Origin of the sequence: Streptomyces sp. MNU76 (genome assembly GCF_020982545.1) — a bacterium.
Classification (GTDB): Bacteria; Actinomycetota; Actinomycetes; order Streptomycetales; family Streptomycetaceae; genus Streptomyces.
The window spans coordinates 977,384-1,092,726 of sequence record NZ_JAJKLK010000001.1; the positions used below are offsets into that span (position 1 = coordinate 977,384).

General features: G+C 71.1%; 85 protein-coding genes, 1 tRNA gene, 1 other RNA gene, 13 pseudogenes and 1 riboswitch (1 of these 101 cut by a window edge). Of the genes and pseudogenes, 48 read left to right on the top strand and 52 right to left on the bottom strand.

All coding sequences use genetic code 11. The annotated features are described in order from the left end of the window. Positions 1 to 530 precede the first annotated feature (530 nt). A complete protein-coding gene (locus E4N62_RS04225; RefSeq protein WP_230211977.1) occupies positions 531 to 1,235 on the bottom strand; it encodes a DedA family protein in 705 nt (234 codons plus the stop codon). 88 nt (positions 1,236 to 1,323) lie between these two features. Then, positions 1,324 to 1,545, bottom strand: coding sequence for a zinc ribbon domain-containing protein (locus E4N62_RS04230; RefSeq protein WP_230211978.1), 222 nt, complete (start codon positions 1,543 to 1,545; stop codon positions 1,324 to 1,326). A 428-nt stretch (positions 1,546 to 1,973) separates the two neighbouring features. Here E4N62_RS04230 and E4N62_RS04235 point away from each other — a divergent pair, with 428 nt between their 5' ends. The 3 genes from E4N62_RS04235 (at position 1,974) to E4N62_RS04245 (ending at position 6,692) form a co-directional block, all read left to right on the top strand. After that, positions 1,974 to 4,100: a transglycosylase domain-containing protein gene (locus E4N62_RS04235; RefSeq protein WP_230212441.1), complete on the top strand. Its 2,127-nt coding sequence runs from the start codon at positions 1,974 to 1,976 to the stop codon at positions 4,098 to 4,100. A 47-nt stretch (positions 4,101 to 4,147) separates the two neighbouring features. After that, positions 4,148 to 5,434: a hypothetical protein gene (locus E4N62_RS04240; protein WP_230211979.1), complete on the top strand. Its 1,287-nt coding sequence runs from the start codon at positions 4,148 to 4,150 to the stop codon at positions 5,432 to 5,434. Positions 5,435 to 5,549: 115 nt separating this feature from the next. Further along, on the top strand, positions 5,550 to 6,692 hold the full coding sequence (locus E4N62_RS04245; RefSeq protein ID WP_230211980.1) for an amidase domain-containing protein: 1,143 nt from the start codon (positions 5,550 to 5,552) through the stop codon (positions 6,690 to 6,692). Positions 6,693 to 6,711: 19 nt separating this feature from the next. Here E4N62_RS04245 and E4N62_RS04250 read toward each other — a convergent pair whose 3' ends face one another. The 3 genes and pseudogenes from E4N62_RS04250 to E4N62_RS04260 form a co-directional block, all read right to left on the bottom strand. Beyond that, positions 6,712 to 7,344 carry a DUF4383 domain-containing protein gene (locus tag E4N62_RS04250; protein ID WP_230211981.1) on the bottom strand — a complete coding sequence of 211 codons (633 nt, stop codon included), beginning with the start codon at positions 7,342 to 7,344 and terminating at the stop codon, positions 6,712 to 6,714. 133 nt (positions 7,345 to 7,477) lie between these two features. After that, a pseudogene (locus E4N62_RS04255) lies at positions 7,478 to 8,774 on the bottom strand (hypothetical protein). Between the two features lie 626 nt (positions 8,775 to 9,400). Next, positions 9,401 to 10,222, bottom strand: a complete 822-nt coding sequence (locus E4N62_RS04260; RefSeq protein ID WP_230211982.1) for a DUF4097 family beta strand repeat-containing protein — start codon at positions 10,220 to 10,222, stop codon at positions 9,401 to 9,403. Positions 10,223 to 10,391: 169 nt separating this feature from the next. Between E4N62_RS04260 and E4N62_RS04265 the strand changes: the two genes are divergently transcribed. Continuing rightward, positions 10,392 to 10,463: transfer RNA gene (locus E4N62_RS04265), tRNA-Val, on the top strand. A gap of 62 nt (positions 10,464 to 10,525) precedes the next feature. On the opposite strand, the gene E4N62_RS04270 is transcribed toward E4N62_RS04265, so the two are convergent. Further along, on the bottom strand, positions 10,526 to 10,852 hold the full coding sequence (locus tag E4N62_RS04270; protein ID WP_230211983.1) for a hypothetical protein: 327 nt from the start codon (positions 10,850 to 10,852) through the stop codon (positions 10,526 to 10,528). 132 nt (positions 10,853 to 10,984) lie between these two features. Here E4N62_RS04270 and E4N62_RS04275 point away from each other — a divergent pair. Continuing rightward, positions 10,985 to 11,877 (top strand): annotated as a pseudogene (locus E4N62_RS04275) (LysR family transcriptional regulator); the annotation flags it as partial. A 181-nt stretch (positions 11,878 to 12,058) separates the two neighbouring features. Here the strand turns inward: E4N62_RS04275 and E4N62_RS04280 are convergent. Then, on the bottom strand, positions 12,059 to 12,988 hold the full coding sequence (locus E4N62_RS04280) for a ketopantoate reductase family protein (protein WP_230211984.1): 930 nt from the start codon (positions 12,986 to 12,988) through the stop codon (positions 12,059 to 12,061). Between the two features lie 579 nt (positions 12,989 to 13,567). Between E4N62_RS04280 and E4N62_RS04285 the strand changes: the two genes are divergently transcribed. Then, the gene (locus E4N62_RS04285) at positions 13,568 to 13,795 is read left to right on the top strand and encodes a DUF2277 domain-containing protein (protein WP_230211985.1); all 228 of its coding nucleotides are present in this window, start codon (positions 13,568 to 13,570) and stop codon (positions 13,793 to 13,795) included. Between the two features lie 234 nt (positions 13,796 to 14,029). Next, positions 14,030 to 15,001 carry a hypothetical protein gene (locus E4N62_RS04290; protein ID WP_230211986.1) on the top strand — a complete coding sequence of 324 codons (972 nt, stop codon included), beginning with the start codon at positions 14,030 to 14,032 and terminating at the stop codon, positions 14,999 to 15,001. A 90-nt stretch (positions 15,002 to 15,091) separates the two neighbouring features. On the opposite strand, the gene E4N62_RS04295 is transcribed toward E4N62_RS04290, so the two are convergent. From E4N62_RS04295 to E4N62_RS04315, 5 genes and pseudogenes are all read right to left on the bottom strand, one after another. After that, positions 15,092 to 15,706 carry a DedA family protein gene (locus tag E4N62_RS04295; protein WP_230211987.1) on the bottom strand — a complete coding sequence of 205 codons (615 nt, stop codon included), beginning with the start codon at positions 15,704 to 15,706 and terminating at the stop codon, positions 15,092 to 15,094. Positions 15,707 to 15,895: 189 nt separating this feature from the next. Next, a complete protein-coding gene (locus tag E4N62_RS04300) occupies positions 15,896 to 16,351 on the bottom strand; it encodes a DoxX family protein (RefSeq protein WP_230211988.1) in 456 nt (151 codons plus the stop codon). An 86-nt stretch (positions 16,352 to 16,437) separates the two neighbouring features. Next, positions 16,438 to 18,461 (bottom strand): annotated as a pseudogene (locus E4N62_RS04305) (FAD/NAD(P)-binding protein). 166 nt (positions 18,462 to 18,627) lie between these two features. Beyond that, positions 18,628 to 20,283, bottom strand: coding sequence for an alkaline phosphatase D family protein (locus tag E4N62_RS04310; protein ID WP_230211989.1), 1,656 nt, complete (start codon positions 20,281 to 20,283; stop codon positions 18,628 to 18,630). A gap of 104 nt (positions 20,284 to 20,387) precedes the next feature. Beyond that, a pseudogene (locus E4N62_RS04315) lies at positions 20,388 to 21,031 on the bottom strand (HNH endonuclease family protein). 584 nt (positions 21,032 to 21,615) lie between these two features. Between E4N62_RS04315 and E4N62_RS04320 the strand changes: the two are divergent. Together E4N62_RS04320 and E4N62_RS04325 are read left to right on the top strand one after the other, a co-directional pair. Further along, positions 21,616 to 22,197, top strand: a complete 582-nt coding sequence (locus E4N62_RS04320) for a TMEM165/GDT1 family protein (RefSeq protein ID WP_184894713.1) — start codon at positions 21,616 to 21,618, stop codon at positions 22,195 to 22,197. 176 nt (positions 22,198 to 22,373) lie between these two features. Next, a complete protein-coding gene (locus tag E4N62_RS04325; protein ID WP_230211990.1) occupies positions 22,374 to 23,042 on the top strand; it encodes an HAD family hydrolase in 669 nt (222 codons plus the stop codon). A gap of 137 nt (positions 23,043 to 23,179) precedes the next feature. On the opposite strand, the gene E4N62_RS04330 is transcribed toward E4N62_RS04325, so the two are convergent. Further along, positions 23,180 to 24,136, bottom strand: coding sequence for an NAD(P)-dependent oxidoreductase (locus E4N62_RS04330; protein ID WP_268268917.1), 957 nt, complete (start codon positions 24,134 to 24,136; stop codon positions 23,180 to 23,182). Positions 24,137 to 24,205: 69 nt separating this feature from the next. On the opposite strand from E4N62_RS04330, the gene E4N62_RS04335 reads away from it, so the two are divergent. Continuing rightward, positions 24,206 to 24,568 carry a helix-turn-helix domain-containing protein gene (locus E4N62_RS04335; RefSeq protein WP_230211991.1) on the top strand — a complete coding sequence of 121 codons (363 nt, stop codon included), beginning with the start codon at positions 24,206 to 24,208 and terminating at the stop codon, positions 24,566 to 24,568. Between the two features lie 307 nt (positions 24,569 to 24,875). Here E4N62_RS04335 and E4N62_RS04340 read toward each other — a convergent pair whose 3' ends face one another. The 3 genes from E4N62_RS04340 to E4N62_RS48525 all read right to left on the bottom strand — a co-directional run bounded on the left by E4N62_RS04340 (position 24,876) and on the right by E4N62_RS48525 (position 28,046). After that, positions 24,876 to 25,199: an antibiotic biosynthesis monooxygenase gene (locus tag E4N62_RS04340; protein ID WP_230211992.1), complete on the bottom strand. Its 324-nt coding sequence runs from the start codon at positions 25,197 to 25,199 to the stop codon at positions 24,876 to 24,878. 244 nt (positions 25,200 to 25,443) lie between these two features. Next, entirely contained in the window at positions 25,444 to 26,694 is a 1,251-nt protein-coding gene (locus E4N62_RS04345) for a hypothetical protein (RefSeq protein ID WP_230211993.1), read from the bottom strand. Between the two features lie 302 nt (positions 26,695 to 26,996). After that, complete coding sequence (locus E4N62_RS48525; protein WP_230211994.1) at positions 26,997 to 28,046, bottom strand: peptidoglycan-binding protein; 1,050 nt, start codon at positions 28,044 to 28,046, stop codon at positions 26,997 to 26,999. A gap of 209 nt (positions 28,047 to 28,255) precedes the next feature. Between E4N62_RS48525 and E4N62_RS04355 the strand changes: the two genes are divergently transcribed. Continuing rightward, positions 28,256 to 30,478: an MDR family MFS transporter gene (locus tag E4N62_RS04355; RefSeq protein WP_374116923.1), complete on the top strand. Its 2,223-nt coding sequence runs from the start codon at positions 28,256 to 28,258 to the stop codon at positions 30,476 to 30,478. Here the strand turns inward: E4N62_RS04355 and E4N62_RS04360 are convergent. Next, positions 30,384 to 30,938 carry a GNAT family N-acetyltransferase gene (locus tag E4N62_RS04360; RefSeq protein ID WP_230211995.1) on the bottom strand — a complete coding sequence of 185 codons (555 nt, stop codon included), beginning with the start codon at positions 30,936 to 30,938 and terminating at the stop codon, positions 30,384 to 30,386. The two genes, E4N62_RS04355 and E4N62_RS04360, sit on opposite strands and share 95 nt — an antisense overlap. A gap of 278 nt (positions 30,939 to 31,216) precedes the next feature. On the opposite strand from E4N62_RS04360, the gene E4N62_RS04365 reads away from it, so the two are divergent. Next, positions 31,217 to 31,987: a hypothetical protein gene (locus tag E4N62_RS04365; protein ID WP_230211996.1), complete on the top strand. Its 771-nt coding sequence runs from the start codon at positions 31,217 to 31,219 to the stop codon at positions 31,985 to 31,987. A 5-nt stretch (positions 31,988 to 31,992) separates the two neighbouring features. Continuing rightward, positions 31,993 to 32,607, top strand: a complete 615-nt coding sequence (locus E4N62_RS04370; protein ID WP_230211997.1) for a hypothetical protein — start codon at positions 31,993 to 31,995, stop codon at positions 32,605 to 32,607. A 140-nt stretch (positions 32,608 to 32,747) separates the two neighbouring features. On the opposite strand, the gene E4N62_RS04375 is transcribed toward E4N62_RS04370, so the two are convergent. Further along, the gene (locus tag E4N62_RS04375; RefSeq protein WP_230211998.1) at positions 32,748 to 33,167 is read right to left on the bottom strand and encodes a DUF1992 domain-containing protein; all 420 of its coding nucleotides are present in this window, start codon (positions 33,165 to 33,167) and stop codon (positions 32,748 to 32,750) included. A 118-nt stretch (positions 33,168 to 33,285) separates the two neighbouring features. Between E4N62_RS04375 and E4N62_RS04380 the strand changes: the two genes are divergently transcribed. Then, a complete protein-coding gene (locus E4N62_RS04380; protein WP_184894738.1) occupies positions 33,286 to 33,681 on the top strand; it encodes an FHA domain-containing protein in 396 nt (131 codons plus the stop codon). A gap of 24 nt (positions 33,682 to 33,705) precedes the next feature. Here E4N62_RS04380 and E4N62_RS04385 read toward each other — a convergent pair whose 3' ends face one another. Further along, complete coding sequence (locus tag E4N62_RS04385) at positions 33,706 to 34,377, bottom strand: O-methyltransferase (protein ID WP_230211999.1); 672 nt, start codon at positions 34,375 to 34,377, stop codon at positions 33,706 to 33,708. 113 nt (positions 34,378 to 34,490) lie between these two features. Then, on the bottom strand, positions 34,491 to 35,834 hold the full coding sequence (locus E4N62_RS04390) for a DUF2330 domain-containing protein (RefSeq protein ID WP_230212000.1): 1,344 nt from the start codon (positions 35,832 to 35,834) through the stop codon (positions 34,491 to 34,493). A gap of 269 nt (positions 35,835 to 36,103) precedes the next feature. On the opposite strand from E4N62_RS04390, the pseudogene E4N62_RS04395 reads away from it, so the two are divergent. After that, positions 36,104 to 38,048, top strand: a pseudogene (locus E4N62_RS04395) (bifunctional glycosyltransferase 87/phosphatase PAP2 family protein); the annotation flags it as partial. Between the two features lie 221 nt (positions 38,049 to 38,269). Here the strand turns inward: E4N62_RS04395 and E4N62_RS04400 are convergent. Further along, positions 38,270 to 39,505, bottom strand: a complete 1,236-nt coding sequence (locus E4N62_RS04400) for a cytochrome P450 (RefSeq protein WP_230212001.1) — start codon at positions 39,503 to 39,505, stop codon at positions 38,270 to 38,272. Between the two features lie 235 nt (positions 39,506 to 39,740). Here E4N62_RS04400 and E4N62_RS04405 point away from each other — a divergent pair, with 235 nt between their 5' ends. Then, entirely contained in the window at positions 39,741 to 40,910 is a 1,170-nt protein-coding gene (locus tag E4N62_RS04405; RefSeq protein ID WP_230212002.1) for a steroid 3-ketoacyl-CoA thiolase, read from the top strand. 111 nt (positions 40,911 to 41,021) lie between these two features. Beyond that, positions 41,022 to 41,477 (top strand): hypothetical protein, encoded by a 456-nt coding sequence (locus tag E4N62_RS04410; RefSeq protein ID WP_308184837.1) that lies wholly within the window; start codon positions 41,022 to 41,024, stop codon positions 41,475 to 41,477. Between the two features lie 108 nt (positions 41,478 to 41,585). On the opposite strand, the gene E4N62_RS04415 is transcribed toward E4N62_RS04410, so the two are convergent. From E4N62_RS04415 to E4N62_RS04440, 6 genes and pseudogenes are all read right to left on the bottom strand, one after another. After that, a complete protein-coding gene (locus E4N62_RS04415) occupies positions 41,586 to 42,035 on the bottom strand; it encodes a lytic transglycosylase domain-containing protein (RefSeq protein WP_374116924.1) in 450 nt (149 codons plus the stop codon). Positions 42,036 to 42,345: 310 nt separating this feature from the next. Then, the gene (locus E4N62_RS04420; protein ID WP_230212003.1) at positions 42,346 to 43,167 is read right to left on the bottom strand and encodes an ECF transporter S component; all 822 of its coding nucleotides are present in this window, start codon (positions 43,165 to 43,167) and stop codon (positions 42,346 to 42,348) included. A 40-nt stretch (positions 43,168 to 43,207) separates the two neighbouring features. After that, positions 43,208 to 44,906 (bottom strand): annotated as a pseudogene (locus tag E4N62_RS04425) (ABC transporter ATP-binding protein); the annotation flags it as partial. Further along, positions 44,903 to 46,010, bottom strand: a pseudogene (locus E4N62_RS04430) (CbiQ family ECF transporter T component). The pseudogenes E4N62_RS04430 and E4N62_RS04425, both read right to left, overlap by 4 nt. A gap of 60 nt (positions 46,011 to 46,070) precedes the next feature. Continuing rightward, the gene (locus tag E4N62_RS04435) at positions 46,071 to 46,838 is read right to left on the bottom strand and encodes an SCO2322 family protein (RefSeq protein WP_230212004.1); all 768 of its coding nucleotides are present in this window, start codon (positions 46,836 to 46,838) and stop codon (positions 46,071 to 46,073) included. Continuing rightward, positions 46,835 to 48,202 carry a prenyltransferase/squalene oxidase repeat-containing protein gene (locus E4N62_RS04440; protein WP_230212005.1) on the bottom strand — a complete coding sequence of 456 codons (1,368 nt, stop codon included), beginning with the start codon at positions 48,200 to 48,202 and terminating at the stop codon, positions 46,835 to 46,837. The genes E4N62_RS04435 and E4N62_RS04440 overlap by 4 nt, the downstream gene beginning before the upstream one ends. 112 nt (positions 48,203 to 48,314) lie before the next feature. Further along, positions 48,315 to 48,451, bottom strand: a riboswitch (cobalamin riboswitch). 45 nt (positions 48,452 to 48,496) lie between these two features. Between E4N62_RS04440 and E4N62_RS04445 the strand changes: the two genes are divergently transcribed. Further along, on the top strand, positions 48,497 to 49,294 hold the full coding sequence (locus tag E4N62_RS04445) for a phosphotransferase (protein WP_230212006.1): 798 nt from the start codon (positions 48,497 to 48,499) through the stop codon (positions 49,292 to 49,294). Between the two features lie 43 nt (positions 49,295 to 49,337). On the opposite strand, the gene E4N62_RS04450 is transcribed toward E4N62_RS04445, so the two are convergent. Continuing rightward, positions 49,338 to 50,366 carry an MBL fold metallo-hydrolase gene (locus E4N62_RS04450; protein ID WP_230212007.1) on the bottom strand — a complete coding sequence of 343 codons (1,029 nt, stop codon included), beginning with the start codon at positions 50,364 to 50,366 and terminating at the stop codon, positions 49,338 to 49,340. Between the two features lie 164 nt (positions 50,367 to 50,530). On the opposite strand from E4N62_RS04450, the gene E4N62_RS04455 reads away from it, so the two are divergent. From E4N62_RS04455 to E4N62_RS04465, 3 genes are read left to right on the top strand one after another with little or no spacing between them, the layout of a single operon-like run. Beyond that, on the top strand, positions 50,531 to 52,021 hold the full coding sequence (locus E4N62_RS04455) for an aldehyde dehydrogenase (protein WP_230212452.1): 1,491 nt from the start codon (positions 50,531 to 50,533) through the stop codon (positions 52,019 to 52,021). Continuing rightward, entirely contained in the window at positions 52,021 to 52,254 is a 234-nt protein-coding gene (locus E4N62_RS04460) for a ferredoxin (RefSeq protein ID WP_230212008.1), read from the top strand. The genes E4N62_RS04455 and E4N62_RS04460 overlap by 1 nt, the downstream gene beginning before the upstream one ends. Positions 52,255 to 52,309: 55 nt before the next feature. Continuing rightward, positions 52,310 to 53,176 (top strand): tetratricopeptide repeat protein, encoded by an 867-nt coding sequence (locus E4N62_RS04465; RefSeq protein ID WP_230212009.1) that lies wholly within the window; start codon positions 52,310 to 52,312, stop codon positions 53,174 to 53,176. Between the two features lie 278 nt (positions 53,177 to 53,454). On the opposite strand, the gene E4N62_RS04470 is transcribed toward E4N62_RS04465, so the two are convergent. Beyond that, positions 53,455 to 54,114 carry a TetR family transcriptional regulator gene (locus tag E4N62_RS04470; RefSeq protein WP_230212010.1) on the bottom strand — a complete coding sequence of 220 codons (660 nt, stop codon included), beginning with the start codon at positions 54,112 to 54,114 and terminating at the stop codon, positions 53,455 to 53,457. Positions 54,115 to 54,331: 217 nt separating this feature from the next. Here E4N62_RS04470 and E4N62_RS04475 point away from each other — a divergent pair, with 217 nt between their 5' ends. From E4N62_RS04475 to E4N62_RS04485, 3 genes are read left to right on the top strand one after another with little or no spacing between them, the layout of a single operon-like run. Continuing rightward, positions 54,332 to 55,759 (top strand): glycosyltransferase family 4 protein, encoded by a 1,428-nt coding sequence (locus tag E4N62_RS04475; RefSeq protein WP_230212011.1) that lies wholly within the window; start codon positions 54,332 to 54,334, stop codon positions 55,757 to 55,759. Further along, a complete protein-coding gene (locus tag E4N62_RS04480) occupies positions 55,753 to 56,529 on the top strand; it encodes a class I SAM-dependent methyltransferase (protein WP_230212012.1) in 777 nt (258 codons plus the stop codon). Before E4N62_RS04475 ends, E4N62_RS04480 begins: the two co-directional genes overlap by 7 nt. Continuing rightward, positions 56,526 to 57,593 (top strand): prenyltransferase/squalene oxidase repeat-containing protein, encoded by a 1,068-nt coding sequence (locus E4N62_RS04485; protein ID WP_230212013.1) that lies wholly within the window; start codon positions 56,526 to 56,528, stop codon positions 57,591 to 57,593. The genes E4N62_RS04480 and E4N62_RS04485 overlap by 4 nt, the downstream gene beginning before the upstream one ends. 127 nt (positions 57,594 to 57,720) lie before the next feature. Here the strand turns inward: E4N62_RS04485 and E4N62_RS04490 are convergent, their stop codons facing one another. The 4 genes from E4N62_RS04490 to E4N62_RS04510 all read right to left on the bottom strand — a co-directional run bounded on the left by E4N62_RS04490 (position 57,721) and on the right by E4N62_RS04510 (position 61,262). Continuing rightward, positions 57,721 to 58,008 (bottom strand): hypothetical protein, encoded by a 288-nt coding sequence (locus E4N62_RS04490; protein WP_230212014.1) that lies wholly within the window; start codon positions 58,006 to 58,008, stop codon positions 57,721 to 57,723. Positions 58,009 to 58,083: 75 nt separating this feature from the next. Beyond that, complete coding sequence (locus E4N62_RS04495) at positions 58,084 to 59,094, bottom strand: LLM class F420-dependent oxidoreductase (protein WP_230212015.1); 1,011 nt, start codon at positions 59,092 to 59,094, stop codon at positions 58,084 to 58,086. 116 nt (positions 59,095 to 59,210) lie between these two features. Next, entirely contained in the window at positions 59,211 to 60,041 is an 831-nt protein-coding gene (locus E4N62_RS04500) for a DUF5336 domain-containing protein (protein ID WP_230212016.1), read from the bottom strand. A gap of 393 nt (positions 60,042 to 60,434) precedes the next feature. After that, positions 60,435 to 61,262 (bottom strand): N-acetylmuramoyl-L-alanine amidase, encoded by an 828-nt coding sequence (locus E4N62_RS04510; RefSeq protein ID WP_374116925.1) that lies wholly within the window; start codon positions 61,260 to 61,262, stop codon positions 60,435 to 60,437. 282 nt (positions 61,263 to 61,544) lie between these two features. Here E4N62_RS04510 and E4N62_RS04515 point away from each other — a divergent pair, with 282 nt between their 5' ends. Next, the gene (locus E4N62_RS04515) at positions 61,545 to 62,246 is read left to right on the top strand and encodes a hypothetical protein (protein WP_230212017.1); all 702 of its coding nucleotides are present in this window, start codon (positions 61,545 to 61,547) and stop codon (positions 62,244 to 62,246) included. A gap of 191 nt (positions 62,247 to 62,437) precedes the next feature. After that, entirely contained in the window at positions 62,438 to 64,663 is a 2,226-nt protein-coding gene (locus E4N62_RS04520; RefSeq protein WP_230212018.1) for a restriction endonuclease, read from the top strand. 50 nt (positions 64,664 to 64,713) lie between these two features. Here the strand turns inward: E4N62_RS04520 and E4N62_RS04525 are convergent, their stop codons facing one another. Together E4N62_RS04525 and E4N62_RS04530 are read right to left on the bottom strand one after the other, a co-directional pair. Further along, positions 64,714 to 65,403 carry a class I SAM-dependent methyltransferase gene (locus E4N62_RS04525; RefSeq protein ID WP_230212019.1) on the bottom strand — a complete coding sequence of 230 codons (690 nt, stop codon included), beginning with the start codon at positions 65,401 to 65,403 and terminating at the stop codon, positions 64,714 to 64,716. 255 nt (positions 65,404 to 65,658) lie between these two features. Continuing rightward, complete coding sequence (locus E4N62_RS04530; RefSeq protein WP_230212020.1) at positions 65,659 to 67,164, bottom strand: MFS transporter; 1,506 nt, start codon at positions 67,162 to 67,164, stop codon at positions 65,659 to 65,661. A 640-nt stretch (positions 67,165 to 67,804) separates the two neighbouring features. On the opposite strand from E4N62_RS04530, the gene E4N62_RS04535 reads away from it, so the two are divergent. The 3 genes from E4N62_RS04535 (at position 67,805) to E4N62_RS04545 (ending at position 70,976) form a co-directional block, all read left to right on the top strand. After that, positions 67,805 to 68,674 carry a MaoC/PaaZ C-terminal domain-containing protein gene (locus E4N62_RS04535; protein WP_230212021.1) on the top strand — a complete coding sequence of 290 codons (870 nt, stop codon included), beginning with the start codon at positions 67,805 to 67,807 and terminating at the stop codon, positions 68,672 to 68,674. 54 nt (positions 68,675 to 68,728) lie between these two features. Beyond that, a complete protein-coding gene (locus E4N62_RS04540) occupies positions 68,729 to 69,805 on the top strand; it encodes a Zn-dependent alcohol dehydrogenase (protein ID WP_230212022.1) in 1,077 nt (358 codons plus the stop codon). A 202-nt stretch (positions 69,806 to 70,007) separates the two neighbouring features. Then, a complete protein-coding gene (locus E4N62_RS04545; RefSeq protein ID WP_230212023.1) occupies positions 70,008 to 70,976 on the top strand; it encodes a 3-oxoacyl-ACP reductase in 969 nt (322 codons plus the stop codon). 149 nt (positions 70,977 to 71,125) lie between these two features. Here E4N62_RS04545 and E4N62_RS04550 read toward each other — a convergent pair whose 3' ends face one another. Next, positions 71,126 to 71,290: a hypothetical protein gene (locus E4N62_RS04550; RefSeq protein WP_230212024.1), complete on the bottom strand. Its 165-nt coding sequence runs from the start codon at positions 71,288 to 71,290 to the stop codon at positions 71,126 to 71,128. A gap of 131 nt (positions 71,291 to 71,421) precedes the next feature. Further along, positions 71,422 to 72,954, bottom strand: coding sequence for a hypothetical protein (locus tag E4N62_RS48530; protein ID WP_374116926.1), 1,533 nt, complete (start codon positions 72,952 to 72,954; stop codon positions 71,422 to 71,424). A gap of 242 nt (positions 72,955 to 73,196) precedes the next feature. On the opposite strand from E4N62_RS48530, the gene E4N62_RS04560 reads away from it, so the two are divergent. Genes E4N62_RS04560 through E4N62_RS04570 form a run of 3 tightly spaced genes read left to right on the top strand, consistent with a single transcriptional unit; the run spans position 73,197 to position 76,482 of the window. After that, positions 73,197 to 74,072 carry a Nif3-like dinuclear metal center hexameric protein gene (locus E4N62_RS04560; RefSeq protein ID WP_230212025.1) on the top strand — a complete coding sequence of 292 codons (876 nt, stop codon included), beginning with the start codon at positions 73,197 to 73,199 and terminating at the stop codon, positions 74,070 to 74,072. Beyond that, positions 74,069 to 74,812: a zinc ribbon domain-containing protein gene (locus E4N62_RS04565; RefSeq protein ID WP_184898592.1), complete on the top strand. Its 744-nt coding sequence runs from the start codon at positions 74,069 to 74,071 to the stop codon at positions 74,810 to 74,812. Before E4N62_RS04560 ends, E4N62_RS04565 begins: the two co-directional genes overlap by 4 nt. Positions 74,813 to 74,850: 38 nt before the next feature. Beyond that, the gene (locus tag E4N62_RS04570; RefSeq protein WP_230212026.1) at positions 74,851 to 76,482 is read left to right on the top strand and encodes a bifunctional RNase H/acid phosphatase; all 1,632 of its coding nucleotides are present in this window, start codon (positions 74,851 to 74,853) and stop codon (positions 76,480 to 76,482) included. Here E4N62_RS04570 and eda read toward each other — a convergent pair. The 4 genes and pseudogenes from eda to E4N62_RS04590 form a co-directional block, all read right to left on the bottom strand. Next, positions 76,468 to 77,162: pseudogene (eda, locus tag E4N62_RS04575) on the bottom strand (bifunctional 4-hydroxy-2-oxoglutarate aldolase/2-dehydro-3-deoxy-phosphogluconate aldolase). The gene E4N62_RS04570 and the pseudogene eda overlap by 15 nt on opposite strands. A gap of 75 nt (positions 77,163 to 77,237) precedes the next feature. Continuing rightward, the gene (yaaA, locus tag E4N62_RS04580) at positions 77,238 to 78,020 is read right to left on the bottom strand and encodes a peroxide stress protein YaaA (RefSeq protein WP_230212027.1); all 783 of its coding nucleotides are present in this window, start codon (positions 78,018 to 78,020) and stop codon (positions 77,238 to 77,240) included. Between the two features lie 73 nt (positions 78,021 to 78,093). Next, positions 78,094 to 78,724, bottom strand: a pseudogene (locus E4N62_RS04585) (hypothetical protein). After that, positions 78,721 to 79,524, bottom strand: a complete 804-nt coding sequence (locus tag E4N62_RS04590; protein ID WP_230212028.1) for a MerR family transcriptional regulator — start codon at positions 79,522 to 79,524, stop codon at positions 78,721 to 78,723. Before E4N62_RS04590 ends, E4N62_RS04585 begins: the two are co-directional and overlap by 4 nt. Positions 79,525 to 79,688: 164 nt before the next feature. Between E4N62_RS04590 and E4N62_RS04595 the strand changes: the two genes are divergently transcribed. The 8 genes and pseudogenes from E4N62_RS04595 to E4N62_RS04630 all read left to right on the top strand — a co-directional run bounded on the left by E4N62_RS04595 (position 79,689) and on the right by E4N62_RS04630 (position 87,957). Further along, the gene (locus tag E4N62_RS04595; RefSeq protein ID WP_230212029.1) at positions 79,689 to 80,312 is read left to right on the top strand and encodes a Uma2 family endonuclease; all 624 of its coding nucleotides are present in this window, start codon (positions 79,689 to 79,691) and stop codon (positions 80,310 to 80,312) included. Between the two features lie 106 nt (positions 80,313 to 80,418). Further along, positions 80,419 to 81,241 (top strand): annotated as a pseudogene (locus tag E4N62_RS04600) (helix-turn-helix domain-containing protein). A gap of 82 nt (positions 81,242 to 81,323) precedes the next feature. Next, positions 81,324 to 82,040: pseudogene (locus E4N62_RS49255) on the top strand (DMT family transporter); the annotation flags it as partial. 127 nt (positions 82,041 to 82,167) lie between these two features. Then, positions 82,168 to 82,574: RNase P RNA component class A (gene rnpB / locus E4N62_RS04610), an RNA gene on the top strand. Between the two features lie 41 nt (positions 82,575 to 82,615). Next, positions 82,616 to 83,014: an AAA domain-containing protein gene (locus E4N62_RS04615; RefSeq protein ID WP_230212031.1), complete on the top strand. Its 399-nt coding sequence runs from the start codon at positions 82,616 to 82,618 to the stop codon at positions 83,012 to 83,014. After that, positions 83,011 to 83,625: a DUF3320 domain-containing protein gene (locus E4N62_RS04620; RefSeq protein ID WP_230212032.1), complete on the top strand. Its 615-nt coding sequence runs from the start codon at positions 83,011 to 83,013 to the stop codon at positions 83,623 to 83,625. The genes E4N62_RS04615 and E4N62_RS04620 overlap by 4 nt, the downstream gene beginning before the upstream one ends. Before the next feature lie 126 nt (positions 83,626 to 83,751). Beyond that, on the top strand, positions 83,752 to 85,662 hold the full coding sequence (locus E4N62_RS04625) for a DUF2075 domain-containing protein (protein WP_230212033.1): 1,911 nt from the start codon (positions 83,752 to 83,754) through the stop codon (positions 85,660 to 85,662). 177 nt (positions 85,663 to 85,839) lie between these two features. Continuing rightward, positions 85,840 to 87,957 (top strand): DUF2075 domain-containing protein, encoded by a 2,118-nt coding sequence (locus tag E4N62_RS04630; RefSeq protein WP_230212454.1) that lies wholly within the window; start codon positions 85,840 to 85,842, stop codon positions 87,955 to 87,957. A 52-nt stretch (positions 87,958 to 88,009) separates the two neighbouring features. Here E4N62_RS04630 and E4N62_RS04635 read toward each other — a convergent pair whose 3' ends face one another. Next, positions 88,010 to 88,138 (bottom strand): DUF6408 family protein, encoded by a 129-nt coding sequence (locus tag E4N62_RS04635; protein WP_230212034.1) that lies wholly within the window; start codon positions 88,136 to 88,138, stop codon positions 88,010 to 88,012. Between the two features lie 523 nt (positions 88,139 to 88,661). On the opposite strand from E4N62_RS04635, the gene pglW reads away from it, so the two are divergent. Both pglW and pglX read left to right on the top strand, forming a co-directional pair. Further along, positions 88,662 to 93,392, top strand: coding sequence for a BREX system serine/threonine kinase PglW (gene pglW / locus E4N62_RS04640; RefSeq protein ID WP_230212035.1), 4,731 nt, complete (start codon positions 88,662 to 88,664; stop codon positions 93,390 to 93,392). Next, positions 93,389 to 97,003 carry a BREX-2 system adenine-specific DNA-methyltransferase PglX gene (gene pglX / locus E4N62_RS04645; RefSeq protein ID WP_230212036.1) on the top strand — a complete coding sequence of 1,205 codons (3,615 nt, stop codon included), beginning with the start codon at positions 93,389 to 93,391 and terminating at the stop codon, positions 97,001 to 97,003. The genes pglW and pglX overlap by 4 nt, the downstream gene beginning before the upstream one ends. Here pglX and E4N62_RS04650 read toward each other — a convergent pair. Next, positions 96,930 to 97,520: an ATP-binding protein gene (locus E4N62_RS04650; protein ID WP_230212037.1), complete on the bottom strand. Its 591-nt coding sequence runs from the start codon at positions 97,518 to 97,520 to the stop codon at positions 96,930 to 96,932. The two genes, pglX and E4N62_RS04650, sit on opposite strands and share 74 nt — an antisense overlap. 161 nt (positions 97,521 to 97,681) lie before the next feature. On the opposite strand from E4N62_RS04650, the pseudogene E4N62_RS04655 reads away from it, so the two are divergent. Further along, positions 97,682 to 98,512 (top strand): annotated as a pseudogene (locus tag E4N62_RS04655) (helix-turn-helix domain-containing protein). Beyond that, positions 98,509 to 98,712, top strand: a complete 204-nt coding sequence (locus E4N62_RS04660; protein WP_230212038.1) for a DUF397 domain-containing protein — start codon at positions 98,509 to 98,511, stop codon at positions 98,710 to 98,712. The pseudogene E4N62_RS04655 and the gene E4N62_RS04660 overlap by 4 nt, the downstream one beginning before the upstream one ends. A gap of 258 nt (positions 98,713 to 98,970) precedes the next feature. Here the strand turns inward: E4N62_RS04660 and E4N62_RS04665 are convergent, their stop codons facing one another. The 6 genes and pseudogenes from E4N62_RS04665 to E4N62_RS04690 all read right to left on the bottom strand — a co-directional run bounded on the left by E4N62_RS04665 (position 98,971) and on the right by E4N62_RS04690 (position 108,118). After that, on the bottom strand, positions 98,971 to 99,702 hold the full coding sequence (locus E4N62_RS04665; protein ID WP_230212039.1) for a hypothetical protein: 732 nt from the start codon (positions 99,700 to 99,702) through the stop codon (positions 98,971 to 98,973). A 271-nt stretch (positions 99,703 to 99,973) separates the two neighbouring features. Next, positions 99,974 to 100,824 (bottom strand): annotated as a pseudogene (locus E4N62_RS04670) (helix-turn-helix domain-containing protein). A 12-nt stretch (positions 100,825 to 100,836) separates the two neighbouring features. Continuing rightward, on the bottom strand, positions 100,837 to 101,544 hold the full coding sequence (locus tag E4N62_RS04675) for a DUF6879 family protein (protein ID WP_230212040.1): 708 nt from the start codon (positions 101,542 to 101,544) through the stop codon (positions 100,837 to 100,839). 492 nt (positions 101,545 to 102,036) lie between these two features. After that, positions 102,037 to 106,809: a putative T7SS-secreted protein gene (locus tag E4N62_RS04680; RefSeq protein WP_374116927.1), complete on the bottom strand. Its 4,773-nt coding sequence runs from the start codon at positions 106,807 to 106,809 to the stop codon at positions 102,037 to 102,039. Next, on the bottom strand, positions 106,809 to 107,495 hold the full coding sequence (locus tag E4N62_RS04685; RefSeq protein ID WP_230212042.1) for a hypothetical protein: 687 nt from the start codon (positions 107,493 to 107,495) through the stop codon (positions 106,809 to 106,811). The genes E4N62_RS04680 and E4N62_RS04685 overlap by 1 nt, the downstream gene beginning before the upstream one ends. Then, positions 107,492 to 108,118: a hypothetical protein gene (locus E4N62_RS04690; protein ID WP_230212043.1), complete on the bottom strand. Its 627-nt coding sequence runs from the start codon at positions 108,116 to 108,118 to the stop codon at positions 107,492 to 107,494. The genes E4N62_RS04685 and E4N62_RS04690 overlap by 4 nt, the downstream gene beginning before the upstream one ends. Positions 108,119 to 108,531: 413 nt before the next feature. Between E4N62_RS04690 and E4N62_RS47820 the strand changes: the two genes are divergently transcribed. Next, positions 108,532 to 108,663, top strand: coding sequence for a hypothetical protein (locus E4N62_RS47820; RefSeq protein WP_259408389.1), 132 nt, complete (start codon positions 108,532 to 108,534; stop codon positions 108,661 to 108,663). Positions 108,664 to 108,732: 69 nt separating this feature from the next. On the opposite strand, the gene E4N62_RS04695 is transcribed toward E4N62_RS47820, so the two are convergent. Further along, complete coding sequence (locus E4N62_RS04695; RefSeq protein ID WP_230212044.1) at positions 108,733 to 108,939, bottom strand: hypothetical protein; 207 nt, start codon at positions 108,937 to 108,939, stop codon at positions 108,733 to 108,735. 62 nt (positions 108,940 to 109,001) lie between these two features. Between E4N62_RS04695 and E4N62_RS47825 the strand changes: the two genes are divergently transcribed. Beyond that, positions 109,002 to 109,133, top strand: a complete 132-nt coding sequence (locus E4N62_RS47825) for a hypothetical protein (protein ID WP_259408024.1) — start codon at positions 109,002 to 109,004, stop codon at positions 109,131 to 109,133. A 430-nt stretch (positions 109,134 to 109,563) separates the two neighbouring features. Here E4N62_RS47825 and E4N62_RS04700 read toward each other — a convergent pair whose 3' ends face one another. Further along, the gene (locus E4N62_RS04700) at positions 109,564 to 109,962 is read right to left on the bottom strand and encodes a PIN domain-containing protein (protein WP_230212045.1); all 399 of its coding nucleotides are present in this window, start codon (positions 109,960 to 109,962) and stop codon (positions 109,564 to 109,566) included. Continuing rightward, entirely contained in the window at positions 109,959 to 110,255 is a 297-nt protein-coding gene (locus E4N62_RS04705) for a hypothetical protein (RefSeq protein ID WP_230212046.1), read from the bottom strand. Before E4N62_RS04705 ends, E4N62_RS04700 begins: the two co-directional genes overlap by 4 nt. Before the next feature lie 109 nt (positions 110,256 to 110,364). Here E4N62_RS04705 and E4N62_RS04710 point away from each other — a divergent pair, with 109 nt between their 5' ends. Continuing rightward, on the top strand, positions 110,365 to 114,252 hold the full coding sequence (locus tag E4N62_RS04710; protein WP_230212047.1) for a phage resistance protein: 3,888 nt from the start codon (positions 110,365 to 110,367) through the stop codon (positions 114,250 to 114,252). Further along, on the top strand, positions 114,249 to 115,343 hold the start of the coding sequence (pglZ, locus tag E4N62_RS04715) for a BREX-2 system phosphatase PglZ (protein WP_230212048.1). Its footprint extends 1,827 nt past the window's final position; 1,095 of the gene's 2,922 nt are visible here — the first part of the coding sequence; it begins with the start codon at positions 114,249 to 114,251; its stop codon lies beyond the right edge, outside the window. The genes E4N62_RS04710 and pglZ overlap by 4 nt, the downstream gene beginning before the upstream one ends.

Genomic DNA, 115,343 nt, shown 5'->3' on the forward strand with positions numbered 1-115,343 from the left:
GTCACGGACCTCGACTGGCACACGCGGGTCACCGCCCGGCTCGCGGACGAGTGCGCGCCGCTCGCCGAGGTGCGGGACCACCTGGAGACCACGGCGCACCCGGCGTGGGTGCGCAAGCACCGTGTCGCCGAGGAGCTGTTCGTCTATCTCGTCGTCGAGCGTGAGCTGCTCCCCGAGGAGTGGGTGAAGGATCTCGCGGTCTGGGCCGAGAACCGCGGGTGGACCGTCTCGCTGCAGGGGCGCAAGCTCTACGCCGTGCCGAAGCCGCTCACCAAGTCGGCGGCGATGAGGGAGGTCGCTCGGCGGACGGGGGTCGAGTTGACCTTGGCCGCGGGGGACTCCCTGCTCGACGCGGATCTGTTGCTCGCGGCGGATCGGGCCTGGCGGCCGGGGCACGGGGAGCTGGCCGAGGCGGGGTTCTTGGGGCCGGGGGTGAGTGCGCTGCCCGAGCGGGGGTGTTGGCCGGGGAGCGGATTCTTCGGGAGTTCTTGCGGGCCTCTCAGGAGCGGTGAGGCTTGTTGCTGTGCCGGTCAGGGGGTGGGGGTGTGGTGCGATGCGGGCTGCCGGTCCGCTGTGGCTTGTCGCGCGGTTCCCCGCGCCCCCGAACAGCGGGGCCTTCTCAGGAAGCGGAGGAGGGTGAAGGCCAGCAGGGCCAAGGTCGCTCCCGACAGGACGATCTTCGAGTACGTCGAGACGATCGCCGTGACCTCGGTCCAGTTGGCGCCCAGGAAGTAGCCGGCCAGGACGAAGACCGTGTTCCAGAGGGCGCTGCCCAGGGTGGTCAGCAGGGTGAAGACGGGCAGGGGCATGCGTTCCACGCCGGCCGGGACCGAGATGAGGCTGCGGAAGACCGGGATCATCCGGCCGAAGAAGATCGCCTTGGCGCCGTGTTTGAGGAACCAGGCTTCCGTCTTCTCGATGTCCGATACCTTGACCAGAGGCAGCTTCGCGGCGATGGCGACCGTGCGGTCGCGGCCGAGGAGGGCGCCGACGCCGTAGAGGGCGAGGGCGCCGACCACGGAGCCCGCGGTGGTCCACAGCAGGGCGGCGAAGAGGTTCATCTGCCCGGTGCTCGCGGCGAAGCCGGCGAGGGGGAGGACGACCTCGCTGGGGATCGGTGGGAAGAGGTTCTCCAGCGCCACGGCGAGGCCCGCGCCCGGCGCCCCCAGCAGATCCATCAGACCGATGATCCACAGGGGTGCGCCGCTCATCGACTCCGCTCGCATGGCTGTCATGGGGGCACGCTAGGCGAACGAAGCTGAAGGGAGCCTGAGGGGTGCGTGAACGTTCGAGGGACGCGGTCCGTTGATCGAGGTGTGTTGATCAACCGCAGCAGCCGCCACCGCAGCACCCGCCACCACCACCGCCCGCCCGGGGCGCCGGGGCGGTCGCGGCGGCCGACCCTCCGACGGCGACCGTCGACAGCAGTTTGACCGTGTCGGAGTGGCCCTCGGGGCAGTCCGCGGGGGCGGAGGACTCGGCCATCGGGCGGCTCAGTTCGAAGGTGTCGCCGCAGGTCCGGCAGCGGTACTCATAGCGAGGCATGGGGTCAGGCTAACCGGCGTCCGGGGGGCGGCAAGGGGGCCGCGTTTTGCCTGGTCGGTCACACTGGCCAAATTTTCACGCTCCTGACAGAAGCGTTTGTGAAAGTGACTGATAATTTGTGGTCGCCGTGTGGAGACCGGGAGGCCGGGGGAACAGGGGGCTCACTGCCGCGGATGTGGCGGCCGTGACCAGCCGCGCGGCGGTGCCAAGTGGGGAGGGGGGACAGTCATGACCGCTGTCCTTGGTCGATCGGGAGACACGTGTCCCGGTCGGATAGTCGCCGTGCGCGGGCGGAAGGTTGCCGCGCACCGCCGAATCGTCGCTGGGCACCGCTCGGGCCGTCCGCGTACGGGGTCCCGCCGTGGCTAGCCGGGGAAGGGGAAGGGAAGGGGCAGGAGGAAGGGGTGCCGGAGGAGTCCGACCTCACCATGCAGCTGAAGCTCCCGCCGGCCCCGGCGGACGAGACCATGCAGCTGCGGGTGCTGGAGCCGGGTACGTTCGACCTGCCGCAGGAGCCGCCGGCGTCCGGGAAGCGCGGCAGGCGCAAGGCGCCCAGGCCGTCGCTTCTGGCCAGATTCACCGCCGTCGCCGGCGCGCGACTGGCCCCGTTCGCCCCCTTGGCCCGCCGGATGCGTCCGCAGTACCCCCGTCCGGGCCGTGCCGACTGGCGCCGCTGGGTGCCGTCCTGGCGGCAGTCGCTGGGGGCCGCGGGACTGGCCGTGGGCGTCAGCGGCATGTTCCTGTCCGTCGCCTACGCCGCCACGGACATACCGGAGGACCTCAACACCTTCGCCACCCAGCAGGACAACGTGTACTTCTGGTCCGACGGCACCCCGATGGCCCGTACCGGCTGGGTGCGACGGCAGGCGATGCCCCTGAAGGACGTCCCCCAGGACGTGCGCTGGGCGGTCCTCGCGGCGGAGAACGCGAGCTTCTACTCCGACCCCGGCATCTCCGTGAGCGGTATCACCCGCGCCCTGGTGCGCACCGTCGGCGAGGGCGACACCCAGGGCGGCTCGACCATCACCCAGCAGTACGTCAAGAACGTCTACCTGACCCAGGACCGCTCGCTCGGCCGCAAGTTCGACGAGGCGCTGCTCGCCCTCAAGCTCGACAACCAGATGAGCAAGGACGAGATCCTGGAGGGCTACCTCAACACCAGCTGGTTCGGCCGCGGCACCTACGGCATCCAGCGCGCCTCCCAGGCGTACTACGGCAAGGACGTCAGCGAGCTGAACGTCAGCGAGGCCGCGGTCCTCGCCTCCCTCCTCAAGGGCGCGGGCCTCTACGACCCCACCCTGAGCAACGCCAACCGGGAACGGGCGGTCGTGCGCTGGGAGTGGATCCTGGACCGGATGGTGGACATCGGCAAGCTGTCGAAGGCCGAGCGCGCCAAGTACACGAAGTTCCCCGAGCCGATCGAACAGTCGAGCCAGTACGACACCGGCAAGCAGAGCGACTACCTGGTGCAGCTGGCCTCCCAGTACGCGAAGAAGGCGGCGAACCTCAGCGATCAGGAGTTCGACCGGGGTGGCTACCAGATCTACACGACCTTCGACAAGGACCGGCAGAACGAGCTGACCGACGCCGTCACCAAGGCCCGCAAGGAAGTCCGCGAGGACAACCCGAAGAAGGCGCGGACCGCGCACTTCGGCGCCTCCTCGGTCGCCGCCGACGGCCGGATCCTCGCCGTCTACGGCGGCCCCGACCACCGCAGACAGGGATTCAACGAGTCGAACGCGACCACCGTCCCGGCCGGCTCGGCCTTCCTCCCCTTCGTCTACGCGGCGGGTCTGGAACACGGTGTCGTCAAGGAGCGCGGCGGCGGGGCTACACCTGTCACCCCGCAGACGATCTACGACGGCAACGACGGCGTGCCGGTGACCACCCCCGAGGGGCCCTACTGGGACCGGGGCGGCGACCAGGTCTCCGCCCGCAACGACGGCAAGAAGTCCTGGGGCCCGATCACCCTGCACGACGCGCTCGCCCGGTCGGTGAACACCCCGTTCATGCAGCTCGGCATGGACACCGGTCTGGCCAAGGTGCGAAGCACCGCCGAGGCGGCCGGACTGCTCTCCTCCAGCTTCGGCGCGCAGGTGCCGGGGCTGTCCGTGGGCAGCGCCACGCCCAGCGCGATCCGTATGGCCAGCGGCTACAGCACCTTCGCCGCGCTGGGCAAACACACCGAGCCGTACTCCGTGCGGAAGGTGACCCACAACGGGTCCAAGGTCGCCCTGGACAAGCCGAAGCCGAAGCGGGCGGTGAGCGGCAAGGTGGCCGCCGAGGTCACCTCGGCGCTCACCGACGCCTACCGCCTCGCCCACCCCACCTCGCCCGGTGCCGCCTCCTTCGAGGTGGCCGCCAAGGGCGGGACCACCCAGGACGACAAGGCCGCCTGGTACGTCGGAACGGCCGACGCGGTGTCGACCGCCGTCGTCGTCTACCGCATCGACCTGGCCAAGAGCCTGGAGCCGCTGCCGCTCGACGGGATCGCCGGAACTCCCAACGCCGGGGTCCCCTACGACATCTGGTCCAGTGCGATGAGGATCGGCTGACCACCGATGAGCACCCGCACCCGCCACCCTCGCAGAATGAGCCGTACATGAAGTCTGGCAGCAAGCCGCACAAGGGCCGCCGTCGCAAGGCGCGCCCGCAGCGCCGCACCACCCGTCCGCAGTTCCTGACGGTGGCGGCGCTCCTCGTGGTGGCCTCCCTGGTCGGCGGCTACCTGGTGCTGAACCGGTCGGCCGACACCGCGCCGACCGCTTCGTCGGCCGGCGGCGGCAGCGACAAGGGGGCCACCAAGAAGGAACCCGTCTGGGACGGCGAGACCAAGGTCATCGGTGACGGCTCCACCTCCTACACCGGCCCGCAGAAGGGCCGGTTGAAGGCCGTGCCGCTCAAGAAGGGCGAGAAGCCGCCGCAGTTCGTCGTCTTCTCCTGGGACGGCGCGCTGGCGGGCGACGACAACCTCTTCGAGCACTACCGCCAGATGGCGAAGAAGTACGACGCCCACATGACGTTCTTCCTCACCGGCATCTATCTGCTGCCCAAGGAGAAGCGGGACCTCTACGACCCGCCGCAGCACGACAAGGGCGCCGCCGCGATCAGCTACCCCACCGACGAGCACATCCTCACCACCCTGACGGAGCTCGGCGAGGCGTGGAAGGAGGGCAACGAGATAGGCACCCACTTCAACGGCCACTTCTGCGGGGAGAAGGGCGGCGGCGACTGGAGCGTCGCGGAGTGGAAGCAGGAGATCAAGGAGTTCAACTCCTTCCTCGCCAACTGGAAGACCAACACCGGCGCCAAGGACCTCGACCCGCTGCCCTTCACCGTCGACGCCGTCAAGGGCGGCCGCGCGCCCTGCCTGGAGGGCCAGGACAACCTCCTGAAGGCCGTCAAGGACTTCGGCTACCGCTACGACGCCAGCTCCCCGGGTGCCTTCCAGGTGTGGCCGGGCAAGAAGAACGGCGTCTGGGACTTCCCGCTGCAGATGCTCCCGTACAGCGACGAATACCAGGCCCTGTCGATGGACTTCAACTTCCTCTACAACCAGTCCGAGGGCAAGACCGACGGTGATCCGGCCATGTACCCGACCTGGCAGCAGGAGACCATCGACACCTACATGGCGGGCTTCAACCGCGTGTACTACGGCAGCCGGGCGCCCCTGTTCATCGGCAACCACTTCGAGCAGTGGAACGGCGGCATCTACATGAACGCCGTGGACGAGGTCATCAAGACCGTGTGCGTGAAGAAGGACGTCAAGTGCGTGTCCTTCGACGAACTCGCCGACTGGATGGACGTCCAGTCGCCGGAGACCCTGGCGAACCTGCGCGGGCTCGACCCCGCCCAGGCACCGGCCGACTGGGCATCGGTCGTGAAATAGCCGCACAGATACCCATGTTGCTCACTTGTTACACCCCCCGGTCTCACTTTGCTTGAGGAGGTCATGTAAAGATTCGAGCCCGGGTACGACCAACTCGGGGTCAAGGAGATTCCCAGTGAGATCAAGGACGTTGAGCCTCGCAGGCTCGACCCTCGCGGCGGCCGTCGTGGCCTCCGCGCTGCTGCCCGTCGCCGCGGCCAACGCCGCCGCGTCGACGCCCAAGGTCACGAAGGCGACCAAGGACGCCTTCGGGCGCGTCGCGGACAACGTGCTCACCGACCGTACGGCCGTGCTGCTCGGCAGCAAGGCCGCGCGCAAGTCGCTGAAGCCGACCGGCGGCGTCAAGCTGTCCGCCGGCCAGAAGAAGGCCGAGGACGGCAAGCTGTCCGCCCTGAAGGACACCAGGTCCCGCCTGGCGTCCCTGGGCGAGGCCTACACCTCGGCCGACACGAAGGTCACCGTCGACAGCGCCAAGGTCAAGGGCAAGAAGGCCACGGTCAAGGTCACCGAGACCACGACCCTGAAGTACAAGAAGATACGCGGCGACGAGCCCGCCTCCACGGGCTTCGACGCGCACCACGTGCTCACCTTCACCGCCCAGGCGAACGGCACCTGGCAGCTCACCGCGATGCGCTCCACGGACGGTGGCGCCCCGCGGATCAACGAGCCCGCCGCCGCGACCGCGGACACCAAGCTCAGCCGTACGCCGATGGCCATCATCAGCGCGCCCAAGGCGGCCACCACGCGCAACCCCGCCCCCAAGCCGAAGACGCTCACGGGCGGCGCCTACGACTACCGGGCGATGGCGACGTACACCGAGAAGTACTGGAAGAACTACAACCCGGCGTACCGCAAGTACAACTCGCTCGGCGGCGACTGCACCAACTACCTCAGCCAGGGCCTCCTGGCGGGCGGCTGGAAGCAGATCTCCACGGTCACGCCGGAGGAGTACGACACCTGGTACTACGCCTCCAACGGCACCGCGGACGCCTGGATCGGCGTGAACGAGTGGTCCTGGTTCACCCAGACCGCCAAGCGGACCACGCCGCTCGCGAACGTCTACCAGATGGACATCGGCGACGTGCTCCAGATCGACTTCAACAGGGACGGGTCCAAGGACCACTCCATGATGACGACCTACCGCAGCGCCAGCGGTGTCCCGTACCTGACGTACCACGACGCGGACACCTACCGCCGTTCGGTCGCGAGCATCATCGCCTCGTACCCGACCGCGAACTACTACGCGTACCGCACCTGAGCCCGGCCCTCACGGTGCCTCAGCCGGCGCCCTTCCCGTCGTCCGTCCCGGACTCGGGGAGGGCGTCGGCGCGTTCCAGCTTCGCCATCCCCACGCCGGCCTTGCGCCGCGTCTCGCGCTCCGACTCCTCCGGGTGGCGGGCCCGCCAGTACGGGTTGTCGTGCGGCAGCGCCGTGCCGACCCTGCCGTACATCCCGAACGTCATCAGCAGAATCCCGACGACAAAGCTGAACAGGACGTTCTGGATGCGGAACGCCAGGAAGTTGGAGTCGGTGTCCAGCAGGGCCATGTTCACGAAGCCGCTCAGGATGAACAGGACGCCCAGGGTCATGTTCAGCGTGGAGGCGAAGTTGCCGCCGATCACCATGCCGACGAGCAGCAGCAGCCCCACGGCGATCGACAGGACGCTCAACGTGCCGTTGGTGCTCAGCCCCACGACCTCGTCGCCGCCCGTGTCGAACCAGCCCACCTTGTCGATGAGCCCCAGGATGCCGAAGACGAGCAGGAACAGGCCCATCAGGCCCGCCCCGATCCGGTAGACCCTGCTGAGGCGGTGGTCGACGGGCAGGTGCTCGTCGATCTTGATCCGCCGCCGGGGACCCGCGTGCCGGCCCTTGCCCGGACGCAGTGTGTGCGTGGCGTGCGTGGCCATGTCCGCCTCCCATCGGGCGTGCGCGGAGGCCTGCGTACCCCTTCAGCATCCGCCGGGCTGCTCCGCCGGGCAACCGGGTGCCCCGGTCCCGGGCCGGGTCCCGGTCCCGGCCGGGGCGGGCGGGGCGGGCGTCTCAGGTCGCGCCCGCGCCGCGCTCCTTGCGGATCTGGTCCACGACCCGCGCCACCGCCTGCCGCACGGCCTCGGTCTCGGTCAGGAAGTGCCAGTAGTCCGGGTGCCGTCCCTCCAGCGTGGCGATCGCCCGGTCCAGACGTGCCACGGAGTCGTCCAGCGGGCGCGCGTGCCGCGGATCGGGCGTCGACCGCCCGGCCATGGCCAGCCGCTGCGCGTCCCGGATCGCGAACCGGGTCCGTTCGATCTCCTGCTGGGAGTCCTTCTGCACGGCGTTCAGCCGCCGCAGCCGGTCCCCGGCGGCCGAGACCGCCTCGTCGGTGTGGTTCAGCAGCGCCCTCACGGTCGACAGCAGCGAGGTCGCGTCCGGCCAGCGCTGGGCGTCCCGCGCGGCCCGCGCCTCGCGCAGCTTCAGCTGGGCCTGTTCCACGTCCCGAGCGGCCTGGTCCGGCACCTGCTGGAGGTCCTGCCAGCAGGCCGCCACGAACCGCCGCCGCAGCTCGCTCAGCACCTGCGGCACCTGCTCGGCCCGGGTGCCCAGCGCCTCCGCGCGGGTACGCAGCGACACGAGCCGGTGGTCGATCTCGGCGGCCCTCTCCGGCAGCCGCTCGGCCTCCGCGCGCACCGCCTCCGCTTCGCGCACGACCCGGTCGGCCCGCTCCAGCGTCTCCCGGACGCCGTGCTGCCCGGCCCCCTGGTTGAGCTTGGTCAGCTCGGGGGCGAGCGCCGCGAGACGGGCGGCGAGATCGTCGGCCTTCAGCCCCGAACCCCGTGCGGTGTCCAACGCGTTGGAGGCGGCGAGCAGGCCCTGCCGGGCGCGCTCCACCGCCGGGGCCAGCCGGGCCAGCTGGGTCTCGGCCTTGCCGAGCAGCGGCCCGAGCCCCTGGGCGAACCGGTCCAGCTCCTGCTTGACCCGGTCCAGCTCGGTCCTCGCGGCCGTCAGCTCGGTGCGGGCCCGGGAGGCCGCGGACGCCTCCAGGTCGTCGCGGTCCAGGTCATGGGCGTCGACGGCGTTGATGTACTGGTGGCTGACTTCGTCGATCCGCCGCCCCAGCGCCTCGAAGCCCTCGGCCGCGCGGCGGCCGCCCGGGGAGTCGTCCACCGCTGTGATCGTCTCTATGGAGATCCGCAGGTCCCGCTGGGCGGTGTCCAGCTCGTAGAACGCGGCCGCCGCGGCGTCCTTCGCCGCCTGCGCCTCCGCCCGCTGTCCCTCGGCCCGCCCCGAACCACCGCCGCGTCCTGCCTCCGGCGAACGCCGCGGGCAGTACGACGAGGGCGACGAGGGGAACGGCAGGCAGTACGGCACCGTCGCGGACGGCCGATCGCCGCCTCTCGGGGGCCGGGGCGAGGGCCCTCGGTCCGTGGGGACGCGGGGACTCCGGGCACGGCGGACCGGTCGTGCGGCGGCGCGGGCGCTTGCGTCGGCCGGGGCGCACGCCGAGAGCGCGCCCGCCCGGCCAGGACCGCCGCCGGCGACGGAGGTCGTCGGAGGGCCGTCGCACGGAGCCGACGGAGGGGATGGCGGGGAAGTGGGCGTTGCGCGCGGCGCGGGCTCGTCCGACGGCCGGCGTGTGGGGCCCTGGGGTTGCCGGGCGGCGCCGCTGTTCGCCCGGCGCGACGCAGGGCCGCCCGTCGGACGTGGCGTGGCGGGGCCACCGGCCGCGGTGGGGCCCGTCGTCGGAGCGTGTCCGGGTGGCCGCTGGTGGGGGTGCGGGGCGGTGGCCGCATCGTCGGCCGGGTCCGTGGCCGGTCGTGGTGCACCGCTCCGGGGCTGTTGTGCGCTCGGCACAAACGGTGTGTACGGCTCTGCCGGTGTCGCCGTCACTTCCCTCTCCCGTGCTGTCATCCACCCTGACCGGTGCCATTCTCCCACCGGTCAAGGACGAAAACACGGGCCGAGCGGTTCGAGGTTGACGGTCGCCCGTCAGTCGACGGTGCGGACCGTCACCGAACCGTCCTGGGTGTGGGCGGTCACCACATGGGAGCTGCCCTCGTCACGGGGCACCGAGACGTCCACGGAACCGTCGTCGCTCCCGGTCTCGATCCGGTACGACGTGTCCCGCGGCAGCCCGATGCTGATCGAACCGTCGTCGCTGTGGGACTCCACCAGGTCCGGTACGACCCCGAGTTCGAGCTTGACCGAACCGTCCTGTGTGCTCACCCTGACGCTTCGCGACGCGACCCCGAGCGCCCGCACGGAGGCGTCGTCGGTGTGCAGCTCCAACGGCCCGGAGGTGTCGCCGACCCGCACGGCACCGTCGGCCGACCGGATCTCCAGCGGCTCGGCGAACCCCTTCGCGGTCACACTCCCGTCGTCGCTGCGCACGGCGACCGCGACCCCTCGCGGAACCTCGATCCGGTGCCTGGCCGCACAGTCGGCGACCAGGCCGTCGCACTTCAGCCGCAGCTCCAGCCGGTCGTTCTCCATCTCCCAGGTCACCCGGGGCTTGCCGCCGACCATGACCCGCCCCTCGAACCACCGGGTCACCTCCACCTCGTCCACGTCCGCCGCGACCAGTTCGAGCGCGGAGTCGTCCGAGTCGACCGTCAGCGTCCGGCCCGCCAGGGCGAAGCTCCGGTGCTCCGGGTCCCGGTCCTCCCCGGCGTCCGCCCCGCACCCGGCGACGGACGCCATGAGCACGACGGCGAGACCGGCGACCGCCCCCACGCCCGCACGGGACCGGCGGGCCGCGCGGGCCGTACGAGCCGGGCGTGCGGTGCGTGCGGTGTGTGCGGTGCGTGTCATGACGATCTCCCCTGGGCTGGTCCTCGGCTGTCCTTCGACCGTACGGAGCAAGGGAGTTCGAGGGGATCCGGGTCACTCCCGGATGAGGGGTGGGGCTAGCCCCAGGGACGGCCCCGATATGGGTTTGCTGGGCACGCCCCCGGGCAATGTAGGCTGTCGACTCGTACTCGGGCGTGTAGCTCAGGGGTAGAGCGCCTGCCTTACAAGCAGGATGTCGGCGGTTCGAAACCGTCCATGCCCACCGAGACGAGGACCCCGGCCGTTCATGGCCGGGGTCCTCGTGTTTTCCGGGGCCCGGGTGCCTCAGGAGTCCCGTGCGTGCTTGAGGTGGGTGCGGGCCTCGACCCTCTCCTCCGCGGCGACCTCCGACCAGAAGCGGTGGCAGCTGACGAAGACCGCCAGTTCCCGCTCGCGCTCGCGGAGCTTCTCGACCTCGGCCTGCTCGTCGGGCGTCCAGCCCGGGGAGGCGGGGCGTTCGACCTTGCGCCAGCCGTTGTCGTCGCTGAAACCGTCCAGGGGCTCGACCGACCAGGGCAGCCGCTTCAGCAGTGCCAGGAGCTCGGCCCGGACCTGATGCAGCTCCTCCTGACCGGCGAGAAGGTCGTCTGGGAAGTCATAGGTCTTAGCCACACGGCAATGGTACGCCTGTTCGAATTTGGGATGCGAGTTCCTTCGGGCATTTTCCGGAGGGAGAGATTCAGGAGGGATTCAGGAGGGGCGGGTCCCCTATGCCCAAGCTCAACCTTGGGTATCGTCCTCGTCATGACCCTCGATGATCTCCGTGTCTTCGTCGCCGTCTGCCGGGCCGGAAGCCTCAGCGCGGTGGCCCGGGAGCTCGGGTGCACCCAGTCGGCGGTGAGCCAGCACGTGCGGCGACTGGAGCGGGAGGTCGGGGTCGGTCTGGTGGAGCGGCAGGCCCGAGGCGTCGTGCCCACCCGGGCCGGCCGGGTTCTCCAGGAGGCGGCGGCCGAGGGCATCACCGGTCTCGACCTGGCGCTGCGCCGGCTGGCCGAGATGGTGCGCGGTGACGGTGGCGTCGTACGGATCGCCACCGGCGGCACGACCGTGCGGCACTTCATGACGCAGGGCATCGTCGACTTCCGGCGCTCGTACCCGGACGTGGGCCTGGAGTTCCAGACCGTGCGGTCGAGCGCCGGGTGCTGTGACGCGCTGGCCGACCCGTCCCGGGACCTCGACCTCTCCTGGCTGACCCTGGGGCCCGCCGTCCGGGGCATCGAACAGCGTGCCGTGGCGGAACTGCCCTGGGTGCTCGCCGTGCGCGCCGACGACGAACTCGCCGGGCGGGAGCGGGTGGAGGGCCGCGAGCTGGACGGGATGCGGCTGATCGGGCTGCCGGAGAACTCCACCTCCTACGCCCATCTCGGCTCCGCCTACCGGGAGTTGGGCATCTCCGTCAGCTCCTCCGGGGCCGGGGTCGCCGACTGGGACACCGCCATCCTGCTCGCCGAGCTCGGCGTCGGCCACGCCGTGGTCCCCGCGCTCCCGGGCTGGACGGGCCCCGGCCACCCCGGGCTCCGCTTCGTCCCGGTCCCCGACCTGCCCCGCTCACCGTCGGGTGGGCCGTACGGCGCTGGGACGCCCTGTCGCCACCGGCCCGCGCCTTCGCCGACACGGTGGCGCGGCACGCGGTGCGGGTGGGGGTGGGGTGCGGGCGGTCGAGGGGTGAGGCGGGGGTCCGGCCGGGCTCCGGCTGGGATCCGGGTGGGTTCCGGCCGGGGACCGGCTGGGGTCCGTCCGTTCGGTGGTTCGCCGGTCGGGGTTCTTCGGTTGTTCAGTGGTCCGCCGCAGGGCTTCGCCCGCTCAGTGGCTCGTCTGTCAGGGTTCCCCGGCCGTGCGTCGCTCCTCCGTCGCCCGCAGCTCCGCCACCACCTCCGTGGCCACCGGCACAGGTACACCGTGACGTTCGGCCGTACGGAGCAACGCGCCGCCGATCGCGTCCAGTTCGAGAGGGCGGCCGGCCTCCGCGTCGCGTTGCATGGACGATCTGGTGGCGGGCGGGAAGGCGTCGTAGCGACGGAGGGTCTCGGCCGGGTCGACGGGGGCGCAGGCCGCCGTGGCGACCGCGGCCGTCTCCTCGACCAGGGCGGTCAGCTCCTCGCGGTGGCGGGTGCGGATCTCGCCGAGAGGCAGGGCGTGGCGGGTCGTGAGCAGGGCGAACGGGGCCAGGAAGGACATCTTCGCCCACAGTACGGCCGTCTCGTCCGGGAGGACGCGGGTGCCTACGCCCGCCCATTCCAGGGCCCCGGCAAGGGAGTTGAGACGGTCGCGCGGGACGCCGTCGCCGGTCAGGTCGACCTCCGCGAACGGGCTGCCGTGTTCGATGACGCCCGGGGCGACGCGGGTCGACTCGACGCGGATGGTGGCGGGGGCGACGGCCACGGCGTCGCCGTAGTGGGCGCGGAGGTGTGCCGGGTGTTCCACGCCGTTCAGGAACGGTACGACCAGGGTGTCGGGGGCCAGGGAGGCGGCCGGGAGGCGGTCCAGGGAGGCCGCCAGGGTGGTGTGCTTGACCGTGATCAGGGCCGCGTCGACCTGTTCGCGAAGTTCGGGCGCGGTCTCGACGCGGGCGGTGAAGTCGCCGAAGCGGCCGCTCCTGACCTGGATGCCGTCCTTCTCCAGGGTCTCGGCGGTCCGTTCGCCGGCCAGGCAGATCACGCGGTGGCCGGCGCGGGCCAGCAGGGCGGCCAGCAGTCCGCCCACGCCTCCGGGGCCCAGTACCGCCACCGTGAGCCGTTCGTTCGTCATCGTCCCCTCGTTTCCGCCGGGTGGGTCGAGCCGGCTTCGATGATGATCACAAGGGTGGAGGGTGCAGTCAATCCTCGGGGGAACTTGCTTATGCCCAAGGGGTTGCTTGGGTATGGAGGGAGGCCCCGGTGACCTGGTGTCTTCGCGGGCTGGGGTTGTGCGGGGGTTGCCAGCTGCTTGCCGGGGAGTGCGTACGAGGGTGGATGAGCTCGATCGTGTGGTGATCGGCTTCCGGGTTTGCGACGGTGTGGGCTGTTCGGGCTACGGTGAGCGGGCGATCCGGGACACCGGGAACGGAGCCGGCGTGCGGAGCCCCCTTTCCTCCGGAGAGAAGGTCCGGGGCCTCTCCGTCGCCCTCTGTCCGTACCCACCTGGCCAGGTCGTGAGGGAACCGGCCTCCCGGGACCGGACCACGTACAGGATGCGTGTCGCCGCCCCGGGGTTGAGTACGCCGGGGACCTGGGGGTACCTCCCACGCCCTTGAGGCAGTGGGGGAACGCCCCAGACCGTTCGGGGCGTGCGGCTGGGCGGACTCACTCATGCTCAGTCCCCAGGAACGGTACGCGGGAGACTGGGGGCATGTGCCGCAGTATCAAGACGCTTCGACCGCCCGTCCTTCCCGAAGAGGCCACCGAGGACGACATCAGGGCTGCCGCCCTGCAGTACGTCCGGAAGGTCTCCGGGTTCCGCGCGCCCGCCGCGCACAATCGTGAGGTTTTCGACCGAGCGGTGGATGTGATCGCGGAGGCCACGGCTGAGTTGTTGGCCGGGTTGGAGGTGCGGGGAGCTGCGCGGCGGGCGGGGTAGTTTTCCCCCGCCGCCCCCACCCGTCCCGTCCTTCGGGGCTGCGCTCCTCCACCCCCGGACGTCCGTCCGGTGAGGGCTGGTCGCGCGGTTCCCCGCGCCCCTGAAAAGCAGGGGCTGCGCCCCGTGCTTTTCGTCCCTGAGTGGCCGCAGGCGGTTGCGTCCTGGGAAGTGGTGTACGGTCGCCGTCCTTCTCCTCATGGCCGCCCACCGTCTGTGTCGACAGGAGCCGAGCGCATGCTGACCGTCCGCGGCATCTCCTACCTGGTCGGCGAGGCGAGCACCGATGACGTACGGCGGGACCTGGAGGTCATCGCCCGGGACCTGCACTGCACCACAGTGATGCTCATCGGAGCCGACGGGAGGCGGTTGATCGATACCGCCCGCATCGCCCTCGAGACCGGTCTCGGCGTCTACATCCGGCCCAACGTTCCCGAGCTGCCTCAGCCGAAGCTGCTGGAGCACCTGGACGCCGTCGCCCAGGCGGCCGAAGGGCTTCGCCGGGAACACCCGGACCGGGTGACGCTCCTGGTCGGCAGCGAGTTCTCCCACACCATGCCCGGAATCGTCCCCGGACCTCGGTCGTTCCTGCGCCTGAAATTCATCGTGCGTTTCCACCGCCTGCTGCGGCGCAGGATCGACCAGCGGCTCCACCAGCTGCTCACCACCGCCGTGACCACCGCGCGGCGCCGCTTCGGCGGGCCGGTCACCTACTCCGCGGCCGGGTGGGAACACGTCGACTGGTCGCTGTTCGACCTGGTCGGCGTCAGCCTCTACCGCTCCCGACGCAACCACGCCACCTACACAGACCGCCTGCGCGGCCTGGTTCGCGACCACGACAAGCCCGTGGTCATCACCGAGTTCGGGTGCGGGGCCTTCACCGGAGCCGATCAACGAGGAGCCGGTTCCTTCTGGATCGTCAACTGGTTCGCCGTACCCCCGCGCATCCGCGGCGACCACCCCCGCGACGAGGCCGTCCAGGCCCGCTACCTCGGTGAACTCATCGACCACTACGACGCGGAGGGCGTGCACGGCTGCTTCGTGTTCACCTTCGCCATGCCCGACTTCGAGCATCACGACGATCCTCGTCACGACCTCGACAAGGCCGGCTTCGGACTCGTGGCGGTGACCGGCGACGGCGCATGCAGACCCAAGGAGGCGTTCCACGAGGTCGCGCGGCGCTACGGCGACATAGCCGTGGAGGAATGACCGAGTGTGAGCCACGCAAACACCGCACCCTCAAACCAGCGATGCGGATCCAAGACCAACCTCGCAGGGCATTTGTAGCACCAGCGTTGATTACGGGGCCGGTCGGGCGGGGCGGCGCATGACGTATGCCGCTGCCGCGCCCGCGCCGAAGAGTGCGGCCAGGGACACCGCCGTCGCGAGCCAGGTGGGGCCGAGCCACTGGGCGCCGAGGTAGCCGAGGGCGACGCTGTAGGCGGCCCAGGCGACGCCCGCGAGGGCGGACCAGGGGAGGAAGTCGCGGGCGCGGTGGCGCGCGGCGCCGGCGCCGAGGGAGACGACCGAGCGGCCGGCGGGGGCGAAGCGGGCGACGACGACCAGGAGCCCGCCACCACGGGCGAGCGCGGCGCCGAGACGTTCCTGCGCGGTGGTCAGACGGCGGGAGCGGGCGATGGCGCGGTCGAGGCGTGCGCTGCCCCGCCAGGCCAGCCGGTAGGCGACCAGGTCACCGAGCACGGACGCGGTCGCCGCCGAGAGCATCAGCACCAGGATGTCGGGGACCTCGCGGGCCATCGCGCCGGCCGCCGTCTCCGCCGCGGCCGCCGTGGCCACCGCGACGACGAGGACACCGCTCGGGAGGACCGGGAGGAACACGTCCAGCACGATGGACGCGCCCACCACGGCGTAGATCCATGGGCCGGCGGCCAGCCAACCCAGACTCTCAAGCACCGAGCACTCTCCTGTTTTCCCCCGGCGTCACGGCGACCCGTGACAGCCGAACAGCGTACGCCCCGGGTATGACAGACGGCTCACAGGGGCTCATGTGTCCGTCATGCCGTGTTCATTCGGACTGTTGGAGAGGCCCGGGCGGAGGGGGAGGAGGAGAGCGGCGGCGGGCCGCCGGTGTGTGTCAGGCCGTCAGGCTGTCACGGTGGCCTTGTTCGTAACGGTCCTGTCCGCGGACGCGGCCTGGCGCTTGGAGAAGAGCTGGTCCAGGCCGAGCGCTCCGGAGCCGGTGAAGACCAGCAGGAACAGGGCCCAGCAGAAGAAGGCCGCGAGCTCGCCTCCGTTCTCGAGCGGCCACAGGGCCTCGGGCTGGTGGACCTTGAAGTACGCGTAGGCCATGGAGCCCGAGGCGACGAACGCCGCGACGCGGGTGCCGAGACCGAGAAGTACCAGGGTGCCGCCGACGAGTTGGATGACAGCCGCGTACCAGCCGGGCCAGGTGCCGGCGGCGACGGTGCCGCCCTGTCCGTCCGCGCCGCCCAGGATGCCGAAGAGGGATGTGGCTCCGTGGCTGGCGAAGAGCAGGCCGACGACGATGCGGAAGAGACCGAGGGCGTATGGCTGGGCGCTGTTGAGGCGTCCGGTCATGGTGGGGGACTCCTTCGGTAGTGACCCGGTCCTCGTGGGACCAGTGGGGACGGTTCTTACCGGTGAGTCATTAACGTTAGGCAGACCTAATCGATGCTTGCAAGTTCAACATCTGGCCAGCTCTTTACCTGCGCTTGGGGGGCTCGTGCGGGTGTCGTCGCACGTAGAGCCGCTCGCGCCACGGCGTCCGCATCCGAAAGCGTGACCGAATCCACCCCTGGTCGGGCCCCTGCCGCCGTGACCCAGTGCACGCCTTCCGTCGGCACGCCGAACGCGAACCGCCCTGTGTGCACCGTATTTTGACGGTCTATCAGGTGATATGGCCGAGGTGTGACGTCCAGCCCTCCCGTCTCGTAGCCGTCCACCCGGTGCGGACGGCAAGCTCCTGTCGCCAGCAGGCCGGCGAGCAACTCGTCGGCGGTCCTGCGCAGGTCCGGCTCCGGGAGGCGCGCCTCGACGACCGTCGTCACGCGGACGGCCGACCCCGGCACGTCGGGCGAGTGCGCCCGCCAGGCGCCGTCCTCCGGGCGCACCTCCAGCCGTGGGCCCAGCACGGTCAGGACGCCCGCCTCGATCAGCGCGGACATCTCCTCGATACGGCTGCGGGGCGGGCCGATCGACAGGAACGCGTTCAGGGGCGTGTACCAGCGGTCCAGGTGCTCCCGGCGTGACGCGCCCGCCACTCCGCCGTGGTCCACGATCAGCCGCAGTTCGTTGCGCAGGTCCCGGAGCACGTCCAGCGCGGCCTTCACCGGGCCCTCGACGTTCCCGAGGGCGGCCTGTGCGGCGTCCTCCCGCAGGTACTCCAGCAGCCAGCCCCGCCAGTCCGCCGGGCTCGTGAACGCCTGCCCCGCGTACGGCCGCGACACCCTCTCCCACGACCACCGGTCCGCCTCCGCGATCCCGAACTCGTCCAGTACGGCGGCCTCTTGGGGGGAGCGGTGGGGCGCGGCGAGGAAACGGTCACGGAAGGGGGCGGCTCCGCCGAAGAGATCGCGGGAGGGTACGGGGAACGGCCCGTACGCCGGAGTGCCGCGCAAGGTCTCGTAGTAGACCGTTTCCACCTCCTTCGCGACCAGGGGCCATATCTCCGTCAGGAAGTCCGGTGCCTCGTCGGAGTCGGCGCGTTTGCGGAACGCCGCGATGACCTCGGGCGTCAGCACGAGCGGGGTGTGGCGGCCGTAGGGCCCCTTCGCGTTGTCGCCGCGCGCCTGGTACGGGACGCCCCGCCGGGAGCCGGCGTACAGACGGGGCTCTCGGCCGGACGGCTCGTACCGCAGGCCGTTCGTCGCCGGGTCGTATACGAAGCGACCGCCCCGGCCGGTCGTCAACAGGGCCATGTGGTCGAAGAAGTTGAGGCCCAGACCGCGCAGGAGCACGGGTTCGCCGGCGGCGACCGAGGAGAGGTCGAGGTCGGCCGGGTTGGCGGGCGGGAAGTGGCGCAGGCCGTGGCGGGCGGCGTACTCGGCCCGGTCCCGTTCGGCCCGGTCCGGTCGGGTGGGGAGGTGGCCCTGGGTGAGGACCACGGCGGCGAGACCGGTGAGGACGCGGCCGGTGGCGAGCGTGAGCCGCTGGCCGCCGTCGGGGGCCTCGTCGAGGCGGACCGCACGGGTGCCGTGGACCTCGACACGGATACCGGGCGGCGCGCCGCGCACCACCTCGGCGAAGACCCACTCCAGGTAGCGGCCGTACTGAGCCCGCGTCGGATAGTCGTCCGGCCCCAACCCGTCCGGCCCCGACCCGCCTGGCTCCCCGGCCCCGCCCGGCGCCTCGGCTCCGCCGCTCGCCCACTCGTACAGGCTCGGGCCCCGGCGTATCGGGCCCGAGCAGTCCACGCTGTCGTCGGTGAAGAGCGTGACCTGGGACGCCACGGTGTTCATCAGCAAGTGGGGGACTGGTCGGTGCGCCAGACCTGGCCGGGGCCCGGCGGGGCGGGGTCGACGACATGGACGGTCAGACGGGTGCCGGGGCGGAGCAGTTCGGGGGCGGAGGCGCAGAGGCGTTCCAGGACGCTGGTGCCGCGCGGGCCGGCTCCGACGAGGGCGATGCCGATGTCACTGATCCCTGGCCGTTCGGACAAAGGGGTAACTCCCGTGCGTGTGGGGCGCATCGTGGGGCGCGGTGCGGCGGACCGCCCGCCGGTAAGCGGACGGTCCGCCTCATCATGCCGTCGTACGCGACGGGAACAGGGCCTTGCGGCTCATCGGGGCGCCGGGTGTGGGATGCCTCACGAGCATCTCGGACAACAGGGGCAACAACCGTGCGCAATAGGTGGATTAGGGGGTGAGTACTGACTCGGACGCCGTTTCGAGGTGCGCCTTGCCGCCCCGCCGGACCCGAGCGCGGTCCAGTCGCAGACGCGCCGAACGGCCGTGCAGGGTCAGCGTCATGAGGTGGTTGCCGAACCACGGGCCGCCCGCCTTGCGCCAGTCGATGGAGGGCCGCTCGCCCCGCCCGTGCCGCCCGAACCACCGGCCGAGCGCCCGCCCCGTCCCGCTCCAGCCGAAGCGGAAGCCGAGCTTTATGGAGAGCGGGATGGAGTTGTGCACGGGGGAGCAGGTGAGCTGGAGCACCCGGGAGTCGGGGCCCCGGGCCCCTCCCGACTCGCCCTCGGGCCACGCGGGTTCGGCGATGTACGCGTGGTGCACGTCCCCGGAGAGCACCAGGACGGTCGCCGGGGCGTCGGCGCCGCCGCCCGTCTCGGCGATCAGCCGGGTCAGGGCCTCGAAGGAGGCGGGGAACGCCGCCCAGTGCTCCAGATCGGCACCCCGGCGCAGCTTCTCCCCGAACCGGGCCCAGCGGTCCCCGCGCTCGCCCCGGCAGAGCGCGGCGCTCCAGGACTCGGCGTCGTGCACGAGGTGGGGCAGGAGCCAGGGCAGCGAGGTGCCGATGAGGAGATGGTCGTACGAGCCGCGCGCGTCCAGCGCCTGGTCCCGCAGCCATCGCGCCTCGCCGGGGTTCAGCATCGAGCGGTTGCCCTCGTCGAGGACGCGCGCGCCCCGGGAGTCGAGCATCAGCACCCGTACGCGGCCGAAGTCCCGCCGGTAGCTCCAGCGGACCGAGGCCGGGTCCCGGTCGGCCTCGGCGGCGTGGGCGCGCAGCGCGTCCGTGCCGTCCGGGGTGGCGCGTACGGCGGCGTGGACCGGGTCGGTGGCCAGTTCGGCGGGGGAGAGGTTGCCGAGGTGCTGGTGGACCCAGTACGACATCAGGCCGCTCAGGATGCGCTCGCGCCACCAGGGCGTGGCCCGCATGTCGGCGAGCCACGCCTCGCTGGTGTTCCAGTCGTCGATGACGTCGTGGTCGTCGAAGATCATGCAGCTGGGGACGGTGGAGAGCAGCCAGCGGATCTCGGGGTCGAGCCAGGACTCGTAGTAGAGGTGGGTGTACTCCTCGTAGTCCGCCACCTGGTCGCCCGGCGGGTCCGCGAGGTCACGGCGGGCGGCGAGCCAGCGGCGGGTGGCGTCGGAGGTCTCGTCCGCGTACACCTGGTCGCCGAGGAGCAGCAGGACGTCGGGGCGCTCCGCGCCCGGTTCGGCGGCCAGGCGGGCGGCCAGCGTGTCGAGGGCGTCCGGCCCCACCGGGTCCGGCTCCCCGCCGGGCGGGGCGGCCCAGCGGCAGGAGCCGAAGGCGACCCGGACGGTGTCGCCCCCGGCGGGGGTGCGGATCTCGGAGGGCGGGTGCGGGGAGTCCGGCAGGGGCCACACGGGCGTGCCGTCGAGGAGCACCTCGTACGCCGAGACCGTGCCCGGTGCGAGCCCTGTCACCGGGACCAGCGCGTAGTGGTGGCCGGCGATCTGGAAGGTGCGGGCCTCGCCGCCCCCGCCGCCGGCGCAGCGGATCTCGGCGACGCAGGGACGGCTCGCCTCGACCCAGACGGTCGCGGACGAGCCGTCCACATATCTCAGCAGTGGTCCCAGACGCAGCCCCGCCATGAGCGATCACTCTCCTCCGTCGCCCCGTACGGTACGGAACGACGGAGGGGAAAGGGGAGGTTCCGGACCACTTTCTCGCGCGAGTCCCAGTGGTGCAGTGGGTGTCAGCAGTTCGCCAGGTAGCTGGTCAGAGCGCTCTTCTCGGCGGAGTCGACCGAGAGGTCGTAGTAGTACTTCACCTGGACCCAGGCGCGGACGTAGGTGCAGCGGTAGGCCGTGCGCGACGGCATCCAGGTGGCGGGGTCCTGGTCGCCCTTGGACTGGTTCACGTTGTCGGTGACCGCGATGAGCTGCGGGCGGGTGAGGTCGTTGGCGAAGGCCTGACGGGTGGAGCTGCTCCAGCTGTCGGCACCGGAGTCCCAGGCCTCGGCCAGCGGCACGAGGTGGTCGATGTCCAGGTCGGAGGCGAGTGTCCAGGTGGCGCCGTCGTACGGGGAGTACCAGCTGCCGCTGGTGGAGGCGCAGGCGGAGTTGGTGACGACGTTCGTGCCGTCGCGCTTGAGGACCGTCTCGCGGGTGTTGCAGGTGCCGCTGATGGTGATCCAGTGGTTGAACAGGTCCCGGTTGTAGCCGGTGCGGTCCTCGGTCGCCACGGTGAGGGTGGCGAGGTAGGAGCGGGCGGTGGCGGCGCTGACGGGGTGGGGAGGGCGGCGGAGGCGGTGGGGGCGTTGAAGAGCGCGGCGGAGGCTATCAATCCGCTGAGCGCCGCGAGTATGCTGACTCGTCGACGCGCGTAGAACCTGCGCATGTGAACTCCTTGTGGAGCCGGGGGTGTTGGGGAGCGAGCGATGCGAGCGCTTGAAGGGTCGCGTCGTGGTGTTACCGGCGGATGTGCGTCGGGTGAGAAGTTAATGACGTGCGCATGACACGACAAGGGGTGCGGGCGAGATTGTGGCCGGGCGCCTGATGACTCGGGGTGCGTGCGTCGGCGGGTGCGTCGGCGGGTGCGGGTGCGGGTGCGGGTGTGTGGGCTTCGCGCAGTTCCCCGCGCCCCTGAAGAGCAGGGGCTGAGCCCAGCTTTCCTCCCCGGCCCCGGCGCCTCTCAGGCCCGCAGCCGCCGATCCGCCCCCGCCCCGGGCCGTGACGCGCCCCGCGTACCATGGACCCCGCAGAAGGGGAGTAGCTCTTCGCCGGACCGTCGACATACTGCTCAGCTCGTCTGAGCCGGCGCCCGGAGGCGGGTCCCGATGACCGGGACCGCGCCAGCGAGACCTTCGGCAAGCAGTGCACCGTCCGTGCCGCCCGGCACGGGCCGACCGTGTGCTGCCGTGCCGAGGTGTCGCGACAGCGGATGATTTCTCTCGGTGGGGCGGCCCGACCGATTGAGGAACCTTGATCAGCTTCAGTGTCACGGCGCTCGTCTTCGGCGTCGTCTTTCTCGCCGAACTCCCCGACAAGACCGCCCTCGCCGGACTCGTCCTCGGCACGCGCTACCGCGCCTCGTACGTCTTCGCCGGAGTCGCCGCCGCGTTCGCCGTGCACGTCGCGCTCGCCGTGGCCGCCGGCAGTGTCCTCACGCTGCTGCCGCAGCAGATCGTGCACGCGCTCACGGGCGTGCTCTTCCTCGGCGGCGCGGCGGTGCTGCTGATGAAGAAGGACGAGGGCGAGGAGGAGATCCGCAGGCCCGAGGACCAGAGCTTCTGGAAGGTCTCGGGCGCCGGCTTCATGCTCATCCTGGTCGCCGAGTTCGGCGACCTCACCCAGATCATGACGGCGAACCTCGCGGCCCGGTACGACGACCCGCTCTCCGTGGGGCTCGGGGCCGTCCTCGCGCTGTGGGCCGTGGCCGGACTCGGCATCGTCGGCGGCAGGGCGCTGATGAAGCGGGTGCCGCTGACACTGATCACACGGATCGCCGCCGTGCTGATGCTGGGGCTCGGTGTGTGGAGTCTGTGGGAGGCCGTGGCGGGATGAGTGAGCCGTACGGGTGAAGGGGTGGCGGGCGCCGGGATTGTTTTGTACCGTAGAGAAACAAAGTGGCTCCCGCCCGCATTCCCTGACCGGTGGGCGGGGCCGCCTTGTTCCCTCCGGGCCGCCTCGCCGGGTGCGACCCCGCCCGTGGCCCCCTTCCCCGCGCCTTGGAGCTGCTGATGCCGGCCACGACCGTGCTGACCGCCCGCGCCCTCCTGCTGGACATGGACGGCACCCTCGTCAACTCGGACGCCGCCGTGGAACGCGTCTGGCGTCGCTGGGCCGAGCGGAACGGGCTGGACGGCGCCGACATCATGAACGTCGTCCACGGCCGCCAGGGGTACGCCACGATGGCCGTCCTGCTGCCGGACCGGCCCCTGGAGGAGAACCTCGCGGACAACGCGCGGATGCTCGCCGAGGAGACCGCCGACGTGGACGGCGTCGTCCCGATACCCGGCGCGCCCGCGTTCCTCGCCTCCCTCGTCGCCGGCGGTGTGCCGCACGCCCTCGTGACCTCGGCGAACGTCGCGCTGTCCACGGCCCGGATGGGCGCGGCCGGGCTGACGCTGCCGGACGTGCGCGTCACCGCCGAGTCCGTCGGGGCGAGCAAGCCGGACCCCGAGGGCTTTCTGAAGGGCGCCGCCGAACTGGGCGTCGCGCCCGAGGACTGCGTCGTGTTCGAGGACTCCGAGGCGGGGATCCGGGCCGGGCGCGCCGCGGGGATGCGGGTCGTGGGCATCGGCGAGCGGGCTCGTCCCCATGGACCGGACGTCGTGGTGCCGGACCTGACCGCCGTACGGGTCGAGGTCACGGGGGACGGCGGGCCGATCCGGCTCAGGGTGGGTTGAGATCGGTACCGGGTCTCGCGGTGGGTCGAGGCTCGTGGTGCGTCGAGACCGGCGGTCGGGCGGGGCTCGTGGCAGGGCGAGGCCTCGACCGGCCCGGGATCGGCGTCTGGCCTCCGGGCCGGTCGAGGGGCGTCGTGTCAGTGCTGGAGGTCGAGTACCTCAGTCAAGCGGGTGAGGCCGTCCGTGCCGTGGCCCTGCGTGATGGCGCGGCGGACGAAGCCCTCGGCCGACCGCATGACGCTCGCGTCGATGCCGTGGGACTCGGAGACCTCGATGACGTGGGTCATGGTCGACAACGCCGACGTGAGCGGGTTGCCCTCGCCGGAGTGTCGGCCGCTGTCGACCTCCTGCGCGCTCTCCTCGAAGAGCGGCGGCAGGATCGCGGCGATCCCCTGGGCGAACGGCGTCAGTTCCCGCGCGCTGACACCCTCGGCCCGAGCCAGAGCCAGGGCATGGGTGTAACCGGCGATCGAGGTCCAGAAGAGATCGAGCAGTGCGACGTCGTACGTGGCCGCCCGGCCGATGTCCTCGCCCAGATGGGTGTGGGAGCCGCCCAGCGTGTCCAGCACGGGCCGGTGCGCGCGGTGGAGGTCCTCGGGGCCGCTGTAGATGTACACGCCGTCCGGGGTGCCGATGGCCGGCGTCGGCGTCATGATCGCCCCGTCCAGGTAGTCGATGCCGTGCTCGGCGGCCCACGCGGCGGTGTCCCGGGCCCGGTGCGGGGTGTCGGCGGACAGATTGACCACCGTGCGGCCCTTGAGGGCCTCGGTGACCGCCGGGGTGCGCAGGATCGCGTCAGAGGCGTCGTAGTTGACCACGCAGACGACGGTCACCGGGCTCGCGGCCACCGCCTCCTCGGCCGAGCCGGCGCCGATCGCGCCGCGCGCCACCAACTCCCCGTCGCGGCCCGGCGTACGGTTCCAGACCGTGGTCCGCACCTCGGCGTCGAGGAAGGCACCGGCGAGGGCCCGGCCCATCGGGCCGAGGCCCAGTACGGTGACGGCGGGAGCGGGGGTGCTGTCGCCGGGCGTGCCGGAAACGGCGGTGGTGAGGGCGGTGGTGGTCGCCGTGTGCTGTTCGGTGTGTGCGGGCATGACTCGGTAACTCCTGTGGAAAATGAGTGAGTTGGTCGGATCGCGACTGAGGGGAACGGGGGAGCGGAAATGAGGCGCAGGCGTGCCCAGGACACGGACGTGTGCGGGGTGACCGCGGCGATCGCCGTGATCGAGGGGAAGTGGAAGCCGTCGTTGCTCTGGCTGCTGGAGTCCGGCCCGCACCGACCGGGTGAGCTGCGCCGACTGCTGCCGGGGCTCAGCGAGAAGGTGCTGACACAGGCGCTTCGCGAGATGGAGACGGACGGGCTCGTGCACCGGGAGGTGCACGATGTGCTGCCGCTGAAGACCGTCTACTCGCTGACCCCGTTCGGCCGTGAACTCTCCGAGGCGCTGGGGCCCTTGTCGGACTGGGGGCACCGACGCCTGGAGACGCTCACCGGAGCGTCACTGTCGGCGACGTCGCCGCCGTAGGCCTTCACCCATCACGTCATCTTCTCGTCTTCCGTCCCCGCTCAAGTGGCGCGCGCCCCGTCGGCCGCTCCCTCACCACAAGGATCGTCGGACATCGACGGGCCGCCAAGTACCCACAAAAAGGTGGGTACTTCGGGGCGCCGAACGCGCTTGGCGGGTTGCGTACGCAGGAGGGTGCCGTTACGGCACGGCCCTGAAGGCCAACGGCATCCCCTTGCTCTACCTCGAGGCGCCCTGAGCGCCGATGCGGGGGCCGCTGCCCCCGCCCGCGTGCGGTGGCATGGGCGGGGGCGTACGTGTGCAGGCGTCAGGATTCGGTCTTCGGGCCCGTCTGCTGGAGGACCTCGAAGGTCCAGACGGAGGAGTCGGAGGCGGCGGGCCTGGGGCGGTCGCCGCCGCCCTGGTGGGCCTGCTTCATGGGGCCCTCCATCCATGCCTGGAAGGCGGCCTCGTCGCGCCAGCGGGTGTAGACGAGGTAGTTGTCGGTGCCGTCGACGGGGCGCAGCAGCTCGAACCACTCGAAGCCGTCGGAGTTCTCGACCACCCCGGCGCGGGAGGCGAACCGCTTCTCCAGCGTCTCGCGCTGCTCGGCCGGAACCGTGAGGACATTGATTTTTACCACGCTAGGCACATGACACCTCTGAGTAAGCGGGCGCCCGAGTGGCGCCCTGACCTGGACGACGTGCGAGCCGTCAGCTACTCCGCCAGAGTAAGCAACGCGAGGACGACAGCAAGGCGGGAAGTCCGGGTGGGCCCCGAACGTCATCGTCCGCGAACCAGAACTGCGTCCACCCCCGTCGGGCTCGGAATCCTGGCGGAGCGGGTCCAGCGCGGTGAACGGCGGTTTCCGAAATCGGGGGGTACCGACGGTCGGATCAACGCGGGCCGGACAGGACGTGAGCGGTGCTGGGAAGGCTCTTGGTGGATGCGGCCGTGGCCTTCTTCGGAGTGGCGGTGACCAGGGCGGAGGCGTCCTTGCAGTGGTCGGCTTTCTCCGCCGCCGTCATGGGGCGGGAGACCCAGTCGACGACACCCATCTCCTGCGGGACGGGACCGGTGGCGACGAAGTCACGGACGTACCAGATGTAGTGGCCCCATTTGCGGTCCTTGTACGTCACCGTGTACTCACCCCCCGCCGTCTGCATCTTGGTGTTCCGGTTGACCCAGCCGACCTCCCCGGCCGGGACGGTGAGGTCCGTCTCGTTGGAGACCCTGCTCTCCCAGGTCCACTCGTGTCCGTAAGTGGTCTTGAAGCTGAGGCTGTACTCCCCGCCGACCAGGGCATTTCCGATCTTGTAGCTGGCTCCCAGCTCGACGCTGAGCGAGTTCTTGCCGCCGGTCGTGTCCCACCAGCTCATCTTCTTCTGCTGCTCGATGCTGGTGCAGTTGTACGCGCGGGCCACCTCGTGGACCCCGCCGTAGCTGTAGGTGACGTCACCCTTGTGCTCGAACTTGCAGGTGGCGATCTTCTCGTCGCAGTCCGCGAAGAGCTGGGCGGCGGTCGGCGACTCCGCGTAGTTCCACTGGATGGAGCTGGTGAGATCGTCCACACCATCCCCGACCGAGAGCTGAGCGCCGATCTGCCAGCTGGTGGAGTCGCCCTTCAGCCCGGGGTCGGCGAAGTGCCGGGCCTGGCAGTCGTTGAAGGTCTGGTACGAGCTGATGGCGTCGTTGAACGCGGCGGGCACCTGGTCGACCTGAAAGCCCGGCCCGTCGGGGGTGCACTTGCTCTCGGCGGTGAAACTCATGGACTTGCCCGTGTGGTTCGCGTCCAGGTACTCGGTGCCGATGACGACGGACGACTCCGCGGTCGTCTCCTCATCGGCCCGCAACTCGGCGGCGGTGCCCGCAACGTCGATCTTCTTCCGGAAGGCCGGGTTGGCGACGGCTGTGCGGACGTCCAGCGGAGCGTCCTTGACCCGGCCGTCGGTGGCTGCCGCGATGGCCGCCCGATAGGTCGGGAAACATTGCACGGGACCGCCGGACACATCGACGGTGCAATGTGATCCGGCTGTCTTCGAACCGGGCTCGGTGGTGGTCGCCAAGGCCGTGATCGGCACGGTCAGGGCCAGCACACTGGTGCCCGCCGCCGCAATGATCACGGTCTTCCTGGAACGGCTCTTCATCCGGTGCTTCATCTGCGGTGTGCCTCTTCGGGGCCAGGGGGTCGCCGGCCAGCCGCATGAGCAATGACTGGGCCAGTGCTTACGGACAGGGACGCTAGTTCAGCGAATCACGAGGCTTCTGAGGCTTGAGGGAAATCTGAGGTGCCCGGTACCGAGCCGACGCGTCATCAGCCCTCGGGTGGCGTAGCCGAGAAGAGCCTTCGCGACCGGGGCGCCGGTCGACGTCCCTTCGATCCGGAGCCTGCCCCGACAGTCCTTGATCTCGTAGCGGTGCTACAGCGGTTCCGCGTTCCCATGCCGCGTCACGGCTTCTTCGTCTCCGACTCCAGACGCTTGCGGGTCACCAGGCCGTAGACGCCCGGCTCCTCCTTGTCCTTCGTGATGCCTCGGGTGTTCTGGTAGACGATGACGGCCTGTTCGAGCTGGTCGTCGAAGTTCTGGTCGATGTCACCGGTGTAGAGACCCAACTGCCGCAGCCGGAGCTGGAGTTCGGTGACCTCGGGGTCGTCGTCGCCGACGCGCAGTGTCTTCGGGCCCCTCAGTCGGCTGTCGCCCGCCTCGTTCGCGTCGGCCGCCGAGGCGCCGGTGGAGGCGCCCGCGCTCGGCCCGCTCTCTTCGGGGCTCGGCGACACGGACGGCGACGGCGAGCCGGACGGCTTCGAGGGCGACGGAGAGGGCGACGGGCTCTTGGAGGGGCCCTGCGACCCCGCGCCGCCGCTCGACGGTGCGGGCGCGGGCACCCCGCCCCCGGCGTCGGCGTCGGCGCCGCGCTCCCCGGACGGCTCCACCGGCGACGCCTCCCCGTCGGGCGACGTGTCCGGCACGCTCGCCCGCCAGTCGTCCGGCAGCGCGCGGTCCCGCTCGGGTCCCTCGTACGAGAACAGCCCGCTCGCGAATCCGGCGGCGGCCATCACTCCGGCGGCGGCCGTCCCGGCGATGGCCACCATCAGCCCCGCACGGCGGCGGCGCCGGCCCCGGGCGCGCCCGGCCGACGTCGCCGTGCTCATCGTCGTCGTGGCCGGCGGCGTCGTGGTCAAGGGCATCACGGTCGTCGGCGCCGTGGTCAGCGGCATCGTGGTCGTCGGTGTGCGGTCGGGGACCGGCCCGGGGGCTTCGGCGGCTCCGGGGGTTTCGTACTGCCGCGCGGCGCCGTGGGGGACGTCGGTCTCGTCACCCAGCTCCACGTAAGGCCGTATCCGGAGGGGGTCGAAGTCCTCTGCGGCCGCCGCCTCGGCCGTACGGGTCTTCAGCAGGGCCTCGGACGCGCGGCGGGCGCACGCGCAGGACGGCGTGCCGTCCGAGGCCCGGGGTGTGAAGCACTCCGGGCATATGTGACTGGTCGGTTCACTCACGTGTCGTTCCTCCCCGTGAAGACTCCAGAGTTTAAGCAAAGGGGCGACACGGAATCTCCCGAACATTTAGGGAATCGAGGGTTCCGGAAAAGCCTCGACAGGCCATAACCGGTCACACCGACCACCATGGGAACGGACATGGAGGAAGAGGAAGAAGGAGAGGAGACTGAGGGCGCTGTACGAGGCCCTCGGGTCCTCAGGAGGTCTGCATGACCGACGACACCAGCCACGGGCCGGGCCCTCGCGAGCCCGCGCACGGGCCCACGAACGGAGCCTCCCGCGGGCCCGCCCGCACCGGCGCCGCCGCCGGCCGCACACTCCCGTCCGGACCCCGTGGCCACGGGGTCCCCACGTCGGAGCGGGTGCCCGGCGGGGTGATGGTCTCCATCGGGGCCCTGCTGCTGGGCATGCTGCTGGCCGCGCTGGACCAGACGATCGTGTCGACGGCGCTGCCGACGATCGTGAGCGACTTCGGCGGGCTGGAACACCTGTCGTGGGTGGTCACGGCGTACATGCTGGCCGCGACGGCGGCGACCCCGCTGTGGGGGAAGCTGGGCGACCAGTACGGCAGGAAGCGGCTGTTCCAGACGGCGATCGTGATTTTTCTCATCGGGTCGGCGCTGTGCGGAGCGGCCCAGGACATGTCCCAGTTGATCGGGTTCCGGGCCCTTCAGGGCCTCGGCGGCGGCGGGTTGATGGTGCTGTCGATGGCGATCGTCGGGGACCTCGTCCCACCGCGCGAACGCGGGCGCTACCAGGGGCTGTTCGGCGCGGTCTTCGGCGCGACGAGCGTGCTCGGTCCGCTGCTGGGCGGGCTGTTCACCGAGCATCTGAGCTGGCGTTGGGTGTTCTACGTCAACCTGCCCGTCGGAGCGGTCGCGTTGGTCGTCATCGCCGCCGTGCTGCGTATCCCGCGCCGCTCCGAACGGCATGTCATCGACTACCTCGGGACCTTCCTCATCGCCTCCGTGGCCACCTGTCTGGTCCTGGTCGCCTCCCTCGGCGGCACCACCTGGGACTGGAACTCGCCGCAGATCATCGGCCTCTCCGTGCTGGCCGTGCTGCTGGTCGTCGTCTTCGTGGCCGTCGAGCGGCGGGCCCCCGAACCCGTCCTGCCGCTCAAGCTGTTCCGCGTCCGCACCTTCACCCTGTCCGCCGTCATCAGCTTCGTCGTCGGCTTCGCGATGTTCGGGGCGATGACCTATCTGCCGACGTTCCTGCAGGTCGTGCACGGTGTCTCGCCGACCATGTCCGGTGTGCACATGCTGCCGATGGTGTTCGGGCTGCTGCTGTCCTCGACGGTCTCCGGGCAGATCGTCAGCCGTACGGGCCGCTGGAAGGTGTTCCCGCTCGCCGGGACGGCCGTCACCACGCTGGGCCTGCTGCTCCTGCACCAACTGGACGCCGACAGCGGCGACGGCGAGATGAGCGCGTACCTCTTCGTCTTCGGGGCCGGGCTCGGCCTCGTCATGCAGGTCCTCGTCCTCATCGTGCAGAACGCCGTCTCCTACGAGGACCTCGGCGTCGCCACCTCCGGCGCCACCTTCTTCCGGTCCATCGGTGCCTCGTTCGGCGTAGCCGTCTTCGGTACGGTCTTCGCCGGCCACCTCGGCGACAAGCTCACCGACGCGCTCGACGGGGCCGCGCTGCCCGCCGGCGTCACCGTGGAGGGACTGAAGGCCGACCCCCGCGAGATCGCCGACCTCCCCGCCGCGCTGCGCCCGCCCGTCCTCGACGCGTACGCCTCCTCCATCACCGACGTCTTCGTCTACGCGGCCCCGGTCGCGCTGCTCGGCTTCGTCCTCGCCTGGTTCCTGCGCGAGGACCGGCTGCGGGCGTCCGTGACGGCGCCGGACGCCACGGAGACGCTCGCCAGCAACCCGGTCGAGCGGTCGTCGTACGACGAGGTGTGCCGGGCGCTGTCGGTGCTCGGTTCCCGGGAGGGCCGCCGCGAGATCTACCGGAAGATCACCGCTCGGGCCGGTTACGACCTGCTGCCCGCGACGAGCTGGCTGCTGCTGCGGATCCGGCGCTACGGCTGGGCCGAACCCGCCGTCCTCGCCGAGCGCAGCACCGTCCCGCTCGATGTGATCATGGCCGCGACCCGGCAGGTCGAGGAGTGCCGTCTCGCCCGGCGCGACGGCATCGACCTCGTCCTCACCGACGCCGGCCATGAAGCCGCAGACCGGCTCGCCAAGGCGCGCGAGGACTCCCTCGCCGAGCTCCTCGGCGACTGGTGGGGCCGCGACCGCCCCACCGACCTCGTCCGGCTCGTCGAGGAACTCAACGCCGAGCTGTGCGGCTCCGACGAGGAACGGCCGCACTCCCCAGGGGCGATCACCCGCCGGCCGGCCGGCGGGCGGGGCTCGGGGACACCGCCGACACCTCCCGCGCCTCCCACGGCTTCGACGTCGCCGTCAGTGCCTTCGTGAACCAGTGGTCCGCGTACGCGTGGTCGTTGTGCGGGGCGCTCTCCGCGTAGCCGAGCCGGGCGTACAGCGCGCGGGCCTCCACCAGGTCGTTCCGGGTGTCCAGCACCATCCGTTCGGCGCCCAGCGCGCGGGCCGCGTCCTCGGCCGCCGTCACGAGCAGCGCGGCGCCGCCCCGGCCCCGGGCCCGCGGCCGTAGGTACACCCGCTTCAGCTCGGCGGTCGTGGCGTCCGCCAACCGCACCCCCGCCGTGCCGACGGGCTCGCCCTCGTACCGTGCCACCAGCAGGAGTCCGCCCGGCGGTGCGAGGTACTCCCCGGTGTCCGCCGCGACCTCCCGCTCCAGTTCGCCCGGGTCCGTGGCACGCCCTTCGTGGAGCCGGTACCAGCGGTCGCTGACCTCCGTGTAGTACGCGCGCCAGAGGGACGCGGCCACGGGGGAGTCGTGGGGCTCGGCGGCCACGGACCAGCGTTCCGGAGCCGGCGTGCCGGAGGTGAGGGGCGTGCGGGGCGTGGGGGCTGCGGAGCCGACGGGGTGTCGAACGGGTCATGGCCGTCATTGTCGGGAGCGGGGCGGGGCGCCTCGCAAACGATTTACGCCGCCGCCCCGGGTGTCACGCGGTCGGCCCACGATCGTCCCGCGCGCACGCGCTTGCCGTTTGAACGAACGGGTTCGGGCAACCCGGTGCGAAACGGCCCGACGGGGCGAGACGCCCGGGCCGAGGACTCTGGAAGGCATTCATGTCCACAGGATTGATCATCGCTTTGATCGTGATCGTGGCGCTCGTGGTTGTCGTGGCCGCCGTCCTGACGCTGCGCGCCCGCAGGGGCGCGGGCGGCGGCGGCTCGCTGAAGCGGCGCTTCGGCCCCGAGTACGACCGGACCGTGGCCCGCCACGACGGTGACGAGCGGGCCGCCGCCCGGGAACTCGCGGAGCGGGTCAAGCGGCACGGCGCGCTGGAGAAGCGGCCGCTGCCGAGCGCCGAGCGCGAACGGTACGAGTCGCGCTGGGCCGCCGCTCAGGAGCGCTTCGTCGACTCGCCCCGTGAGGCGGTCGCCGAGGCGGACCGGCTGATCTCCGAGGTGGCCGAGGCTCGCGGCTTCCCGGACGGGAGCCGCTACGAGACCCAGCTGGAGGCGCTCTCCGTCCACCACGCCCACCATGTGCACGGCTACCGCCGGGTGCACCTCGCGGCGCACACCACCGGCGACACCGCCCAGGGCCGCACGGGAGCGTTCGACGGCAACGGCAACGGCAACGGCGTCGGCCCCGGTACCGGCACCGAGGACCTGCGCGAGGCCATGATCGAGGCCCGGGCCCTGTTCGAGGACCTGGTGACGCCGAGCCGCCGGGACGCGCGGGCGGACCGCGACGCCTCGGCCGGACACGCGGGCCGAGCCCACCGCGACGGCTCCGCGCGACGCGACGTGCGCGACGGTGCGGCCGCCGACGGCCGTCACCGGTCCCATCTGCCATGGGCGCCGGCCAGGCGCCACGCGAAAGGGAGTTGAGGGGGATGACCGACGACATGACGAGGGGCGAGGGCATCCGCGAACGCGGTCCGCGTGACACGCGCGAGGCCGACGCGAGGCGGGACGGTACGCGGGCGAGCGGCATCCCTCCGGGCAGCCGGGCGGCGGACGCGGCCGGCTCGGCGACGGGCGGCACCGGGGCTCCGCTGGTGGCCGGCCACGACACCGCGGACGGCCGCACCGGCGGCCGTACCGAGCACAGGACGATGGGCGTCCGCGACGAGCCCGCCGGGGCTCGGGGCGCGGACACCCCCGGCCCGGGCCGCGGCGAGGACCCCACCAGGGCCCCCGGCGGGAACGGCTCCAGGTCCGCCGGGTCCCCCCTGCTGCCCCATGACGAGAGCGACAAGTTGACGCTGCGGCTGCAGCACGCGGTCGGCGGGTTCGTCGACGAGCCCCGCTCCGCCGTCGAGGAGGCCGACCACGTCCTGGAGGAGGTCACCGCCCGCTTCACCGACGCGATGACCCAGCGGCGCCGCACCCTCCGCAACACCTGGGAGACCGGCGCCGACGACCGCGCCACCGCCACCGACACCGAACAGCTCCGCCTCGCCCTGCGCGACTACCGCGAGCTGACCGAACGGCTGCTGCGCCTCTGACAGCGACAGCGACACTTGACGAGACCGCGCCCCGGGTCGTGCCCCGGGGCGCGTTCTTCTGTGCGGGGGCGCCATAGGGACGCCGGGGTCGTCAGGGGACCGGGTCGGCCGGACCGGTGCCGGGCGGCCGGGCGTCGGGCTCACCCCTCCTGGCGCTGCCGTCCCTCCCGGCGCTCACGCCACTGCCGTACGACCTCTTCCACGTCGTAGGGCTTCAGGCCGAGCGGCGGTCCCGGTGGGGGCTTGAACATCATGTCGCGGATCTTGACGTTGATCTCGGTGACGATCTTGCGGACGACGCGTTCGGAAGGGGCCTCGGCGGCCGTCGCGAGCGCGTCCTCGGCCTCCTTGCGCAGGGCCAGCGTCGGGGGCAGGACCGACAGGCCCTCGCGGGCCATCTTCCGTTTGACCCACCACAGTTCGTCGTACGTGGTGTCGTCGCCCTCCAACGGCCGCCCGACGCCGGGGAGGCTCTTGAAGTCGCCGCGCGCCTCGGCGTCGCGGATCTGTTTGTCGACGAACGACTCGAAGCTGACACCGGGGGGCTTTCGCTCGGTCATGCGTCCATTGTGCCGGAGCCCGCACAACAGGACGATCCGGCGATTTATCATGCGGCGGCGGCGTGCCAAACGTGCCGTGCGCAGCGACAATTGGAGTTTGACCCGTTAGGAGCGGTACGTGCTCGAACTCACCATGGCCTCGGTCTCCGAGGCGGACGCCGGGGCGACGGCCGGCATGCAGATGGCCGACGCGCCCAGCGAGCCGGGCGGCGTGCTCCGGGTGGGCCGCGATCGGGCGGTGTGCCGGCTCGCGACACCGGACGACTGGCTCTTCGTCTCCCGTGTGCACCTGGAGTTCCTGTGCGGCCCCGACGGGACCTGGCAGGTCACGTGGCTGCGCGGCTCGCACGCCGACCCGTCCTCCGAGGTGCGGCTGACCCTGCAGGGCCATCAGCCCTCGCCCCTGCCGTACGGCGGCACGGCGAAGCTGCCGCAGGGCAGCTCCGGCGAACTCGTCATCCACGACCGCACGGCCCCCCGCAGCGTCAACGTGGGCTTCTACCACGAGGGCTGACGGGACCCGCTCCCCTCGACGGCGTCAGCCGGTCACCCGGGCCAGCGCGAAGCCGTCGTACCCCTTGCTGCCCACGGTCTGCAGCGCGGTCCCGGACAACTTCGGGTGCGTGGCGATGAGTTCGATGGCGGCGCGGGTGCCGCGGACGTCCGGCTCGGTGCTGCCGGCGTCGGCGACCCGGCCACCGCGTACGACGTTGTCGACGACGATGACGCTGCCGGCCCGGGTGAGCTTCAGGGCCCACTCCACGTAGTGCGGGTTGTTGGCCTTGTCCGCGTCGATGAAGACCAGGTCGAAGGGTTCGGGGTTCTCGTCGGTCAGCTTGGGCAGCGACTCCAGGGCGGGGCCCACCCGGACCTCGACGAGGTGGTCGAGCCCGGCGCGCGCGATGTTGCGGCACGCGACCTCCGCGTGCCGGGCGCTGTACTCCAGGGAGATCAGCCGGCCGTCGGCGGGCAGCGCGCGGGCCAGCCAGATGGTGCTGTAGCCGCCGAGGGTGCCGATCTCCAGGATGCGCCGGGCGCCCTGGATCAGGGCGAGGAGGTGGAGGAACTTGCCCTGGCCCGCGGCGACGTCGATGGCCGGGAGCCCGGCCGCCTCGTTGTCGCGCAGCGCCGCCGCCAGGGCCTCGTCGTTCGGGGCGAGGTGGGTGGAGAAGTAGGCGTCCACGTCGTCCCAGGTCCGTGACTCGCTCATGAAGCTGTGCCTCCCGCGCCTTCCATCAGGGTACTTGCTTAGATCAGCTAAGTAGGTGTGCTAATGAATATAGGCGCGGGGTGGCCTCCCTGTCAGCGGTTCCCGGAGGCGTGTCAGCCGTTCGGCGCGGACTTCGGGTCGGCCGCGGCCTCCGGTGCGGGCGCCGGACCGGCCCCGGGAGGCACCGGAGCGGCGGGCGGGACCGGTGCGCCGGGCGGCATCGGCGCGTTCGGCGGCATGTGCGCGCCCGGCGGGTAGGCCCCCGGAGGGTACGCTCCCGGCGGCATGAAGGCGCCCGGCGGTGGCACGGGCGGCAGCTGCCGCTTGGCGTTGCGCTTGAGCACGATCGCGACGGCGACCGCCTTGACCGCCAGCACGGCCATGCCGATGCCGAAGGACAGCAGCCAGCCGGGGATGCCCCATACGGTCCACATCTCGTCCACGTGGATGACCTCTCGATAGGTGTCGTCGGCCGCGGCCCGCCGCAGCATGTGGTCGCCGGAGATCCGCTCCGGCCGCGGGAAGTCCTGCTCGACGGCGGTGAGGAAGTCCGTGCCGCCCGCGGCCAGGTCGCCGAGGGCGCCCACCGGCGCGCCGAGCCGGCCGGCGAACGTCACCTCCGGCTCGTCCCCGCCGATCGCCGAGCTCGGCTCCATCCGGTGCTCGGCGAGCACGTACAGGCCGAGCGCCTGCGGTGTGTCGGCCAGCCGCGACAGCCGCATCGGATAGACCAGTTCGTCGCTGGCGAAGGTGAGGTGCAGCGGGTCGAGGGTGCCGGACAGCGGGGTGCCGCCGGCCGAGTCCTCCGGCGCCAGCCGGATCGCCACGTACTCCCACTTCTGCCGGACGTACGGCTCCAGCGCCGTGTCCAGACGGTCCGGGAGCCGGAAGCCGTTCTCGTCCAGCCAGTCGCCGAGCGCTCCGGAGTCGGTCGCGGTCAGCCGCGCCACGTCGAACGGGCCGAGCCGCTCGCGGCCGACGACGTCCACCGGGGACCGCGGGCCCCCGGCCGCCGCGTCGCCCGCGCCGTCGCCCTCGAACATGTCGAAGGGCCAGTCGTCCGAGCGCGGCCAGAAGTACTCGCGCCGCTCGTACACGGGCGCGGTCTCCTCGTCGAGCTGGTCGAAGAGGGCCGCGTCGCCCAGCTCCACCGTCGCCCGGTTCGGCACCGGCATGATCCACGCGGCCGTCCGGGCGTCGCCGGAGACCGTCAGACTCATCACGATCTGTTCCTCGCGGCCGTCCCAGCGCACCACGGACCGCTCGCGGCTCACGTACACGCTCCGCTGGTCGTCCGGCACCATCGCACCGCAGCCGCAGGCGTACGCCGGTGCCACGAGCGAGGCCAACTGGAGCCCCAGCAGCGCCAGCACGACCACCACAAGCCGTCCGCGTATCCCGCGCCCCTCACGCGCCCTCAATACCGGACGCGCGCGCCCCCGTACGAAACCCTTCATCCCCCGTGCCTTTCCCCTGCCCCGCTGACCTGCCGTACCGCTCGGGGCCATGGTTCCAGGTGTTTGTCAGTGGTCTGTCACCACCGTGCCCGCGATGCGCATCCGTGATCCGTGCCGCGCCCCTGAGCGGGGCGACGGCCGCGCGCACTATCGTCATCCGGACAAGCGAGGGCGACTCTCAGGTGAAGTGGGGGTTGCCCGCGTCTCACCATCGGGACAGTGCGAGCCTTTTCGGTGGGACGGCCGACGGGGCGGGAGGACGACAGCGCGTGGTGACGGAGCAGAGCAGACCGGGCGGAGCCGTGGGAACCGGTGCGGCGGCGGCGCGCCTGGGGGCCCTGCGGGCCGTGCTGTGGCTGGTCGCCGGCGTCCTGGCGGTACGTCAGATCGCGGTCGTGCTCCACACCCCCAAGGGCGAGCGGCTGACGGATCTGGAGACCTGGGTCGGGCCCAGCGGAGTCCTCCATGTGAACGGCTCGCTGTACGACTCGACGCGCTTCACCGGCACCCCCTTCGGCGGCCTGGTCCTCAAGCCCCTCACCCGGACGGCCGAACAGGCCCTCGGCTGGGGCTGGACCTTCGGCACCCTCCTGCTGGTCGTCGCCCTCGGCCTGGTCGCCGCCCGTGCCCTGCCCCAGCCCGTCACCCGCCGTACGGCACTGCTCGCGGCCCCCGTCGCGGTCACCCTGCTGATGCTGTCGCTGCCGGTGCGCAACACCCTCTACCTGGGCCAGACCAGCATCATCCCGGTGCTGCTCGTCCTCGCGGGCTGCTTCGCGGTGCGGGGCGAGCGGACCAGCGGCGCGTTCATAGGGCTCGCCGCGGCCTTCCAGCCGACCGTGCTGCTGTTCGTGCCGCTGCTGTGGTTCACCGGCCGCGGGCGGGCCGCCGCGAGCACCGGGATCACGTTCGCCGGGGCCACCGCGCTGGCCTGGGCCGCGCTGCCGCACGACTCGTTCACCTACTGGGTGCACCACCTCGCGGGCGTCGGCCTCGGCGGCCGGGCGGACGACCTCGCCAACCAGTCCCTGCACGGCGCGCTGCTCCGGCTGGGCCTCACGGGCCCGCTGGAGATCGTCGTCTTCTTCGCGCTGGCCGCCGCCGTCGCCGTGTTCGGCATGCGGCGGGCCATCCACTACGCCCGCGACGGGCAGTTGCTGCTCGCGGTCGCGATCACCGGCTGTGTCGTGGTCGCCGTCTCCCCGACGTCCTGGAAGCACCAGCTGCTGTGGGTGCTGCTCGCGGCCGTCGGCCGGGTCGGCACCAAGCAGTCCTCGCGCTACGTGTGGCCGGTCGCCGTCGTCCTGGTGATGACCCTGCCGGCGAAGATGATGATCCCGAACGTGGGCGTCCTGCACCCGGCCCGCGACAACGTCGTGCTGCTGGCCGCGCTCGCCGCCGCGCTCGTCGTGCCGTTCCTGTCCCGCACCTCGGAGTACTACCGGGCCCCCGTGCCCACGGAGTACGCCCCGAAGGCGGAGACCCGTCTCCGCTGGGCGCCGCTGCTGCGCCGGGTGGCCACCCGGCCGAACCTGCTGCTCGAACTGCTGCTGATCCGCGTCGTGTACGCGGCCTACCAGCGCACCCGCCTGGAGGCCACCGGCAGCAGGGCCTCGGCCGAGGAGCACGCCCGGCAGATCCTGTCCGTCGAGGAGGCCCTGTTCCTCGACGTCGAGCACTGGTTCAACCACGCGGTCGTCGGGATCGGCTGGCTGCGGGTCTTCTTCGACTTCTACTACACCTCGTTCCACTTCGTGGTCCCGCTGACCGTCCTCGGCCTCCTCTACTGGCGCCGCCCCGCCGACTACCGCTGGGCCCGCACGGCCATCGGCTTCACCACGGTCCTCGCGCTCGTCGGTTTCTTCCTCTACCCGCTGGCGCCGCCGCGGCTGATGCCCGGCCTCGGCATCATCGACACCATCCACGGCGTCCAGGACTTCTCCCGCCCGGACTACGGCAGGCTGACCGAACTCACCAACCAGTACGCGGCGATGCCGTCCCTGCACTTCGGCTGGTCCCTGTGGTGCGGCCTCACGATCGCGATCGTCGCCCCCAGGGTGTGGATGAAGGTCCTCGGCCTGATGCACCCCTTCTTCACGGTCCTGGCGATCGTGGCGACGGGCAACCACTGGGTGCTGGACGCGGTGGGCGGGGCGGCGGTGGTGGGTGCGGGCTTCGGTCTGACGTACCTCCTCACGGGGCCGCGCACCACCGCGCCCTCCAAGGGGCGCGGGGAGTCGCGCGAGCAACCACCGACGACGGACCGACTCGCGACGGCCGTCCGGCCCAACGGTGCAGGAGCGACCGGGGACGGCGGAGACAAGGGCGGGCGTAGGGGCGCGTCCCCTGCCCGCGTCCCCTGCCTCCGGCCGGACGGGCCGACGGCGCCGGGAGGCCGTCGGCCCGAGTCGGGTTGGCGGTGGGGGTGGGAGGGCTCAGACCGTGGTCACCTGAAGGTGCTTCACCCCGTTGATCCAGGCGGAGCGCAGGCGGTCGGGATCGCCGGCCAGGCGGAGGCCCGGCATCGCGTCGGCGATCGCGTTGAAGATCAGGTCGATCTCCAGGACCGCGAGGGACTTGCCCAGGCAGAAGTGGGGGCCTCCGCCGCCGAAGCCGAGGTGGGGGTTGGGGTCGCGGGTGATGTCGAAGGCGTCGGGGTTCTCGAAGACGTCCGGGTCGTGGTTGGCGGAGGCGTAGAAGATGCCGACGCGGTCGCCCTTCCGGATGAGCTTGCCGCCTAGTTCCACGTCCTGGGTGGCGGTGCGCTGGAAGGCGTTGACCGGGGCGGCCCAGCGGACGATCTCCTCGGCGGCCGTCGCGGGGCGCTCGCGCTTGTACAGCTCCCACTGGTCGGGGTGGGTGAGGAAGGCGTGCATGCCGTGGGTGATGGCGTTGCGGGTCGTCTCGTTGCCCGCGACGGCCAGCATCAGCACGAAGAAGCCGAACTCGTCGGAGGCGAGGTTCCCCTCGTCCTCGGCGGCCACCAGGGTGGTGACGATGTCCTTCGCCGGGCACTGCTTGCGGTCGGCGGCCATGTTCATGGCGTAGGCGATGAGTTCCATCGCCGACTGCTGGCCGACCTCCTCGGTGATGGCGTACTCCGGGTCGTCGTAGGAGATCATCCGGTTCGACCACTCGAAGATCCGGATGCGGTCCTCCTGCGGGATGCCGATCAGCTCGGCGATGGCCTGGAGGGGCAGTTCGCAGGCGACCTCGGTGACGAAGTCGAAGGGGCCCGGACGGGCGGCGGCCTCGCGGGCGATGGTGAGGGCCCGGTGGCGCAGGTTGTCCTCCAGTGCGCGGATCGCCCTCGGAGTGAACACGCGCTGCACGATCTGGCGGACCCGGGTGTGCTCCGGCGGGTCCATGTTCAGCAGGATCAGCCGCTGGGCGTCGATGGCGTCGCGCTCGATGTGCTCGTTGAAGCGGATGATCGCGGTGTTGACGGTCGAGGAGAACAACTCCGGGTGCGTGGAGACGTACTTGACGTCCGCGTGCCGGGTGACGGCCCAGTAGCCCTCGTCCGCGAAGCCCGCGAGGCCGGGTGCCTGCGGGATCCAGTGGACCGGTTCCGTGCGGCGCAGTTCGGCGAACTCCGGGAGGGGGACACGGTGGTGCAGCAGGTCGGGGTCGGTGAGGTCGAACCCGTCGGGCAGCGCTGGACAGGGCATCGGCAACTCCTGACGGAGCATCAGATATAAGGAATTGCGGTGACGGTAGTAACGGGTTCTAGAACTGGCAAGGGGTGCGGGCTCGTCAATCGGCGGCCAATTGCCGCACGACCCTTGCGGTGCCGGAGTGGCCCTCCGCAGACTGCTGAAGAGAACTAGAACGCGTACTAGTTCTGCGTGGCGGGTCGGGCCGGGACGCCCCGCGCCGCGCGGGTAACCGTCGAGAGGATTCCCCATGGCCGCGGAACCCGTGATCGTCGAAGCCGTACGCACTCCCATCGGCAGGCGCGGCGGCGCGCTCGCCAACCTGCACCCCGCCTATCTGCTGGGCGAGACCTACCGTGAACTCCTCGGCCGCACCGGCATCCCCGCCGACTGCGTCGAGCAGATCGTCGGCGGCACCGTGACCCACGCCGGCGAACAGTCCATGAACCCCGCGCGCACGGCCTGGCTGACCATGGGCCTGCCGTACGAGACGGCCGCGACCACCGTCGACTGTCAGTGCGGTTCCTCGCAGCAGGCCTCGCACATGGTGGCCAACATGGTCGCGGCCGGCGTCATCGACGTCGGGATCAGTTGCGGGGTCGAGGCCATGTCCCGGGTGCCGCTCGGCTCGGGGTCCAAGCACGGGCCGGGCAAGCCGTTCCCGGAGGAGTGGAACGTCGATCTGCCGAACCAGTTCGAGGCCGCCGAACGGATCGCCCGGCACCGGGGGCTCACCCGGGAGGACGTGGACGCGCTGGGCCTGCGGTCCCAGGAGCGGGCCGCCGTCGCGTGGGCCGAGGAGCGGTTCAAGAAGGAGACGTTCGCCGTCCAGGTGCCGACGACCGAGGCGGAACAGGGCGCCGGGCAGGGGATGTGGCGGCTCGTCGACCACGACGAGGGGCTGCGCGACACCTCGGCGGAGGCGCTGGCCCGGCTGAAGCCGATCATGCCGACGGCCGTCCACACGGCCGGCAACTCCTCCCAGATCAGCGACGGCGCGGCGGCGATCATGTGGGCGTCCAAGCGGATGGCGCGGGCGCTGAAGCTCCGGCCGAGGGCACGGATCGTCGCCCAGGCGCTGGTCGGCTCCGACCCCCACTTCCACCTCGACGGGCCGATCGACGCGACCAAGGCCGTGCTGGGGAAGGCCGGGATGTCGCTGAAGGACATCGACCTGGTGGAGATCAACGAGGCCTTCGCGTCTGTGGTGTTGAGCTGGGCGCGGGTCTTCGACCAGGACCTGGAGAGGGTGAACGTCAACGGCGGCGCCATCGCCCTCGGCCACCCGGTGGGCGCGACCGGGGCACGGCTCATCACGACCGCGCTGCATGAGCTGGAGCGTACGGACAAGGAGTTCGCGCTGGTGACGATGTGCGCCGGCGGCGGGCTGGCGACCGGGACGATCATCCAGCGGCTCTGACGGGCGGGGAGGAGGAAGAGGGGGGAGCAGGAAAAAGGGCCCCGCTGGTCGTCCCGCGACCAGCAGGGCCTTCCCCCGTGGCGGCAAGTCCCCCGTGCCGCCGTACTCCCCGTGGCGGCCGGTCGAACCGCCCGTTCCCCGTCGTGCGCGGCCCCGTTCCGCCCACACCCCCACTCGGCGGCACCCGCACCTCCCACATCGAAGCCCTCCTACTCACGACCTGACAGCCCGAATCACACATTCCTCAGCAGAGTCACGCTGGCGTTCAGTCCCGACGGCCGCACGCTCGCCACGGCCGGGGGCGGCACGGTACGGCTGTGGGACACCACCACCCGGTACGCCCGGGAGACCTTCCCCGACGGTGGCGCGGCGAGGCTCGCGTTCAGCCCCGACGGCCGCACCCTCGCGGTCGGCGACTACCGCGACCGTATCCGTCTGTGGGACGTCGACCTGCCCCTGCCCGCCGAGGCGATCGACCAGCTCTGCCGAGCCGTCCACCGTGACCTCACCCGGCAGGAGAGGGCGCTGTACCTGCCGGACCAGGAGCCGGGCGGGGCGTGCGGGTAGGGGAGCGGGCCGGTCGGCCCCCGGAACGCGACGAAGACGGCGGCCCCGGGGATCGGGGGCCGCCGCCTTCGGTCTGTGGCCGCGCTCAGTCGCGCCGGTGGTGCCGGATCAGTACCAGTGGTTGGCCTGCCAGAAGTTCCACGCGCCGCACGGGCTGCCGTAGCGGTCCTTCATGTAGTCCACGCCCCACTTGATCTGGGTGGCGGCGTTGGTCTTCCAGTCGGAGCCGGCGGAGGCCATCTTGGAGCCGGGCAGCGCCTGGACCAGGCCGTAGGCACCGGAGGACGCGTTGGTCGCGTTGACGTCCCAGTCGCTCTCGTGGTCGACGATGTTGGAGAAGCACTTGTACTGGGCCGAGTTCCCGATCATCTTCTTCGCGACAGCCTGGGCCTGGGAGGCCTCCGACGCGGCCTGGGCGGGCGCGGCGGCGAGCAGGGCACCGGTGGCGGCGACGGCCAGGGTGGCACCGGCGAGGGCCTTCTTCGGGGAGGCGACGCGGCGGAGAGCGGAGCGGGTCACGGGGATCCTTTTCTTCGGGGTCATGGTCGTCGCGGGCATGCCTTCACCACATGAGGTGCGATGGGGGCGTAGGTCGGCGCCGAGGCCCGGGTGGGCACGTCGGCGCCGTTGCGACTCATCCAGAGAAACAGCCGGAGCGGGCGTCCGCAATGACCCCTTTTGCTAGTTGTGGTCGTATCCGTGCCGAGGGTCCCTGCTGTGACGTGGCTCTCAAAGCCCAGGTCGGCACCCATAAGGCCGTGTGCATGCCAAGCATGTCGATCTACGAGCCCGGTTCGTATGTGACCTGGGTCCTGTGGGGTGCTTCACGGCTCGCGAGACGGACGGTGAACGGAGCCTCGCCCGAGCGTCACCGGGCGGGCGGGGCGAATGTGACCGCGCTCTCGAACGCGGCCCTGCGGGTGGCCCGGCGCAGCGCCTTGAGGACGGCGGCGCCGAGGGTGAGGGTCAGCACGGCGGTGACGACCGCGCGGCCCAGGTCCCAGCCGAGTGAGGTGGCCAGGCAGTATGCGAGGAAACGCGTGAGGTTGGCGGCCGGGGCCGCGTCCGCGTCGTAGGCGATGGTCGAGGCCAGGGTGGAGATGAAGGGCCAGCCGTAGAGGTTCATGACCGTGCCGTACGCGAAGGCGGCGACGAAGCCGTACCCGGCGAGCAGGACGAGTTCGGCGCGGCCACGCAGGCGGTGGGCGCCCGGGAGCAGCCCGGCGCCCATCGCGAACCAGCCCATCGCCAGCATCTGGAACGGCATCCACGGGCCCACACCCCCGGTGAGCAGCGCGGACGAGAACATCGTCACCGCGCCGAGGGTGAAGCCGAAGCCCGGTCCGAGGACACGGCCGCTGAGCACCATGAGGAAGAACATCGGCTCGATCCCGGCGGTTCCGGCGCCGATGGGGCGCAGTGCCGCGCCGACCGCCGCGAGCACCCCCAGCATCGCCACCGCCTTCGCCCCGAGCCCCGCCTCGGAGAGCGTCGCGCCGACGACCCCGACCAGCAGCACCAGCAGCCCGGCGAACAACCAGGGCGCGTCCTGCGCGTGGGCGGTCACCTGTGAACCGGGGTCCGCGAAGAAGGGCCAGCCGAAGGCCGCGGCCCCGACCAGGCTGACGAGGAGGAGGGCGGCGACGGTACGGGGAGAGCGGGACGGGGCGGGGCGCGAGGGGCTGCTCATGAGTGCTCCTCCGGGTGGCCGGTTCCGGGGCCGCTGCTCGCAGGGCGCGTCGTACCTGGGCCGTGGTCAGCCAGGGCTGCGGGGCGAGGATCTTCGTGACCTGCGGGGCGAAGGAGGGGGAGCCGACGACCACCTCGGCGGTCGGCCCGTCGGCCACGACCTCCCCGTCGGCGAGGATCAGCACGCGGCGGGCCAGCTCGGCGGCCAGCTCCACGTCGTGCGTGGCCAGGACGATGGCGTGCCCGTCGGCCGCGAGGCCGCGCAGCAGCGCGATCAGGCGTGCCTTGGCCGCGTAGTCGAGGCCCCGGGTCGGTTCGTCGAGCAGGAGCAGCGGCGGGCGGGCCGTGAGGACCACCGCCAGCGCGAGGGCCAGCCGCTGTCCCTCCGACAGGTCGCGGGGGTGCGTGTCGTCGGCGATCCCGGTCAGCAGCTCGGAGGCCAGGGCTCGGCATGTGCCCGGGGCGGCCCCCGCGTCCCGGTCCGCCGCCGCGCACTCCGCCGCGACCGTGTCCGTGTACAGCAGGTCACGGGGTTCCTGCGGTATGAGGCCCACGCGGCGTACGAGGTCCGGGGGCGCCGTGCGGTGGGGGACCAGGCCGCTCACCCGGACTGAACCGGCCGCCGGTTCCACCAGGCCGACCAGCGCGGACAGCAGGGTGGACTTGCCGGCGCCGTTGCGGCCCATGAGGGCGATGGTCTCGCCGGGGGTGACGGTGAGGGAGACGTGGGTGAGGGCGTGGACGCGGCCGTGGTGGACGTCGAGGGCCGTGACCGTTGCCGGGGTGTCGTGCGGGGGGGGTGTGGGGGTCGGGCGTTTGCCGAGGAGGCGCCGGAGGAGGGGGAGGGGTGGGGGCGGGGAGAGCTCGGGGTTGGTGTCGTGTGCGGGTGCGGGTGGTCTGTGGCTGGTCGCGCAGTACCCCGTGCCCCTCGGGGCGAGGGTTCCCGCAGGGGCCCGAGCGGCGGCGGGCGTCCCGGACTGTCAGGGAGGGGGACCAGCCGGCCAGGCGGCCCAGGTCCACCACCGGTGGGTACACGGGCGAGACGGCCATCACCTCGGCCGGCGTGCCCAGGACCGGCGGGGCTCCCGGGGCCGGGAGGAGGGTGACCCGGTCGGCGTACTGGACGACGCGTTCCAGGCGGTGCTCGGCCATGAACACGGTCGTGCCCAGGTCGTGGACGAGCCGCTGGAGCACGGCCAGGACCTCCTCGGCGGCGGCCGGGTCCAGGGCGGAGGTCGGCTCGTCCAGGACCAGCACGCGGGGGTGCGGGGTGAGGACGGATCCGATCGCGACGCGCTGACGCTGGCCGCCGGAGAGCGTGGCGAGGGGGCGGTCCCGGAGGTCGGCGAGACCCAGCAGGTCGAGTGTCTCCTCCACCCGCCGCCGCATGACGTCCGGGGCGAGCCCCAACGACTCCATCCCGTAGGCGAGTTCGTCCTCGACCGTGTCCGTCACGAAGTGCGCCAGCGGATCCTGGCCCACCGTGCCGACCACGTCGGCGAGTTCACGCGGCTTGTGGGTACGGGTGTCCCGCCCCGCCACCGTCACCCGGCCGCTCAGGGTGCCCCCGGTGAAGTGCGGCACGAGCCCGCTCACCGCCCCCAGCACGGTCGACTTGCCCACCCCCGACGGCCCCACGAGCAGCACGAGTTCACCCTCCGGTACCTCGAAGTCCACACCCCGGACGGTGGGTTCGGCCGCGCCGTCGTACGTCACGGACACATCCTGGAAGCGGATCACGAGGTTTCCTCCTCGGACGGGGCAGCGGTCGGCGCGGGGACGGCGAACGCGGGCAGCAGGCCCAGCAGGATCGCGGCGGCGGGCAGGAGGGGAAGGTCGGGGAGGTGAGCGGGACGACGGTGGGGTGCAGCGCGGCGGGGTCGTACGCGGCGCAGACGATCAGCAGCGCGGCGACGGCCACCCCGGACCCGGCCACCAGCCACGCCCGCACCCCCACGCGTCGGGCCGATAGCGGGTGCGCGGCGAGCGACGGCCGCCCAGCCGCAGTCCCGCCAGCGCGGCGGCCACTCCCGTGAGCAGCACGGGGAGGCCGTAGCCGCCGCCCTCGGCGGTCAGCACGCCGTACGTTCCCGCGCAGACGCCGAGCAGCCCACCGAGGGTGAGCGCGGCGGTCGTACGGCGGACGGGTGCCGGGACCTCGGCGGTCCGGCCGTAGCCGCGCGAGTCCATCGCGGCAGCCAGCGCCACCGACCGCTCCAACGCGCCCTCCAGCACCGGGAGTCCGACGTGCAGCAGCCCCCGTACGCCACGGTCCGGCCGGCCCCGCAGCCGCCGCGCGGCCCGCAACCGCTGTACGTCCGCCACCAGATGCGGGGCGAACGTCATCGCCACCACCACGGCCACCCCGGCCTCGTACAGGGCGCCGGGGAGGGACTTGAGGAGGCGGGCCGGGTTGGCCAGGGCGTTGGCGGCACCGACGCAGATCAACAAGGTGGCCAGCCGCAACCCGTCGTACAGCGCGAACAGGACCCCCTCCGCCGTGACCCGGCCGCCCAGCCGGATCCCCTGCGCCCAGACGGGAAGCGGCACTTCGGGGAGCGTGACCAGGGTGTGCGTCCCGGGGACGGGCGACCCCAGCACGACCGCGAACCCGAGCCGGACGCCCAGCACCACCAGCCCGAGCTTCACGAACGCGGTGTACGAGCGGGCCCAGGGGGCGTCGGTCCGGTGCGTGGCCACGACGTATCCGGCCACCGCGATGAGCAGGGCGAGGAGCAGGGGGTTGGTGGTGCGCGACGCGGCGGTGCCGAGCCCGAGGGCCCAGACCCACCAGGCGAGGGGATGCACCCCGACCCCGCCGCCTCGTACCGCCGACTCGCGCACCCTGCGCCTGGCCGCCCCCGACTCCGGGCGCCCTGTGTCGAACCCTCGCACCGCGCCGCCCTATCCCCGACGCCGTCGCGCCCGCCACACCGCCGCGCCTCCCAGCACGGCGACCGCTCCCACGCCCACGAACAGCCCGACGGTCGGCCCCTCGCCCTCCTGGGTGGCACCGTCGGCCGACGAACTCGGGTCATCGGCACGACCGTCGGAGCCGGACGCGGACGGGGACGCGGACGCGGACGCGGACTCGGAGTCGGTGCCGGTGTCGGCACCGGAGTCGACCGCCTCGCCGCAGCCCCGCACCGGATATCCCCCGATCGCGCAGAGCAGCGCGTTCGTGTCGTACCGGAGGGGCTTGGCGACGGACGCCAACGCCTCGGCCGTGGTCGCGTCGTCCGGCACCCGCGCACAGGCCGTACGCGCCTTCGGATGTGTCTCGCCCTCCGGCGCGTCGGCGGCCGTACCGAAGTCGATGACCAGCGCGACCCGCTTCTGACCGCCCCGCGCGGCCGTGTCCCCGCAGACCGAGGCGAAGTCGGCGGAGCCACGCGGCCGGACCGCGTCCGACGAGTCCCGGCTCACGGAGAACCGGAAGCCCTGCACCTCTCCGTCCGCCGGGCGCGCGGTCGACGGCCCCTGCGTGGCGTACGCCCAGGCGGAACCGTCCCGCTCCCAGAAGGACCAGTACCGGTACGCGGCCGCGTGGGCGGGCCCCGAACTCCCCAGCAGGAGCAGCAGAGCGCCGAGCGACACGAGCACCGGCGACAGCGCGCCGCCCGGCGTCACGGCAGCCGAACCCCGTGCGGCTCCCCTGCGACGCCCGGTCATGCCTGCGGCCGCTTCCGGCCGGCCCTCACCAGCACGAACCCGGCGGTGGCGGCGACCACGACCAGCCCGAGTCCGATCGCCCACCAGGCGCCCGCCCCGAGGCCGTCGCCGGCCTCGTCCCCGGCGGTCGTGTCGTCGTACGGCACCGAGGAGTAGTCGCTCCCCTCACCGGCCGGGCCGGAGTCCTTGAGCTGGGCGACGAGATCGGCACCGCCGAAGTCACGCGGGTCACCACCACAGGCGTGCGCCGCGAGCACGAGCTGGGCGTACGCTGCGGGCCCTGCCTTGGCCGCCCACACCCCGTAGTTCTTCCGCAGCCAGGCGAGCGGCTTGTCGGTGGCGGCCAGGTTCCCGGCGGCGGCGAGCGCCACGACCGCGTCGGCGGTGGTGCCGTGGTCGGGCTGGTCCTCCGCACCCGCGAGGGAGGACTTCAGATAGCCGTCGGCGGTAAGGGCACCGGCCAGGTGGACGGCCCCGTTGTGCGCGAGCTTCTCCGGGGATTCCCCCGGGACGCAGGCGCCGAACGACCCCTTGCCCTTGCCCTTGTCCGTGCCTGTGCCCGTGCCGTTGTCCTTGTCCTTCCCCGTGCCGCCGCCCGACTCGACCACGAACCCCTCGCCGAGGCTGCCGAGCACCGCGGCGGCCGTGGCGTCGGCGTTCGCGGCGAGACCGCCCTTCTTGTCGGGCTGGTAGGCGAAGGCGCCGCCGTCCTCGGCGCCGTTCTTGTCGCCCGTCTCCCCGTCGCCGCAGGGGAGGGCGAGGGAACGCAGGGCGTCGTAGGGGGAGTTGCCGTCCTTCTGCTGCTTCTCCGGGGCGTCACCGGCGGCGGCCAGCGCGCCGATCACGACGGACGTCGAGTTCGCGTCGCTGGGCCCGCCCGGGGTGTAGCCCCAGCCGCCGTCCTCGTTCTGGTTGTCCTTCAGCCACCGCACCGCCCGGCCGGCCTCGGCGTCCCGCCCGCCGACCGCGGCGAGTGCCTGTATCGCGGCGGCCGTGCTGTTGGTGTCGACGGCCGTCTCGGCGTCGCACCGCGCGGTCGCGTCGGCGCGGTACGCCGCGAACGCCCCGCTCGCGCACTGCTGCCCGACCAGCCACTCCACGGCCCCGGCACCGGGCTTCTCACCCACGGTGTCCAGGGCGAGCAGGGCGAGGGACTGCCGCCATACGCCGTCGTACGTGGGGTCGGTGTATCCGTACAGTCCGGTGGGGATCGCCTGGGAGGGCGAGGCGGAGGGAGCGGTGGACGCCTCGGACGCCGTGTCGGCGGCGAAGGCGGCCGACGCGAAACCGGTACCGGTCCCGGTGCCGAGCCCGGCTGTGGCGACCAGTACGGCGACGACCGCGGCGCTGCGGCGGACATTCATGATCGGCGGCTGCCTCTCCCTGACGGGGAGCCGGGCGGCACGGCGGAGCGCCGGGCGGCTCGGCTCCGTATTCCTCGACGGTGCCGTGCACCGGCGGGCCGCCGGTGACGCGAGCCGGTCACGATTCCCTGCAGGGCAGTCCGACTTGCCACCCTGTCGCGGGCGGCTCACGGTTGCGGGTCAGCGCCGGATTTGCACCGGCTTCCCCCTGTACGGGTGTGATGACGACGCGGTCACTCTACCTGTCGGTAGCCAGGTTCCTGAGGGCCGTTCGTGCCGCGATAGGTTCGGGCCATGCGTACGGGGAGACTGCTGGGCGCGGGCCGCACGGCCGACGTGTACGAACTCCACGCCGACGAGGGCGAGTCCGGACCGCACGGTCCCGACGGCCTCGCCGAGGACACCGGGACCGTCGCCCCCGGCGGCCCAGCCGACCGTGACGGAGCCGACAGACATACCGGACGCGACGGTCCCTGGGTGCTGCGGCGCTACCGGGACGGGTCGGGTGACGCGGCGGCCGAGGCCGAGGTCATGGAGCACGTGCGGAGCCATGGTTACCCCGTCCCGCGCGTCCGCTCGGCGAACCGTACGGAGATGGTGCTGGAGCGGCTGTCCGGGCCGACCCTGCTGGAGGCCTGCGCCGGCGGCCGCGTCGCCCCGGCGGAGGTCGGAGCCACCCTGGCCCGCCTCCTGCGGACCCTCCACGCCCTTCCGCCCCGGCACCGCCCCGCCTCCAGCGTCCTCCACCTGGACCTCCACCCGGAGAACGTCCTTCTCACGCCGCGCGGTCCGCAGGTCATCGACTGGAACAACACCGAGGAGGGGCCGCCCGGCCTCGACTGGGGCGTCTCGGCGATGATCCTGGCCCAGGTCGCCGTCGCCCCGTCCGACCCGCGCGCCCGCCTGGCCCACGCCACCCTCGTCTCCCTCCTCGCGAACCGGTCCGAGGGCGCTTCCGGCTTGACGGAGGACGGGCTGGCCGAGGCGAGGCGACGCCGGACGGCCAACCCGACGATGTCCGTGCACGAGAACGAACTCATGGGACCGGCGGAGGAGTTGATCCGCGGGCTCGCGGATCCGGCGGAGGCCTGAGCGGAAGCCCCATGCCGCCGGAAGCCTCACACCGCCGGAGGCGTCATACCGCCACGTACCGCACCGGATCCGCCCCCGCCACCGCCTCCGCCCTGCCCAGCTTCACCAGCCGTCGTACATGGGCCTCCGCCTCGGAGACCGCGATGTTGCGCGAGCCGAAGGGGATCTGGGGCCAGGGGCGGTTCCACTCCATGCGTTCGGCGAGCTGCCACGCGGTGAGGGGGGTGGAGAGCAGGGCGAGCAGGTCGGTGAGCCGCAACTCGTGGTGGGCCAGCAACTCCCGTACGCGCGCGGCCGCGTCGGTGAACGTGTACTGATGCGCGGGCAGGATCTCGGCGGCGCCCAGGCGGCCGACGCGTTCCAGGGAGTCGAGGTAGTCGCCGAGGGGGTCGGTGACGGTGTCGTCGTCCGGGTCCTCGTAGAGGCCGATGTGCGGGCTGATCTCGGGCAGGAGGTGGTCGCCGGAGAACAGGCGCCCCTGGCCCGGGAGTTGTGCGGGGTGTGCCTCCTCCAGGTGGAGGCAGACGTGTCCGGGTGTGTGGCCCGGCGTCCAGATCGCGCGGACCCGGCGGCCGGGGAGGTCGAGGAGTTCGCCGGGCACGATCTCGCGGTCGGGGAGCGCGGGGGAGAACCCGGGCAGCGCGCGCGGGCGGCGCGGGGCCCGCAGGGGCGCGAGGTGCTCCTCGGGCGCGCCCGCCGCCGTGAGCTTGTCCGTCATGTAGGAGTACCAGCGCTCCGGGCCGGTCCCGCGCGTGCGCCGGACGATCGCCGTGTCCGCCGCGTGCATCGCGATCCACGCCCCGGACGCCTCGCGCACCGCCCCCGAGAGGCCGTGGTGGTCGGGGTGGTGGTGCGTGATCACGACCCCGTGGATCTCCGCGACCGATGTGCCGCACGCGCTCAGGCCCGCCGAGAGCGTGTCCCAGGACGCCGGGTCGTCCCAGCCGGTGTCGACGAGGACGGGCCCCCGGTCGGTGTCGACGACGTACACGAGGGTGTGGCCGAGCGGGTTGTCCGGGATGGGGACCTCGATGGACCGTACGCCTCCGCCGTGATCGGTCACCTGTGTCATGGGCCCACTATAACTAGAACGAGTTCCACCGGGGATGGGCGTGTGAACGCGCGGGTGTCCGCACCGGCCCGCCCGCGACATGGACTCCTTCTCCTGGAACTGGTATCAGTTCCCTATTCGAAACTGACGGTATGTCAGAGAAGTGGCTCCGGGAGGCAACGGCCATGACCGAACTCGTGGAACACGGACAGCTGTTCATCGGCGGGGAGCTGACCGACCCCCTGGGCACGGACGTCATCGAGGTGGTCTCGCCGCACACGGAGGAGGTCATCGGCCGCGTCCCGCACGCCTCGCGCGCGGACGTCGACCGCGCCGTGGCCGCCGCGCGCCACGCCTTCGACCACGGCCCCTGGCCCCGGACGACCCTCGACGAGCGGATCGAGGTCGTCACCCGGATCAAGGACGCCTTCGCCGTGCGCCACGAGGAGTTCGCCCGGATCATCAGCTCCGAGAACGGCACCCCGTTCACCTCCAGCGTGATGGTGCAGGCTCTCGCGTCGATGATGGCGTGGGACGCGGCGATCACCACGGCCCGAGACTTCACGTACGAGGAGCGGCGCGGCGGCGTCCTCGGTCAGATCCTGGTCCGGCGTGAGCCGGTCGGGGTGGTCGCGGCGGTCGTCCCCTGGAACGTGCCGCAGTTCACCGCCGCCGCCAAACTCGCCCCCGCCCTGCTCGCCGGCTGCCCCGCGATCCTCAAGGTGTCCCCCGAAACCCCCCTGGACGCGTACCTGTTGGCGGAGATCGCCACCGAGGCCGGCCTGCCCGAAGGCGTGCTCTCCATCCTTCCCGCCGACCGTGAGGTCAGCGAGTACCTGGTCGGGCACCCGGGCGTCGACAAGGTCTCCTTCACCGGCTCGGTCGCCGCCGGCAAACGCGTCATGGAGGTCGCCGCCCGCAACCTCACCCGCGTCACCCTGGAGCTGGGCGGCAAGTCGGCGGCCGTGATCCTCCCCGACGCCGACGCACAGACCGCCGTGAACGGCATCGCCCCCTTCGCCTGGATGATCAACGGTCAGGCCTGCGTGGCCCAGACCCGCATCCTCGTCCCGCGTACCCGCTACGACGAGTTCGCCGAGGCCTTCGCCGCCTACGCCTCCGCGCTGAAGGTCGGCGACCCCCTGGACCCGGCCACCGAACTCGGCCCGCTCGTCGCCGCCCGTCAGCAGCGCCGCAGCCTCGACTACATCCGCATCGGCCAGGAGGAGGGCGCCAAGATCCTCACCGGCGGCGGCCGTCCGGCGGACCTGGAGCGCGGCTGGTACGTCGAACCGACCCTCTTCGGCGACGTCGACAACTCCATGCGCATCGCCCGGGAGGAGATCTTCGGCCCGGTCATCTGCCTCCTGCCCTACGGCGACGAGACCGAGGCCGTCCGTATCGCCAACGACTCCGACTACGGGCTCAGCGGCAGCGTCTGGACCGCCGACGACGAACGCGGCATCGACATCGCCCGGCAGGTCCGCACCGGCACCTACTCCGTCAACACCTTCAGCCTCGACATGCTCGGCCCCTTCGGCGGCTACAAGAACTCCGGCCTGGGGCGCGAGTTCGGCCCCGAGGGGTACGGCGAGTACCTGGAGCACAAGATGATCCACCTGCCGCCCGGCTACGAGCCGCCCGCCGGCGTCACGGCGGGCAAGGGCGTCGGGTGATGGGCGACCGCTGGCACGTGGAGGTCGACCGGTCCCTCTGCATCGGCTCGGCCCAGTGCGTCCACCTCGCCCCGGACTCCTTCCGCCTCGACTCCGCCATGCAGTCCCACCCCGCCGAATCGGAGACCGACGCCCACGAACGCGTCCTGAAGGCGGCGGAGGGCTGCCCGGTGGAGGCGATCTCCATCGCCCTGCTCGGGAGCGGGGAACCGGTGTTCCCGCCCGAGGAGTAGGGGCCTACGCTCTGCGGTCGGCACACGAACGAACACACACGCGGGGCGGGAAGAAGTGCGGAAGTCCGAGGCCAAGAGACTGATCGAGCAGGCGTACGCGGCCTGGGACACCGAGGAGTGGCAGCGTGCCGCCGACCTCTACGAACAGGTGCTCGCCCATTTCCCGGACGAGAAGCCGAGCGCGGCGTGGTGGTACGACGCCGCGCTCGGCCACAAGTTCCTGCGCCACTGGGACAAGGCCTTCGAACTGGGCGTCCAGGCCGCCGCCAGCGCGTCACGCGGCGAGGGCGACCCCGCGTTCTGGAACCTCGGCATCGCGGCGACGATCCGCCGCGACTGGGCGGTCGCGCGCGACGCCTGGGCCGGTTTCGGCCTCGACGTCCCGGACGGCGAGGGCGAGATCAAGGGCCGCTTCGGCCATGCCTGCGTGCGCCTGGACACCGACGGCGAACGCGAGGTCGTCTGGATCGAGCGGCTGTGCCCGACGCGCGGCCGCGTGATGAACGTCCCCGTGACGGGCGGCCGCCGCTACGGGGAGATCGTCCTGCACGACGGCCGGCCCAACGGCGAACGCGTCGTCGACGGGTCGACCTTCCCCGTCTTCGACGAGTTGCTGCTCTTCGAGGCGTCCGACCTGCCCACCCTCGAAGTGACGGTCGCGGTCGGCGAGAGCGCCGACCTGGCGGCCCTCCTCGCTCTCTTCGGTGACCACGACTTCGGTGCGGAGACCGCCGGCAGCGTCACCGTGCACTGCGCCTGCTGCAGCGAGGGCACGCTCCACAAGGAGGCGACCCCGACCCGCACCGGCGCCCAGCGCGTGCGCCTCGCGGCCCCGGAGGAGGACGCGAGACGGCTGCTGGACCGGTGGGCGGGCGAGAAGGTGATCGGGCGGAGCTGGAGCGGGCTGGAGATCACGGGCTAGGGGCGGGACGAAGATCATGCCCTGCTGGGTAAAAAAATCCCATATGAGGGGTTGCATTCCCGTATGAGTGTTCTATCGTAGAAATCAGCCTACGAGACGAGTGAGGGAGCCGACCGGAGTAGCCGACATGGGCGAGAGGTAGCAGATCCGCCGATGCCGACGTCGACGGTCGGGCTGAGAGGCCGGAAGGCAGCAGGACAGGGCCGGAAGGCGACCCCAGCACCTGATCCGGGTAATGCCGGCGCAGGGAACCCGTCTCGTAGGTCTTTCTGTGTGCTCTATTTGCTGCTTGTTCTCGGGGCCGTCAGGTCGATCAGCCGGCAGACCGTTTCGATGTCGATCTTCACCTGGGCGATGGACGCGCGGCCGGAGAGCCAGGTGATGAGGGCCGAGTGCCAGGTGTGCTCGATGACGCGGACGGCGGAGAGCTGCTCGGCGGTCGGGTCGTCCAGCCCCATGGCGTCGAGGATGATCGCGGTGGTCTGGTGGGAGACCTGGTCGACCTCAGGGCTGACGCTGCGGTCGGCGAAGGTGAGGGCGCGCACCATCGCGTCGGCGAGGTGGGGCTCGCGCTGCAGGGCCCGGAAGGCCCGCATCAGGGTCTCGGCGACGCGCTCGGCGGCCGTCTCGCCGGTCGGGGGCTTCTTGCGGAGCGTGCCGTGCATGTGCTCCAGCTGATCCTGCATGGTGGCGACCAGCAGATGGATCTTGGAGGGGAAGTAGCGGTAGAGGGTCCCCAGGGCGACCTGTGAGGACTCCGCGACCTCACGCATCTGCACGGCGTCGAAGCCGCCCCGGCTGGCCAACTGGGCGCTCGTGTGCAGGATGCGGCGCCGGCGTGCCTCCTGGCGCTCCGTGAGGGGCGGCGAGTCCGGTCGCGCGGTGCCGGCATCCACCTTGGCCTCCAGCTTGGTCTCCACCTTGGCTTCCGCAGGCATGGTTCTCGTTCCGTGGCGGTCGTGACGGGCGGTGAGGATATGCGATCACAGAGCACGCCAGGGCGTGTGCCGTGGCGTGAATCACCTGATCCATCTCTCACAGCGGTTCTACCAGCCGGTAGATTCAGAGCCTCTTGAACGATCAACTCTGAAACTTGTTCTAGATTACCGTCTCGTCGTAATCTCACGGGAAATCGCAGTGAGAAGGGGGCCAGGAGTGACCGCTGAGGCCAGTCGGGCGGGGTCCCGACGTGACCTTGCCGCCGACGGCGGGCGACCGCTCGACATCGCGCTCCTCACCTATAAAGGGAACCCGTTCTGCGGGGGCCAGGGCGTCTACGTACGGCACCTCTCACGCGAGCTGGCCCGGCTCGGCCACCGCGTCGAGGTGATCGGCTCCCAGCCCTACCCCGTGCTCGACGAGGACGCCGTCCCCGACGACGGACCGGGCCGGATCTCCCTCACCGAGCTGCCCAGCCTCGACCTCTACCGCCAGCCCGACCCCTTCCGCACCCCGAAGCGGGACGAGTACCGCGACTGGATCGACGCCCTCGAAGTGGCGACGATGTGGACCGGCGGTTTCCCCGAGCCCCTGACCTTCTCGCTCCGCGCCCGCCGCCATCTGCGCGCCCGGCGCGGCGAGTTCGACGTCGTCCACGACAACCAGACCCTCGGGTACGGGCTGCTGGGGGACGTGGGGGCCCCGCTCGTCACCACCATCCACCACCCCATCACCGTCGACCGGCAGTTGGAGCTGGACGCGGCCGAGGGCCGGCAGCGCCGGATGTCGGTGCGCCGCTGGTACGCGTTCACCCGTATGCAGAAGCGGGTCGCGCGCCGGCTGCCGTCCGTGCTCACCGTCTCCGGCACCTCCCGCCAGGAGATCGTCGACCACCTCGGCGTGCGCGACGACCGGATGCACGTCGTGCACATCGGCGCCGACACCGACCTCTTCTCGCCGAATCCCGAAGTGCCGCAGGTGCCCGGCCGGATCGTCACCACCTCCAGCGCGGACGTGCCGCTCAAGGGGCTCGTCTTCCTCGTGGAGGCGCTCGCCAAGGTGCGCACCGAGTACACCGCCGCCCATCTGGTCGTCGTCGGCAAGCGGCCCACCGAGGGCCCGGTCGCCCAGGCGATCGATCGGTACGGCCTCGAAGGCGCTGTCGACTTCGTCAAGGGCATCTCCGACGCCGAACTGGTCGACCTGGTCCGCTCGGCCGAGATCGCCTGCGTGCCCTCGCTGTACGAGGGGTTCTCGCTGCCCGCCGCCGAGGCCATGGCCACCGGTACGCCCCTGGTCGCCACCACCGGCGGAGCCATACCGGAGGTCGCCGGACCCGACGGCGAGACCTGCCTCGCGGTTCCCCCGGGCGATCCGGGTGCCCTGGCCACCGCGCTGGGCCGCCTCCTCGGCGACCCCGGCCTGCGGCAGCGGCTCGGCCGCGCGGGGCGGGAGCGCGTACTGCGGCGGTTCACCTGGGCCAAGGCCGCCGAGGGCACGGTCGCCCACTACCGCGAGGCGATCGCCCGCAGGGGCGTCGCGGCCGCCGGAGCAGCCGCAGCCGTCGACGGCGCCGAGGCCGTCGAAGAAGCAGCAGAAACACACCGCGAAAGCGCCAACCGCGAAAGCAGGGCCACGTGCTGACCGTCGACTTCTCCCGGTTCCCGCTCGCCCCGGGGGACCGGGTCCTGGATCTCGGCTGTGGAGCGGGCCGGCACGCCTTCGAGTGCTACCGGCGAGGCGCCCAGGTCGTGGCCCTGGACCAGAACGCCGAGGAGATCCGCGAGGTCGCCAAGTGGTTCGCGGCGATGAAGGAGGCGGGCGAGGCCCCCGAGGGAGCCACCGCCACCGCGATGGAGGGCGACGCCCTCGCGCTGCCCTTCCCCGACGAGTCCTTCGACGTCGTCATCATCTCCGAGGTGATGGAGCACATCCCCGACGACAAGGGCGTCCTCGCCGAGATGGTCCGGGTGCTCAAGCCCGGCGGCCGCATAGCCGTCACCGTGCCGCGCTACGGCCCCGAGAAGGTCTGCTGGGCGCTCTCGGACGCGTACCACGAGGTCGAGGGCGGCCACATCCGCATCTACAAGGCGGACGAGCTGCTGGCCAAGATCCGCGAGGCGGGCCTCAAGCCGTACGGCACCCACCACGCCCACGCCCTGCACTCGCCCTACTGGTGGCTGAAGTGCGCGTTCGGCGTCGACAACGACAAGGCGCTGCCGGTGAAGGCGTACCACAAGCTTCTGGTCTGGGACATCATGAAGAAGCCGCTGGCGACGCGGGTCGCCGAGCAGGCCCTCAACCCCCTGATCGGCAAGAGCTTCGTCGCCTACGCGACCAAGCCGCACCTTCCCCGGATCGCCGGGGAAGCCGGGGCCGAAGCCGGCACCGAGGCCGGGGCGGCCGCCAAGTGACGACGCCCCGGACAGAACACCTGGTCCTGCCCGGGGTCCTCACCGCGGAGGAGGCCGCCGCCACCGTGCGAGGCGTCCTCGCGGTGCAGCGCGCGGACGGCGCCATCCCCTGGTTCCGCGGACACCACCTCGACCCGTGGGACCACACCGAGGCGGCCATGGCCCTGGACGCCGCCGGTGAGCACGAGGCCGCCGAGCGCGCCTACGAGTGGCTGCGCCGGCACCAGAACGAGGACGGCTCCTGGTACGCCGCGTACGCCGACGGTGACGCCCACGACGTCACCGACCGGGGCCGCGAGACCAACTTCGTCGCCTACATCGCCGTCGGTGTCTGGCACCACTACCTGGCCACCGGCGACGACACCTTCCTCGACCGCATGTGGCCCGCCGTCTACGCGGCGATCGAGTGCGTCCTGCGGCTCCAGCAGCCCGGCGGGCAGATCGGCTGGAAGCGCGAGGACGACGGCACACCGGTGAACGACGCCCTGCTGACGGGCAGTTCGTCCATCCACCACGCGCTGCGCTGCGCCCTCGCGATCGCCGAGCAGCGCGAGGAGCCGCAGCCCGACTGGGAGTTGGCGGTGGGTGCCCTCCGGCACGCGATACGCCGGCACCCCGAGCGGTTCCTCGACAAGGACCGCTACTCGATGGACTGGTACTACCCGGTGCTCGGCGGCGCGCTCGCCGGCGCCGAGGCCAAGTCCCGCATCGAGGAGGGGTGGGACCGTTTCGTCGTCCCCGGCTTCGGTGTCCGCTGCGTGGTCCCCAACCCCTGGGTGACCGGCGGCGAGTCGGCCGAACTCGCCCTGGCGCTCTGGGCGATGGGCGAGTCCGACCGCGCCCTGGAGATACTCCAGTCCATCCAGCACCTCCGCGACCCCGACTCCGGCCTGTACTGGACGGGGTACGTCTTCGAGGACCGGGCGGTCTGGCCCGAGGAGCTCACCTCCTGGACCGCGGGTTCACTGCTGCTGGCCGTGGCCGCGCTCGGGGGCGACGAGGCGACGTGCGCGGTGTTCGGAGGGGAGCGGTTGCCCTCCGGGCTGGACGCGGAGTGCTGCTGAAGTGAGGGGCGCGTCGTCGGGTGCGGGTGCGGGTGCGGGTGCGTGGGGCTTCTCGCGCAGTTCCCCGCGCCGCTGACAAGCGGGGCCGCGCCCCCTGCTTGTCAGCCTCCTGCGTACCCGCACTCGCTCAATGGCGGTGCATGCGATTGGCGATGGCGTGCCCCACGAACAGGTACACGACGGCCGCCAGGCCGTACCCGGCCACCACCCGAGCCCACTGCTCGTCGAACGTGAACAGGTCGTGCGACCAGCCGGCGAGCCAGCGGGCCGCGTCATGGACGAACTGCACGAAGTCGTTCGCGCCGTTCGCGCCCAGCAGGTACATCAGGATCCACAGGCCGAGGATGAACGCCATGACATCGGCGACGACCGCGATGATCCGGCCCGCCTGATGGGAACCGCTATATCGAGACATGCCTGACGGGTTGCCCGTCATCCCCCGGCCAAACCTCGCCCGCTGCCGCGAGCCCCCTCGACGCCCCCCGACCGCCTAGGAGTTGAGCTCCGCCAGCACCCGCAGCGTGAGCGGATCGGGGGCCAGCACCAGCAGGTCCGTCACCGGTCCCTTGCGCCACGACTCCAGCCGTTCCGCGATCCGTTCGCGCGGCCCGACCAGCGAGATCTCGTCCGCGAACGCGTCCGGCACGGCGAGCACGGCCTCCTCGCGCCGCCCGTCGAGGAAGAGCCGCTGGATGCGTCGGGCCTCCTCCTCGTACCCCATACGGGCCATGAGGTCGGCATGGAAGTTGCGGCGGGCGTGCCCCATCCCGCCGATGTAGAAGCCGAGCATGGCCTTCACCGGCAGCAGCCCCTCGGCGACGTCGTCGCAGACCCTCGCCCGTGCCATGGGAGCGATGAGGAAGCCCTCGGGTACGTCGGTCAGCGAGGCCTCGTAGACCTCGGTCCGTGACGGCGACCAGTACAGCGGCAGCCAGCCGTCCGCGATCCGGGCCGTCTGCGCGATGTTCTTCGGCCCCTCCGCGCCGAGCAGGACGGGGAGACCGGCCCGCAGCGGGTGGGTGATGGACTTCAGCGCCTTGCCGATGCCGGTACCGTCCGGCCCGTCGTAGGGGAGGGGGTGATAGCGCCCGTCGAGCGCAACTGGCGCCTCGCGCCTGAGTACTTGGCGTACGACGTCGACGTACTCCCTGGTCGCGGTGAGCGGCGATCTCGGGAAGGGCCGCCCGTACCAGCCCTCGACGACCTGCGGGCCGGAGAGCCCGAGCCCCAGCATGGCCCGGCCGCCGGAGAGATGGTCCAGGGTCAGGGCGTGCATCGCGGTGGTGGTCGGCGACCGGGCGGCCATCTGCGCGACCGCCGTGCCCAGCTTGATCCTGGACGTTCGCGCCGCGATCCAGGTGAGCGGTGTGAAGGCGTCCGAGCCCCACGACTCGGCGGTCCACACCGAGTCGTACCCGAGCCGCTCCGCCTCCTGGGCGAGCGGGACATGGTCCGCCGAGGGGCCGCGCCCCCAGTAACCGAGTGCCAGACCGAGCCGCATACGCTGCCTCCTGACGGTGCGTCAGCTGTACGGAGCGGGAGGCGACTGTACGGCAACGGCCCCCCGCCCGGAAGAGCGAGGGGCCGCTGTACGGCTGTGCGGTGAGGCGCTCGGCGTCAGCCGCGCTGGATGCCGCTGGTGTCCTGCAGGACACCGCGACGGCCGTCCTGCGTCTGGGCGACCAGGTTGGGGCCGCGCTGCTCGACCGCCAAGTACCAGGTGCCCGGCGCCAGTTCGGCGATCGTCGACTGCGAACCGTCCTCCGCGAACAGCGGACGGGCCACCGGCACCGCGAACCAGAACGGCGAGAAGTCGTTGGCCGGCGGCTGCGGCGCCGCCGCCTGCTGCTGCGGAGCGCCACCGAACGGCGCACCCGGACCCGGCTGCCCGGGCTGCGGCTGACCGGCACCGAAGGGACCCGGCGCACCGGCGCCCGGGTACCCGTAACCACCGGGCGGCTGCGCGCCGTACGGCTGCGGGGCGGCCGGCCGCGGCGCACCGACCAGGGCGGCCTTGAGAGCGGGGACGAGAGGGGTGGCGACGGCGGCGGCGGCCAGGAGCAGCGCGGCGATCAGACCGAGGATGAGACCGGCGCCGGACTCGGGCTCCGAGCCGCCGAAGCTGCCGAAGAACTCCTCCATCGCGCCCAGCGGGTCGATGATCGACCAGAACGAGGTCCACGCGGCGAAGATCGTCAGGGCCACCCCGAACTGGCCCAGGTCGAGACCGACGACCTTGGGCGGCTGCGGCAGCGCACGGGCGATGACGATCAACACCGCGCCGATGATGCCGCCCACGTACATGCTCATCACCAAGCCGAGGTTGTCCCAGGCATTGGGGATGTCGTCGCCGGAGCCGTCGAACGTGTCGAGGAACGACGCGATGAACAGCAATACCGCTGCTCCGATCACGACGCCGTCGCCTCTGGTGAGGGAGCGGATATTCACTTCAGGTCCTTCGTCAGTCGTCTCGTCATCGGTGGAGGCGTCGCCGTCACCATGTCGCCGTCAGGCCGTGGTGGGAAGCGCGGGGGTGGCCCCTCATCGTAGGGACGACCTTATCGTCCGACCGACGTGGGTGTCCGCCGGGATGACCGCGACGATCACGACCCGCCCCCTACCCGCGCAGAAAACTCACGATTCCCTCAGAGGTTCCCCCGCGTGCTTCCTGTCCGCCAGGCACCGCTGGTCAGCGGCGCCCCGTCATGGATATCGCGTATCCCCGCGCACTCGATGAACTCGGCGGGAACCGTTGACAGATTGAGACCGCGCGCAGGTCATTCCGTGGTACTTCCGCTCGACGTCCGCAGTCCCATCTGTTTTCCCGAAAAGGAAAGTTGTTCAATTTTTCAGGAAGCCCGTGATGCCGTCCGAGATTCCCCGGGCCGCCTTCTGTCGCCAGGCGCCGCTGGTGAGCAGGGACGCGTCCTTGCTGTCGCGCATGTTGCCGCACTCGATGAACACCTTCGGGACCGTGGAGAGGTTGAGGCCGCCGAGGTCGGTGCGGGTGACGAGGCCGGTGCCGTCGCCGACGTAGTTGGAGGGGGCGCTGCCGGTCGCGCGGACGAAGTGGCCCGCGACGCGCTCGCCGAGATCGCGTGACGGGGCGACGATGGGCCGGGTGTCCGCGGCGCCCTCGTCCACCGAGCCCGGCAGGATGACGTGGAAGCCGCGGTTGCCGGACCCGGAGCCGTCCGCGTGGATCGACACCACCGCGTCCGCCTTCGCCTCGTTGCCGATCCGCGCCCGCTCGTCGATGCACGGACCCCAGGCGCGGTCGTCGTCCTGCGTGAACTTCACCGTGGCGCCCTGCTGCTGGAGGAGCGTGCGCAGCCGACGGGAGACGTCCAGCGTGAACTCGGCCTCCGGGTAACCGTCGTTGGTGGTCGTCCCCGTCGTGTCGCACTCCTTCGCGTGCGTCCCGATGTCCACCTTGCGGTTGATCTCGGCGGTGTGCTGGAAGTTGCCGGGGTTGTGCCCCGGGTCGATGACGACGACCTTGCCCTTCAGGGGCCCCGTCGCGGCCGGCGCGGAGGCGGAACCGGAACCGGAGGGGCTCGCCTTCTCGGCGTCGTCGCCCTCCTTGCCCCCGTCGCCGTTGCCGGAGTCGGCGGACGCGGTGGGATCGCCGCTCGCCGGGGGAGTGGTCGCCGACCGCGTCTGCGGCACCTTCGCGCTGTCCGACCCGCCGTCCCCGCCTCCGGAGCCCCGGTGACCTGCCAGACCCCCACCCGGCCACCGCCCCGACCACGACCGCGGCCACCGCCACGGTCAGCGGACGGCGAAGGACGGAACGGCGGGGCTGGGGCGGATCGAAGTCCGGGCCTACGTACGACACGCCTGCCACCTTACGGGTCGGGTGGCGCACGGGCGGGCCACCCCTGGCGGCATCGCGCCGGGCTCGGCGGCGCCGGCTGGACCCGTCGGCCGTCGGCAGGTCAGAGTACGGGGATGATCGAGGTGGTGATCGCGGTCCTCGGGGCCGTGGTGGGGGCTTCGGCGCTTGTCGTCAGCATCGCCGGGCACCGTCACAACGTCCGTCAGGCCGCCCGGCTGGCCGAGCGGGAGCGCCGCATCGAGGACCGGGAACGCGAGGCGGACCAGCGGGAGAAGCTGATCCAGTCGTCGCTGCTGCACGTCGCCATGGGCAGCAGCCGCTCGGTGCTCGCGGACGGGTACGCGCGGTGGCACCTCGAAGCGGTCAACACCAGCAACCAGCCGTTCGTCCAGGTCGCCGTCCACTACGACGGCGTACGCCTCGACGGCCGGGAGATCCTTCCGGCCGGCGGCCGGCTCACCGTCGGCCTCCCGATGACCTCGGCCACCGGTTCACCGCCCTCGCCCCTGCTCGGCTCCGTCGAGTTCACCGACTCCTCCGGCAACCGCTGGCGCCGTCTGGCCACGGGCCGGCTCCAGCCAAGGGCGTCCGGCACCGGCGAGGATGCGGACTGGCAGCCGCCCGTGGCACCGATCGTCGGCCCCTACCCGCCCCTGATCTCCGGCAGCCCTGCCGGCGGCGCCACGCACCGCGCCAGGCCACCCGCCGCCCGCGCCGCCCCGCCCCTCCCCACCCGGGCGTACCGCGCGGCGGTCGCCGCGGTGGTGGTCGTCGTGGCAGCCGCCGTCTATCTGCTGGTCCGGTACATGGGTTAGGAGGGCGGAAGCCGTCCTGCGGGCAGGCCCCCCGGCAGGCCCTATGACCGACGAGCGGCTGACCAGCGAGAGCAGTAGCGGTACCGGTAGGCGGACGCCCCGTCGCGGGATAAAGTCGTGCGGTTACGTCTGGTTGTGGGGGCGGGGCCCGGTCGTGCGGTCGGGGGCCCCGGTGGGAGGGCCTGTAGCGCATGAGTCGTCGCTCCAACGGGTTGGCCGGCATCTGGGCCGAGGCACAACGCCAGCAGCAGCGTCAGTCGGAGGAGCGGGCCCGGCAGCAGCGCGAGTACGAGCGGCGACAACGCGCGTACCAGCGGGAGGTGGCCCGCAGCCAGCGCGAGCAGCAGGTGGCGTACCGGCAGCAGCGCGAGGCGGAGGCGCGGCGGCGTACGGAGGAACTGGACACCTGGGTAAGGGCGTTGGAAGGGCTGTTGGTCGCGGGCTGCCGGGCTCCGGCGTTCAGGGCCGCCTCCCTCACCCGTTCCGAACGCCTGGAGCCGTTCTCCCCGGGGCCGCTCGGGCAGCCCGTCCCCATGCCGGACCCCAACCACTACCAGGCACAGGGCGGTTGGTCCGCCCAGCGGCGCGCCCAGGCGCAGGCCGAGGCGCGTGCCCGGTTCGAGCACGACTGGCACGCGGCCCAGGCCGCCGAGGCCCAGAGGCAGCACCAACTGGCGCAGTACCAGCGGCAGTACGAGCAGTGGGCAGAGGGACAGCGGACGGAGATCCGGCGGCACAACGCCGGGCTCGCCCAGATGGCGAGCGCACTGCGCGACGGTGACCCGGAAGCCGCCGTCGACTACTTCTCCGCCGCCCTCTACGCCTCGTCCGCCTGGCCCGAGGGCTTTCCCCGCGGAGTCCGCGCCGCCTACGACCCGGCGGCACGGCAACTGGTCCTGGACTGGGAACTGCCCAGGTACGACGTCGTCCCCGAGACGAAGAGCGTCGTCTACATGCCGAGCGTCGACCAGGACAAGGAGCGCCCGCGCCCGGTCACCCAGCGGCGGGCCCTCTACCGCGACGTCCTCGCCCAGTGCACCCTCCTGGTGCTGCACGACCTGTTCGCCGCCGACGAGTTCGGCGCGCTGGAGTCGGTCGTCCTGAACGGGTTCGTGGACGACCACGACCCGGCGACCGGGCGCCGCGCCGAGCTCTTCCTGGTGACCGTCACGGTGCCCCGGCCGGTCTTCGCCGACCTGCACCTGGAACAGGTGAGCGCCGTCGACTGTCTGACGGACGGCCTCAGGGGCCAGCTGTCCGCGCGACCGGACCAGCGCACCGCCGTCCGCCCCGGACGCCGGCCCGACGACGTGGGCGACGGCGTCGTCGTCCACGGCGGCGAGGACGAGCCGGACCTCCTGGAGATGGACCCCCTCGCCTTCGAGGCGCTGGTCGCGGAGCTGTTCCGGGCCATGGGGATGCAGGCCGTCACCACCCAGCGCTCGGGCGACGGCGGGGTGGACGTCGACGCCCTCGACCCGACCCCGATCCGCGGCGGCAAGATCGTCGTCCAGGTCAAGCGCTACCGCAACACCGTCCCGCCGAGCGCCGTCCGTGACCTCTACGGCACGGTCCAGGACGCCGGCGCCAACAAGGGCGTCCTGGTGACCACGTCCAAGTTCGGCCCCGGCTCCCACACCTTCGCCAACGGCAAGCCGCTGGAGCTGATCTCGGGCCGCGAACTCGTCGACCTGCTGCACCGGCACGGGCTGCGGGGGCGCCTGGGCCCCGGTGAGCGCCCCACGCCGGTGTCGTCGACCGACGCCACCGTGGTGATGCCCTCGGCCGACGCCACGGTGGTGATGCCCTCGGCCGACCCCACCGTGGTGCTGCCGACGGCCGATCCGACGGTGGTGCTGCCCACGACGGACCCCAGGCTGCCCGCCCAGCGGACCTCGCCGGACACGGGCCCCGCCCCGGACGCTCCGCCCGGGGACTACAGCGTGCTCGGCATGTACTGGACGGGCGGCGTCGCGTTGGACGTCTGCGCGCTCGTCTGCCACGGCAACCGCGTCCTGAGCGACGACCACTTCGTCTTCTACAACAACCTCCGCACCCCCGACGGCACGGTCCGTGCCGTCCCGCCGACCGCCCCCGACAAGGCCGCGATCCAGGTCTCCTTCGACGCGCTGCCCGCGACGGCCGACCGTCTGGTCCTGGTCGCCGCGATCGACCCGGCCGCGAACCCCGACGCCGACCTCTCCGGCTTCACCGACGCCGGCATCCGCCTCCTGGACCCCTCCCGCGCCGAACAGGGCCGCCTGGACGTCTCCGACGGCCGCGCCGCCGAAACGGCTCTGACCCTCGGCTCGTTCCGCCGCCGCGCCAACGGCGACTGGGACTTCGTCGTGGGCGGCAAGGGGTACGGGGGCGGTCTGGAGGAACTGGTGCAGGACTACGGCATAGACGTGGCGTAGCGGGGCCCGGGACGGTACGGACGTGGCGTTGCGGGGCCCGGCACCGCGGCTCAGATGCCGGTGCCCGTCCGGCGCAGCACCCGCAGGGAGTCCGTGGCCGAGACCTCGGTGAACGCGCCGGAGGCCAGGGCGCGCAGGTAGACGCGGTACGGGGCCTGGCCGGTGAACTCGTCCTCGGGGTCGGGGAAGACGTCGTGGATGACGAGGAGGCCGCCCGGGGCGATGTGCGGGGCCCAGCCCTCGTAGTCGGCGGTGGCGTGCTCGTCGGTGTGGCCGCCGTCGATGAACACGAAGGCCAGGGGGGTGCCCCAGAACGCGGCGACCTGCGGGGAACGGCCGACGACCGCGACGACGTGGTCCTCCAGGCCCGCGCGGTGGAGGGTGCGGCGGAAGGTGGGGAGCGTGTCCATGCGGCCCACCTCGGGGTCGACGGTGGACTCGTCGTGGTACTCCCAGCCCGGCTGCTGCTCCTCACTGCCCCGGTGGTGGTCGACCGTGACCGCGGTGACCCCGGTCTCACGTGCGGCGTCGGCCAGCAGGATCGTGGACCGGCCGCAGTACGTCCCCACCTCCAGCAGCGGCAGCCCCAGCCGGCCCGCCTCGACGGCCGCGGCGTACAGCGCGAGCCCTTCCGCCACCGGCATGAACCCCTTCGCCCCCTCGAAGGCGCCGAGAACCTCCGGCGCGGGCGCGGGCGCGGGTGCCGGCGGGGCCGGGTGCGGATGCGGTGCCGCGGACATGGGTCCTCCGTGTGCTGGTCGTACGAGCGGGGGCGCCCCATGCTGCCATGCGGTGCGCTCCGGGTGAGGCGGGGTGAGGCCGGGTGTTCGGCTGCGGGCCCGGTGGGGCTTCTCGCGCAGTTCCCCGCGCCCCTGAAAGCAGGGGCTGCGCCCCGTGCTTGTCAGGCCCGCAGGGGCCTGGTCTTTTAGGGGCGCGGGGAACTGCGCGAGAAGCCCCCACCGGACCCGCAGCCGAATGCCCGGCCCCATGGATGCCTATCGGGAGGCGACCACCACCCGGCCCTCCCCGGCGACCACGTCGCCCGCCCCGGTCTCGTCGACATCCCCGCTCGCCCGAAGCGTCAGCGCGGGGCGGCGGCCCGGAAGGAACAGGGCAAGCACCAGCCCGACCCCGACCGCGGCCGTGGCGATGAGGAAGGACACGCGGAAGCCGTGCATCGTGGGGACCGCGACCCCACCCACCTCGTTCGCGGTGTTCGCCAGCACCATGCCGACGACGGCGCTCGACACGGACGTACCGATGGAGCGCATGAGCGTGTTGAGTCCGTTGGCCGCCCCCGTCTCGGACGGATGGACCGCTCCGACGATCAGCGCCGGGAGCGAGGAGTAGGCGAGCCCGATGCCCGCGCCCAGCACCACCGACACCACCACGGTCTGCCACGCGGCGCTCATCAGGCCGAGCCCGGCCCCGTAGCCGACCGCGATGATCAGCAGGCCCAGGATGAGGGTGCTCTTGGGTCCGTACCTGGCAGAGATCCGGGCGTAGACCGGCGCCGTGAACATCATCGTCAGCCCGAGCGGGGCCACGCACAGACCCGCGACGATCATCGACTGCCCGAGCCCGTAACCGGTGGCAGAGGGCAGCTGGAGGAGCTGCGGCAGGACCAGGGAGACGACGAAGAAGGAGACACCGACCATGATCGAGGCGAGGTTGGTGAGCAGGACCTCACGGCGGACGGTGGTCCGCAGATCCACCAGCGGCGCGGCGACACGCAGCTCCAGGACACCCCAGAGCAGCAGGACCACGGCCGACGCGGCGAACATCCCGAGCGTCGTCGCGGAGGTCCAGCCCCAGTCGCTGCCCTTGGTGATCGGCAGGAGGAAGAGGACCAGACCGAGGGAGAGGCCGAGGGCGCCGAGGTGGTCGAAGGTGCCCGCCGCGCGCGTCCTGGTCTCCGGTACGGCGATCAGGGTGAGGACGATGGAGAGCAGACCGAGGCCGGCGGCGCCGAAGAAGAGGACGTGCCAGTCGGTGTTCTGGGCGACCGCGGCGGCCAGCGGCAGCGCGAGCCCGCCGCCGACACCGATGGACGAGCTCATCAGGGCCATGGCGGAGCCGAGGCGTTCGCGGGGGAGCTCGTCGCGCATCAGCCCGATGCCCAGCGGGATCGCGCCCATGGCGAAGCCCTGCAAGGCACGGCCGACGATCATCGGCACGAGCGCGCTGGTGAAACCGCTGAGCAGCGCCCCGACCACCATCACGGCCAGGCTGACGATCAGCATCCGGCGCTTGCCGTAGAGGTCGCCGAGACGGCCCATGATCGGCGTGGCCACGGCACCGGAGAGGAGGGTCGAGGTCAGGACCCAGGTCGCGTTGCCGGGCGAGGTGTCCAGCAGCTGCGGGAGATCCTTGATCACCGGGACCAGCAGGGTCTGCATCACCGCGACCACGATTCCCGCGAAGGCCAGCACCGGGACGATCGCTCGGCCGGCGTGTGTGGTGAGGGCCTCGGGGGTCGGCGGTGTGTGCGGCTGTGTCATGGAGCGGGGCCTCCTGGCCGGGCGAGGGTGTACGCCACCTGAACCTCGTGTGCCTGGGCAACTATTCCGTTGTTTCGAGTGACTAACGAAAGCTTGACCTGCCCATGGGAAAGTGACGTGCCGTCAGGGAGGGCGGGTCGTAGGGGGTGGATTGTCGGGCGGCGGGCGAGCTGGTTCGTGGCGCGGGCGCCGGTGGGGCCGAGTGCCAGTCGGTGGAAGTGGCGCAGCGAGCGGCCGGCCCGGTGACCCGCTGTCCCTCCCTCCTCGATGTCCGGATCTGACGTACTGTCAGGAGGCTTCACATGTGCACGAGGCTGGGCTATACAGAGGGTCGCCGGACTGGAACGCGTTCTAGGGCGTGTTCCGGAAGTCCCTTCTGCTCTGCGACGCCCGGCACGCACTCTCGCCGCACCGGACGAAAGGCCAAGTACACCCAGTACGAGGCCTTTCGTCCGGCGCGCCGAGAGCACGCACCGGACGCCGCAGAGCCGCCCTTCGGGCGACCAAGGGACTTCCGAAACACGCCCTAGGTGGGCGGGTTCCGGGTCGGCCGTGACGACCTCGGTGCGGCCGCTGGTGCGGACGGTCGTACCGAGGTTCCTCAGCCCACGCCACCCGCCCCGGACCGCCCAGGAGCCCCATGCCCATCGACGCAGCCAAGGCGCTCGCGGCAGCCCCCCGTTCCGCCGAGATCGCGTGGAAGCGGAAGGACGTCCTGCTCTACCACCTCGGGATCGGCGCCGGCACCCCCGCGACCGACCCCGACGAACTGCGCTACACGCTGGAGTCGCGGTTGCACGTCCTGCCGAGCTTCGCGACCGTCGCGGGCGCCGGCTCACCGGACGTGATCGGCGGCCTGAACGCACCCGGTGTCGACGTCGACCTCGCCAAGGTCCTGCACGGCGGCCAGCGCGTCGAACTCCGACGGCCGATCCCGGTCGAGGGGCGGGCCACGGCGACCTCGCGCGTGGCGGCGGTGTACGACAAGGGCAAGGCGGCCGTCCTCGTGATGCGGACTGAGGTCGCCGACGCCGAGGGCCCGCTGTGGGTCAACGAGGCGCAGATCTTCGTCCGCGGAGAGGGCGGCTGGGGCGGCGACCGTGGCCCGTCCGCCCGCCAGGAACCGCCCACGACCGCACCCGACAAGGAGGTGGAGCGCACCGTCCGCGAGGACCAGGCGCTGCTCTACCGTCTCTCCGGGGACTGGAACCCGCTGCACGCCGACCCGGAGTTCGCGGGGCGCGCCGGGTTCGACCGGCCGATCCTGCACGGGCTGTGCACCTACGGGATGACCCTGAAGGCCGTGGTCGACACGGTCCTCGGCGGGGACGTCGGCCGGGTCCGCTCGTACGGGACGCGTTTCGCGGGCGTCGTCTTCCCGGGCGAGACCCTCCGCATCCGGATGTGGCAGCCGGACGACCACGCGGTGCGGGTGACGGTGACCGCCGTCGAGCGGGACGACGCCCCGGTCCTCGCGGACACGCTCGTCGAGACGGCCTACCACGCATGAGCGGCGCATCAGCGGATCACGGGTACTTCTGATATTTCCGAGGGGAGCTGCACCATGCGCGCAGCCGTACTGCACGAGATCGGCCAGGACAAACTGGACGTGCTCGACGACGTCGAGGCGGTGGGTTTCGGGCCGGGCAGGGTGAGGATCCGGGTGCGGGCCACCGGGCTGTGCCACTCCGACCTGTCCGCCATGGCCGGGGTGCTGCCGCAGCCCGGACCGTTCGTCCCCGGGCACGAGGGTGCCGGCGAGATAGTCGAAGTCGGGGAAGGCGTGAGCCACTTGAAGCCCGGCGACCGCGTCGTCGTGTGCTGGCTCCCGGCCTGCGGCACCTGTCCTGCCTGCAAGCGCGGCCAGACCCACCTCTGCCTCGCCGGATTCCTCAACGCCGGCACGCCCAACTTCAAGCGGCCCGCCGGGGACGTCTTCGGCTTCGCGGGCACCGGCACGTTCGCGGAGGAGGTCGTGGTCGACGCGGGCTGCGCCGTGCCGATACCGGACGACGTGCCCTTCGACATCGCCGCCCTCATCGGCTGTGGCGTCACCACCGGGCTCGGTGCCGCCCTCAACACCGCTGACGTGGAGGCCGGTTCGTCGGTCGCGGTCATCGGTTGCGGCGGCGTCGGCATCTCGGCGATCCAGGGTGCCCGGCTCAAGGGCGCGGCCGAGATCGTCGCCGTCGACCCCGTGGCCCCACGACGTGAGGCGGCGCTCAGGTTCGGGGCCACCAAGGCGATCTCGCCGGACGAGCTGGCCGACACCAAGCAGTCCGTCACGGGCGGCGAGGGCTTCGACTACGTCTTCGAGGTCGTCGGACGTTCGGCCACCGCCCGCACGGCGTACGAGGCCACCCGGCGCGGCGGCACCCTCGTCGTGGTGGGCGCGGGCGCGCTGGACGACTTCCTCCAGCTCAGCATGTTCGAGCTGTTCTTCGACGAGAAGCGGATCCTGCCCTCCATGTACGGCGGCGGAGACGTCCTGCGCTCGTACGAGCGGGCCATCGCCCTCTGGCGCGCCGGCCGCATCGACCTCGCGGGGCTGATCACCCACCGGGTGCCCCTCTCCGACATCAACGAGGCGCTGGACCAGATGCGGACGGGCGTGGCGCTCCGCACCTGTATCGAGATCTGACGGTTGTGGAGACCGGCATCTGAAGGTTCCGGAGACGGAGATGTGACGGTTGCGGAGACCGGCATCTGAAGGTCCCGGAGTCAGGGATGTGACGGTTCCGGAGTGTGGCGGGTCGGTCGCGGAGTCGGGCAACGGGACTTCGATCGGCCCGGCGCATGCCCCGGCTCGCGAGTGAATCGGCTTCGGCGGAAGGGACTCGGCAGTGGCACTGCCCCTGGAAGGACTGTCCGCGATCGTCACCGGCGCGGGGCGTGGACTCGGCCGGGCCGAGGCGCTGGAACTGGCCCGCCTGGGCGCGGCCGTGGTCGTCAACGACTACGGCCGCCCGGGACGGGACGGTTCCGGTGAGGTGTCCACCGGGCCCGCCGAGGAGGTCGCGGCGTCGATCCGCGCGGCCGGCGGTCAGGCGGTGGCGCACATCGGTGACGTCTCCGACCACGAACAGGCCCGAGAGCTGGTCGAGTTGGCGATCGCCGAGTTCGGCAGACTCGACATCCTCGTCAACAACGCGGGCATCCTGCGCGACCGGATGGTCTTCTCGATGTCCGAGGACGAGTGGGACTCGGTCGTCCGGGTGCATCTCAAGGGCCACTTCAACACGATCCGGTTCGCCTCCGCCCACTGGCGGGCACGGGCGAAGTCGGGCGAGGGCGGGGGACGGGTCTACGGGCGGGTGGTGAACACCTCCTCCGAGGCGTTCCTCGCCGGGTCGGCCGGGCAGCCCAACTACGCCGCCGCGAAGGGCGGCATCGTCGGGCTGACCACCTCCACGGCACTCGCGCTCGCCAAGTACGGCGTCACCGCGAACGTCATCTGCCCGCGCGCCCGCACCCGGATGACCGAGGATGTCTTCGCGGGCCTGCCGGGGGCGCCCGGCGGCACCGACACCGGCCTCGACCCACTCGCCCCCGAACACGTCGCCCCCCTCGTGGGCTACCTCGCCTCGCCGGCCGCCGCGCAGGTGAACGGCCAACTGCTCGTCGTCCACGGCGGCATGGTGGCGATCGTCGAACGCCCGCGCGTCCAGGCCAAGTTCGACACCAAGCAGGACGCGTTCACGTACGACGAGCTGGACGGCCTGCTGACGCCGTACTACATGGCCCGGCCGGAGGGCGAGATGTTCGCGGCGGCGGAGGTGCTGGGGCTGCGGCACGGACCGGGGGCCCCGTAGTGCCACGCACCTGGGCCCCGTAGAGGCGCGGAAAGCAAAAGGACTGACCCCGCCCGTGGGTGACGGGCGGGGCCGGTGCCATCGTGATGGTCGGTTCCGGTGCCGAATTGACGTTTCTCCGGAGGTGACCAGGAGGGAGCCGTCGCCGTTCAGGCGGACGTCGTCGTCTCCGTGTGTTCGGCCGGCTTGCGGTGGCGTCCGCGAGGGCTCGCCTTCTCGGCCTCGTGGGCCGAGATCTGGCCCCGGTGCCTGCCATGGCCTTCCGCCTCGTGGGGGTCGGCAGTGGGCGGCTGGGTTGTGTGCACGTCGCTCATTGGAAGTGTTCCCCGTCGAATGATCTTCTTACCGGCGGGTGATTTTAACGGGCGGCCCCGCTCGCCCCGAAGCCGCCCGAGCGCGTGTCGCCCGCGTCGCGTCCACTTGGCGCGCTGCCCCCACATGACCTTCACCCGACGGTCACCTCCTCGGGCACTCGCCCCTCCAACGGCGCCTGCTGCAACGGCACGGGCCGGGCGACGACAGGCACGGACGGCTCCGCACCGGCCGACTGCGCGCCGCCCAACTGTTCACCGCGCGCCCGCGTATCGACCCGCGTATCGAGGGGCACGGTGCCCGACGCTTCGGTGCCCGCCTCTCCGCCCCTGTCCCTCCGCCCCTGTCCCTCCGGCCCCGACGCCCGGGCCCCGACGGCCCCGCGCCCGCCGACCCGCGACCGGACGCCGGCACCCCTCCCCTCCCGGGACTCGTCCCGGGCCTCCTCGGATCCTCCCCCAAGGCACCCCCACCCGGGCGACCCCGCACCGCACCACCCCTGTCGTGTACGGGGTTGGAGTACGCCCTCCCGGCTCCACAGCCCGGCCCCCGCCAGCCAGCCCTCGGGGGCGGGCAGATGGAGGATCCGGCGGGCGGCCGGGCGCCAGACGCCGACCCAGCTGCCGCGCGGGCCGTCGACGCGCAACGCCACCGCGCAGCTCTCGGGGGTGAGGATCTGCCCCGGCTGGATGGCGAAGGGGGTGATCCGATGGCCCTCCGGCACCCGCAGGCACTCCGGGAAACGGACCGGCAGCGTGCTGCCCAACACCCCCCAGCCGAGCCGGTGCTGACCCGGGGAGGGCGCGTCCGAGCGGATGAGGAGCAGTCCGCTGTCGGGATCGGCGAGCAGCACCCGGTCGTCGCTGTCGTCCGCGATCTGCAACAGCGGCGAGATCGCGCCGCCCTGCTCCAGATCGACGACCACCGACTTCGTCCGACCGCCCGACTCCTGGTCCAGGGCGAGCAACCGGCCCGCCCCGTCCAGCCAGACGCCGCCCGAGCACCGGCCCGGCACCTGCGCCAGCAACTCCGGGCCGAACGTTCCACCTGCCACCAGCCATACGGCCGTCGCACTCCGGCCCAGGGCGAGGGCGTACGCACGCTCCCCGCACGGCGAGGGCGGCAGGAGCCGCACCCGGGTCGCCGGGTCGGCGCATTCGACCGCGCCGAGTGGGAGTTCCCCCGTGCCGGGTCCGGTGGGATAGAGGAGCGAGAACAGGTGCAGATCGGCGGCCACCCGGTGGATGAGGACCCGGCCGTCGGTGAGGGGGAGCACCTCGGTACCGGGCTCCTCCGGCTGGTTGGCCGGCAGGGGGACGGCGTACGGCTCGTGGCCGTCGAGGGTCCAGCGCTCGGGGAACCAGGACTCGCCGTCGAGCGCGAGCCGCGCCGCGTACGTCCCGTCGGCGGTGATCACACAACCGGGCGGCGCTGGCTCGACGCCCCCACCGCCTCCCCGCGGGCCGCCGCCGCTGCGGTCGTACCGGTGGCCGCCCGGCCCGCCGCCTCCGGTGTCGTACCCGCTGCCGCCTCCGGTGTCGTACCCGCTGCCGCTGCCGCTGCCGTGGCCTCCGCTGCTGTCGCCGCCGCTCTCTGCCCGCTCTCCGCTCTCCTGGCCGACGATCCGCGCGTCGTTCTCCCGTGCCGCGTCGTTCTCCCGTGCCACGTCGTTACCGTGGCCCGTGGTGGGGGAGGGGGGTGTACAGGCCGTCATCTTTCGATCACCTCCGGTGACGAAGCTAGTTTTCGTACGCACAGACGTGGGACAACCCGCGCCCCCTTCACACATAAGGGTGCTCGTCCGGTGATTCGCCTGAGGGAACGGCGACGGATGTGCTCGCCGAGGGGCGGCTGGTCAAGTGACCCGTGGCCGGTCGGGGAGAGGAGGAGTGCAGGTAGCCTTTGTGCGTGCCCCGTCTGTCTGAAGTCATCGCCGCGCTCGACGCCCTCTGGCCGCCCGAGAGGGCCGAGGGGTGGGACGCGGTCGGCACGGTCTGCGGCGGCCCCGACCAGGAGATCGGCCGCGTCCTGTTCGCCGTCGACCCGGTCCAGGAGATCGTCGAGGAAGCGGTGAAGCTGGGCGCCGACCTGCTGGTGACCCACCACCCCCTCTATCTGCGCGGTACGACGACGGTCGCGGCCTCCACGTTCAAGGGCCGCGTCGTGCACACCCTCATCAAGCACGACATCGCGCTGCACGTCGCCCACACCAACGCCGACACCGCCGACCCGGGCGTCAGCGACGCCCTCGCCGGCGCGCTGGACCTCAGGGTCGTACGCCCTCTCGTACCGGACCCCGCCGACCCCGCGGGGCGCCGCGGCCTCGGCCGGGTCTGCGAGCTGGACCACCCGTTGACCGTGCGGGAACTGGCCGCGCGGGCCGCCGAGCGGCTGCCCGCCACCGCGCAGGGCATCCGGGTGGCCGGCGACCCCGAGGCGCTCGTCCGCACGGTCGCCGTCAGCGGCGGCTCCGGCGACAGCCTCTTCGACGACGTACGCGCCGCCGGTGTCGACGCCTTCCTCACCGCGGACCTGCGCCACCACCCGGCCTCCGAGGCCGTCGCCCGTGCCACGGAGGCCGCCCACGCGCCTCTCGCGCTGCTCGATGCCGCGCACTGGGCCACCGAATGGCCCTGGTGCGAGCTGGCCGCCGCCCAGCTCGACGAGATCTCCGACCGGGAGGGATGGGACCTGCGCGTCCACGTCTCCAAGACGGTCACCGACCCCTGGACCGCCCACGCGGCGTCCTCCACCGCCACCGAAACACTGGGAGCCCCCAACTGAACGCCGCGCCCGCCGACCAGATCCGCCTCCTCGACGTCCAGGCCCTGGACGTACGCCTCCAGCAGCTCGCGCACAAGCGCCGGTCGCTGCCCGAGCACGCCGAGATCGAGTCGCTGACGAAGGACCACACCCAGCTGCGCGACCTGCTCGTGGCCGCGCAGACCGAGGAGAGCGACACCGCCCGCGAGCAGACCAAGGCCGAGCAGGACGTGGACCAGGTGCGCCAGCGCGCCGCCCGCGACCAGCAGCGCCTGGACTCGGGCGCGATCACCTCCCCGAAGGACCTGGAGAACCTGCAGCGGGAGATCGCCTCGCTCGCCAAGCGGCAGGGTGACCTGGAGGACATCGTCCTGGAGGTCATGGAGCGCCGGGAGTCCGTGCAGGAGCGGGTCGCCGAGCTGACCGAGCGGGTCGGTGCCGTGCAGGGGAAGGTCGACGACGCGACCGCCCGTCGGGACGCCGCGTTCGAGGAGATCGACGGGGAGGTGGCGACGGTGACGAAGGAACGCGAGGTCATCGCGGCGTCCGTCCCCGCGGACCTCCTCAAGCTCTACGACAAGCTGCGCGACCAGCAGGGCGGCATCGGCGCGGCCAAGCTGTACCAGCGCACCTGCCAGGGCTGCCGCCAGGAGCTGTCGATCACCGACTTCAACGACGTCCGCAAGGCCGCCGCCGACACGGTCGTCCGCTGCGAGAACTGCGGGCGCATCCTGGTCCGTACGTCCGAGTCGGGCCTCTAGGACCGGGAGCGGCACAGGAGCGGCAAAGGGCTTTCGGCATGCGGGAGTTCATCGTCGAGGCGGACGGCGGTTCCCGGGGCAACCCGGGGCCCGCGGGCTACGGCTCGGTCGTCCTCGACGCGGTGACGGGCGAGACGCTGGTGGAGGCCGCCGAGTACATCGGGGTGGCCACGAACAACGTCGCCGAGTACCGCGGGCTCATCGCAGGCCTGAAGGCGGCGTACGAGCTGGACCCGGCGGCCGCCGTCCGGGTCCGGATGGACTCCAAGCTCGTCGTCGAGCAGATGTCGGGCCGCTGGAAGATCAAGCACCCTGACATGAAGCCGCTGGCCGCCGAGGCCGGTCGGGTCCTCCCGCCCGGCCGCGTGACGTACGAGTGGATCCCGCGCGAGCAGAACAAGCACGCAGACCGCCTGGCCAACGAGGCGATGGACGCGGGCAAGCGGGGCGAACAATGGTCGGCCGCCGCGTCCACGGCGGACCTGGACACACGCGCGGCCCGGTCCGCGGCAGCCGCCCCTGAGCCATCGGGCCCGCCCGGGGACGCGACGGCGGGCGCGGCGAGGGCGAGGGCGGCACTGGCGGAGAGCCGGGGCGGGGCGGCGGACAGGAACGCGGGCGCGGCCAGGGCCGGTATCGGCAGCAGTGCCGTCTCTGGCAGCGGTGCCGGCACCAGCGCCGCCGCTCGCACCAGCGCCGCTTCCGGCAGCGGTGCCGGCAACAGCGCGGCCTCCGGCACTGGCGCTCGCAGCAGCGCCGCCGCTGGCACCCGCGCGGCCTCCGGCGCTGGCACTGGCGCTGGCGGCAGTGCAGCCAGCGGCAGCGGTGGCGCTACCGGCAGCGCTGCCGCGCCCGCATCCGCACCCGCAGCCGACCTGCGTGCCGCCGAGCCCGTCGCCGATTCAGGCGCCGCTCCACGCGCCGCTCAGACCCCCGCCGACCCAAGGGCCGCCCGGACCGCCGCCGGCCCACAGGCCGCCGAGGCCGCCAAGACCGCCGCCGACCTCCGCGCCGCCAGGAACGTCGCCTCCGTCGCCCCTGATCTCGGCACCCCCGCCACCTTTGTGCTGCTGCGCCACGGCGAGACGCCCCTCACTCCCCAGAAGCGGTTCTCGGGGAGCGGTGGTTCGGACCCGTCCCTCTCCGAGGTCGGCCGGTACCAGGCCGAGCGGGTCGCCGCGGCCCTCGCCGCCCGCGGCACCATCCAGGAGGTCGTGTCGTCGCCGCTGGCCCGCTGCCGGGAGACGGCGGCGATCGTCGCCGCCCGGCTGGGACTGCGGATCACCGTCGAGGACGGGCTGCGTGAGACGGACTTCGGCGCGTGGGAGGGCCTGAGCTTCGGCGAGGTGCGCGAGCGCTACCCGGACGACATGAACGCCTGGCTGGCCTCCCCGGACGCCGAACCCACCGGCGGCGGCGAGAGCTTCGAGGCCGTCGCCCAGCGCGTGGCCGCCACCAGGGATGACCTGGTCGCCGCACACCGGGGCCGTACGGTCCTGCTCGTCACGCACGTCACCCCGATCAAGACCCTCGTACGTCTGGCTCTCGGCGCACCCCCGGAGTCCCTGTTCCGCATGGAACTCTCGGCGGCGTCCCTGTCGGCCCTGGCGTACTACGCCGACGGCAACGCCTCCCTCCGCCTCCTCAACGACACGTCACATCTGCGCTGAAGGATTCGCGGCGGGCGAGCGGCCCCGGAGCCCCGCCGCCTCCCGCGCCAGCCCCTCGATCCGCGCCCAGTCCCGGGCGGCCACGGCGTCGGCCGGCAGCATCCAAGTGCCGCCCACACAGCCGACGTTGGGGAGGGCGAGGTACTCCGGCGCGTTGACCGGCCCGACCCCGCCGGTCGGACAGAAGCGCGCCTGCGGCAGCGGCCCGGCGAGCGACTTCAGGTAGGCCGTACCGCCCGCCGCGTCGGCCGGGAAGAACTTCATCTCCCGCACCCCGCGTTCCAGGAGCGCCACGACCTCCGACGCGGTCGACACCCCCGGCAGGAACGGCACCCCCGACTCCCGCATCGCCCGCAGCAGCATGTCCGTCCACCCCGGGCTGACCAGGAAACGCGCGCCCGCGGCGACGGATTCGCTCACCTGCGTGGGCGTGATGACGGTACCCACCCCCACCACCGCCCCGGAACCTCCGCCGAGATCGCCCGTACGGCATCCAGCGCGCCCGGCGTCCGCAGGGTCACCTCGATCGCGGGCAACCCGCCCGCGACCAGCGCCCGCGCGAGCGGCACCGCGTCGGCGGGGTCGTCGACTACGACCACGGGCAGGACGGGCGCCAGGTCGAGGACGGAGACGCGCGAGGACGGGAACGGGAACGGGGATGGGGACGGCGATGAGGACATGCCGTCATCCTGCCGGTGAGGAACAGCATGCACAACGACCATTGCGCATACTGCAACGATGTCGAGGGTGAGGCCTCAGTGAACCTCGTCCACCAGCACATCCAACATCCACGCCTTCCCGGCCCCGGCCGGCGGCACCACCTCCACCACGTACCCGAGGTCCCGCAGCGCCTCCACCAGCTCCGCCGGGCCCTCGGGGGCGATCCCGGCGGACAGCAGGCTCCGTACGATGCGGCCCTTGGTCGCCTTGTTGAAGTGGCTGACCACCTTGCGCGTGGGTGCGTGCAGCACGCGCACGGTCGCGGTCCGCCCGGCCACGTCGCCCTTCGGCTTCCACGCGGCCGTGTACGCCGAGGACCGCAGGTCGAGGACGAGCCCGTCGCCGGCGGCCTCGGGCAGCGCCGTCGCCATCGGCGTACGCCAGTGCGTGCCGAGCGCTCCGAGGCCGGGCAGCTTCACGCCCATCGAGCAGCGATAGGAGGGGATCCGGTCCGTCACCCGGACCGCGCCCCACAGCCCCGAGAAGACCAGCAGCGAACGCGCCGCCCGTTGCTTCGCGGCGGTCTCCAGGGTGGCCAGGCCGAGGGCGTCGTACAGCACGCCCGTGTAGATCTGCCCGGCCGGCCGCGTCCCCGCCGTCAGCAGCTCCGCGTTCTTGGCGACCTCCCCGCGCAGCCCCTCGCTCAGCCCGAGCACCTCACGTGCCTTGTCCTCGTCGCTGGAGCACAACTCCACCAGCTCACCGACGACCGCCTCCCGCGCCCCGGTGAGCGCGGGCAGTGAAAGCCCCTCCAGCTTCAGGGGAGCGCCACCCGAGGAGGGTGCCTTGCCTTCGGACGGGGGCAGCAGGACGAGCACGGGTACTCCTTGTTCTCGGGGCTCCGCAACGTTCTCGGGGCTCCGCGACAGCGTACGGGGTGGGGGGCGGGGCTCAGGAAAGCCAAGAGTCCGGCGCGAGCCGCGCATCCATGATCCGGCTTACGAGGTGATCGGAATCGTCGGCGTGGAAGCGCACCAGACGCGCTTCCCTCCGGCGGCCGAAGAACGTCAAGTAGGCCACGGGTTCGACCAGTTCGATGGTGACGGTCGTCTGCGACCCGACCTCCATGGTGAGCTCGCCGTCCTGCTTCTCGTGCGTCGTACGCAACTCACGGCGGACGGAGGCGATGGCGCTCAGCGGGACACGCAGATCCACGGTGGCGAAGCGACGCAGCCGCAGGGTCGTGTCGGTGAGGACGTGCGGGCGGGTGACGGAGGCGGCGTGCAGCCCGGCGACGATGAGGATCGTATAGAGGTCGAGGACGAGGAAGGCGGTGTGCACGAGCGGAAAGTCCCGCAGCAGGACGGACACGGTCACGGTCTCGACGACACACACGAAGCCGAACCCGAACATCATGGCCCCCTGCCCCCGCGCGTACCCGAAGGCCCGCGCGCCCTCCTCCGACCCCGTGCGGCCGCCGCGCCACCCAGCGCAACAGGCTGGCCAGAAGCAGGAGTTCATGACGCACGAGAGAGCGCGCGACCCTGTACGCCCTCTCGAACTTCCTCTCGATCGTCCTCATGGGCGGTCCTCCCTCAGTATCCGGAGCGTGCGGCGGATGGCCTCCGCCTGGGCCGGTGCGAAGTCGGCGTAGAAGGCACGCAGAAAGCTGCCGGTGGCGGTGCCGGTCCCGTTGCCGCCGCTGTCCCCGCTGTCGTCGAGGCCGATACCGGTGTCCTGCGGGACCATCTCCGGCGGGACGAGGTAGGCCAGTACGTGCGCGGCCGCAGCGACCCGGGGGTCGTCGGGCTCGGCGTCGGCGAGCGCGTCGAGCAGCGCGTACGCCTCGTGCACCCGCTCCACCGCGCCCGGGGCCGACATCATGCTCTCCAGCGAGGCGAGCAGCTCCGCGCGAACCTCGGGAGTGGCGGTCGTCTCCAGGAGGGCGAACACCTCCCGGTCCTTGGCGGCCATCGGAGAGTGTGGCGCGGGCCCGAACTTCCCGAAGAGAGAGGCGAGTTCAGGTGAAACGGGCCCCTCGGTCGGCAACCGCCCGGCACGCGCGTCCTCCATCAGCACGCGCAACCGCCCCCGCCGCTCCCGGATCTCCTCCTCCTGTCGCGCCAGATCCTCGTCCAACTCGCCGAGCACCTCGACGAGTTCACGCCCGGCGTCGTCCGCGAGCACGTCCCGCACCTCGGCCAGCCCGAGCCCCAGCTCCGTCAGCCGCCGGATCCGCGCGAGCACGACCGCGTGCCGCAGGGTGTAGTCCCGATACCCGTTGGCCCGCCGCTCCGGCTCCGGCAACAGCCCGAGATGGTGGTAGTGCCGCACGGCACGCGGGGTGACCCCGACGGCCGCGGCGAGTTCTCCGATCCGCATACGACCAGTAGAAACGTTGACGCTGCGGCAGGGTCAAGCGTCGGGCCCGGCGACGGACAGTGACCGGGATCATGTGCCACGATCGAGGGAACGGGCCCGATCTCGCGACCGGCCGCCCGTCCGAGGTCCCATTCTGGCGAGCGACGAAGCCGGAGGGGCATGACATGACCGCAGTGACCCGCAAGCCGCTCAAGGCGCCCAAGTCGCACGAGGCGCAGAAGGCGCTCAAGACGTTCGTGGATGAGGACGTTCTGCTGGAGGGCTTCTTCGCGCTGGGGACCCCGGACGGTTTCCGGGCGGAACTGATCGAGGGAGAGATCATGGTGGCCGCACCGTCGGACGGGGACCACGAGGACTGCGTCGGCCTGGTCCTGAGCCAGGTCATCAAGCGATCGCGCACCGACATGCAGTTCTCCGGCAACAAGGGGATGAAACTGGGGCGGGCGAACGGATGCCCGCATGACCACGTGATCCCGGACGGCACATTCGCCGCCCAGGCACTACGGCTGTACCGCGGCGCGCCCTCCTGGATGCCCAGCCAGGGCGTATCCATGGTGCTGGAGGTGACCTCCACCAGGCCCGAGGCCGACCGTGAGGTCAAGCGCCGGTGCTACGCCCGTGGCCGCATCCCCCTCTACCTCCTCATCGACCGGGACTCCTCCCAGGCGACACTCCTCAGCGACCCCCGAGACGACGACTACCGCCAACGCTGCACCGTCCCCTTCGGCAAGCCGCTCACCCTCCCCGAACCGTTCGCCTTCGACCTGGAGACCTCGGACTTCCTCTGACTTCCTCTGACGTCCGCTGACTCCTCTGCCCCGCCCCTCCTGCCCCGCCGGGCGTAGCCTGAAGGACCGGAGCGGCGGGGCGACGCGGAGTGGAGCGGGGGCAGAGGTGAGCACACGTGGTGAGACCCGATGGACCCGCACCACCCTCGGCCGTCCCGACCACCCCCTGGACCTCCTGACCGCCCGCTTCGACCGCCACCGCTACGCCCCGCACACCCACGAGGAATTCAGCATCGGCATCTGTGTCCGGGGCGCCTCGTGCATCGACTACCGGGGCGGCGCCCTGACGGTGGGGGAGGGCTCGATCGTCGTCCTGGCCCCGGGCGAGGTCCACACCGGAGAGTCGGCCTACGGCACCTACGCCTACCGCGCCCTCTACCCGGCCCCGCCCTGCTCACCGACGGCATCCTCGGCGGCACCCCGCACTTCCGCGACCCCTCCTCCACGACCCCGAGCTCGCCGCCGCCCTGAGCAATGCCCACGCCGAGCTGAGCACCTGCCCCGACCCGCTGGAGTCCGAGTCCCGCCTGCCCTGGCTGCTCACGGCCCTGGCCCGCCGCCACTCGACCTCCCGCCTCACCTCCGACAGGCTCCCCGGCGCCGACACGATCTCCCTCGCCGTACGCGACCGCCTCGCCGATGAGCTGGCGGCTCCCCCCTCCCTCGCCGAACTCGCCACCGACCTGGGCCTCTCCCGCTACCAACTCCTCCGCGCCTTCCGTACGACGATGGGCATGCCGCCGTACGCGTGGCTGGCCCAGCACCGGGTGGCGCGGGCCCGTGCTCTGCTGGAGGCGGGCGCCCGCCCGGCGGAAGCGGCGGTCCAGGTGGGCTTCGCGGACCAGGCGCACATGACGCGCTGGTTCAGGAAGGTGCTGGGAGTGACCCCGGCGGCGTACCGCAACAGCGTTCAAGACCGACGCCGCTGACCTGCCCGAAACTTCCCCCATGACTGCACGCGGCTGGTTCCTCTTCTCCCTGATGGGAGTCCTCTGGGGCATCCCCTACCTGATGATCAAAGTGGCTGTGGACGAGGTCTCCCCGTCCATGGTCGTCTTCGTACGCTGTGCCCTGGGTGCGGCCCTCCTGCTCCCCTTCGCGATCCGCCAGGGGAACCTGACCCGCGTGGTCCGACAGCACTGGCGCCCGATGCTCGCGTTCGCCGTGATCGAGGTCATCGGCCCGTGGTGGACCCTGACCGACGCCGAACGCCACCTCTCCAGCTCCACGGCCGGCCTCCTGATCGCGGGCGTCCCGATCGTGAGCGTGCTCCTGGCCCGCTTCTTCGGCGACACGGAACGCCTGGGAGCCCGCCGCATGACGGGCCTGGCGCTGGGCCTGGGAGGCGTAGGCGTCCTCACGATCCCCCACCTCACCGGCGGAAACGTCCTCTCCCTCGCCGAGGTCCTGATCACGGTGATCGGCTACGCGACGGCCCCCTTGATCATGGCCCGCCACCTGAAGCAGGTCCCCACACTCCAACTGATAGCCCCGGTCCTGCTCCTGTCGGCGATCGTCTACGCCCCCGCGGCGGCCGTCACCCGCCCGTCGGTACTCCCCTCCACCTCGGCCCTGACCTCCCTCGTGGCTCTGGGAGTGATCTGCACGGCGTTGGCCTTCGTGGCCTTCCTGGAACTGATCCGAGAGGTGGGCCCGACGAGGGCGACGGTCTTCACGTACGTCAACCCGGCGGTGGCGGTGGCGGCGGGAGCCGTGTTCCTGGACGAGCAACTGACCCCGGCGATCCTGTCGTCGTTCGCCCTGATCCTGGCGGGCTCGTTCCTGGCGACGGCGTCGTCGGCGTCACCGGCATCGAGGGGTGGCGGCCGCCGGGTAGCATGGTCCACACGGCAGACGAGCCGGGCGGACGGCCGCGTGGAGTCCCCCTAGGGGGCTTCCCGAGGAACGTCCGGGCTCCACAGGGCAGGGTGGTGGCTAACGGCCACCCGGGGTGACCCGCGGGACAGTGCCACAGAAAACAAACCGCCGGGGACCTCGGTCCTCGGTAAGGGTGAAACGGTGGTGTAAGAGACCACCAGTGCCCAGGGTGACCTGGGCAGCTAGGTAAACCCCACCCGGAGCAAGGTCAAGAGGGGCCGCCGTGAAAAGCGGTCCTGCGCGGACGTTCGAGGGCTGCCCGCCCGAGTCCGCGGGTAGACCGCACGAGGCCGGCGGCAACGCCGGCCCTAGATGGATGGCCGTCTCCCCGGCCGCCGCGAGGCAGCCGGGCGACAGAACCCGGCGTACAGCCCGACTCGTCTGCCCTTACTTGTGGTTCTGCAGCTGGCAGGGATGCTGAGGTCGTGGGTCTGGCGACTGTCCGGACCGATCCCATTCGCTGTTCCACGCCTGGCTGTTGGCCGGCTCCGAGATCTTGTGACCGCCGAACAAGTTTCTTCATCAAGAACCTTGAAACCGTCCAGGGCGACGAACGCGACGTCATCATCCTCTCCATCGGCTACGGCCCCGCCCACTGCGGCAAGCTGCTGTCGACGTTCGGCCCCATCAACCGCGAGGGCGGCTGGCGACGCCTCAACGTGGCCGTGACCCGGGCCCGGCGCCGCATGGAAGTCATCGCCTCCTTCCACGGAGGCGATCTGCCGGACAGCGTCGACAAAAGCATGCAGCACCTCAAGCGGTACGTGGGCGAAGAGGCTGTAGAAGCAGCCGATGGTCCGGCGGCCCCCGAGTGGAGTTCGTGACCGTCGACGCCGGCCCTGCGCCTTGGAGCCGTCCGTACCAAGAGGTCGACCCTGACCTGTTGGCAGAGGTACGCGACAGGTCGAGCAGCCAGCGGGGTAGGTGGGGCGTGGAGTTGCAGGACCCCGATGCCCTCGACGTGGTCGCGGACGTGGCGCAGTGCGTGGTCGAGGTGGAAGGGCCCGTCGAAAAGGAAGTGATCTACACCCGCGTCCGTCTCGCGTGGGGCCTAGGACGAGCCGGCCAGGTGGTCCGCGACCGCATCGACCGAGCGCTGCGCCGTCTGCTCAAGCAGGGCAAGATCGTCCACGTCGGTACGGCCTATGACAGGCCCGGCCGCGAGACGGAGTTCGCCCGCACGCCGACGGAGCGGTGCGCACGACGAGTGGCGGAAGTTCCTGCGGCAGAACGGCAACTCGTGCTCCGCAACGTGGTCGACGAAGGGCCGGGGGTGCACCGTGAGGATCTGCTGCGAGAGACCGCTCGCTTCTTCGGATGGGCGCGGCTCGGCGCCGATATCCGGGACGCGCTGACGGGCGACATCGACGAGTTGGTCGCCGCGGGGCACTTGATCGGGTGGGAGGGCGGCCTGATGCCTGCGCAGGGTTCCTGATTGTTCCGCCAGGTACCCTGAACCACATCGTCAACGCGGCCCGACGGGCTTCCGCTCCACCCCGGTGGAGTCTCGAAGGACATGCCCCCACCCGCACGAGTCTTTCGTGCTGCCTGGGGGAAGTCCTTGCTGTTCCGCGCGTCCGCGAAAACGGTCGCCGTCATGGCACTCGACGGTTCGCTGTTTCTGCACCTCACCGAGCAGTTCGTGCACCTGCACGGCTATCGGCCCGGCGCCTCGGAGGTGCGTTCCTGGGAGCGCAGCATCCCCGTCCTGGCCGCCGCGCTCAACGACGCCGGCCTGGGCGACGTCGAGGTCATGCTGGAGTACGCGCTCCCGCTGAACAGCAAGCGCGCCGACGTCGTCCTCGCGGGAGTCCACCCGGTCACGGGCGAGCCGTCGTACGTCGTGGTGGAGCTGAAACAGTGGAGCCAGGTCCTGCCCCACGAGGACGATCCCACCCTGTGTCACGTGGAGCGATACAGCCACCCGGTACTCAACCCCATCGAGCAGGTGCGGCGCTACTGCGACTACCTGGTCAACTTCAACGGAGCGGTGGCCGAACACGGACATCGGATCAGCGGAGTGGCGTTCCTGCACAACGCCACGGAGTTCGACGTGGCCGGTCTGCGGGACATCGAGCGCGACGGCCGCGGGCTGCTCTTCACGGGGCAACGCCGTGGTGAATTCCTCGATCACCTTCGTGCGAGGCTGAGCGACGAGCGTTCGGGCGCACGGGCCGCGGACGAACTGCTCTCGGGTGCCACGGTGCCGTCGAAGCAGCTGATGGCCGTGGCAGCCGAGGAAGTACGCGAGCGTCAGCAGTTCGTGCTTCTCGACGAGCAGCAGGTCGCCTACCGCATGGTGCTCAACGCGGTGGAGCGGGCGAAGCGAGCCGACCGCAAGGAAGTCGTCATCGTCACCGGCGGCCCCGGTACCGGGAAGAGCGTGATCGCGCTCCAACTGCTCGGCGAGCTCTACCGGAGGGGCGTGGCCGCGGTCCACGCGACCGGCTCGCAGTCGTTCACCAAGACCATGCGCAAGGTGGCCGGCTCCCGGAAACGGGAGGTCCAGGATCTCTTCAAGTACTTCAACAGCTTCATGACCACCGAGAAGAACAGCCTGGATGCTCTGATCTGTGACGAGGCGCACCGCATCCGGGAGACCTCCGCCAACCGCTACACCCGCGCGGCACTGCGGACCGGCCGGGCACAGATCGACGAACTCATCGACGTCGCACGCGTACCGGTCTTCTTCCTCGACGAACATCAAGTGGTGCGGCCCGGTGAGATGGGTACCGTGGACGACATCCGTGCGGCCGCGGCCAAACGGGACATCCGCTGCCATGTCGTGCCCCTGGACAGCCAGTTCCGCTGCGGGGGCAGTGACGCCTACCTGCGCTGGGTGGTGCGGCTCCTCGGCCTCGAGCCCGGCGGGCCGGTCGTGTGGGAGCCCGACGACCGTATGCAACTGCTGCTCGCGGAGAGCCCCGAGGAGTTGGAGGCGTTCCTCGACGCCCGCCGCGCCGAGAAGTACGGTGCCCGGATGTCCGCCGGCTACTGCTGGCGGTGGTCCCCCGAGCCCAAGCCCGGCGATCCCCTGCCTCTCGACGTCGTCATCGGGGGCTGGGCCCGGCCATGGAACCTGCGCGGCGACCGGTCGGTCTCCGGTGCGCCGCCGTCCGCGCTGTGGGCCACCGACCCCGCGGGCTTCGGACAGATCGGCTGCGTCTACACGGCCCAGGGCTTCGAGTACGACTGGTCCGGCGTCATCATCGGCCCGGACCTCGTCTGGCGGGGTGACCGTTGGATCACCGACCGCACCGCGTCCAAGGACCTGGTGTTCAAGAAGTCCACATCGGACGCCGACGTGGACCGTCTCATCCGGAACACGTACAAGGTCCTGCTGACGCGGGGCATGGTCGGCACGATCGTCTACTCGACCGACCCGGAGACCCGGGACAAGCTCCGGGAACTGGTGTCCGGCCGATCGGAGTCACGACCTGCGGCGTTCGAGGAGCCCCTTCAGCGTCGGTGAGCACGTTGTATCCGGCCATGAAGGCTGTGCTTCCAGCCGACCGACGTGTCATATGCGCCGGGGGAGACGATCACTTCTCTAAGATCCCAGGCGTCATTGCGGCCCGACGGGCTTCCCACGTGGACATGCCCCCATCCGCACGAGTCACTCGTGCCCTGGGGGATCCACCTCGTGTCCATGCTCCTGCTGAAACTGGCGGCGCGGGATCTGCTGAACCTGAACTCGAGGCGCCGTATGGTGCCCCACCTCGCCGCGAGGTGGAAGCACTTCCTCAACACCGACGCCTCGTTGACTGAACGTTCCGCCTGGGCGGAGAGCCTGGTGCATCTCGCCGAGGACCTGGTCGCCGCCGACCGTGGGAACGTCGAGATGGTCGTCGAATGCGCGGCCACGCTCGACGAGACCGACCGGGCCGGGGACCCGCGGCTCATCGACGTCGTCCTCGTGGGCCACCATCCCGAGGAGAACGGCCTGTCCGTCCAACTCGTCGAACTGAAGCGCTGGTCGACGGTCACCCGGGTGGAGCGGGCGACCGCGGAGCTGGTGCATGTGCCCGGTATGGGGAGGAAGAAGCATCCGGCGCTGCAACTGCGCGAGTACTACGAGGCGTTCACGAGCGCCAGAGGACCGCTGCACGGGCTGGACTATGAGTGCGGCGGCTTCGCCTATCTGCACAACGCCACCGACGCCGCAGTGCTCCCACTGGTCGGCGTGGACGCGCCGACCGGTTCCTACGCCCGTGTCTACACCAGCGACCGCCGCCCCCAACTGCTGTCGGATCTGCGGAGCAGCTTCGCCGCCGACGGTGCCGACTCGGCGGCCGAGATCCTGTTACGGAGCATGGGCCTGCGCAACACCCCGTTGCTCGACGCCATGATCCGCTCCAGCGGCGAGGACACGGTCTTCACCCTGCGTGGCCGACAGAAGAAGGTCGCCGACCAGATACTCGGCACCGCCGCCAAGGTGCTACCCGATCCCCGGCGGCCCGCCCTCGTCCCCGACGAGCGTCGCGTGGTGTTCCTCGTCACCGGTGGTGCCGGTACGGGCAAGAGCGCCATCGGTCTCCAACTCAAGGCCGAACTGGAGGCGGACGGCCATATGGTCAAGTACGCGAGCGGTAGCAGGGCCTTCAACGGCGCCCTCCAGGAGCACGTCGGCTTCGGCGACCGGGAGTTCAAGGAGACGTTCACCTACTTCAGCAACTTCGTCACCCCGCCCGACCCGCCGCTGGACGTGCTGATCTGCGACGAGGCCCACCGCCTGCGCGACCGCTCCACCAACCGCTTCTGGAAACCCGAGGACTGGGGCACCAAGCCCCAGGTGGACGAACTCCTCGACGCCTCCCGGTTGACCGTGTTCTTCCTCGACGAGGGGCAGTCCGTGCGTCCACAGGAGGTCGGCACCGTCGCTCTCGTGGAGGACGCGGCACGGCGCTACGACGCCCACCTGGTCCGCTGCAGTCTGCGGGAACAGTTCCGGTGCGGCGGCAGCGACGCCTACATCCGCTGGGTGCGCGGCGCGCTGGGAGTGTCCGGCGCGGAGCCGGAGCCGTGGACCCCGGACGGCCTGATGCACGTCGAGGTCGTCGACACCCCGGAGGAACTCGAACGGATCATCCGCTCCGAGGCAGCGGCGGGAGCGTCCGCGCGCATGGTCGCCGGATACTGCTGGCCCTGGACGAAACCCCTGGGCAAGGAGAAGCGGCTCGAACCCGACGTCCGGATCGGTGACTGGCACCGGCCGTGGAACGCGGACAGTGAGTCCTTCTGCGAGAACAAGACCGTCCCCCCGTCCAAGATCTGGTCCGTCCACGAGAACGGCCTCGGCCAGATCGGCTGTGTGTACACCGCGCAGGGCCTGGAGTGGGACTGGTGCGGCGTGATCATGGGCGAGGACATGGTCCGCCGGGGCGATCGTTGGGTGTTCCGCCGGGGCAAGGAGAGGGCGGACAAGGAAGCGGGCGTCAAGCGAGTGGCCGTTCCCGGGTCGTTCGATCCCAAGGTGAAGCCGAAGAGCGTGGACGACGACGAGTTCGCCCGCCTTGTCCGGCACGCCTACCACGTGCTGATGACCCGGGCGAGCCGGGCGACCGTGCTCTACTCCACGGACGAGGAGACCCGGGACTACCTGAAGGGGCTGGTCGGTGACGTCCAGATCCACGGTCTGCGCCCCACCTGGGAGAACCTGCCGGAGCAGGCGCGACAGCCGCATCTGCCCCGTCCCGCTCGAGGAAGCCGCCGCCGCAGGCGGCGTCGGAAGAAGGACACTCCGCCCGGAGAGCTGCGTCTTTTCTGAAACGGCGGCCCGACAGGTGGAGTGGCGGGCTCCCGGGCCCGCCACCTGCCGGTCAGAAGACCAGGCGCGCTACCACGAGAAGGGCCGTCACCAGCAGATTGGTGATGACTCCCACCGTGACGTCGACCAGAATCTGACGAATCCGGTCACGACGTGCAAGGTTGTACTCAACGGGGTTCATCGGGTTCCACTCCAGAGCGTGAGCTGGGAATGGCAGGGATCGCCCTACCGGGCATCCGCAGTCACACCGCGTGAGGCACGCGATGGAGACCACTCGTCGCTCATCGCCGAGGACCGGCACCTGGAACACCGCCGACGTACCCTCCGGGAAGGTGCGCAGCGGGTAACCACGTTAGTGCACGCGCCAGTTGAAGCAGATCGATTTCGGACGCTCCTGCGTCCGGTCCGGACACCGGACGCGATGGCGCCGGACGCGATGGCGTCGGACGGGCGGACAGCGTAGATCGCGATGGCCTCGGCTGTGCGGATTCTGCGCATGTCCACCCGAGGGGATGGGTGAGGCTCCAGAATGCGGGTGGTCCGCACGCCGCAAGTCGCCGAATTCGGGCGATAAAGGTGGAAGGTCCCGTACTCCCGTCCTTCACTGTCTCTTTTCGCGGCACGGCTGGCCACTAGGATTTGGACCCTGGGTCTGGCCATGGGGAACGGCGGCCCTTGCAGGACACGACGAGCGGGGAACAGGCATGCGGGAAGGCCGGTGGGTCACGGTCACCGAGTCCGAGTTCGATCATGAACGCCGCGGCCTGGAAGCGATCAGGGAGAAGCTCCCGGACTCCGACCCCTGGCGTGCCTGGTCGAACTTCACCTTCACCGCGAACACCGGCCACGTCCGCGAGGTCGACCTGCTCGTCGTGGCCCCCGGCGGCGTCTGCATGATCGAGCTGAAGGACTGGCACGGCTCGGTCACCTCCGAGAACGGCACCTGGGTGCAGACCACGCCCGGCGGCCGCCGCCGTACGCACGGCAACCCGCTGCACCTGGTCAACCGCAAGGCCAAGGAACTGGCCGGCCTGCTCGCGCTGCCCGGCAACAAGCGGGTCTGGGTCGCCGAGGCCGTCTGCTTCACCGACAACGGCCTCCGCGTACGGCTGCCCGCCCACGACCAGAACGGCGTCTACACCGTCCCCCAGCTGGTCGAGATGCTCAAGCAGCCCCCACGTGACGAGCGGCGCCGCGTCACGGCGATCGGCTCGCGCGAGATCGAGGCGGCCCTCAAGAACATCGGCATCCGCAAGAGCGACGCGCAGTACAAGGTCGGCCCGTACGAGCTGCAGCGGAAGTCCTTCGACTCCGGGCCCACCTGGGCCGACTACCTCGCCCGCCACAGCGACCTGCCCGAGGCCGCCCGCGTCCGCATCTACCTCAGCGAGCGCGGCTCCGACGCCTCCCTGCGCCAGTCCGTCGAGAACGCCGCCCGCCGCGAGGCCGCGGTGCTGGGCCGGTTCAAGCACCCGGGCGCCGTCCAGCTCAAGCAGTACTTCCCCTCCGGGCACACCGCCGGTCCCGCGCTGATCTTCGACTACCACCCGGACACGTTGAAGCTGGACGAGTACCTGGTCCAGTACGGCGAGAAGCTGGACATCCTCGGCCGGATGGCGCTGGTCCGCCAGCTCGCCGAGACGATGCGCTCCGCGCACGCCAGCCGCATCCACCACCGGGCGCTCGCCGCCCGCTCCGTGCACGTCGTCCCCCGGCCGCGCGGCCGCAAGGGCCGGGCCGTCGGGGAGGAGGCCGCCTGGCTGACTCCGGACCTCCAGATCTCCGACTGGCAGATCGCCACCCAGCGCAGCGGCGACTCCTCGCAGGGCCAGGGCATGACCCGCTTCGCGCCGACCGCCCTGTCCGCGATGCACCTGGCCGACGACGCCGACGCCTACCTCGCCCCCGAGCTGACCGCCCTCAACCCCGACCCGGTCCACCTCGACGTGTACGGGCTCGGCGTCCTCACCTACCTCCTGGTCACCGGCAAGGCCCCGGCCGCCAGCCAGGCCGAGCTGCTGGCCCGCCTGGAGGCGGGGGAGGGCCTGCGCCCCAGCTCCCTGGTGGACGGCCTGTCGGAGGACGTGGACGACCTGGTGCAGGCCGCCACCGCCTACCGGCCGGGCCAGCGCCTGTCCAGCGTGGACGAGTTCCTGGAGCTGCTGGAGGTCGTCGAGGACTCCCTGACCGCCCCCGCCCCAGCGGCCACCGATACGGAGGCGCCCGGCGAGGAGGACGGGGCCCCCGCCGACAAGGACCCGCTGGAGGCCGTCGCCGGTGACGTGTTCGCCGGCCGGTGGGAGATCCGCCGCCGCCTCGGCACCGGCTCCACCAGCCGCGCCTTCCTCGTTCGCGACCTCCAGGCCGAGGCCCGCAAGACCCGCCCGCTGGCCGTGCTGAAGGTCGCCCTCTCCGACAGCCGGGGCGAGATCCTGGCCCGCGAGGCCGAGGCCATGGGCCGCCTGCGCCCCCACTCCGGCATCATCCGCCTCGTCGAACCCGAGCCGCTGCACATCGGTGGCCGTACGGTCCTGGCCCTGGAGTACGTCGGCGACGAACGCGACGACACCGGGCAGGGCGGCGAGGCCGGGTCCCGCCCGCGCCGACGGGAGGAGACCGTCGCCCGCCAGCTCCGCGAGAACGGCCGCCTCCAGGTCGACCAGCTGGAGGCGTACGGCGACTACCTGTTCGGCGCCGTCGACTTCCTGGAGGGCGAGGGCGTCTGGCACCGCGACATCAAGCCGGACAACATCGCCATCCGCATCCGCCCCAACCGCACCCGCGAACTCGTCCTCATCGACTTCTCCCTCGCCGGCTACCCGGCGAAGAGCACCGACGCGGGCACCGACGGCTACCTCGACCCCTTCGTCGACGTCATCACCCGTGGCTCGTACGACTCGCACGCCGAGCGGTACGCCGTCGCCGTCACCCTGCACCAGATGGCCTCCGGCGAGCTGCCCAAGTGGGGCGACGGCAGCGTCCTGCCCCGCATGACCGAGGCGAAGGACTGGCCGTACCCGACGATCGCGGCCGAAGCCTTCGACCCGGCCGTACGGGACGGTCTCGTCGCCTTCTTCCAGAAGGCCCTGCACCGCGACGCGGCCCAGCGGTACCCCGAGCTGAAGCCGATGCGGGACGCCTGGCGCAAGGTCTTCCTCGACGCGTCGCAGACGGTCCCGTCCAGCCACCGCACCCGCGCGTCGGCCCCGGCGCCCACGACGACCGGGGAGGGCCTGCCCGCCCAGGGCGCCGCCGCGGCGGGGATCGCGGACGCCGAACCCGAGAGCGCCGAGCAGCAGCGCGACCGGCTCGCCGCCGAGGTCACCCGGGACACCCCGCTGACCGTCTCCGGCCTGACGCTCGCGGCCCAGTCGTTCCTGTACGGCCTGGGCCTGACGACCGTCGGCGAACTGCTCGACTACAGCCGCCGCAAGCTCGTCAACGCCCCCGGCCTGGGCGCCAAGACCCGCAACGAGGTCCAGCAGCGGCAGCGGGAGTGGGGCGAGCGGCTGCGCGAGATCCCCGTCTCGCCGCTCACGCCGAAGGGCCGCGCGGAGGCCAAGGAGGAGCTGGAGCAGCTCACGGCCGCCGAGTCGGCCCTGGTCGGCCACCTCGCCACGGGCGAGTCGGCGGGGACGCTGCCCGCCCGCACGCTGCGCTCGGTCAGCCTCGACACCCTCGCCACCGTCTTCGTGCCCGCCGTCAACAACAACGGCTCCAACCGCAACAAGGCGGAGATGGTACGGCTGTTGCTGCGCCTGCCCGACGAGCACGGGGTCCTGCCGGACATCGGCGTCTGGCCGAAGCAGAAGGACGTCGCGGAGGCCCTCGGGCTGAGCTACGGCAGTATCTCGCTGTTGCTCAAGGACGAGCGCAAGCGCTGGAAGGCGGAGCCCGCCGTCCAGGCGCTGCGCGAGGAGATCATCGACCTGCTGGTCGGCATGGGGCGGGTCGCCTCGGCGGTCGAGATCGCGGACGCCCTGGCGGTCCGGCGCGGCACGCATCTCGCGGGGCGCGAGCAGCGGCGCGCGATGGCGCTGGCGGCCGTACGGGCCGTGGTCGAGGTGGAGCAACTGGTGCCCCAGGAGGCCGAGTTCCAGCACCAGCCGAACCGCAAGGCGACGGACGAGTCCCTGGGCGCCGGCCTGCTCGCCCTCGACGTACGGGAGGACGACGGCCCGGACACCCCGACCGCGCCGGGCCTGCTGGAGTACGCGACCCGTCTCGGCCGTACGGCGGACCGGCTGGCCAAGCTGGACACCCTGCCGACGGCCGCGACGGTCCTGGCCGAGCTGGGCGCGCTGACGGTGCCGCCGGGCGCGGTCAACTGGGACGAGCGGCGCATGGTGGAGCTGGCGGCAGCGGCGTCCGTGAACGCCGCCGCCACTCCGCGCCTGGAGATCTACCCGCGCGACCTGCCGCTGGTCCGGGCCCTGCGGCTCACCCAGGCCGGGCTCGTCCGCTGGATTCCGGGCGTACCGGAGGGGCGGCAGCCCGGCCTGACGGGCGAGGACGTGCACGAGCGGGTGCGCGCCCGCTTCCCCGAGCTGGTCGTGGTCGACGGCCGGGGCGGCACCTCCCACGACCTCCCGACGGGCGGCCCACTCACCAAGGCCCTGCGCGACGCGGGCTTCGAACTGTCGCTGAACACACGCGAGGACACGGGCACGCTGCGCTACCTGCCGACGCGGGTGGACGACGCGTCCAGCTACCTCACGACGGGCGCGTGGCGGCAGTCGACGCGTACGGGTGCGGTGACGCGGTACGCGGACGACCCGCAGCTCGCGGGCGCGGTCCGCGCGGAGGAACGGCTGCTCGCGTCGGCCCGCCGGGACGGGTTCCGGGTGCTGACCGTACGGCAGCAGTTGGTACGGGACGCGGTGCGGGAGCTGGGCGCGGAGCGGCTGGGCGCGGGCGCGGTGTCGGTGACGGAGCTGTTCCTGGAGGCCCTGCACGCGCAGGTCACGCCGGGTACGAAGCCGACCTGGGAGACCCTGCTCAAGGCGGACGCCGCCGAGCCGGGGTCGAAGGGTGCCGTGAAGTTCGCGGAGTACGTGCGGACGGCGTGGGGCGCGGTGGAGCCCCGGGTGGCGGAGCTGCTGGGCGACGGTGGTGGCGGGGCCGGTCCTGTTGACCGCGCTGGTCCTGTGCTGCTGACGGAGGCCGGGGTGTTCGCGCGGTACGACGCGATGGGCGTCCTGGACCGGCTGGCGTCGGCGGCCCGGCGTGGCGGGCGGGGGCTGTGGCTCCTGGTCCCGCAGGCCGACCCGTCGCGTGAGCCCCGGCTCGGGCAGGTGGCCGTGCCGTACCAGGCCGGCCTGGGGGAGTGGATTCAGCTTCCGGACACGTGGGTGGGCAACGCCCATCGCGGGTCCGGCGAGGGCGAGGGCATGGCGAGTGCCGGTGCCAGTGGTGTCGAGGGAGACGTCAAGTGATCGACCGCAAGGCTCTGTTGAACGACCTGAAGCAGCAGGTCAAGGTGGTCGAGACCGACCTCGGGCGACAGGTGAAGGCGCTGGGGGACGTCGGTGCGCGGCTGAGGGCTGAGTACGACCAGGCACGCAAGCTGGGGCGTACGGCGGCGACGTGGAACGCGTGGCTGGACGAGCGGGTCACGCAGGTCGCGGTGGCGTGGGTGCTGGGGACGGTCTTCGTACGGTTCTGCGAGGACAACCGGCTGATCCCGGAGCCGTATCTGACGGGGCCGGACGGTGACCGCCGGGAGCTGGCGGAGTCTCGGTACGACGCGTATGTGGAGTCGGACGAGGACCCGACGTACCGGGGCTGGCTGGAGAAGGCGTTCGAGGAGCTGGGGCAGGGGCAGGCCGGACGGCTCCTCTTCGACAAGCGGCACAACCCGCTGTACCAGGTCCCGCTGTCGCATGACGGCGCGCGAGATCTGGTCGAGTTCTGGCGGGGGAGGGACGAGGCGGGCGTCCTCGTCCACGACTTCACCGACCCGCTGAACGAGGACGGCACGGAGGGGTGGGACACGCGGTTCCTGGGTGACCTGTACCAGGACTTGAGCGAGGCCGCGCGGAAGACGTATGCGCTGCTCCAGACGCCGGAGTTCGTGGAGGAGTTCATCCTCGACCGGACGATGAACCCGGCGGTGCGGGAGTTCGGGTACGAGGAACTGAAGATGATCGACCCTACGTGTGGGTCGGGGCACTTTGTGTTGGGGGCGTTTCGGCGGCTGGTGCGGCTGTGGGGGGAGGGGCAACCTGGGCGTGACGTGCATGAGCGAGTGAGGGCTGCGCTGGACTCGGTGCACGGGGTGGACATCAATCCGTTCGCGGTGGCTATTGCTCGGTTCCGGTTGTTGGTTGCGGCTATGGCGGCTAGTGGCGTGCGGACGCTGGGGGAGGCGGCGAAGTTTGAGTGGCCGGTGCACCTGGCGGCGGGCGACTCCCTCATTAAGGCTCGCCAGTTGGAGCTGACGCTGGGCAGTGATGAGGTCGGTTTCGACGACCCCCTGGCCTCGTTCGCATACGCCACGGAGGACGTGCACGAGCACCCGGAGATTCTGCAGCCGGGACGTTATCACGTCGTGGTTGGCAACCCGCCGTATATCACTGTGAAGGATGCGAAGCTAAATGCTTTGTATCGGGAGCTATACAGCGCGTGTGCAGGAAAGTATGCACTTTCGGTGCCGTTTGCTCAGCGATTCTTCGAGCTGGCCAAGGGTGGAGAAAGTGATGGATCGGGTCGTGGATTGGTCGGTCAAATTACCGCGAACTCATTTATGAAACGAGAGTTCGGCACTAGGCTAATCGAAACATACTTCGGGCATAGTGTGGAGTTGACTGAAGTTATCGACACTTCGGGAGCTTACATTCCCGGCCACGGAACGCCAACGGTCATCCTGGTAGGCAAGAGGCGCGGACGTGGAAGACGTTCAGAGGTGATCCGCACGGTACGAGGTGTTCAAGGCGAGCCGAGCGAGCCGGAGAGGGCGGAGGAGGGGCTCGTCTGGAGTGCAATTGTCGACCAAATTGACAAGCCTGGGTCTGTAAGTCGGTGGGTCTCGGTTGAAGACCTCGATCGAGATCGTTACTTTGGTAGGCAGCCGTGGATCCTGACTGATGGTGGCCTTGAGATGGTTGAGCAGCTTGCTGCGCTATCGGTTGGCTTCGTCCGGGAGATCACCTCTGAGTCCGGGATCTCGTCGGTTACTGGAGAAGATGACCTTTACCTATTGCCTCGGAATGGCAGTATCGGGAGAAATCGCATCGAAGAGTCGCGACCTATGGTCACCGGCGATGTGATCCGTGATTATCAACTCACTCCGGCGTTTGATTCGGTATGGGTGTATAGTTCCGATTTTAAGGTGCAGTCATTGGAGCAGATTCCAGGCGCGGAGCGGTATCTGCGGCCCTATCGGGCAGCAATTTCGCATCGACGCCGGTTTGGCACTCCCATGCTCCAGCGGGGTCTGACTTGGTACGAATGGCAAGAGTTGTATCCTGCCAAGCTTAAAACGCCGCTCTCCATCGTCTTCGCATTCGTTGCCACTCACAACCATTTCGTCTTGGATCGAGGAGGGAAGGTATTCAAGCAGACTGCGCGGGTCGTAAAGCTGCGAGAGGGGGCAAGCGAGGAGGAGTACCTTAAGCTCCTGGGGTTGCTGAATAGCTCCACTGCTTGTTTTTGGCTAAAGATGATGTGCCACAACAAGGGAGGGGGTGGTATCGGGGGCGGTATTGCTGAGGAGCACTGGGAGCAATTTTATGAATTCACGGGCACAAAGCTCGAAGAGTTTCCCCTCCCTGCTGAGTACCCCGTCCGGCTTGCCGCTGCCCTTGACAGTCTCGCTCACCAGTTTGCCGCCACCAGTCCCGCAGTCGTAGCTGCGAAGGCGCCCCCCAGCGCATTCAACCTCCGCGAAGCCTGCGTTGGCTGGGAGACTACCTGCGCCCGCATGGTCACTCTCCAAGAGGAGCTGGACTGGCAGGTCTACTCGCTCTATAACCTCCACTCCGAAGACCTTCGCGTCTCCGAGGACCCCGAGGACCCCAACATCCCGAAACTCGCCCTCGGTGAGCGCGCCTTTGAGATCGTCCTCGCGCGCCGAGTAGCCGCAGGCGAGGCTAGCGACGAGTGGTTCAAGCGGCACAACTCCACCCCGATTACGGAGATCCCCGCCCACTGGCCCGCCCCATACCAAGAGATCGTCCAGAAGCGCATCGACGCTATCGAGTCGAACCGCGCCATTGGCATGGTCGAGCGCCCCGAGTACAAGCGCCGCTGGGCCACCGAGGGTTGGGACGCGCTCCAGGAGAAGGCCCTGCGCTCCTGGCTGCTCGACCGTATGGAGAATCGGGACCACTGGTTCGACGAGAACGGTCAGCCCGCCATCCTCACCCTGGCTCGCCTCACCGACGCCCTCTCCCGTGACGAGGACTTCGTCTCCGTCGCCAAGCTCTACGCGCCCCGCAAGGAACTCGCCAAGGTCGTCGCCGAGTTGATCACCGACGAGCACGTGCCGTTCCTCTCCGCCCTGCGCTACAAGCTCTCCGGGCTCAAGAAGCGCGCCGACTGGGAAGATGTGTGGGACCTCCAGCGCAAGGAGGACGCCGCGCCCGACGAGCCCGCCAAGCGGAAGATTCGGGACTCCATCCCCGTACCGCCGAAGTACACCTCGGCCGACTTCCTCCGCCCCTCCTACTGGAGGGCGCGCGGCAAGCTCGACGTGCCCAAGGAGCGGTTCATCTCCTACGGGCAGACCAACGCCGCCACCCCCGAGCTGTACGGGTGGGCCGGCTGGGACCACCGCGAGCAGGCGCAGGCCCTCGCCACCTATTTCACCAACACCGCACTGTCCACCGAGGAGATCACACCGTTCCTCGCCGGCCTGCTGGAACTCCAGCCGTGGCTGTCCCAGTGGCACAACGAGTTCGACATGCTCTACAGCGGCTCCCCGGCCGACTTCTTCGCCGGTTACCGCCAGCAGAAGCAGGGCGAGCACGGCCTCACCGACGACGACCTCCGTGCCTGGCGTCCTGCGGCCGCGACCCGAGGTCGTCGCGCAGCAGCGAAGCCGTAGCCAGGAGTAGTTCGACGTCGGTCGGTTCGGGGGCCACCCGGTGCGTGCGCGGGTGGCCCTGTTGCTGCACGTGCAGCTCAGCCCACACGGTTTTTCCCGGGGCGGCATGGCGAGGGGTGATGCCCCAGTCGTCCGAAAGGGCGGCGACGAGGAGCAGGCCCCGGCCGGACTCGGACAGCGAGTCGGTCACCGGAGGGCTGGACGGAGGCTGCTTCTCGGCGCGGGTGTCGGTCACCTCGACACGGACGATGCCCTCGCCCAGGACGAGGTGAAGGTGGAAGTCCCGGCCGGGGACATGCCCGTGGCGTACGGCGTTGGCGGCGAGTTCCGCCGTGATGAGGGTGAGTGTTTCGTTGACGTGGGTGGTGTAGGAGTGGCCCCAGTCGTCCAGGCGGTGTGAGACGAGTCGGCGGGCGAGGCGGGCACCGCGCGGCGTCGAGGTGAAGCGCATGGTGAACTCGCGTTCGGGTGTGAGGCGCTGTGGCATATGCCCGTTCGGGGGAGTTGCTGACTTCATGGGGTAGACGGTCGCGGACTCTGCGTAGCTTTGACCAGGAGTGATGTGCTGACGGGTACGGGCTGTACACGCGGGCGGTGCGCTTGTACGTGGTGGTGGGCGTGACCGGTTCCCGGGCCCCGAGTTGGCCGACCGGGTGGTTGTACGAGAGGAGCTGCGGCGTGGACGACGAGGTTCAGCAGCCGGAGTACGAGGTCGGGACGGGCATGCTGTGCGTGTTCGGGAGGCAGTTGAAGCTGTTCCGGGAGCGGGCGGGGATGGACCGCGCGGCGCTCGGGTCGCTGACCGGGTACTCGGCCTCGACGATCGCGTCGTTCGAGCAGGCGAGACGTATCCCGCCGCCGTAGTTTATCGACCGGGTTGATGAAGTGCTGGGCGCGGGTGGGGTGTTGAGCGCCAGCAAGGAGGAGGTGGCTCGGGCTCAGTATCCGGCGTTCTTCCGGGACGCGGCCAAGTTGGAGGCCGAAGCGGTTGAGCTTCATGTGTACGCGAACCAGGCGGTCCCCGGGCTGTTGCAGACAGAGGAGTACGCGCGGGCGATCTTCATGATGATGCGACCGCCCATGGCTGACGAACTGATCGAACAGCGAGTGTCCGCGCGCCTGGCTCGGCAGGAAATCTTGTCCAGTCGTGTCGCGCCGCTCGCCAGCTTTGCCATCGATGAGGCCGTGCTGAGGCGTCCGATCGGAGGACGAGGAGTCCTGCGCGGCCAGCTTGAGCACATCCTCCTGATGGGGGAGCGGCGGAACGTCGAGATCCAGGTGATGCCGCTCGACCGTGAGGAGAACGCCGGGATGGCTGGTCCCTTCACCTTGATCGAGACGAAGGAAGGGCGGAGGATCGCGTACGCCGAGGTACAGAACGTGAGCCGCCTGCAGACGGAGCGGGAGCGGGTCCGGGCGCTGGAGGTCAAGTATGGAATCATCCGGGCGCAGGCCCTGACTCCTCGTGAATCATTGGCGTACGTAGAGAAGTTGCTGGGAGAGCCATGAACGCGCACGTACATCAGCAGCACATAGACGAGTTGGCGTGGCGCAAGAGCAGCTACAGCAGCGAGGAGGGCGGCGAATGCGTCGAGGTTGCCGCCCGCCCCGGCACCGTCCACGTCCGCGACTCAAAGGACACAACCCGCGCCGCCCTGGCCGTAGACCCCACGACGTGGACCGCGTTCGTCGAGTTCGCGGCACTCTGACAGGCGCAGGGCCCCTCGGCGGTCGGAACGGGCCCGCCTCTGTGTGGGGGCCGGACGGATAGGCCGACTTCACCCATGGCGTGAACGACGGGCGAACCCCCGAGCAGCTCTGTCACCCGTCGGCGCCCTGCTCCAACTCCGGAGCTGGGCGCCAACAGGGAGCGGGTTCGTAAGGCCCTCGGGCCCGGCAGAGCGCGTATCGAGCCGCGAGCATGTGCCGTAGGCGGGGTGCTCGACGCCCTTCAGTGCACCGAGGAATCAGACTTGCGAGTCCTCGGGCGTCGGCGGTGTGCTAGGTGTCAGCCCCGGCCAAGACTCAGGCGCCGGGCCGAACGCGCGACGACTGGCCCGCACCGCCAGAGCGGCGAGGGCAGCGTTGGCGCCCCCACCGATCACGGCACCGATACCGAACGGTGCCACGCGACTGAGAACGATGATCCCCTGCTTGGTCCCGTACTTCGTGATGAAGTGCGGCCCCAGGATTTTGTTGATCTGGCGCAACGTCTCGACCGGCACCTTGGCGACGACCTGGCGTCCCCAGTGCTGCCCCGTACGCCCGGCGACCTTGCCGATGGTGGTGGAGCCGCTCCCGCCGAGCATGACTCCCATCACGATCGTTCGGCGGCGCTCGACCTCGTCGATGGGGACTCCGTGGACCTCGGCGACCGACAGCGCGAAGAGGGCGCTCAGCTCCAGGGACGAGAGGGTCTCGCCCGCCGAAAGTGCCAGTGCGACTCCCGTGCCGACGCCGGGCGCCGCCGCGGTTCCTCCCACCGCGGCACCCGTCCCGGTCAGAGCGCTGACATACATACGCTCCAGGCTGCGGATCACCTGAGCCGGTGTCGACTCCGGGTTCCGCTGGCGGGCCCGTGCGATGTTCTTGCGCACCAGCGGGGTCTGGAGGTTGATCGCCTTGTCCAGGAGTTCGAGCACTCGCTGCCCACGTCCGGCGGCTTCCGGATCCGGTCCGGCGTTTGCGTCTGTCGTCATGCCTTGGCCCCCCAAGTCGTCATGTGCCAACCGAAACTGCCATGCAATCAGCCGAACGGACCTTTCGCCAGACGGAACAGGCCATCGAAGGGGTAACGGACACGGCGGACGCCGACGCCTCTGCGATGCGGTGGGCGCGGGCTTCGACGTCTTGCCTGTGCGGTTCCGGCAGGTCGTCGAAACGAGGTACCCCCGGCGGGCCATGACCCGCAACCCGGCGATCAACCGCGTGAGGTCTACGCCTCGGAGTCGCGGGCACCCATGACGTTCGTCAACGCTGATTCAGAGCCCGGCGGGCCGAGTTGATGACGTGATGAGCCTCGGCCCCGTACACCGCCGATTCGCTGAGCGTGTTCCAGACCTTCTTGTGCAGGGCGACGCTGTCGGCGTCGTCCAGCCACAGCTCCGCATGCCAGTCCTCGGCGATGACGAGCCTGTCGTCGAGGATCCAGAAGCCGTTGGCCGTCGGGATCTTGAGCGAGGCGCGGAGCGGAATGATCCCCAGTTCCACTGTGTCCATGCCGATGACGCCCGCGAGGCGGTCGAGTTGGCCGGCGAGGACGGACGGAGGACCTATCAGGGCGTGCAGGGCGGCCTCCCAGACCAGGGCGTGGAACGTCCGGCCCGTTTCGTACAGCCAGTCCTGGCGTCGCATGCGTGCTCGGACCGCAGCGTCCGTGTCGCGGACCGAACCCTGAAGATCCGCGTACCGCAGGAAGATGTGCCGCGCGTAGTCGGCTGCCTGCAGCATGCCGGGAACGACGGCCTCCTCCCAGGCGTGGATGACCTGGGAACGCTCGACCTCATGGTTCCACCTGTCCTGCACGGGCCGGTGCCGACGGCCAGTTGCCGGCGCCAGGAGCGGATGTGGGACTCGAAGCCCTTGAGCCGGGCGTCCAGTTCGTCGAAGACGTCCGGCCGGCCGACACCTTGGGCCCAGGCGCGCAGGTCTTCGCCGGTGGCGGTCTGCCGGCCGTTCTCCAGCTTGTAGATCTTGGAGTGTGGCCAGCCGAGTCGCCGAGCGAGTTGCGTGCCGGTGAGCCGACCTCCAGGGGCTGACAGCCGGAGTTCCCTCAGCCGCAGCCCGAGGGCCTCCCTTGCCTGCTGGAAGTCTGTGCTCACTGGTTCCGCTCGCTAGTGGTCGGCACCGAGTCGCGCGGCGAACTCGTCGTACGACGCGGACCCGTGCACGGCGGCGTCGCGGACCTGGCAGTACCGCAGGACCTCGGCGGGTTCCGTGATGACCTCGACGTCGTGGAAGGCGTCCTCGTCGTCGAAGCGCAACACGGCCACCAACCGACTGTCGAAGATCCAGAAGTCCTCGGCGGGCAGCCGGAGCCGGTCGGCGTCCTCGCGCCACAGGTTTCGCACGTCCTCGCCCGTGGCCGCGTTGCACCTCGCACAGTCCAGCAGGAACAACTGTCCCTCGGTCGGCGGGTCGTCGACCACGCGCACCCGCCCCACGTACTTGCCGTCGGCCGTCTGACGGTGGATGTTCATGCACCACTCGCTGTCGAGGTCGCACGGAGCCGTGCCGGTCGCAAGGAACTCCGCGTACCCGGGGTCCTCCCGGTCCGACGCGTAGCCCCGCCGTGTCTCCAGATGCCAGGCCGAGTGCTCGAAAGTCTCGAAGAGCCGCCTGAACTCCTCCAGGCCGATCAGCTTGGGCACGCGGGTGACCTCCTTGGGCCCGTGATGGACGAGGAGTTCACGCGGCACGACCACTGCGGCATCTCCAGGGCCGAGGTGCTGAAGCTGGGCGACGTCCTCGGGGTCGGTGAGCGGTGTTCCCTGGACGATGATCTCACCGGAGTCGAGGTCCTCACTGCTCCTCCCGGTCATTGTTTTGAATGCGGAGGGAAATTCCTTCACTCATCTCGTATATCTTGGGTTCTCGACGATTTCCCCCGAAAACTCAAGCTCAAGGAGCGTGCATCTCTTTGCTGGATTTATTTCCACGTATTGAGAACTGTGGTGCAAAAATCTTCGGGTGGCAGGTATGAGTGGTCTTCTACATAGTGGACGATCATAGCTGGAGATGCGTACACGGTCCCTCGGGTACTTGTGACATGGATCTCGCCGCTGCCGATGAACAAATTTCCACGAGACGTGTGCTCTCTAGCTGTTCTGAAGTCTGGACATAGATCGCAGAAATGCATACCGCGTTGCACGTTGACCTTCATGGCGGCAAGTTGGACAAGCGCTGCAATCAAGCCATCCGGTGCAACTCCAGTGACATATGGATGCTCTCGGGAAAGCCATCCGACATTTAGCATTTCCTGGTCGGTCGTGTTGTATGTATACGGGCTGAGGTCGGGATAGTATGCCATATATTCACCAAGGCTTTATGTGCTCGCGGCAGATCAGAACGTGGACGGCTCCCATTCTATCGGTGATGATGTCGCCAAGTCGCGTGGGAGCATTCACAGTGATCGATTTACTGCTGATCGTGAGATCTTTGGGAACGTCGACAGTATAGTTTGGGAGAGATTTGCCGGGGCCGAATGTTTCGAATGGTGAATGATTGGCTCCTGTTTCAATTTGATGCGCAAAGTTGTCATTCAGGCGCTTTCCGTCTTCCACGTAAAACTTCAGCCAAGTGCCAGGTGGTACCGTCGTGTCCCCGGCGCCGAATTCATAGTACCCATGCCCGGATATCACTTTTGAGTTATCTGTCCTCCCTTGCTGCGTTACGCTCTTCGCCCATTCTGTTCCTTCTCCGAGGCCATGGCTTGGTTGCGCCCGCCGATCCTGTTCTGGAGGGCAGGGCGACAAGCCATGGGGATCGACCCATACTGTCGGGTTGGATACGTATGAGGCCGGATTTGGTGCAGGCGCCAAGCCAAGGGGGTCAGCGGAGAGGTAGCGGGCCGTCTCGGGGTCGTAGTGGCGGAAGTAGTTGTAGTGGAGGCCGGTTTCGGGGTCGTAGTACTGGCCGGGGAAGCGGAGAGGGGTGTAGGCGGTGCTGTCGGCAGCCCAGGCCGTTGTGCCCCACAGCGTGCTGCGGGTCCGCCACGCGATCTCGCCCTCCTCGTCGACGAGTTCGCTTGGCGTGCCCACCAAATCCGTGACGATGGCGAAGAAGCGGGAGTCGATCTCCTCTTGGGGAGCGTCTGCCGCCGTTATTCGTTCGGTCTGGGTGATGGGGCGCAGGCCCTGGTGGTCCCAGGTGAGGGTGACCGGGTTGGGCAGGGCCGGAGATGTGGTGGTCTGTTCGCAGAGGGTGGTGCCGTCCCAGGTGAAGACGACGTGCTCGACCACCGTTTCGCCGTCGTCCGCCATGCGGAGTTTGGCCGTACGGCGGCCCAGCGGGTCATAGGTGTACCGCCAGCGCGTGCCGTCCGGGGTCGTCACGGACGTCAGGCGGTCCTCGGCATCCCACTCGTACCGCCAGGTGTCCGGTTTGCGGGACAGGCGGGTCTTCTGGCGGAGGGTGATGCGGCCCAACGCGTCGTGTTCGTAGCGGACGCCTCCCGCGCGGGTGATGCGGGTGCCCGTGTAGGCGCGGAGGCCGGTGGCCTCCTGCCCGGGGTGGTTCGACGGCCAGGACGCCGAGGTCTGGTTGCCCGCCTCGTCGTAGGCGTATCTCTCCGTCCAGTCGGCCGCGTGAACCGCTGTCACGCGGCCTGCCGCGTCGAGGTCGAAGCGGCGGGAGCCGGAGAGTCGGTCGTCGATGCCGGTCAGATTGCCGTCGGCGCGGTAGGTGTACGCGCGGTGTTGGATCGGGCGGCCCGACGTGCCGGTCACCGACTGGGTGGTCAGGCGGCCCAAGGAGTCGAAGGTGTGCGCCAGGGTGACGGTCTCACCGATGCGGCGGGTCAGCTCGCGGCCGGCCTCGTCGTAGGTGAAGTCGATCGTGTGGCCCGCGGCTGTCATCCCCGTGCGGCGGCCGGTCGCGTCGTACGTCCAGGTCGTCGTCACGCCGGTCGGTGTCGTGCGGCCTGTTCGGCGGCCCAGATCGTCATACGTGTGCGTCAGTTCGCGGCCGTCGACCCTCTCCGAGCGCACCCGGCCGAAGCGGTCGCGCAGGATCGTCAGCGTCGTACCGTCCGGGCCCGTCGCCTGGGCGAGCTGGTCCGTCATGTCGTACGCGTATGTCGTGACGTCGCCCGCCGCGTTCTTGCGGAGCAGCCGGCCCAGGGCGTTGCGCTCGAAGGACACCACCTGGCCGAGTGCGTTCGTGCGGGACGTCAGACGGCCCGCCGCGTCGTGTTCGTAGGTGAGCGTGCGGTCGTCGAAGTCCGTCTCGGCGATCAGTGAACCTGCCGGGTCGTACTCGTAACTCCAGGTCAGGCCCTGCGGGTTGGTGACCTTCGTCAGCCGCAGCTCCAGGTCGTACGCGAACTCGTGGCGTACCCCGTCCGGGCCCGTGCGGGCTGTGAGCAGGTCGAAGTGGGTGTACTCGAAGCGGGAGACGCCGCCCATCGGGTCGGTGTGGGTGGTGCAGTTGCCCTCGCCGTCGTACGTCCACGACTCCGTGGTGCCGTCGGCGGCCGTGCGGCGGGCGAGGCGGCCCTCGATCGTCCACTCCAGCCGGGTCACCGCACCTGTCGGGTCCGTGATGGTGACGGGTCTGCCGAAGGGGTCACGTTCGTAGCGGGTGACCGCGCCGAGGGGGTCGGTGATCTCCAAGGGGAGACCGGCGGGGTCGCAGCGGACGGTCGTCGTGTGGCCGAGGGGGTCGGTGACGGCGGTCAGGCGGCCCGCGTCGTCGTAGGTGAAGCGGGTGGTGAGGCCTGTGGGGGCGGTCACCGAGGTGCGGTTGCCGCGTTCGTCGTACGTCTGGCGGGTCACCGTGCCGTCCGGGTTGACCACCCGTGTCGGCAGGCCGAGGTCGTTGTACTCGGCTCTCGCCTCGCGGCCGTCCGGGCGTGTGACGACCGTGGGGTTGCCGGACTCGTCGTAGCGGAACGTGGTCGTGTGGCCCAGGGGGTCGGTCAGGGACAGCAGGCGGTTGTAGCGGTCCCGTTCGTAGCTGGTGACCGCGCCCAAGGGGTCGATGTCGGCGACCACCTGCCACGCCTCGTTGATGAGGAAGCGGCGGGTGTGGCCCTCGCCGGTCGTGGTGGTCGTCACGCGCAGGCCCGTGTCGGGGTCCGTGTCGTCGTACGAGACGCGCAGGGTCATGTGGCCGTCCGTGCCGCCCTCGGCGACACAGCGGTCCTGGTCGTCGTACTCGTACGAGTAGGCGCAGCCGTTGGTGTCGGTCCAGGAGGTGACGCGGCCGGCCTCGTCGTAGGTGAAGCGGAGGGGGAGGCCGGAGGAGTTGACGACCTCGGTGAGGTTGCCGTCCGTGTAGCCGTAGCGCTTCAGTTCCTGGTTGGTCGTGGCCAGGTGGAGGGCCGTGACCCGGCCGGCCTCCGTGGTCACGCGTACGTCGTATCCGGCGCTGGAGACGATGCCGAGCGGGGTGCCTTCGGTGTCGTACTCGAAGGTGAGCCAGTTGCCGTTGCGGTCGTCGATCTGTTCGAGGACGGCCAGATCGTCCCGGCGGTCGGTGAAGTGCCAGGTGCGGCGCGTACCGGGGTCGGTGACCGTGTAGCCGCCGTCCTCGCGGGCCAGGGGCCAGCGGGGCCGTGGCTCGGGAGGGTCGGGGCGCCCGGCGCGGGTGGGGATAGGCGGGAGCAGGCCGTCCTCGGTGACGAAGATGACGCCCTCGGAGTCGATCTCCAGGCGTTGGTCGACGGTGGAGGACCAGGACGGGCCGAACCACTTGCCCAGGTGGTAGCCCGACTCGACGCGGCGTCTGAACACCAGGGGCAGGGCACCGGGCAGCGTCACGTCTGTTTGGGGGAGGTACATCCGGCCGGTGGCGAAGTCGATCGGGTCGGAGCCCCGCGACTCCACCGCTTCGGGCTGACGCGAGTCCCGGCCGGGAGCGTCGCTGACCCTCTCTCGCGCCGGCAAGTCCGGTTTCCTGCCCGCCTCGGCCGCGTCCTCAAGGCCGTGTTTGAGCGCGCCTTTGATGCCGCCTGTCGCCGCCCCGCGCGCGGCCCCCGCGCCCTTGGTGCCGAGCAGGTCGAGGACGACGCGGCCCCCGAATTCGGACGGGTCCTTCTTGGCGGACTGCCAGGCGTCCTTGAGGGCCCGGTCGGGGTGGGCGACCGTCGACGTGAGCCCCGCGAGCGTCATGTTGACGTTCTGGTAGTACTCGGCGGGGTGGGCGATGTTGTACGGGTCGAGGGCGTTCATGCTGCGGCCGAAGGTGATGATGCCCGCGCCGCCCTTGACGACGCCTCCGACGACATGGGTGAGTTCCACGGCCGATGACGCACCCTGGTCGGCGAAGTTGGCGGCGAGTTTGAGGGCGGGCGGTAGTTCGGCGGGGGCGTGCTCCAGGGCGGCCTTGACCGAGGTGGTGGCGGTGCGGGCTGCCTCGTTGCGCTGGCGGCGGGCCTCCTTGAGGAGTTCGTGGGCGCGGGTGATGTCCGCTTTGCCGGGGTCGCTGAACTCGGCCGGTTTGGGGCCGGGGTCCTCACCGGCCTTCACCTTGGCGTTGTAGGCGTCGACCTTGGTGTTGTACGCCTCCACGGCCGCCTGGGACGCTTTCATGCCCGCCTTGTAGGCGTCGATGGCGTCCTGGGCCTGGCCCTGGGCCCACTTGACCGTGTCCGCGTACGAGTCGAGCGCCTTGGCGGCCTGGTCGCAGGCGTCCGCCGCACGCATCCACTTCTTGGGCTGCATGGCGAACTTCTCGCGGAAGGTGTCGGCGGCCTGGCCCTTCCAGTGGGAGGAGTCCAGCTTGCGCATGCCGTCGCCGACCTTGTCGAAGGCCGTGTGGAAGTCCTTGAGGTGCTTGGCGCTCTCCTGGATACGGCCGACATTGCCGTGGACCAGTTCGTTGGCCTGCTCGGTCTCCCCGAGTTGCTGCTCGCCGGGGGTGGCGCCCAGGGCGGACGCGGCGCCGTCGCCCCAGTCCTCCACCTTGTCCGCGACGCCCCGGAGGCCCATGTCCTCCAGACGCTCACCGGCGTAGTCGGTGCCCGCGTCGATGCCTTCGCCGAGGAGCTTCTTGCCGTCGTCGTACACCTCTTCGGCCTTGCCGACGACCGTGTTGGCGGCGCCCTTGAGCTTGTCTTCCACGCCGTCCGGGATCCAGCCGCCCATCAGCTGCCGCCGCCGCTCTGCTGCTGTCCCTCGGCCTGGGCCGCCTGCTCGCGTTCCTCGCGCGAGGGGCCGTACTGCTGGTCCAGCCACGCCTCGTACTGCTGGTCGGTCATGCCCATCGACTCCTGCGGGTCGACCGGCCCGTTCTGGAGGACGGGGGACGTCAGCACGTCACGCTGTGCGTCGTTCCAGGCCTGGTCGGTGTTCTCCTGGGCCCGCTCCCAGGACTCCGCGCTCCAGTCGGAGGTGGCGAACATGTGGTTGTCGCCGATCTCGCCCCAGGACATCCGGGTGACCTGGTCCTCGGTGAGGTGCGGGTTGCCCATCACGGAGTTCGCCGCGATCTTGAAGGTGCCGTCGATGTACTGCTCGGTCTCGTGGAACGTCCCCGCAGCCAGACCCACCGCGTCCGCGAAGTTGCTGCCCTCCAGGATCAGCGCACGGACTCCCCACTCCCAGCGCTCGCAGAAGGTGTCGAGCGCCGACGTCAGTCCGCCGTGCCCCAACTCCAGACCGGACAGGGCCAGGTCCGAGAAGCCGCGGCCCACACTCGCCTCGCCGACCATGCCGAGTTCACGGAGCTCCGACATGGCCAGGTTGATGCCCTCGGTGATCAGGGCCAGGCCTTCCACCTGAAGGTCCTTGCCCTCACCGCCGTCGCCCCCGCCACCGCCGCCGTCGTTCATCGAGTCAACTTCCCGTTCGGGGCGATCCTGTTCAAGTGGTTCGTGTCTGTGTCTGTGTCTGTGTCTGCGTCTGTGGCTGCGCCTGCGTCCAGCGCCGCCGCGTCCGGCACGATCCCCATGACCGGCGGGAACAGTGCCCCCTGACCCTCGCTGCCGACGTCCAGCGCCACCCCGTACGGCACCGGCATCGCCGGGATCGCCACGTCCAGCAGTCGGGCGCCCAGCACACGGTCGTACTCCCACGCCCGTGTTCCTTCGCCCCTTGCGAAGGCGAATCGGGCCAGGGAGGGCTCGTCCGAGAAGGCGTAGATCCAGCGGATACCGCCGAACTCCCCGGTGAGCGGGTCGCCGTCATCCGACAGGGGCACGAGCACCGCCGTACGCCGGAACTCGCCGAGCAGGGCGGCGGCTTCGCGTCGGCGGTGGGCGAGTGCGGCGTCATCCGCCGCAGGGGAGAGGGTGTCGCCGCCTTTCGGGGACGGGGTCCGCTCTTCGGGCGGGGCCGACGGGCGTTCGGAAGCGGGACCGTTCGGCTTGGCCGGCTCGGCCCCTTCCACGTAGTCGAAGATCCTGGATCGGCGTAGACCGCCCGCCGCTCCGAAGCCACCCCCGTGATCAGACATGCGTGCGATCATCGCATCGGCGTGTGGCGTGCTGCAACGCCAAAGCCTTTGCTGCAGAGATGTGTCGCTGGCACCCGGTGCGGTCGGCGCGCTGCACGTCTTCGGCTCCGGACGACGCCCTGGCCGTGGCGACGCGACTGTCGGTCGCCCTGCACCGGACCGGTGACTACCTCTCCGCCTGGGAGACCGCCCGAAGCGATGCGGACCTCGGACAGCGACCCTTCACGGTCACGAGCCGGCAACTGCGCCCCGGTGCCCGGGCGAGGGTGAGCGTCGCGTTGACCGGGGTCGCGCATGGGTGGCCCCAGTCGTGCAGGCGGTGCGAGACGTGTCGGCGGTCGAGGCGGTGGGCGAGGAGAACCCCGTGTGAGCCGTTCGCCACCGAGCACGCCGCGGGTCCCGGTGGCTGCACCTTGGCCCGCTCATGGCTACCGCTGACCGGCCGACTGCCCTGGCGGGCGTGGGTCCTGCTGGCCGACGCGCACGAGCGGGGGGTGCTGCGCCAGGTCGGCCCTGTCTACCAGTTCCGCCACGATCTGCTGTAACGGAAGCTCGCGGAGGGCGGCGAGGACGGGGACCGGAGCAGCCGCTCACGGTCGTGACGCACTCAGGGATCAGCTGTTGCTCTCGATGATGCTGGTATCGGCCTCGCTGCCGTGCGCGACGGCGTTGCCGCTGTTCTCCACCCGCAGTGGGCCGCGACCATGTGCACGTCCCCGTCGCTGGATCCCCGTCCGTGCCTTGGCCCCACGGGTGGCGCGCGCGTCGCCGGATTCGGTCACCTGGGCCCCGGGATCGTCGCCTGCGAGGCCGGTGACCACGGCCCAGCGGTGGCTGCGCGGAGGCCCGGCGTCCGGAGGTTCTCGCGGCCTACGATCGGGACATGACGGTCATCCCTCCCGTACGGTCGTCGGGCCGGCGGACACCTCTCGGCCGGATGCCGAGGCTCGTCCTCGGCCTGGTCGTCCTCACCCTCCTGGTCGGGGCGGTCTTCGCCGTCGGCATCCCCGGGTGACGGCGTACCTCCAGGAGATGGCGTGCACCAGGAGTATGCTCCGGCAGCCTCGCGGTTACCGTCTTCAACGGAACGGCTTCCGGAGAAGGCCGTTCAGCTGTAGTCGATGCCGGAGACCGCCTTGCCGCCCTTTCCGATGGCAGTGCTCGGGCCCGTGGCCGGAGCCCCGTGCAGCCGCTCGCGACGGTCGGCCCCGTGACCTGCCGCCGTGCGTCCGCGACCAACGTTCCCGTGGGGGCTCGAGCAGGTCGACAGGGGTGGAGTGCCCCCTCCGCCCGTGGCCGGCGGTCGGTGAAAGGCGTGTAGGGCATATGGGGCATGGGGGTACGGTGGAGGGCGTGGTGAAGGCGGGTGTCCACCTCGGCGAGGGGACGGAGGGCTTCGGCGGGTGAGGGTGATGGTCTGCGGTGGGGGAGCGGCCGTGCTCGGCTCAGAGCTTCACGACGACGACGCGGTCGGCGCACAGCTTGCGCATGTCGTCCTCGTCCGAGGTGAACACGGTGACCGGGCCGGGCTGCCGCAGGGCGACGGCGGCGAGGGCCGCGTCGATGGCGTACTTGTGGCCGTGCAGACCGGTCTCCTTGAGGAGGCTGGTGGCCTCTTTGGCGATCTCCTCCGTCACCGGATCGACACGGATCTTGGAGAGAGCCCAGTGCCACTTGGGGTGCGAGCGGGTGGGGTCGTAAGCCTCGATGAGCGTCATCGAGGTGGTGACGACCGGGATGCCGGCATCGTCGGCGTGCCTCAGGTAGGCGCCCATGCGACGCTCCCCGCGCACCCACCGCGAAAGTCCTTCGCTGTCGAGTACGTAGACCCGGTTTCCGGTCATGCGGCATCTCGCTTGTGCTTGTGCGGCTGCTCACGTACCTCGCGGGCACCGGTCCGCTCGGCGTGCTGCCGCTCCAGGTCGCGATGCTCGGCCTCGACCTCGGCCAGTTCCGCCTCGGTGATCTCCCCGTACTCGGACTCCCACCACTGCACCGCCTCGTGCAGTCGCTCCCGCTCTCGCTGGCGCTCTATGGCGTGCGTGACATAGCGGCTGAACCCGCCGGGGCCGACCTCGGCCCGGATGGCCTCGGCGAGCTCCTCGGGAAGCGTCACGGTGTACTTCTTGGTTGCCATACCGTTGACCATACCGAGAGCCTGATCGGGCAGCCAGCCAGCGACAGACATCCCGCACGATCGAGTACAAGCGGCGGCGGAAGCCGCCAGATGGAGAGCGTGACCGGTAATGGCCCAGCAGCCGCCCCTCCTCCGCGATGTCATCGACATCAAGGAGTCCATCTCCACCTCGGACTTCGTGCTGTCCCTTGCCGAGGCGACGACACCCGAGGGCGCCCGGCACGCGCTCAAGGACTACGTCGTCACCGAGCGGCTGCTGGAGAACTTCGACGAGGCGCTGGCCCTCATCAAGTCCGCGCTGGACGGGCACCGTTCCAAGGCGGCGTATCTGCACGGCTCGTTCGGTTCCGGTAAGTCGCACTTCATGGCCGTGCTGTACGCACTGCTCAGCGGTGACCCGGCCGCCCGTTCCCGCACCGAGTTCGACCCGGTGCTGACCAAGCACGAGTGGCTGAGCACGGACGGCAAGAGGTTCCTGCTCGTGCCGTACCACATGCTCGGCGCGAAGGCCCTGGAACAGCGCGTCCTCGGCGGGTACGTGCACCACGTCAAGAAGCTGCACCCGGAGGCCCCGACCCCGCAGGTCTACCGGACCGACTCCCTCTTCGCGGACATCCGCGCCATGCGCGCCAACATGGGCGACGAGGCCGTCATCCGGGGTCTCGGCACCGGCGTGGACGACGATGACGAGGACGAGTGGGGCGAGGGCTTCGCCTGGACCCCGCAGCTTCTCGACACCGCGCTCGCCGCCGAGGAGAACCACGAGGCGGGCACCGCGCTCAACCTCACCAACCCCTCCGCACCGGCCGAGCTGCGGGCCAAGCTCGTCAACGACGCCGGCACCACCCTCCTCCCCGGCTTCACCAGGAACGCCGCCGAGGACGAGCACGGCTTCATCTCCCTGGATGCCGGTCTGTCCGTCATCGCCGAGCACGCCAAGTCGCTCGGCTACGACGGGCTGATCCTGTTCATGGACGAGCTGATCCTGTGGCTCGCCACCCTCATCCACGACCAGAAGTTCGTCGCCCGCGAAGCCAGCAAGATCACGAACTTCGTGGAGGGCGGCGACGCCCGCCGCGCCATCCCCGTCGTGTCGTTCATCGCCCGCCAGCGCGACCTGCGCGAGCTGGTCGGCGAGGAGGTGTCGGGTGCGGCCGAGTCGTCCATCCAGGACACCCTGAACCTGGCCTCCGGCCGGTTCGACAAGATCACCCTGGAGGACCGCAACCTCCCGCAGATCGCCCACGCGCGTCTCCTCAAGCCCAAGAACGACGAGGCGGCCCAGCAGGTCGACGCGGCCTTCGAGCAGACCAAGCGGGTCGGCCCGCAGGTCTGGGACACCCTGCTCGGCTCGGAGAAGGGCACCACCGGCGCGGACGCGGAGTCGTTCCGGCTGACGTACCCCTTCTCGCCGGCGTTCATGGACACCCTCGTCCACATCTCGTCCGCGCTGCAGCGCTCCCGCACCGGTCTGAAGCTGATGGGGCAGCTTCTCGCCGACCACCGCGACGAGATCCGCCTCGGACAGCTCGTCCCCGTCGGCGACCTCTACCCGGTGATCGCGGAGGGCGGCGACAAGCCGTTCACCGACAGCCTGAAGGTCGTCTTCGAGGCCGCCGACAAGCTCTACAAGACCAAGCTGCGCCCCTACCTGCTCAGCTCGTACGACATCACCGAGGACGACGTCGAGCAGTACCGCAACCGGCCCGAGTCCCTCACCGACCCGAAGCGGCTGGGCGGCTGCCGGATGTTCGTCGGCGACAACCGGCTCGTCTGCACGCTGCTGCTGTCCGCACTCGCGCCCAGCGTGCCCGCGCTGTCCGAGCTGACCATCCGGCGGCTCGGCGCGCTCAACTACGGGTCGGTCCTCGCGCCCATCCCGGGTGCCGAGGTCGGCATCATCAAGAACAAGGTCGCCGAATGGGCGGCCAGGTTCCCCGAGATCAAGGAGACCGGCACCGACGCCAACCCCGGCGTACGGCTGGAGCTGTCGGGCGTCGACGTGGACTCCGTCATCGCCAACGCCCAGGTCAACGACAACCCCGGCAACCGGGTCGCGCTCGCCCGCCGCCTGCTGTCCGAGGAACTGAGCGTCGAACACGGCCAGTTGAGCGACCAGCTCAGCTTCACCTGGCGCGGCACCGCCCGCACGGCCGAGATCGTCTTCGGGAACGTCGCCGACGAGGACGAACTGCCCGACCACGACCTGATGCCGCAGGAGGAGGGCCGCTGGCGCATCGCCATAGACCTCCCCTTCGACGAGGGCGAGTGGGGCCCGGTCGAGGACGTCAACCGCATCCGGCGGCTGCGTGAGCGGCAGCAGGGCGAGCGGTCCCGTGTCGTCGCCTGGCTGCCGGCCCATCTGTCGGCGCAGCGCTTCGCCGACTTCCGGCGCCTCGTCGTCATCGACAAGGCCCTCGCCGACGAGCACCGCTTCGACACCCAGTACGCCGGCCACCTCAACGCCGACAACCGCAGCCGCGCCAAGGGTCTCCTGGAGACCCAGCGCGAGGCACTGCTCAAGCAGGTCAAGGGCGCCTTCAAGCAGGCGTACGGACTCGCCCAGAAGCAGGCCGCCGACGTCGTCCCCGACTTCGACGACCACCTCGTCGCGCTGCCCGACGTCGACGGTCTCACCCTGTCCTTCGGGCAGAGCCTGCACGACGGCATCCGGCACGTCGCGGGCAGGCTGCTCGCCCACCAGTACCCGGCCCATCCCGACCTCGATCCCGACGCCACCGGCACCGCCGTGAAGCCGGCCGACACCAAGAAGGTGTTCGCCCACGTCCGCGCCGCCGCCGAGGCGCGCGACGGGCGGGTGGAGGTCCCGGCCGCCGACCGCAGGCTCATGCAGCGGATCGCCGGGCCGCTGCGGCTCGGGCAGCAGAAGGAGGCGTACTTCGAGCTGTCCCGCTACTGGGCCGACCACTTCCGGCAGCTCGCCAGCTCCCAGGGCGTCACCGGGGACCTGTCCCTGATCACGCTCACCGACTGGACCGACAAGCCCGACCCGCGCGGCCTGCCCGACTTCCTCGCCCGGCTCGTCGTCGCCGCCTTCGCCGAGATGGACGACCGGGTGTGGGTGCGCGTCGGCACCGTCCTCGACCCCGCGCCCGAGCTGTCCGCGATCAAGGACCATGACGCGCTGCGCAGCCAGCCGCTGCCCGCCGAGTCGGACTGGGACACGGCCCGGCAGCGCTTCGAGACGGTCTTCGGGCAGAAGGCTCCCGCCCTGCGGCGCGGCCGGATGGTCAACCAGTTCGCCCGCCAGATCATCGAGGCCGCCCGCGCCCACCGGGACCACACGGCCGACCTGGTGCACCAGCTGGAGGCCCACGCCGCCTTCCTCGGCCTCGACCAGACCGCCGACACCGGGCGGCTCCCGCTCGCCCGGCGCTCCCTGGAACTCCTGGACGCCCTCACGGCGGAGGCCGGCAAGGGCGCGGCCGGGGCGAAGAAGACCGTGGAGGCCCTCGCCGCCTTCGACCTGGGCGAGACCAGCGCCGACCGGTACGGCACCTCCATCAAGCAGGCCCGCGGTGTCGCGGAGGCCGTCGCCTCAGCGCCCTGGAGCACCCTCGAACTCGCGAAGGGACTCGGCCCCGAGGGCGCGGCCCTGCTCGACTCGCTGCGCAACGTCGCCCGAGACGACCAGCGCACCGCGGACCTGCGTGACGCCCTGGCCCGTACGCAGCGCGAGGTCGTCGCCCTCGTGAAGCGCAGCCAGGCCGCGGCCCAGCCGCCCGCACCCGTCGTCCAGCCTCAGCCCACGGCGGGCGACCTGTCCCTGGACACGCCGACCAGCGACCCGCGCATCCCGTACGCCCCGCAGGAGAACCCCACACCGGCCTCCTCCGGCAGCGGCACCGCGCGCACGTCCGGTGGCCGCCGTACGACCGTGGCCCGGGCCGCCGCCGACCTTCAGGCGGAGCTGTCCGAACTGGTCGCCCGCCACCCCGACGCGACCATCGAGATCACCTGGAAGGTCGTCGAATGACGGACACCGCCACCGTCGCTCCGGGCGCCGTCCGCCTGAACACCGCGACCGTCACCCAGTACCTGTCCTCGCAGTCGTCCCTCGCCGCCTCCCTGACACGAGACGGCGGGGGCAGGCGCCGGGTCGTGCTGCTGAGGTCCGCGCCCCAGTGGGACGGTCCCGCAGAACCTGCCTGGGCCGAGGGGCGGACGGCCGGTGTCGCGGTGGCGCCCTCGCCGCTCGCCGTCCACGAACTCGTCCTCGACCACCTCGCGGGCCGCCGGACCGGCCCCGCCGTGCTGGTCGTCCTCACCGACCGGGAGCAGCACGAACTCGACCCGGCGATCCTCGCCCGCGTCCACAAACTGCGCATCGACACCGTCGACAGCTGGGACGTCGTCCGGGAGGCGTTCGGCGCCCGGCAGATCGACCCGCGCCTCAAGGACGTCAACTGGGCAGCCGAAGCCCTGCTCGACGCCACGCCGCCCGGCGGCTGGCCACCCGTGCCCGGCGGTTGGCTGTCCCGCCAGTACGCCCTCACCGCGCTCACCCAGCGCCGCCTGCGCCTCGGCCGCTACGACACCGAGGGCGGCGCACGGCGCCCCGGTGACGACCGGCTCGACGCCCAGACCCTGCTGCACTGGTCGACCCGCCCCGGTGCTCCGGAGCGACTCCTCGGGCTGCGCGGCCCGGAGCGCGCCGGGCTGACCGCCTTCCTCGGCGAGGAGGACCAGGCCGGCCTCGCCGGACGCGCCCTGCTCGCCCTCGCGGACGCCGAGCGGGGCGCGGACGCCGCAGCCTTCGGACTCGTCTGCGCGGCACTGTGGCAGCACGCCGAGCCCGCCCCCGAGACGTACCAGGCCCGGGGCCGCGCCGAACGCTACTTCGGCGACCAGCCCCCGGCGGTCGGCGAACAACTCGACGCCCTGGTGACCGTCTTCGGCCGGGCTGCCGAGGAGTACGTGACCACGCTGCTGGCAGCCGGACACCGGACCGGTGGCGGCGACGCGGACCAGGCCCGCGAGGCACGCCGGACGTCCGGCACCGTGCTCGACCGGGCGGCCGCGCTGGCGCGCCAGTTCGGTGCGGAGCCAGCCGTCGGGGCGAGCCCC

Excerpts from the sequence above, each read along its gene's own strand:
- E4N62_RS04225 (WP_230211977.1), bottom strand. The coding sequence starts at position 1,235 with ATGACAGCCATGCGAGCGGAGTCGATGAGCGGCGCACCCCTGTGGATC.
- E4N62_RS04230 (WP_230211978.1), bottom strand. The coding sequence starts at position 1,545 with ATGCCTCGCTATGAGTACCGCTGCCGGACCTGCGGCGACACCTTCGAA.
- E4N62_RS04235 (WP_230212441.1), top strand. The coding sequence starts at position 1,974 with ATGCAGCTGAAGCTCCCGCCGGCCCCGGCGGACGAGACCATGCAGCTG.
- E4N62_RS04240 (WP_230211979.1), top strand. The coding sequence starts at position 4,148 with ATGAAGTCTGGCAGCAAGCCGCACAAGGGCCGCCGTCGCAAGGCGCGC.
- E4N62_RS04250 (WP_230211981.1), bottom strand. The coding sequence starts at position 7,344 with ATGGCCACGCACGCCACGCACACACTGCGTCCGGGCAAGGGCCGGCAC.
- E4N62_RS04260 (WP_230211982.1), bottom strand. The coding sequence starts at position 10,222 with ATGACACGCACCGCACACACCGCACGCACCGCACGCCCGGCTCGTACG.
- E4N62_RS04280 (WP_230211984.1), bottom strand. The coding sequence starts at position 12,988 with ATGACGAACGAACGGCTCACGGTGGCGGTACTGGGCCCCGGAGGCGTG.
- E4N62_RS04285 (WP_230211985.1), top strand. The coding sequence starts at position 13,568 with ATGTGCCGCAGTATCAAGACGCTTCGACCGCCCGTCCTTCCCGAAGAG.
- E4N62_RS04290 (WP_230211986.1), top strand. The coding sequence starts at position 14,030 with ATGCTGACCGTCCGCGGCATCTCCTACCTGGTCGGCGAGGCGAGCACC.
- E4N62_RS04300 (WP_230211988.1), bottom strand. The coding sequence starts at position 16,351 with ATGACCGGACGCCTCAACAGCGCCCAGCCATACGCCCTCGGTCTCTTC.
- E4N62_RS04310 (WP_230211989.1), bottom strand. The coding sequence starts at position 20,283 with ATGGCGGGGCTGCGTCTGGGACCACTGCTGAGATATGTGGACGGCTCG.
- E4N62_RS04325 (WP_230211990.1), top strand. The coding sequence starts at position 22,374 with ATGCCGGCCACGACCGTGCTGACCGCCCGCGCCCTCCTGCTGGACATG.
- E4N62_RS04330 (WP_268268917.1), bottom strand. The coding sequence starts at position 24,136 with ATGCCCGCACACACCGAACAGCACACGGCGACCACCACCGCCCTCACC.
- E4N62_RS04335 (WP_230211991.1), top strand. The coding sequence starts at position 24,206 with ATGAGGCGCAGGCGTGCCCAGGACACGGACGTGTGCGGGGTGACCGCG.
- E4N62_RS04345 (WP_230211993.1), bottom strand. The coding sequence starts at position 26,694 with ATGAAGAGCCGTTCCAGGAAGACCGTGATCATTGCGGCGGCGGGCACC.
- E4N62_RS04355 (WP_374116923.1), top strand. The coding sequence starts at position 28,256 with ATGACCGACGACACCAGCCACGGGCCGGGCCCTCGCGAGCCCGCGCAC.
- E4N62_RS04365 (WP_230211996.1), top strand. The coding sequence starts at position 31,217 with ATGTCCACAGGATTGATCATCGCTTTGATCGTGATCGTGGCGCTCGTG.
- E4N62_RS04370 (WP_230211997.1), top strand. The coding sequence starts at position 31,993 with ATGACCGACGACATGACGAGGGGCGAGGGCATCCGCGAACGCGGTCCG.
- E4N62_RS04375 (WP_230211998.1), bottom strand. The coding sequence starts at position 33,167 with ATGACCGAGCGAAAGCCCCCCGGTGTCAGCTTCGAGTCGTTCGTCGAC.
- E4N62_RS04385 (WP_230211999.1), bottom strand. The coding sequence starts at position 34,377 with ATGAGCGAGTCACGGACCTGGGACGACGTGGACGCCTACTTCTCCACC.
- E4N62_RS04390 (WP_230212000.1), bottom strand. The coding sequence starts at position 35,834 with ATGAAGGGTTTCGTACGGGGGCGCGCGCGTCCGGTATTGAGGGCGCGT.
- E4N62_RS04400 (WP_230212001.1), bottom strand. The coding sequence starts at position 39,505 with ATGCCCTGTCCAGCGCTGCCCGACGGGTTCGACCTCACCGACCCCGAC.
- E4N62_RS04405 (WP_230212002.1), top strand. The coding sequence starts at position 39,741 with ATGGCCGCGGAACCCGTGATCGTCGAAGCCGTACGCACTCCCATCGGC.
- E4N62_RS04415 (WP_374116924.1), bottom strand. The coding sequence starts at position 42,035 with ATGCCCGCGACGACCATGACCCCGAAGAAAAGGATCCCCGTGACCCGC.
- E4N62_RS04420 (WP_230212003.1), bottom strand. The coding sequence starts at position 43,167 with ATGAGCAGCCCCTCGCGCCCCGCCCCGTCCCGCTCTCCCCGTACCGTC.
- E4N62_RS04435 (WP_230212004.1), bottom strand. The coding sequence starts at position 46,838 with ATGACCGGGCGTCGCAGGGGAGCCGCACGGGGTTCGGCTGCCGTGACG.
- E4N62_RS04440 (WP_230212005.1), bottom strand. The coding sequence starts at position 48,202 with ATGAATGTCCGCCGCAGCGCCGCGGTCGTCGCCGTACTGGTCGCCACA.
- E4N62_RS04445 (WP_230212006.1), top strand. The coding sequence starts at position 48,497 with ATGCGTACGGGGAGACTGCTGGGCGCGGGCCGCACGGCCGACGTGTAC.
- E4N62_RS04450 (WP_230212007.1), bottom strand. The coding sequence starts at position 50,366 with ATGACACAGGTGACCGATCACGGCGGAGGCGTACGGTCCATCGAGGTC.
- E4N62_RS04455 (WP_230212452.1), top strand. The coding sequence starts at position 50,531 with ATGACCGAACTCGTGGAACACGGACAGCTGTTCATCGGCGGGGAGCTG.
- E4N62_RS04460 (WP_230212008.1), top strand. The coding sequence starts at position 52,021 with ATGGGCGACCGCTGGCACGTGGAGGTCGACCGGTCCCTCTGCATCGGC.
- E4N62_RS04470 (WP_230212010.1), bottom strand. The coding sequence starts at position 54,114 with ATGCCTGCGGAAGCCAAGGTGGAGACCAAGCTGGAGGCCAAGGTGGAT.
- E4N62_RS04490 (WP_230212014.1), bottom strand. The coding sequence starts at position 58,008 with ATGTCTCGATATAGCGGTTCCCATCAGGCGGGCCGGATCATCGCGGTC.
- E4N62_RS04495 (WP_230212015.1), bottom strand. The coding sequence starts at position 59,094 with ATGCGGCTCGGTCTGGCACTCGGTTACTGGGGGCGCGGCCCCTCGGCG.
- E4N62_RS04515 (WP_230212017.1), top strand. The coding sequence starts at position 61,545 with ATGATCGAGGTGGTGATCGCGGTCCTCGGGGCCGTGGTGGGGGCTTCG.
- E4N62_RS04520 (WP_230212018.1), top strand. The coding sequence starts at position 62,438 with ATGAGTCGTCGCTCCAACGGGTTGGCCGGCATCTGGGCCGAGGCACAA.
- E4N62_RS04525 (WP_230212019.1), bottom strand. The coding sequence starts at position 65,403 with ATGTCCGCGGCACCGCATCCGCACCCGGCCCCGCCGGCACCCGCGCCC.
- E4N62_RS04530 (WP_230212020.1), bottom strand. The coding sequence starts at position 67,164 with ATGACACAGCCGCACACACCGCCGACCCCCGAGGCCCTCACCACACAC.
- E4N62_RS04535 (WP_230212021.1), top strand. The coding sequence starts at position 67,805 with ATGCCCATCGACGCAGCCAAGGCGCTCGCGGCAGCCCCCCGTTCCGCC.
- E4N62_RS04540 (WP_230212022.1), top strand. The coding sequence starts at position 68,729 with ATGCGCGCAGCCGTACTGCACGAGATCGGCCAGGACAAACTGGACGTG.
- E4N62_RS04550 (WP_230212024.1), bottom strand. The coding sequence starts at position 71,290 with ATGAGCGACGTGCACACAACCCAGCCGCCCACTGCCGACCCCCACGAG.
- E4N62_RS04570 (WP_230212026.1), top strand. The coding sequence starts at position 74,851 with ATGCGGGAGTTCATCGTCGAGGCGGACGGCGGTTCCCGGGGCAACCCG.
- E4N62_RS04590 (WP_230212028.1), bottom strand. The coding sequence starts at position 79,524 with ATGCGGATCGGAGAACTCGCCGCGGCCGTCGGGGTCACCCCGCGTGCC.
- E4N62_RS04595 (WP_230212029.1), top strand. The coding sequence starts at position 79,689 with ATGACCGCAGTGACCCGCAAGCCGCTCAAGGCGCCCAAGTCGCACGAG.
- E4N62_RS04630 (WP_230212454.1), top strand. The coding sequence starts at position 85,840 with ATGCTCCTGCTGAAACTGGCGGCGCGGGATCTGCTGAACCTGAACTCG.
- E4N62_RS04635 (WP_230212034.1), bottom strand. The coding sequence starts at position 88,138 with ATGAACCCCGTTGAGTACAACCTTGCACGTCGTGACCGGATTCGTCAG.
- pglW (WP_230212035.1), top strand. The coding sequence starts at position 88,662 with ATGCGGGAAGGCCGGTGGGTCACGGTCACCGAGTCCGAGTTCGATCAT.
- E4N62_RS04650 (WP_230212037.1), bottom strand. The coding sequence starts at position 97,520 with ATGAAGTCAGCAACTCCCCCGAACGGGCATATGCCACAGCGCCTCACA.
- E4N62_RS04660 (WP_230212038.1), top strand. The coding sequence starts at position 98,509 with ATGAACGCGCACGTACATCAGCAGCACATAGACGAGTTGGCGTGGCGC.
- E4N62_RS04665 (WP_230212039.1), bottom strand. The coding sequence starts at position 99,702 with ATGACGACAGACGCAAACGCCGGACCGGATCCGGAAGCCGCCGGACGT.
- E4N62_RS04675 (WP_230212040.1), bottom strand. The coding sequence starts at position 101,544 with ATGACCGGGAGGAGCAGTGAGGACCTCGACTCCGGTGAGATCATCGTC.
- E4N62_RS04680 (WP_374116927.1), bottom strand. The coding sequence starts at position 106,809 with ATGGGCGGCTGGATCCCGGACGGCGTGGAAGACAAGCTCAAGGGCGCC.
- E4N62_RS04685 (WP_230212042.1), bottom strand. The coding sequence starts at position 107,495 with ATGAACGACGGCGGCGGTGGCGGGGGCGACGGCGGTGAGGGCAAGGAC.
- E4N62_RS04690 (WP_230212043.1), bottom strand. The coding sequence starts at position 108,118 with ATGTCTGATCACGGGGGTGGCTTCGGAGCGGCGGGCGGTCTACGCCGA.
- E4N62_RS47825 (WP_259408024.1), top strand. The coding sequence starts at position 109,002 with ATGACGGTCATCCCTCCCGTACGGTCGTCGGGCCGGCGGACACCTCTC.
- E4N62_RS04700 (WP_230212045.1), bottom strand. The coding sequence starts at position 109,962 with ATGACCGGAAACCGGGTCTACGTACTCGACAGCGAAGGACTTTCGCGG.
- E4N62_RS04705 (WP_230212046.1), bottom strand. The coding sequence starts at position 110,255 with ATGGCAACCAAGAAGTACACCGTGACGCTTCCCGAGGAGCTCGCCGAG.
- E4N62_RS04710 (WP_230212047.1), top strand. The coding sequence starts at position 110,365 with ATGGCCCAGCAGCCGCCCCTCCTCCGCGATGTCATCGACATCAAGGAG.